This is a genomic window from Paenibacillus sp. JNUCC 34 (assembly GCF_058269055.1).
The window spans coordinates 1,406,544-1,521,886 of the sequence record NZ_CM177770.1 but is presented as its reverse complement, the minus strand read 5'-3'; the positions used below and the strand labels follow the sequence as shown (position 1 = coordinate 1,521,886).

The 115,343-nt window shown below is 45.4% G+C and carries 107 protein-coding genes, 1 tRNA gene and 1 pseudogene (2 of these 109 cut by a window edge); 30 read left to right on the top strand and 79 right to left on the bottom strand.

Annotated elements, in window-relative coordinates; translation table 11 throughout:
* From AC2TF5_RS06925 to AC2TF5_RS06890, 8 genes and pseudogenes are all read right to left on the bottom strand, one after another.
* Positions 1-726, bottom strand: the start of a protein-coding gene (locus AC2TF5_RS06925; RefSeq protein ID WP_491301457.1) for an ABC transporter ATP-binding protein. It extends 1,155 nt beyond the left edge of the window; 726 of the gene's 1,881 nt are visible here — the first part of the coding sequence; its start codon is at positions 724-726; its stop codon lies off the left edge, out of view.
* On the bottom strand, positions 723-2,942 hold the full coding sequence (locus tag AC2TF5_RS06920) for an ABC transporter ATP-binding protein (protein WP_491301456.1): 2,220 nt from the start codon (positions 2,940-2,942) through the stop codon (positions 723-725). The genes AC2TF5_RS06925 and AC2TF5_RS06920 overlap by 4 nt, the downstream gene beginning before the upstream one ends.
* Before the next feature lie 76 nt (positions 2,943-3,018).
* Positions 3,019-3,501, bottom strand: coding sequence for a MarR family winged helix-turn-helix transcriptional regulator (locus AC2TF5_RS06915; RefSeq protein WP_491301455.1), 483 nt, complete (start codon positions 3,499-3,501; stop codon positions 3,019-3,021).
* A 258-nt stretch (positions 3,502-3,759) separates the two neighbouring features.
* Entirely contained in the window at positions 3,760-4,023 is a 264-nt protein-coding gene (locus AC2TF5_RS06910; protein WP_491301454.1) for a helix-turn-helix domain-containing protein, read from the bottom strand.
* Between the two features lie 15 nt (positions 4,024-4,038).
* Complete coding sequence (locus tag AC2TF5_RS06905) at positions 4,039-5,034, bottom strand: hypothetical protein (RefSeq protein ID WP_491301453.1); 996 nt, start codon at positions 5,032-5,034, stop codon at positions 4,039-4,041.
* Between the two features lie 264 nt (positions 5,035-5,298).
* Positions 5,299-5,409 (bottom strand): annotated as a pseudogene (locus AC2TF5_RS06900) (DUF4180 domain-containing protein); the annotation flags it as partial.
* Positions 5,410-5,505: 96 nt separating this feature from the next.
* The gene (locus AC2TF5_RS06895) at positions 5,506-6,129 is read right to left on the bottom strand and encodes a response regulator (protein WP_491301452.1); all 624 of its coding nucleotides are present in this window, start codon (positions 6,127-6,129) and stop codon (positions 5,506-5,508) included.
* The gene (locus AC2TF5_RS06890; RefSeq protein ID WP_491301451.1) at positions 6,122-8,356 is read right to left on the bottom strand and encodes an ATP-binding protein; all 2,235 of its coding nucleotides are present in this window, start codon (positions 8,354-8,356) and stop codon (positions 6,122-6,124) included. The genes AC2TF5_RS06895 and AC2TF5_RS06890 overlap by 8 nt, the downstream gene beginning before the upstream one ends.
* A gap of 196 nt (positions 8,357-8,552) precedes the next feature.
* Between AC2TF5_RS06890 and AC2TF5_RS06885 the strand changes: the two genes are divergently transcribed.
* Genes AC2TF5_RS06885 through AC2TF5_RS06875 form a run of 3 tightly spaced genes read left to right on the top strand, consistent with a single transcriptional unit; the run spans position 8,553 to position 10,546 of the window.
* Positions 8,553-8,960 carry a hypothetical protein gene (locus AC2TF5_RS06885; RefSeq protein ID WP_491301450.1) on the top strand — a complete coding sequence of 136 codons (408 nt, stop codon included), beginning with the start codon at positions 8,553-8,555 and terminating at the stop codon, positions 8,958-8,960.
* Between the two features lie 12 nt (positions 8,961-8,972).
* Positions 8,973-9,863: an ABC transporter ATP-binding protein gene (locus tag AC2TF5_RS06880; protein WP_491301449.1), complete on the top strand. Its 891-nt coding sequence runs from the start codon at positions 8,973-8,975 to the stop codon at positions 9,861-9,863.
* The gene (locus AC2TF5_RS06875) at positions 9,863-10,546 is read left to right on the top strand and encodes a hypothetical protein (protein ID WP_491301448.1); all 684 of its coding nucleotides are present in this window, start codon (positions 9,863-9,865) and stop codon (positions 10,544-10,546) included. The genes AC2TF5_RS06880 and AC2TF5_RS06875 overlap by 1 nt, the downstream gene beginning before the upstream one ends.
* A gap of 42 nt (positions 10,547-10,588) precedes the next feature.
* Here AC2TF5_RS06875 and AC2TF5_RS06870 read toward each other — a convergent pair whose 3' ends face one another.
* From AC2TF5_RS06870 to AC2TF5_RS06850, 5 genes are all read right to left on the bottom strand, one after another.
* Complete coding sequence (locus tag AC2TF5_RS06870; RefSeq protein WP_491301447.1) at positions 10,589-12,301, bottom strand: ABC transporter ATP-binding protein; 1,713 nt, start codon at positions 12,299-12,301, stop codon at positions 10,589-10,591.
* Positions 12,291-14,069, bottom strand: coding sequence for an ABC transporter ATP-binding protein (locus AC2TF5_RS06865; protein ID WP_491301446.1), 1,779 nt, complete (start codon positions 14,067-14,069; stop codon positions 12,291-12,293). Before AC2TF5_RS06865 ends, AC2TF5_RS06870 begins: the two co-directional genes overlap by 11 nt.
* Positions 14,069-15,559 (bottom strand): ABC transporter ATP-binding protein, encoded by a 1,491-nt coding sequence (locus AC2TF5_RS06860; RefSeq protein WP_491301445.1) that lies wholly within the window; start codon positions 15,557-15,559, stop codon positions 14,069-14,071. Before AC2TF5_RS06860 ends, AC2TF5_RS06865 begins: the two co-directional genes overlap by 1 nt.
* 71 nt (positions 15,560-15,630) lie before the next feature.
* Positions 15,631-16,278 carry an energy-coupling factor transporter transmembrane component T gene (locus tag AC2TF5_RS06855; RefSeq protein WP_491301444.1) on the bottom strand — a complete coding sequence of 216 codons (648 nt, stop codon included), beginning with the start codon at positions 16,276-16,278 and terminating at the stop codon, positions 15,631-15,633.
* 14 nt (positions 16,279-16,292) lie between these two features.
* Positions 16,293-16,904, bottom strand: coding sequence for an MptD family putative ECF transporter S component (locus AC2TF5_RS06850; RefSeq protein ID WP_491301443.1), 612 nt, complete (start codon positions 16,902-16,904; stop codon positions 16,293-16,295).
* 183 nt (positions 16,905-17,087) lie between these two features.
* Here AC2TF5_RS06850 and AC2TF5_RS06845 point away from each other — a divergent pair, with 183 nt between their 5' ends.
* From AC2TF5_RS06845 to AC2TF5_RS06835, 3 genes are all read left to right on the top strand, one after another.
* Positions 17,088-18,050 (top strand): helix-turn-helix transcriptional regulator, encoded by a 963-nt coding sequence (locus AC2TF5_RS06845; protein ID WP_491301442.1) that lies wholly within the window; start codon positions 17,088-17,090, stop codon positions 18,048-18,050.
* Positions 18,051-18,231: 181 nt separating this feature from the next.
* A complete protein-coding gene (locus AC2TF5_RS06840; RefSeq protein ID WP_208918331.1) occupies positions 18,232-18,807 on the top strand; it encodes a TetR/AcrR family transcriptional regulator in 576 nt (191 codons plus the stop codon).
* 26 nt (positions 18,808-18,833) lie between these two features.
* The gene (locus AC2TF5_RS06835; RefSeq protein ID WP_491301441.1) at positions 18,834-21,491 is read left to right on the top strand and encodes a cation-translocating P-type ATPase; all 2,658 of its coding nucleotides are present in this window, start codon (positions 18,834-18,836) and stop codon (positions 21,489-21,491) included.
* Positions 21,492-21,769: 278 nt separating this feature from the next.
* On the opposite strand, the gene AC2TF5_RS06830 is transcribed toward AC2TF5_RS06835, so the two are convergent.
* From AC2TF5_RS06830 to nrdR, 6 genes are all read right to left on the bottom strand, one after another.
* A complete protein-coding gene (locus tag AC2TF5_RS06830; protein WP_241930263.1) occupies positions 21,770-21,907 on the bottom strand; it encodes a hypothetical protein in 138 nt (45 codons plus the stop codon).
* A 387-nt stretch (positions 21,908-22,294) separates the two neighbouring features.
* On the bottom strand, positions 22,295-24,130 hold the full coding sequence (locus AC2TF5_RS06825; RefSeq protein WP_241930264.1) for an ABC transporter ATP-binding protein: 1,836 nt from the start codon (positions 24,128-24,130) through the stop codon (positions 22,295-22,297).
* 72 nt (positions 24,131-24,202) lie between these two features.
* Complete coding sequence (locus tag AC2TF5_RS06820) at positions 24,203-24,766, bottom strand: TlpA family protein disulfide reductase (protein ID WP_491301440.1); 564 nt, start codon at positions 24,764-24,766, stop codon at positions 24,203-24,205.
* A gap of 370 nt (positions 24,767-25,136) precedes the next feature.
* Positions 25,137-25,637, bottom strand: coding sequence for a MauE/DoxX family redox-associated membrane protein (locus AC2TF5_RS06815; RefSeq protein ID WP_241930266.1), 501 nt, complete (start codon positions 25,635-25,637; stop codon positions 25,137-25,139).
* A gap of 391 nt (positions 25,638-26,028) precedes the next feature.
* Positions 26,029-26,101, bottom strand: a tRNA-Ala gene (locus tag AC2TF5_RS06810).
* Positions 26,102-26,311: 210 nt separating this feature from the next.
* Positions 26,312-26,788, bottom strand: a complete 477-nt coding sequence (gene nrdR, locus AC2TF5_RS06805; protein WP_491301439.1) for a transcriptional regulator NrdR — start codon at positions 26,786-26,788, stop codon at positions 26,312-26,314.
* Positions 26,789-26,926: 138 nt separating this feature from the next.
* On the opposite strand from nrdR, the gene AC2TF5_RS06800 reads away from it, so the two are divergent.
* The gene (locus AC2TF5_RS06800; protein ID WP_491301438.1) at positions 26,927-27,160 is read left to right on the top strand and encodes an alpha/beta-type small acid-soluble spore protein; all 234 of its coding nucleotides are present in this window, start codon (positions 26,927-26,929) and stop codon (positions 27,158-27,160) included.
* Positions 27,161-27,238: 78 nt separating this feature from the next.
* Here AC2TF5_RS06800 and AC2TF5_RS06795 read toward each other — a convergent pair whose 3' ends face one another.
* The 27 genes from AC2TF5_RS06795 to AC2TF5_RS06665 all read right to left on the bottom strand — a co-directional run bounded on the left by AC2TF5_RS06795 (position 27,239) and on the right by AC2TF5_RS06665 (position 58,410).
* Positions 27,239-27,802, bottom strand: a complete 564-nt coding sequence (locus tag AC2TF5_RS06795) for a lytic transglycosylase domain-containing protein (protein ID WP_491302828.1) — start codon at positions 27,800-27,802, stop codon at positions 27,239-27,241.
* Complete coding sequence (gene coaE / locus AC2TF5_RS06790; RefSeq protein WP_491301437.1) at positions 27,799-28,395, bottom strand: dephospho-CoA kinase; 597 nt, start codon at positions 28,393-28,395, stop codon at positions 27,799-27,801. Before coaE ends, AC2TF5_RS06795 begins: the two co-directional genes overlap by 4 nt.
* A gap of 9 nt (positions 28,396-28,404) precedes the next feature.
* The gene (gene ytaF / locus AC2TF5_RS06785; protein WP_491301436.1) at positions 28,405-29,112 is read right to left on the bottom strand and encodes a sporulation membrane protein YtaF; all 708 of its coding nucleotides are present in this window, start codon (positions 29,110-29,112) and stop codon (positions 28,405-28,407) included.
* A 100-nt stretch (positions 29,113-29,212) separates the two neighbouring features.
* Positions 29,213-30,046, bottom strand: a complete 834-nt coding sequence (gene mutM / locus AC2TF5_RS06780) for a DNA-formamidopyrimidine glycosylase (RefSeq protein ID WP_491301435.1) — start codon at positions 30,044-30,046, stop codon at positions 29,213-29,215.
* An 82-nt stretch (positions 30,047-30,128) separates the two neighbouring features.
* Entirely contained in the window at positions 30,129-32,786 is a 2,658-nt protein-coding gene (polA, locus tag AC2TF5_RS06775) for a DNA polymerase I (RefSeq protein WP_491301434.1), read from the bottom strand.
* 153 nt (positions 32,787-32,939) lie between these two features.
* A complete protein-coding gene (phoU, locus tag AC2TF5_RS06770) occupies positions 32,940-33,599 on the bottom strand; it encodes a phosphate signaling complex protein PhoU (protein WP_491301433.1) in 660 nt (219 codons plus the stop codon).
* Between the two features lie 36 nt (positions 33,600-33,635).
* Positions 33,636-34,391 carry a phosphate ABC transporter ATP-binding protein PstB gene (gene pstB / locus AC2TF5_RS06765; RefSeq protein ID WP_491301432.1) on the bottom strand — a complete coding sequence of 252 codons (756 nt, stop codon included), beginning with the start codon at positions 34,389-34,391 and terminating at the stop codon, positions 33,636-33,638.
* A 66-nt stretch (positions 34,392-34,457) separates the two neighbouring features.
* Positions 34,458-35,333 (bottom strand): phosphate ABC transporter permease PstA, encoded by an 876-nt coding sequence (gene pstA, locus AC2TF5_RS06760; protein WP_491301431.1) that lies wholly within the window; start codon positions 35,331-35,333, stop codon positions 34,458-34,460.
* Entirely contained in the window at positions 35,334-36,266 is a 933-nt protein-coding gene (pstC, locus tag AC2TF5_RS06755; protein WP_491301430.1) for a phosphate ABC transporter permease subunit PstC, read from the bottom strand.
* Between the two features lie 26 nt (positions 36,267-36,292).
* Positions 36,293-37,261, bottom strand: a complete 969-nt coding sequence (locus AC2TF5_RS06750) for a PstS family phosphate ABC transporter substrate-binding protein (protein WP_491301429.1) — start codon at positions 37,259-37,261, stop codon at positions 36,293-36,295.
* Positions 37,262-37,410: 149 nt separating this feature from the next.
* Positions 37,411-38,568 (bottom strand): methyl-accepting chemotaxis protein, encoded by a 1,158-nt coding sequence (locus AC2TF5_RS06745; protein ID WP_491301428.1) that lies wholly within the window; start codon positions 38,566-38,568, stop codon positions 37,411-37,413.
* A 146-nt stretch (positions 38,569-38,714) separates the two neighbouring features.
* Positions 38,715-39,440 carry a response regulator transcription factor gene (locus AC2TF5_RS06740; protein ID WP_491301427.1) on the bottom strand — a complete coding sequence of 242 codons (726 nt, stop codon included), beginning with the start codon at positions 39,438-39,440 and terminating at the stop codon, positions 38,715-38,717.
* Between the two features lie 91 nt (positions 39,441-39,531).
* Positions 39,532-41,322 (bottom strand): two-component system histidine kinase PnpS, encoded by a 1,791-nt coding sequence (gene pnpS, locus AC2TF5_RS06735; protein ID WP_491301426.1) that lies wholly within the window; start codon positions 41,320-41,322, stop codon positions 39,532-39,534.
* 259 nt (positions 41,323-41,581) lie between these two features.
* Positions 41,582-43,144 carry a fumarate hydratase gene (locus AC2TF5_RS06730; protein WP_491301425.1) on the bottom strand — a complete coding sequence of 521 codons (1,563 nt, stop codon included), beginning with the start codon at positions 43,142-43,144 and terminating at the stop codon, positions 41,582-41,584.
* Positions 43,145-43,424: 280 nt separating this feature from the next.
* Positions 43,425-44,291 (bottom strand): SDR family oxidoreductase, encoded by an 867-nt coding sequence (locus tag AC2TF5_RS06725; protein ID WP_491301424.1) that lies wholly within the window; start codon positions 44,289-44,291, stop codon positions 43,425-43,427.
* 224 nt (positions 44,292-44,515) lie between these two features.
* On the bottom strand, positions 44,516-44,941 hold the full coding sequence (locus tag AC2TF5_RS06720) for a hypothetical protein (RefSeq protein WP_491301423.1): 426 nt from the start codon (positions 44,939-44,941) through the stop codon (positions 44,516-44,518).
* Positions 44,942-45,101: 160 nt separating this feature from the next.
* A complete protein-coding gene (mdh, locus tag AC2TF5_RS06715; protein ID WP_491301422.1) occupies positions 45,102-46,043 on the bottom strand; it encodes a malate dehydrogenase in 942 nt (313 codons plus the stop codon).
* Between the two features lie 15 nt (positions 46,044-46,058).
* On the bottom strand, positions 46,059-47,351 hold the full coding sequence (gene icd / locus AC2TF5_RS06710; protein WP_241930285.1) for an NADP-dependent isocitrate dehydrogenase: 1,293 nt from the start codon (positions 47,349-47,351) through the stop codon (positions 46,059-46,061).
* A gap of 145 nt (positions 47,352-47,496) precedes the next feature.
* Complete coding sequence (gene citZ / locus AC2TF5_RS06705; RefSeq protein WP_491301421.1) at positions 47,497-48,609, bottom strand: citrate synthase; 1,113 nt, start codon at positions 48,607-48,609, stop codon at positions 47,497-47,499.
* 380 nt (positions 48,610-48,989) lie between these two features.
* A complete protein-coding gene (locus AC2TF5_RS06700; protein ID WP_491301420.1) occupies positions 48,990-49,382 on the bottom strand; it encodes an FxsA family protein in 393 nt (130 codons plus the stop codon).
* Positions 49,383-49,388: 6 nt separating this feature from the next.
* Positions 49,389-49,898, bottom strand: coding sequence for an acyl-CoA thioesterase (locus AC2TF5_RS06695; protein WP_491301419.1), 510 nt, complete (start codon positions 49,896-49,898; stop codon positions 49,389-49,391).
* Positions 49,899-49,985: 87 nt separating this feature from the next.
* Positions 49,986-51,413 (bottom strand): pyruvate kinase, encoded by a 1,428-nt coding sequence (gene pyk, locus AC2TF5_RS06690; RefSeq protein WP_491301418.1) that lies wholly within the window; start codon positions 51,411-51,413, stop codon positions 49,986-49,988.
* Between the two features lie 116 nt (positions 51,414-51,529).
* A complete protein-coding gene (locus AC2TF5_RS06685; RefSeq protein ID WP_491301417.1) occupies positions 51,530-52,513 on the bottom strand; it encodes an acetyl-CoA carboxylase carboxyltransferase subunit alpha in 984 nt (327 codons plus the stop codon).
* The gene (accD, locus tag AC2TF5_RS06680) at positions 52,513-53,406 is read right to left on the bottom strand and encodes an acetyl-CoA carboxylase, carboxyltransferase subunit beta (protein ID WP_491302827.1); all 894 of its coding nucleotides are present in this window, start codon (positions 53,404-53,406) and stop codon (positions 52,513-52,515) included. The genes AC2TF5_RS06685 and accD overlap by 1 nt, the downstream gene beginning before the upstream one ends.
* 288 nt (positions 53,407-53,694) lie before the next feature.
* A complete protein-coding gene (locus tag AC2TF5_RS06675; RefSeq protein ID WP_208918286.1) occupies positions 53,695-53,883 on the bottom strand; it encodes a glutamate decarboxylase in 189 nt (62 codons plus the stop codon).
* Positions 53,884-54,037: 154 nt separating this feature from the next.
* Positions 54,038-54,532 carry a phosphatidylglycerophosphatase A family protein gene (locus AC2TF5_RS06670; protein WP_491301416.1) on the bottom strand — a complete coding sequence of 165 codons (495 nt, stop codon included), beginning with the start codon at positions 54,530-54,532 and terminating at the stop codon, positions 54,038-54,040.
* Between the two features lie 161 nt (positions 54,533-54,693).
* Complete coding sequence (locus tag AC2TF5_RS06665; protein ID WP_491302826.1) at positions 54,694-58,410, bottom strand: DNA polymerase III subunit alpha; 3,717 nt, start codon at positions 58,408-58,410, stop codon at positions 54,694-54,696.
* Positions 58,411-58,546: 136 nt separating this feature from the next.
* On the opposite strand from AC2TF5_RS06665, the gene AC2TF5_RS06660 reads away from it, so the two are divergent.
* The 3 genes from AC2TF5_RS06660 to AC2TF5_RS06650 all read left to right on the top strand — a co-directional run bounded on the left by AC2TF5_RS06660 (position 58,547) and on the right by AC2TF5_RS06650 (position 59,743).
* Complete coding sequence (locus AC2TF5_RS06660) at positions 58,547-58,873, top strand: YtrH family sporulation protein (RefSeq protein ID WP_491301415.1); 327 nt, start codon at positions 58,547-58,549, stop codon at positions 58,871-58,873.
* 3 nt (positions 58,874-58,876) lie between these two features.
* Positions 58,877-59,353, top strand: a complete 477-nt coding sequence (locus tag AC2TF5_RS06655) for a sporulation membrane protein YtrI (protein WP_491301414.1) — start codon at positions 58,877-58,879, stop codon at positions 59,351-59,353.
* Positions 59,354-59,437: 84 nt separating this feature from the next.
* The gene (locus AC2TF5_RS06650) at positions 59,438-59,743 is read left to right on the top strand and encodes a YtpI family protein (RefSeq protein ID WP_491301413.1); all 306 of its coding nucleotides are present in this window, start codon (positions 59,438-59,440) and stop codon (positions 59,741-59,743) included.
* A 106-nt stretch (positions 59,744-59,849) separates the two neighbouring features.
* Here AC2TF5_RS06650 and AC2TF5_RS06645 read toward each other — a convergent pair whose 3' ends face one another.
* The 4 genes from AC2TF5_RS06645 to AC2TF5_RS06630 all read right to left on the bottom strand — a co-directional run bounded on the left by AC2TF5_RS06645 (position 59,850) and on the right by AC2TF5_RS06630 (position 63,302).
* Positions 59,850-61,184, bottom strand: a complete 1,335-nt coding sequence (locus AC2TF5_RS06645) for a DRTGG domain-containing protein (protein ID WP_491301412.1) — start codon at positions 61,182-61,184, stop codon at positions 59,850-59,852.
* A 138-nt stretch (positions 61,185-61,322) separates the two neighbouring features.
* Positions 61,323-61,607 carry a hypothetical protein gene (locus AC2TF5_RS06640; RefSeq protein WP_491301411.1) on the bottom strand — a complete coding sequence of 95 codons (285 nt, stop codon included), beginning with the start codon at positions 61,605-61,607 and terminating at the stop codon, positions 61,323-61,325.
* Positions 61,608-61,737: 130 nt separating this feature from the next.
* Positions 61,738-62,085, bottom strand: a complete 348-nt coding sequence (locus AC2TF5_RS06635; RefSeq protein ID WP_491301410.1) for a YlbF/YmcA family competence regulator — start codon at positions 62,083-62,085, stop codon at positions 61,738-61,740.
* A 50-nt stretch (positions 62,086-62,135) separates the two neighbouring features.
* Positions 62,136-63,302, bottom strand: coding sequence for a DUF445 family protein (locus AC2TF5_RS06630; RefSeq protein ID WP_491301409.1), 1,167 nt, complete (start codon positions 63,300-63,302; stop codon positions 62,136-62,138).
* Positions 63,303-63,439: 137 nt separating this feature from the next.
* Here AC2TF5_RS06630 and AC2TF5_RS06625 point away from each other — a divergent pair, with 137 nt between their 5' ends.
* Genes AC2TF5_RS06625 through AC2TF5_RS06600 form a run of 6 tightly spaced genes read left to right on the top strand, consistent with a single transcriptional unit; the run spans position 63,440 to position 70,080 of the window.
* Positions 63,440-64,807, top strand: a complete 1,368-nt coding sequence (locus AC2TF5_RS06625) for a YheC/YheD family endospore coat-associated protein (RefSeq protein WP_491301408.1) — start codon at positions 63,440-63,442, stop codon at positions 64,805-64,807.
* Positions 64,808-64,820: 13 nt separating this feature from the next.
* Entirely contained in the window at positions 64,821-65,945 is a 1,125-nt protein-coding gene (locus tag AC2TF5_RS06620) for a YheC/YheD family endospore coat-associated protein (protein WP_491301407.1), read from the top strand.
* Positions 65,942-67,315 carry a YheC/YheD family endospore coat-associated protein gene (locus AC2TF5_RS06615; RefSeq protein WP_491301406.1) on the top strand — a complete coding sequence of 458 codons (1,374 nt, stop codon included), beginning with the start codon at positions 65,942-65,944 and terminating at the stop codon, positions 67,313-67,315. The genes AC2TF5_RS06620 and AC2TF5_RS06615 overlap by 4 nt, the downstream gene beginning before the upstream one ends.
* Positions 67,312-68,421: a YheC/YheD family endospore coat-associated protein gene (locus AC2TF5_RS06610; protein ID WP_491301405.1), complete on the top strand. Its 1,110-nt coding sequence runs from the start codon at positions 67,312-67,314 to the stop codon at positions 68,419-68,421. Before AC2TF5_RS06615 ends, AC2TF5_RS06610 begins: the two co-directional genes overlap by 4 nt.
* Before the next feature lie 33 nt (positions 68,422-68,454).
* Positions 68,455-68,958 carry an N-acetyltransferase gene (locus tag AC2TF5_RS06605; protein ID WP_491302825.1) on the top strand — a complete coding sequence of 168 codons (504 nt, stop codon included), beginning with the start codon at positions 68,455-68,457 and terminating at the stop codon, positions 68,956-68,958.
* 6 nt (positions 68,959-68,964) lie between these two features.
* A complete protein-coding gene (locus AC2TF5_RS06600) occupies positions 68,965-70,080 on the top strand; it encodes a YheC/YheD family endospore coat-associated protein (RefSeq protein ID WP_491301404.1) in 1,116 nt (371 codons plus the stop codon).
* Between the two features lie 88 nt (positions 70,081-70,168).
* Here AC2TF5_RS06600 and AC2TF5_RS06595 read toward each other — a convergent pair whose 3' ends face one another.
* Positions 70,169-70,858, bottom strand: coding sequence for an HAD family hydrolase (locus AC2TF5_RS06595; protein WP_491301403.1), 690 nt, complete (start codon positions 70,856-70,858; stop codon positions 70,169-70,171).
* Between the two features lie 235 nt (positions 70,859-71,093).
* On the opposite strand from AC2TF5_RS06595, the gene AC2TF5_RS06590 reads away from it, so the two are divergent.
* Positions 71,094-71,363 carry a hypothetical protein gene (locus AC2TF5_RS06590; RefSeq protein ID WP_491301402.1) on the top strand — a complete coding sequence of 90 codons (270 nt, stop codon included), beginning with the start codon at positions 71,094-71,096 and terminating at the stop codon, positions 71,361-71,363.
* A gap of 274 nt (positions 71,364-71,637) precedes the next feature.
* On the opposite strand, the gene AC2TF5_RS06585 is transcribed toward AC2TF5_RS06590, so the two are convergent.
* The 10 genes from AC2TF5_RS06585 to AC2TF5_RS06540 all read right to left on the bottom strand — a co-directional run bounded on the left by AC2TF5_RS06585 (position 71,638) and on the right by AC2TF5_RS06540 (position 82,119).
* Positions 71,638-72,066 carry a hypothetical protein gene (locus AC2TF5_RS06585; protein ID WP_491301401.1) on the bottom strand — a complete coding sequence of 143 codons (429 nt, stop codon included), beginning with the start codon at positions 72,064-72,066 and terminating at the stop codon, positions 71,638-71,640.
* A gap of 170 nt (positions 72,067-72,236) precedes the next feature.
* The gene (locus tag AC2TF5_RS06580) at positions 72,237-72,806 is read right to left on the bottom strand and encodes a manganese catalase family protein (RefSeq protein WP_491301400.1); all 570 of its coding nucleotides are present in this window, start codon (positions 72,804-72,806) and stop codon (positions 72,237-72,239) included.
* A 76-nt stretch (positions 72,807-72,882) separates the two neighbouring features.
* Complete coding sequence (locus AC2TF5_RS06575) at positions 72,883-73,158, bottom strand: spore coat protein CotJB (RefSeq protein ID WP_491301399.1); 276 nt, start codon at positions 73,156-73,158, stop codon at positions 72,883-72,885.
* A gap of 3 nt (positions 73,159-73,161) precedes the next feature.
* On the bottom strand, positions 73,162-73,383 hold the full coding sequence (locus tag AC2TF5_RS06570) for a spore coat associated protein CotJA (protein WP_491301398.1): 222 nt from the start codon (positions 73,381-73,383) through the stop codon (positions 73,162-73,164).
* A 287-nt stretch (positions 73,384-73,670) separates the two neighbouring features.
* A complete protein-coding gene (locus tag AC2TF5_RS06565; RefSeq protein WP_491301397.1) occupies positions 73,671-75,005 on the bottom strand; it encodes a hemolysin family protein in 1,335 nt (444 codons plus the stop codon).
* Between the two features lie 23 nt (positions 75,006-75,028).
* The gene (gene yfkAB, locus AC2TF5_RS06560; protein ID WP_491301396.1) at positions 75,029-76,168 is read right to left on the bottom strand and encodes a radical SAM/CxCxxxxC motif protein YfkAB; all 1,140 of its coding nucleotides are present in this window, start codon (positions 76,166-76,168) and stop codon (positions 75,029-75,031) included.
* 163 nt (positions 76,169-76,331) lie between these two features.
* A complete protein-coding gene (locus tag AC2TF5_RS06555; RefSeq protein WP_491301395.1) occupies positions 76,332-78,566 on the bottom strand; it encodes an MMPL family transporter in 2,235 nt (744 codons plus the stop codon).
* Between the two features lie 20 nt (positions 78,567-78,586).
* On the bottom strand, positions 78,587-79,681 hold the full coding sequence (locus tag AC2TF5_RS06550) for an HD-GYP domain-containing protein (protein WP_491301394.1): 1,095 nt from the start codon (positions 79,679-79,681) through the stop codon (positions 78,587-78,589).
* 104 nt (positions 79,682-79,785) lie between these two features.
* Positions 79,786-80,613, bottom strand: a complete 828-nt coding sequence (locus AC2TF5_RS06545; RefSeq protein WP_491302824.1) for an undecaprenyl-diphosphate phosphatase — start codon at positions 80,611-80,613, stop codon at positions 79,786-79,788.
* A 72-nt stretch (positions 80,614-80,685) separates the two neighbouring features.
* Complete coding sequence (locus AC2TF5_RS06540) at positions 80,686-82,119, bottom strand: bifunctional metallophosphatase/5'-nucleotidase (RefSeq protein ID WP_491301393.1); 1,434 nt, start codon at positions 82,117-82,119, stop codon at positions 80,686-80,688.
* Between the two features lie 106 nt (positions 82,120-82,225).
* Here AC2TF5_RS06540 and AC2TF5_RS06535 point away from each other — a divergent pair, with 106 nt between their 5' ends.
* Positions 82,226-82,972 carry a molybdenum cofactor biosynthesis protein gene (locus tag AC2TF5_RS06535; RefSeq protein WP_491301392.1) on the top strand — a complete coding sequence of 249 codons (747 nt, stop codon included), beginning with the start codon at positions 82,226-82,228 and terminating at the stop codon, positions 82,970-82,972.
* A 99-nt stretch (positions 82,973-83,071) separates the two neighbouring features.
* Positions 83,072-84,118, top strand: a complete 1,047-nt coding sequence (locus tag AC2TF5_RS06530) for an HD-GYP domain-containing protein (protein ID WP_491301391.1) — start codon at positions 83,072-83,074, stop codon at positions 84,116-84,118.
* A 100-nt stretch (positions 84,119-84,218) separates the two neighbouring features.
* Here the strand turns inward: AC2TF5_RS06530 and AC2TF5_RS06525 are convergent, their stop codons facing one another.
* The 6 genes from AC2TF5_RS06525 to AC2TF5_RS06500 form a co-directional block, all read right to left on the bottom strand.
* Positions 84,219-85,091 (bottom strand): UbiA-like polyprenyltransferase, encoded by an 873-nt coding sequence (locus AC2TF5_RS06525; RefSeq protein ID WP_491301390.1) that lies wholly within the window; start codon positions 85,089-85,091, stop codon positions 84,219-84,221.
* A gap of 7 nt (positions 85,092-85,098) precedes the next feature.
* Complete coding sequence (locus AC2TF5_RS06520; RefSeq protein ID WP_491301389.1) at positions 85,099-86,424, bottom strand: aspartate aminotransferase family protein; 1,326 nt, start codon at positions 86,422-86,424, stop codon at positions 85,099-85,101.
* 117 nt (positions 86,425-86,541) lie between these two features.
* Positions 86,542-88,521: a peptidase U32 family protein gene (locus AC2TF5_RS06515; RefSeq protein WP_491301388.1), complete on the bottom strand. Its 1,980-nt coding sequence runs from the start codon at positions 88,519-88,521 to the stop codon at positions 86,542-86,544.
* Between the two features lie 317 nt (positions 88,522-88,838).
* Positions 88,839-90,554, bottom strand: coding sequence for an ABC transporter permease (locus tag AC2TF5_RS06510; protein ID WP_491301387.1), 1,716 nt, complete (start codon positions 90,552-90,554; stop codon positions 88,839-88,841).
* On the bottom strand, positions 90,555-91,259 hold the full coding sequence (locus AC2TF5_RS06505; protein ID WP_491301386.1) for an ABC transporter ATP-binding protein: 705 nt from the start codon (positions 91,257-91,259) through the stop codon (positions 90,555-90,557). It lies immediately after the preceding gene.
* Between the two features lie 15 nt (positions 91,260-91,274).
* Positions 91,275-91,856 carry a TetR/AcrR family transcriptional regulator gene (locus AC2TF5_RS06500; protein WP_491301385.1) on the bottom strand — a complete coding sequence of 194 codons (582 nt, stop codon included), beginning with the start codon at positions 91,854-91,856 and terminating at the stop codon, positions 91,275-91,277.
* Positions 91,857-92,152: 296 nt separating this feature from the next.
* Here AC2TF5_RS06500 and AC2TF5_RS06495 point away from each other — a divergent pair, with 296 nt between their 5' ends.
* The 3 genes from AC2TF5_RS06495 (at position 92,153) to AC2TF5_RS06485 (ending at position 93,600) form a co-directional block, all read left to right on the top strand.
* Positions 92,153-93,028, top strand: a complete 876-nt coding sequence (locus tag AC2TF5_RS06495) for a ComEC/Rec2 family competence protein (RefSeq protein ID WP_491301384.1) — start codon at positions 92,153-92,155, stop codon at positions 93,026-93,028.
* Positions 93,029-93,034: 6 nt separating this feature from the next.
* The gene (locus AC2TF5_RS06490; protein ID WP_241930323.1) at positions 93,035-93,253 is read left to right on the top strand and encodes a DUF3006 domain-containing protein; all 219 of its coding nucleotides are present in this window, start codon (positions 93,035-93,037) and stop codon (positions 93,251-93,253) included.
* Positions 93,254-93,447: 194 nt separating this feature from the next.
* A complete protein-coding gene (locus tag AC2TF5_RS06485; protein WP_491301383.1) occupies positions 93,448-93,600 on the top strand; it encodes a tyrosine-type recombinase/integrase in 153 nt (50 codons plus the stop codon).
* A gap of 100 nt (positions 93,601-93,700) precedes the next feature.
* Here the strand turns inward: AC2TF5_RS06485 and sufB are convergent, their stop codons facing one another.
* The 6 genes from sufB to AC2TF5_RS06455 all read right to left on the bottom strand — a co-directional run bounded on the left by sufB (position 93,701) and on the right by AC2TF5_RS06455 (position 99,795).
* Positions 93,701-95,098 (bottom strand): Fe-S cluster assembly protein SufB, encoded by a 1,398-nt coding sequence (sufB, locus tag AC2TF5_RS06480; protein WP_491301382.1) that lies wholly within the window; start codon positions 95,096-95,098, stop codon positions 93,701-93,703.
* Between the two features lie 29 nt (positions 95,099-95,127).
* Positions 95,128-95,550, bottom strand: a complete 423-nt coding sequence (gene sufU / locus AC2TF5_RS06475) for a Fe-S cluster assembly sulfur transfer protein SufU (protein WP_491301381.1) — start codon at positions 95,548-95,550, stop codon at positions 95,128-95,130.
* Positions 95,540-96,760, bottom strand: a complete 1,221-nt coding sequence (locus tag AC2TF5_RS06470; RefSeq protein WP_491301380.1) for a cysteine desulfurase — start codon at positions 96,758-96,760, stop codon at positions 95,540-95,542. The genes sufU and AC2TF5_RS06470 overlap by 11 nt, the downstream gene beginning before the upstream one ends.
* The gene (gene sufD / locus AC2TF5_RS06465; protein ID WP_491301379.1) at positions 96,757-98,061 is read right to left on the bottom strand and encodes a Fe-S cluster assembly protein SufD; all 1,305 of its coding nucleotides are present in this window, start codon (positions 98,059-98,061) and stop codon (positions 96,757-96,759) included. The genes AC2TF5_RS06470 and sufD overlap by 4 nt, the downstream gene beginning before the upstream one ends.
* Before the next feature lie 22 nt (positions 98,062-98,083).
* On the bottom strand, positions 98,084-98,866 hold the full coding sequence (sufC, locus tag AC2TF5_RS06460) for a Fe-S cluster assembly ATPase SufC (RefSeq protein WP_491301378.1): 783 nt from the start codon (positions 98,864-98,866) through the stop codon (positions 98,084-98,086).
* A 452-nt stretch (positions 98,867-99,318) separates the two neighbouring features.
* Complete coding sequence (locus AC2TF5_RS06455) at positions 99,319-99,795, bottom strand: Dps family protein (protein WP_491301377.1); 477 nt, start codon at positions 99,793-99,795, stop codon at positions 99,319-99,321.
* Between the two features lie 240 nt (positions 99,796-100,035).
* Between AC2TF5_RS06455 and mtnK the strand changes: the two genes are divergently transcribed.
* Together mtnK and mtnA are read left to right on the top strand one after the other, a co-directional pair.
* Entirely contained in the window at positions 100,036-101,259 is a 1,224-nt protein-coding gene (mtnK, locus tag AC2TF5_RS06450) for an S-methyl-5-thioribose kinase (protein WP_491301376.1), read from the top strand.
* Positions 101,256-102,338 (top strand): S-methyl-5-thioribose-1-phosphate isomerase, encoded by a 1,083-nt coding sequence (gene mtnA / locus AC2TF5_RS06445; protein ID WP_491301375.1) that lies wholly within the window; start codon positions 101,256-101,258, stop codon positions 102,336-102,338. The genes mtnK and mtnA overlap by 4 nt, the downstream gene beginning before the upstream one ends.
* A 62-nt stretch (positions 102,339-102,400) precedes the next feature.
* Here mtnA and AC2TF5_RS06440 read toward each other — a convergent pair whose 3' ends face one another.
* Positions 102,401-102,703, bottom strand: a complete 303-nt coding sequence (locus AC2TF5_RS06440; RefSeq protein WP_491301374.1) for a YunC family protein — start codon at positions 102,701-102,703, stop codon at positions 102,401-102,403.
* Between the two features lie 184 nt (positions 102,704-102,887).
* Here AC2TF5_RS06440 and AC2TF5_RS06435 point away from each other — a divergent pair, with 184 nt between their 5' ends.
* Complete coding sequence (locus tag AC2TF5_RS06435; RefSeq protein WP_491301373.1) at positions 102,888-103,454, top strand: hypothetical protein; 567 nt, start codon at positions 102,888-102,890, stop codon at positions 103,452-103,454.
* Positions 103,455-103,744: 290 nt separating this feature from the next.
* Here AC2TF5_RS06435 and AC2TF5_RS06430 read toward each other — a convergent pair whose 3' ends face one another.
* Positions 103,745-104,125 (bottom strand): DUF423 domain-containing protein, encoded by a 381-nt coding sequence (locus tag AC2TF5_RS06430; RefSeq protein WP_491301372.1) that lies wholly within the window; start codon positions 104,123-104,125, stop codon positions 103,745-103,747.
* A 194-nt stretch (positions 104,126-104,319) separates the two neighbouring features.
* Here AC2TF5_RS06430 and AC2TF5_RS06425 point away from each other — a divergent pair, with 194 nt between their 5' ends.
* The 5 genes from AC2TF5_RS06425 (at position 104,320) to AC2TF5_RS06405 (ending at position 110,331) form a co-directional block, all read left to right on the top strand.
* Positions 104,320-104,742 carry a hypothetical protein gene (locus AC2TF5_RS06425; protein ID WP_491301371.1) on the top strand — a complete coding sequence of 141 codons (423 nt, stop codon included), beginning with the start codon at positions 104,320-104,322 and terminating at the stop codon, positions 104,740-104,742.
* 304 nt (positions 104,743-105,046) lie between these two features.
* Entirely contained in the window at positions 105,047-106,207 is a 1,161-nt protein-coding gene (gene yhbH / locus AC2TF5_RS06420) for a sporulation protein YhbH (RefSeq protein ID WP_491301370.1), read from the top strand.
* Between the two features lie 383 nt (positions 106,208-106,590).
* The gene (locus AC2TF5_RS06415) at positions 106,591-108,708 is read left to right on the top strand and encodes an acyltransferase family protein (protein WP_491301369.1); all 2,118 of its coding nucleotides are present in this window, start codon (positions 106,591-106,593) and stop codon (positions 108,706-108,708) included.
* A gap of 233 nt (positions 108,709-108,941) precedes the next feature.
* The gene (locus tag AC2TF5_RS06410; RefSeq protein WP_491301368.1) at positions 108,942-109,451 is read left to right on the top strand and encodes an SEC-C metal-binding domain-containing protein; all 510 of its coding nucleotides are present in this window, start codon (positions 108,942-108,944) and stop codon (positions 109,449-109,451) included.
* A gap of 43 nt (positions 109,452-109,494) precedes the next feature.
* Entirely contained in the window at positions 109,495-110,331 is an 837-nt protein-coding gene (locus tag AC2TF5_RS06405; RefSeq protein WP_491301367.1) for a sulfurtransferase, read from the top strand.
* A 723-nt stretch (positions 110,332-111,054) separates the two neighbouring features.
* Here AC2TF5_RS06405 and AC2TF5_RS06400 read toward each other — a convergent pair.
* From AC2TF5_RS06400 to AC2TF5_RS06385, 4 genes are all read right to left on the bottom strand, one after another.
* The gene (locus AC2TF5_RS06400; protein ID WP_491301366.1) at positions 111,055-111,516 is read right to left on the bottom strand and encodes a PDDEXK family nuclease; all 462 of its coding nucleotides are present in this window, start codon (positions 111,514-111,516) and stop codon (positions 111,055-111,057) included.
* A 280-nt stretch (positions 111,517-111,796) separates the two neighbouring features.
* Entirely contained in the window at positions 111,797-114,178 is a 2,382-nt protein-coding gene (locus tag AC2TF5_RS06395) for a helix-turn-helix domain-containing protein (protein ID WP_491301365.1), read from the bottom strand.
* Positions 114,179-114,268: 90 nt separating this feature from the next.
* The gene (locus tag AC2TF5_RS06390) at positions 114,269-115,147 is read right to left on the bottom strand and encodes a carbohydrate ABC transporter permease (RefSeq protein ID WP_491301364.1); all 879 of its coding nucleotides are present in this window, start codon (positions 115,145-115,147) and stop codon (positions 114,269-114,271) included.
* 14 nt (positions 115,148-115,161) lie between these two features.
* On the bottom strand, positions 115,162-115,343 hold the final stretch of the coding sequence (locus tag AC2TF5_RS06385; RefSeq protein ID WP_491302823.1) for an ABC transporter permease. Its footprint extends 763 nt past the window's final position; the window shows 182 of its 945 coding nt (coding positions 764-945); the start codon falls outside the window, past its right edge — the gene reads right to left on this strand; it ends in the stop codon at positions 115,162-115,164.

The following is a 115,343-nucleotide window of genomic DNA, read 5'->3' as shown; positions in this document are numbered from 1 at the left end:
ATTGACATGTCCGAGAGACTCTTGTTGTGCAACGAAGTGCTTCTGCGACTTCTTCACTACCAGCATAATGAAGATAAAAGACATCGGCAGAACGCAGAGCGCGACTAACGACATCTGCCAGCTGATCGTAAACATCATGACCAAAATCCCGATAATACTCGTTACTGAGGTGATGATCTGAGTCAAGCTTTGGTTCAAGCTCTGGCTGATCGCATCAACGTCATTCGTGATATGCGACAATACTTCACCATAATTACGTTTATCAAAGTACTTCAATGGCAGCTTATGAATCTTCTCCGAGATATCGCGTCTCAGATTATAAGTCACCTTCATCGAAACATGAGACATAATATAACCTTGAATGTAAGCAAACAGTGCACTGATGATATAGAGTACGACAAGGATAAACATAATCTGACTTATATAACTAAAGTCAATGCCGTTACCTGTACCCGAGATCATATTCATGACACCTTCGAATAGTTTGGTTGTCGCTTGACCAAGTATTTTAGGTCCTAATATATTGAATATTGTAGATCCGATAGCAAACAGGATAACGAATGCTACTGCAATCTTATATTGACCCAAGTAAGCAATCAGCTTCTTAAAGGTTCCTTTAAAGTCCTTCGCCTTCTCACCAGGCATCATCATCCCTGGTCCACCAGGTCCGCCGCCCATCGGCCCTCTATTCTTCGGTTTTCTAAACTTGGAGGCTTTCTCACTCATTGCAATTCCTCCTTCGAAAGCTGGGATGAAGCAATCTCCAAGTATGTCGGGCAGTTCTGAAGCAGTTCTTCATGTGTGCCTATTCCGACGATCTTACCTTCATCCAATACAATAATTTGTTCTGCATGGCGAATCGTACTAACGCGCTGTGCAACGATAAGAACCGTGGTGTCTCCTGTATATTTCTTCAACGCCTGCCTGAGAGCAATATCGGTCTTATAGTCAAGCGCGGAAAAACTGTCATCAAAGATATAGATTGGAGGTCTCTTCACAAGTGCACGTGCAATCGATAGACGCTGCTTCTGACCGCCGGATACATTCGCGCCGCCTTCTGATATCTTCTTCTCAAAACCGTCCTCATCCTTGAGAATAAAGTCAGTGGCTTGAGCAATTTCAGCAGCTAGATGCACTTCCTCATCGGAAGCTTCTCTCTTTCCGTAGCGGAGATTGCTCGCAATCGAGCCTGACATCAGCACACCCTTCTGAGGTACATAACCAATCTGGTCGTGAAGATCATGCTGTGTTACATCTTTTACATTAACACCGTTAACAATAATTTCACCTTGTGTGACATCATAGAAGCGAGAAATCAAGTTAATCAGCGTGGATTTGCCTGAACCTGTAGAACCGATAAATGCTGTTGTTTCACCCGGCTTGGCTGTAAATGTAATATTAGTCAGCACATCTTCCGGTGCATCCTGATAATGGAAGCTAACATCGCGGAACTCAACAACACCAGTCTTATCGGACTTAAACGGCTTCGTCTGAGCAGGATCTTCAATAGAAGGTTTCGTTGACAGCACTTCTACGATACGCTGAGCAGATACCGAAGCACGCGGCACCATAATGAACATCATCGAGATCATTAAGAAGGACATAATGATTTGCATTGCATATTGCATAAACGCCATCATATCCCCTACTTGCATTGCAGATTCAGCGACCTGATTAGCACCGACCCATACAATCAGCAAAGTAATAAGGTTCATTATGAGCATCATAGCTGGCATCATAAATACCATAACGCGGTTTACGAATAAGTTCGTTTTCGTCAAATCTTGGTTTGCATTGTCAAAACGTTTCTTCTCAAATGCCTGTGTGCTGAATGCACGTACAACCGTAAGTCCGCTCAAATTTTCTCTCGAAACGAGATTTAATTTATCAATGAGTTTCTGAATCATCTTGAACTTCGGCATCGCGACAGAGAATACAACTCCAATTAGCGCAATCAGCAGGGCAACAGCCAAACCGATAATCCAGGTCATGGAGCTATTCTCCCTCATCACCATGATGACACCGCCTACCCCTAAGATCGGAGCGTAGAACAAGATACGGATACCCATGATAATGAGCATCTGAATCTGTGTAATATCGTTTGTCGTACGTGTAATAAGTGACGAAGTCGAGAACTTGTCAAACTCATTATTCGAGAAACTTTCAATCTTGCTGAATACATCGCGACGAAGCTTCTTGGCTACACCAGCTGCAACTCGTGCAGATAGATATCCGACACCAATCGCAGCAATGGCTCCACCTAAGGCGATCAGAAGCATGATTAATCCTGTCTTCATAATATACATGCTCTGAATCTTGCCTACATCCATTCCAAGTTCACCGTACATTAGCTTAACGAAAGCTGTTCCCGTCTGAACCTGCATGGCAGGATCCATCTGATTAGCAGATGCGATTGCCTCATCCAGCTTCTCGGCAGGAAGCTGCTGGAATACAGGTGTCAATGCGTATAGTTCATTGAAATCAATATTGCTCATATCCATCTCTTTAGCAGCAGCTTGATCACCTGAAGACGCAGCCAACTGCTTCGAGATTTCGATAAAGGTTGAAGCAGCTCTTCCGAAGATTGGATTCAATTCGTCAATGCTACTGCTTTCCGTATCCTTTAAAATGTATACATTATGACTTTCTAGCAGAGGATATTTATCGAGATACTTCTCATCTCCTACGTTGACCAGCGAATAATGCTGCTCAACAATCGTTTTATCCTGCTCCTTCATTAAGGAGGTCATCAGCGCGAAGCCGTCCTCGCTGATCGCTTCAGGTACAGCACTCTCAATACCGTTCTGCTGAATGCCCGTGTTGACGATGTCGGACATGAAATTCGGCAGATTCAGGTCTGACAGTGCCTGTCCGAACAACAGCGCAATCGCTACAATGAGCGATACGGTGAATGGCTTCAAATACTTTGCAAGTTTAACCATGACATGTTCCTTTCCTTTCTAATCGTTAAGTAAGATCGAAGATGATATCAAATGAGTGTTCTTACAGATTGCATGATTAGGATTGACGACTCTTGATGTCACCAATAATCTCGTAAAGGCGATTGCATAGGGTGATAAGCTGCTCTGTTTCTTCATGTCCAAGCCGAGTTACAATTTCATCGGTAAAAGATAAGAAGGTTTTTTTGGCTTTTTTTAATGCAGCCTCTCCTTCAACATCGAGCGTTATATACACAACTCGCCGGTCATTTTTAGTAGTGACGCGCTTCACATAACCTTTCTGCTCTAAACCATTGATCATCTGTGAGACTGAAGGCATTGTAATATGCAATATCTCACTCAATTCAGATACTTTAATACCTAGCGGAGCATGCTGCTCCTCTTCATCGGAGTTATTGCACTGCATTCGACTATTAATAATTTCCATTACATAAAATTCGCGTTGAGGCAAAATGTCATCAAATTGATGCTTAGATGACACACGTTTTATTTTGGCCATAGCCTCAATCAATCGTTTACCTTGACTACGCTCCCGATCCATGTTCTCCCTCCATTCGACATTACTATTCTCGACTTAATAATTAGACAACCAATTAATTAGATTAGCTATTAGTTAGTTTACCTAAATATATATTCAGAGTAAATACGTTTCAGCAATTTTTATTGATTGTAATTATTTCCTGCTGGTTGCAATCAAAACCTAACCAAGTTCAGATCTAATGGGTGACGGCCTATGATATGGCTCCATCAGAACTAATATTACTTCGATAAAACAAAAAAACACCGGGAAACCCCGATGTTATACAATATTTTTGAGAGCTTGTTTAATTTGCGGGATAGATAATCCGCCTGTTTTCAGTTCTTTAATCAAAAGAATGAGTGCGACGGTTTCCTCCCTTTTATATCTACGTGTCAGATTCTCTTCTGCTTGTTCAAAAGGCAGCATACCTTCTTCTGTGTAAAATTTCAGTGTACTATAGCGAGTATTCGTAAGCCGCACTAATTCCCCTATGGATACGAACTCAGAGGTTAATATGGTTTCCATGGAACGTTGTCTGGACATGATTACCCAACTCCTTTAAATTGGGCATTTCGGAAGTAAACGCACACCTTGAATTGGCACTCTCATCGTGTAAACGGCATGCGGAATCGCTTCGTAAACCAAATTATCTATTTTTATTGTCGAAATCGACCCTTTTTCTAATACTTTAATCACATGGCCATAGGACTCTAACCGCGTAATTACATCGTTCAATCTTTTATTGGAATTGGAAAACCAAGCCTCCGTTTCAATAAAGACAGCTTGCGAGCGCTCAAGCATGGGAAAAAAGAAATTTATACTGCTGCCCACAGTTGTCTTCACAAACCTTGTCTTCATATGAAGGAATTTTTTGATTGCTATTTCGATCCCGTGATGGATTTGGATTGGAAACAATGCTTTTGCCAGTAAAGCACTTTGATATAATTCATTCATTCTGGCATTCACCTTTTTTAGCTCGTTCCTGGAGAAAAAATCATGCATACATCCACTTTCGCGAAGAAGCCAAATCATACAAATAACCTCATCTGTTACCGAGCCATCTTCCAAAATTTCTGCTCGAATATTCTCTGTGATCCTTGAGTATGCCTCAATATTGCTACGATAATCTTTGATTGCAACGCCTGCGGAATCATAATATAGGTCGCACCCCAACAGACTCGGGATTTCCTCAAGCAAATCCACTGCCTTTAGAGAATCGGATATTGCGCGCTCGAACTTTACCATTTTTTTCTCAGGAAGCATAGAAGCCCTTTTAAGCCACATTTTCAGATTACCCTCTACCTCATTTTTTTTGTGGAGTAAGGGTTTTAAAATAGTTTCTCGATAGAGCGTTGTATCAGATTGTTCAAGTACATCATTTTTCAAAATTAATTTATTCTCAGTTTGTGTAATAGCGCTGTCTAAGTAGGCCTCTAAAATAACTGCTGCTGCCATGCAACGAAGAGCCACTTTCTTCACAGTAGTCATGTAAAGACTACTCTGTGCATTTAACGCAATAATCGAAAAACTTTGCGCTAATTTTAGATCTGTCATAGCAAACCACCTCTATTCATGATTTTATTCATGCTGGCTAATGTTTACTTTGTATATGGAATTATTTGTATTTTACTTACTACTTACTACTTATCACTTACTACTTACTATATATAATTTCACATTCATTTGTCAAGCATTTGGTAATCCTGGTTATATCCCCCAATAAAATTGGAGAGGATTCATTGTTCGGGCATAGAAAAAAGCCGCCAAACACTCGGAAATCCTTGTGTTTAGCGACTTCTTTAGTTACAGAGCCATCTTCTACTTCAACATACTTAACTTTTCAATCGCTTGTTGTTCGGTCGGTAAGAAAAAGAAATCGTTTCCGTTATTACATTCATAAGTGAAATCTTGAAAGCTTCGACTTGAATATCTCGCTGCTGCTCACGACAGCATATTTTCCCCGCCTATTTCTACCTTCGTAATATTCATAATCACCCTCCTGGTTAGCTTATACTCATGATAATCTCAAAGCAGCCCGCGCTTTTGCGCCTGAATGACCGCCTCAATTCGTGAATCAACCTGAAGCTTAACGAAAATTTTGGACAGCATGTTTTCTACGGTTCGCTGCGTCGTGGACAGCTCAATGGCTATCGCTTTATTCGTGTAGGACTGGCCAAGCAACTTAATAATGCTCAGCTCCTTTTCAGTAAAGGCCGGGACTGCATCCGCAGAGGAGGAATTTATTCTTTTGTTCATATAAACAAGAAATTCCTCTGATATCACGACCTCCCCTTTCATAATAAAACGTATCGTCTGCAGCACATGCTCCTTGTCCGCAGTTTTCGGCAAAAGCCCGTCGATTTTCCGCTCAAGCAGCAGCTCGTAGTAATCGCTTGTTTCATATCCCGTATATAATATAACTCGCGCGTTTTCCTGTACCTCTTTAATCTGCTGCGCCAGCTCTACGCCATTTAGCGGCTTCATATTAATATCCAGTATATAAAGATCAAAGGGACATTCACGCACCTTTGCCATTACGCTTGCCGCATCGCTTTCTGTCTCGATCCGCATATCTGCCGCATGCTGAAACAGTAGCTTCGTTCCAGCTAATACGATTGGATGATCATCTACAATTAATATGTTAATCACTTGCCTGCGCTCCCCTCATTCGCACCTCAATGCGCATGCCCGCATTTGGCGTGGACTGAATCAGCATCTCTCCGCTAAACGCTTTGATCCGCTCCCTCATTCCCCTAATTCCCATCGTATGCGACGTTTCCAGCATATCTTCAACACTGCATCCAACGCCATCATCCTCATAAAACAGCTCGAAGCCCCCCATATCTAAAGCTGCCAATTTTATAGTAACCCGCTTTGCCTGCGAATGCTTTAATGCATTGTTAAGGAGCTCCTGAAAAATACGGTAAATGATTAAATTGACCTGCGCATCCTCATTTTCAATCATGTCCAGCTCAACCTCGAGTCTGAAAAATGCCCGCATTTTCACTTTTTGAATCAATTTATGCAGCGCGGCATAAAGCCCCATCGTCGTTAATAAAGGCGGACTTAAATGCTCACAGTATTCTCTTAAATCCTGGGCCGCTTCGTCCAATTGCTCACGAATGTGCAGCAGCCTCGAATGGAGGGTACCAATATCCTGTTCTCTTGCAGCTTCGCCGATTTCCCGAATTAACTGAATTTGCTCCTGCAAAATCGTATCATGCAGCTCCTGGGCCAGCAATTGCTTTTCTTCCTCAAACATACGCCAAAGCACTTTATCCAGCCAAGGGATTTGATTCTCATTAAACGTTTTCATCTGCTTGATTTCCAGAACAAGCTTCTCTACCAGCTGTATATTCTCAATAAAATGATCCACATACAACACCAACAGCTCCAGCCACTGCAGCTGCTCATTCGTCAATTTCCTGTTCGTTTGATCCATCACAAGCGTCATATGCATACTTTCATTTGCATTTTGGTGTAGCAAAACATGGTAGGCATCGCCTTTCCTTAGGACCTCGCCTGCTTGCATGCCCGGATACAGAGCAGCCTTGCGCACCACAATTTCCGTTTGCGAAGCATTCAGCTTAATTTTCATTTCATCTTTTATAAGCTCGAATAACTCATGATGGTTGGCGGCTTTTCCTATTCGATTAATCGAGGAATACAGCTGATGGACGGCATCTCCTTTGGCAGAAAACAAAATTTTACGTCGGCTGTAATCAACGCGCTCTTTCATATATAAGCCTAGCAGTTGAACGCATAGCACAAGCAAAAATAATAATAGAAGCTTTGTATCAGGCAGCATACTCCCTGTAATGTAATAAGCTCCTATAGTAATAACAAGAGCCATAATCAGCGCAAAACCCAAGTAATAACGTAGACGGTTAATATAATAAGCTATATCAAACAAACGATTGGTAAAATATAGCCACAATAGTCCAAACGGCAAAATAAAAAGCAGCATGAGCAGTACGTCCGCAGACAGCAAATGTCTCCCAAGCAGAAGCTTTGGCAGCAAGTATAGGAAACAAAAGCAGATCAGGGGCGAAATTAATATAACAAGCAACAGCCAAATTCGCCGCGTTCTATATTTCCTGTAACTGTAAAAAACAATATAAAATATGTATGCGCCAAGCGACAGCACAATAAATAATTGGATCAATGAGCCTGCTGTATGGAAGGCTGGAAAAAGCCAGCGCAGTACGCCGCAAATCGCGGCCGCTAACGGCAGAATGTACAGTAAATATGCCCTCTTTATGAAGAGCCATTCCAGATCTAAGGAATGAAAATAGCTTTTTAACACCTGAATGAAAAGAATAAGGCATGCTGCCATACTTGCGCCATTAATGACCAGCCCGGCCAAGCCAGCTCTCGATGCCGCGCCTGAGCTAATGTAAGCCAATGACAAGGTTAATAAAAATAATTCCAAATCAACCTGTTTCTTATCTTTTCTTTTATAAACATAATAGGTGAGAAATAACGCCAATACGCCATAACAAAGCGGCAGCAGGAACTGCAAATAAAATTGCTTCGGCAAATCCTGATGAGCAAGCTCTATGTTGAAAGCCCGGCCATCTGCTTTTATGACGTAAAGCGAGTTCGCGGCCCTTATTCCCTGATCTACAACGATAAGTGGAGATTGCTCTATCCGTTTGCCATCAACCTCTACAATCCTGTCTCCTACTGCAATCCCCGCCTGCTCTCCCCACTCGGGATAATACATTTCCTTCACGGTCCAATTGCCCATGTTATGGTCAAGCTTAATGCTTACAAATGGTTTGTCCAACACCGCAATCAATACAACCGCGCTTAATAAGACATATACCGTTATCGTAACCCAAAACCAATATTTAGGAAATTTCAGTATGCTCACCTCTTTAATAACCTTGCTTCCTATCATCTTACAAAATAAAAAAGATAGGAAGTCTATTTTTGCTATTTTCGGATATCCACCATCATTCTTTGCGGAACAGCACCATCCTGTTTTCGGAAGCACACTATCGTACTTCTGCAGAAGTGAATGCTATTCTTGAAGGGACCATTATTGATTCAACAGGAGGGTTACAGGAATGATGAAACAGAAAGGACGATGGCTCGTTGCGGTACTGCTGTTGCTTGCCGTTGCAGCGGGAACGCTGCTGCTTTTAAAACAGGAAAAAGTACGCATCGGTTTTGGTGCAAAGCAGGAACTGGAGCTGACTTCCGGCACGTACATGGCGGATACGCTAAAGCTATCGGGGCAGTATGCGGTAGTATCCGTATCCGGCGAGGGTGAAATTCAGTTACTTAACGCTGCTCAAGAAGAAATATTGACGGTTCCGTTAAATGATGAGCTTTATCGCGATGTGCAGAGCCGTGCCCCGCAAATGAAGAGCGAGATTTTGTATGAGGAAGCGCAAAAGGTTCCATTTGATCATGCAACATCGTTCATCGTTACAGGGAATAGCGACTTTACTATCAAGCTGATTAAAAGATAGGAGAGATGGAAATTGCTTCAGCTTCGTAATATTAGCAAGCTTTATGGGGATAAATATGCGCTTGATCATTTGTCCGTGGAGATTAACAGATCGGATTTTATCGGATTAATCGGGGCCAACGGTGCCGGTAAAAGCACATTGATGAAGATCATAGCGGGCTTAGTTCCTCACTATAACGGCGAGATCCTGTGGGAAGGAGAAAAAATAACCGACCAGAACCGGATGAAGCTGCTAAAAGACACGAAAGCGTTAATTGAAACGCCCCTCTTTTTCCCGACACTTACCGGCAAAGACAATTTAATTTATTTTACGAGGCTGGACGGCCATTATTCGGAGGAGCGCGTCCAGACTGCTTTGCAGTTTGTTCAGCTAGAGGAGGCAAAAAACAAGCAGTTTCGCCACTATTCGCTGGGCATGAAACAGAAGCTGGCGATTGCTCGCGTGTTTGCCTCCAGCAGCTCGTTAATTATATTAGATGAGCCGTTTAACGGGTTAGACCCGCATGCCAAAAATGAAATGAAAAGCATTCTAAAAAAGCTTTACGAGAGCGGCAAAACGCTTATTGTTTCCAGTCACCTGCTGGAGGAGCTGGAGGAGCTGTCCAACCGCATTCTCTTTTTGGAGAATGGCCGGTTGAAGCAGGACCGCATATGGCATAACGAGACCAGCCAGTTATTTGAAATCTCGATTAACCCTCGGCAAATCCCGGTCATTTCGCCTTTGCTGAGTCGCTTCGAAACAGGCTGCAGCATGGCACTGAAGGGAGACCGCATTCTCGTCAGCGCCAATCGGGCCGAGCTGCCGTCTATTTTCTCGTTTTTTGTTCAGCATGGCATTGATTTCTATGAGGTAACGAATACATCCCGGCAATTAAAAAAATACTTCGAGCATGGAGTTGATTGATGATGACGATAGCTTCCATTCTATCCAGTGAATGGCTGAGATACAGGCGCAGTCTGATGTTGTATCTATACATCGCCTTTTTAATAGCGTTTCCTGTCCTTTTCAGATTTGCGCTTCCCGGTGCTGGATCTGCAGAAACCATTTTATTTACGATCATCACATTAACGATTACAGCGCTCGCCTCAACCGAACTAGCGCGGCTCGCAGAATCCGGCATCCTAAGAACGGCGCTGCTCAGTAATGTGGCCAGAGCCTCCTTTTATTGGAGCTTTACTTTCAAGTACATTATTTTTTACTTATTCTCGGTTCTACTCAGCGCCGTCGTTGTTGCTGCCTTAGCACTGCAGTCGCCCGCATTTTCTCTGCTGCTCAGGCAATGCTTTGTTTATTTTGTGCTGGCGTTTGCCTATTTGTCCTTTGCTCAGCTGCTAAGCATTTTATTGCGGCAAACGGTTATTGCTTTAATGAGCGCGCTGCTTGTTTTATATGTGCTTATTCCGATATTTAATTCTTTTCTGCAGGCTCATGAATGGTACCAGCTTCTGCCCTTTTTCTATATGGAGCCGTCAGCCTTGCTTGTGCTTGATGCCCACAAACTTTTCTATGTGAGCGTATTGCTTATTCTTGGTGGACTATTGATGAATTATATTGGAACTATACGGATACGGAAGATAGAATTGTAGCTACATATAGTTGTGGGCTGTTCTTTTATCCATTTTTTTGGACTAGGCTGTACTTAGCTTGGACTCCGTATGCCACATGGCCGCATACTTCCCGCCTTTTTCGAGAAGTTCCTGATGAGTTCCCCCTTCTGCCATTTTGCCTCCATCCATCACCAAAATCTTGTCTGCATTTTTAATAATGGAAAGCGTATGGGCGATCATCACGACTGTTTTTTTCTTTCTCAAAAGATTTTTAATGGCTTCTTTTACGGCTAATTCGTTTTCTATATCCAAAGACGCTGTGGCTTCATCTAGCAACAAAATAGGACTGTCCTTTAATATAGCGCGCGCTATAGATATTCGCTGTCTCTCGCCGCCGGAGAACTTATTGCCGTTTTCTCCGGCCATCGTATCGTAACCATGCTCCAGCTTTTCAATGAACGCATGGCAGCCTGCTTCCTTCGCTGCCGCAATAACCTCTTGTTCCGTGGCTTCCGGTTTCGCATAACGGATATTGTTTAGAATGGTATCGTTAAACAGAAAAACATCCTGGTCCACCATAGAAATCTTCTGCAGCACCTTCTCTGAGGCAACCTCTTGAATATTTTGCTTGCCGATATATACATTGCCGAGATCCGGTTCATAATATTTGGTTATCAGATTTAAAACGGTTGATTTTCCTGATCCTGAAGATCCGACAATAGCCGTAAATTTTGCCGAAGCCATCGTAATATTTATACCGCGCAAAACATCTTCGCCTTTGTTATATGCAAAATCAACATCCTGAAAAGTGATACTGTAATCCCCCGGTACAAGCGGATTCTGGTTTAACGGCTCTTCCGGCGCCTCAAATAAATGTTCAATTTGCTTTTTGGCAATCATTAGATTTTTATAAGAAGTTAAATCGACAAACAAGGTGCCAAACAATTTGCATGTGAACAGCGGTGCAATTCCGATTAGAAAAAAGGAAGAGGCCTCCACTCCCCCTTTCATCCATTGATTTCCAGCCAGAAATAAAACAATAGGAAGACTTAGCCAGCTCAGTATACTAAAAACGGTACCGATCGGTATAACTTTTATTTCATATACATAGCTGATGTCACTGTAAGCCTTCATAGATTGCGTAGTTGCTCTGTTTTTAGTACCGCCCAGTCCATACGCACGCATCGTTTGAATGCCGTTTATATACTCGACTACCGCGCTTGTATTGTCGGTCATAATCTCTTTTTTCCGGTTGCCGTATTTTTTCACCATAAGAAAAGAAAGATAGAGCGATGGAATCAGAAGCAAACCTGCGCATAAAATGACTGCCCCGGCAGGTGCATAAATCGTTGCAACATAACCTGTAAGCAATAAAGCAAATGAAGCATTTTTAATAATATCGCCGATTTTATGCGTCAACACTTTCTCATAACTGTTAACACTGGCAGTTGCCGCATTAATATACTCGCCAGTTTGCGCTTTGGTAAAGAAAGAGAGCGGAATCTTCCTCATTTTATCGCCCAAAGCAAGCCGCAAAATTTTGCTTACGCTCGCTCCTCCGATTTGCCCTCTGGTGTAACCATACGCATAAACAACTAAACGGATAAGAAATATGACACTTAACAGGAAAATGGTCTGGTACAGCTTTTGAGGCGTCAATTGCTCCGTCATTAAAGCTTCAATGGCATGATACAACACGATAAAATTAAAGCCTGCCAGCATACCCTCAATTACATTGAATAAAACAGAGATGTAAAAGGAGGTGTTCTTCTTAAATGCTTTTTTATAGTTCATTTCCCTGAATCTCCTCCGCAAATTCGTACGTAATTTCTCTGGCTTTACTGTAATTTTGCCAGGCCTTCCTGTATGACGGACTCTTCTCTAACATTTCCTGATGTGTACCGCATGCCTGAACAGTCTGATTCTCTACAATCGCAACCCTGTTGCAATGCTTAATAACACCAAGCCGGTGTGCAATAATAATGACGGTTTTGCCGACGCAAAGCGCAGCTATTGCTTGATCAATTTCAGCTTGATTCTCCGGGTCAGCCGCAGAAGTCGCCTCATCCAAAATGAGAATCGGGGAATTTTTCAAAATAGCGCGCGCTATAGCAATCCTCTGTTTTTCGCCACCCGAAAACCGGGTGCCATAGCTGCCTAACTTGGTATCGTAACCGTCCGGCAGAGAGTGGATAAAATCGTCTATTTGCGCTTTTCTGGCCGCTTCCCTTACCTCCTCCAGTGTTGCATGAGAACCCATTACAATGTTTTCAAAAACAGTGCCGCTCGTTAAAAAGGACTTTTGAAACACAATAGTGATATGTTGTAACAGTTCCTCATAGTCAATGTCTTTAACATTTATATTACCGATCAACACTTCACCCTGATCTACATCATAGAAACGGGAAATTAATTGAACGATTGTGCTTTTTCCGGCTCCGGAAGCGCCAACAATGGCTATTCTCTCATTTTCAGCAATCGACAAATTGACATTTTTCAGTCGGTCCTTTTGGCGGTCATACGAAAAGCTGACATTTTTTAATTGTATGGCATAATGGCTTGGAAAAGCCTTGCCATTCTCAAAGACCGGCGTCTCTAAAAAAGCGTTGCATTTCTTGACTGCGTTTAACACTTGCGCAAAATTAGAACCCAGCTCCTGCAAAGGACGCAGCTCAGTTAAATACAAGGAACCTACAAAAGCAAACAGGATAAACATACTACCGGTCAAACTGCCGTTTAGAAACCACATGCCACCGATCGGAACCATCAGCAATAAACCGCATTCTATAATAATGACATAACTGGCATATGGCGGACCCATTTTCAAAGACATTTCCTTCCAAACATTAAACTCATCGTCTACAGCGTCAGCATATTTTTTAAACGATTTACTGCTCATATTGTATGCCTTAATTAGGCGCATTCCTTGAATATACTCTATAATGGCCGCATTCAGGCCAGCTATAGAACGTGTTGCCCGGTCCATCAACTGATTCGTGCCGCGGAACATAATCGCCATTACTGCAACTGCAATGATTAACGGGATCAATGAAATGAATGCGAGCGGCAAATTAACTGTGCACAGATAGATAAAAACAGCAACAGGACCGCTCATATAAAATATAAGCTCCGGCAAATGATGGGCTAAAAAAAGCTCCAGCTTTTCAATCTCCTCATTTAACAAAGACTTCATTTCCCCTGTATCGCGTTCATTTAAAGAACCTAGTGAAACTTGCGACATATGTTCTGTAACCCGGCAACGCACTTCAAATAGAGTATTATAGGCCCCTTTATGAGACAATGTGCCTGAAACAGCAAACAATCCGAAACGAACAATAATTGCCGCTGTCAAAAGCAATAAATTGTTCGCAAAAAAGGATTCTGTTAACTGGTTATGATAGACGCGCTCTATAATGCGGTAAATAACAAAATAAGGCACAATCGTAGATATTCCACTAATTAACGAACACAGAACTGATAAATACAAATAAATCCTGTTTTGCCCTGCCCAAGCAAGGAGCATAGCTATTGGATTTTTTTCTTGTTTCCGCGTTTCTTCCATTACCGTTCCACCTTTGCTTTGTTATTTGCAAAGTAATGAATTGTGCGATGTTCATTTTCTTCATTCAGGAGATAGTCCTCCTGCATTCCTCCGGTTCCAAGCCTAACAATACGGGTGCAGCAAGACGCAATAAATTCCAAATCATGTGTAATAACGAAAATGATTTTATTGGCTGCAGCCAAACCGCGCAAAATTGAGGCAACATTTTGCATACTACCAAAATCCAGGCCGCTTGTCGGTTCATCAAACACTAAAATTTCCTTCTTGCTGATTATACTGGCTGATACCGCCAGCCTCTGCTTTTGTCCTCCTGATAATGTGTTAGGATGGCGGGTTGCAAATGCTGCCAGCTCCATATGTTCTAATGCTTGCCATACAGCATGCGGATCGACGTTTTTCACACCAAAGGCGCATTCCTTCTTAACCGTTTCAGCAAACAACTGATAATTAACATCCTGCATAACCATGTAAGCCAAGCCAGTTAGTTTTTTGGCAGTTAACTTTTGACCATTAAAATCAATACTACCGGAAGTAATTTTATGCAGCCCGCACAGCGCTCTGGCAAAGGTCGTTTTTCCTGCGCCATTATGCCCGGTAACAGCAATAATTTCGCCACTCTTGGCGGTTAATTGAATGCCTTGCAATACTTTTTTCTTGTTATGCGAAACAGCAACATCTCGTATGATAAGTTCATGCAACGGATCACGATTGCCGGGTTCCGGTTTATCGTAATGGCTAAAACGTACTTTCTTCAGTTCAAGCTCACGTAAACCCATTTGTTGCCGCTTCTGGTCCGTTAGACGCAAAAAAGCTTCCCGCGTATAGACAGACATAACTCTTCCTCTGTTTAACACAATTGCCTTATCTATTAAATCTCTCAAATAGTAAATCCTATGCTCCGATATAATAATTGTCTTGCCCTGCCTTTTTAATAAGGCAATCATATCCTTCAGCTCTTCAATTGCTCCAGCATCCAAATTAGACGACGGTTCATCTAATACAAATACCTCTGGTGAGACTGCGTATACACTGGAAAAAGCAATCTTCTGTTTTTCCCCGCCCGATAAATGAAAAATATTGCGATTGCGCAGTTTCTCCAAATGCAGCTCTTTCGTTACTTGCTGCATCCTCTCCTCCATCTTTTCTCTGGGATACGCCATATTTTCCATTCCGAATACAATCTCACTGTCTGTATCTACATTAAAAAACTGGGATCTAGGGTTTTGAAAAACGGTGCCGGCCAATTCACTCAATTCATACATTTGCCTGCTCTCCACAGCCTGTCCGTTCAGCAGCACTTCACCCTCTCGCTGCCCATCATAAAAATAAGGAATCAAACCGTTTATAGCACGAACCATTGTCGTTTTGCCGCAGCCGCTTTTTCCGCATAATAAGACACATTCTCCTTTATTAACATGAAAACTGATATTTTCAACGCCCTCGTCCTGGTCATTCGCACACGAAAACGAAAATTGAGAGACCTCTAACATATAAACACCCCTGCCACAACATAAAATGTGAACAATAATGCTGTCAGTACATCAATAAATTGAAAAGACACCTATTGATAACAGGTGCGCTCCTTGGGATTCTCTATTCCTCTGGTTATGCTTGCAGCAGCCAATTCATCAGCAATTTTAGATGCTGCCATCAATAAAGGAACATAGACGCATTCAACCGTCAGCACAGGCTGCTTTAGAAAGCCAACCGCTGAAGGAGAAATGCCCCTCAATTTCATCGCATCCTTAATATACCGCCAATCTTCGCCTATCATTGGAAAGTAACGTAACATTACAGCAAGCGGAATAATGGCTTTTTTAGATATGCGGATTTTGGTTAATGCCGTCATAAACTCATTAATTTTTGTCGTTCCAACCAATAGCCCCCCTAATACCACGCAAGGATAAATCTTCCTGATAAACATGGCAAAGGATACAAACATTAGCTCCCATGCGCCAGACAGAAACTTTTCGCTTAACAGTTGTACAGCAATAATGAAGCCGTAGCCAAGCATCATTTTTAATGAAAAGGAATACATCCCCATAAGCAAACAGAGCAGAAAGATCATAGCCATTAAAATAAGCTCATATTGAAAAGAAGGCGATACAAAAACGGCGGCATTGGCTAATAGTAAAAGATATATTTTCATTCTAGGATCAAGCTTGATGGCGGAAACATGCGTTTTTGGCACATTATCCTGCTCATACATACCCATCTTCTCCCTCAATCTGCCAACACCCCTGATTTCTCAAACTGCTTTCTCAGCAGTCTTTTGCCTAATAGAGCGCTAATCCATGCGCACAGCATAGTGCCGACAATCATCCCTGGAAGCATCCAGGTTTGTGCAGTAGAAAGCATTGTATCCATATAAGCCTGCTCTGTTCCTTGTCCAACCAAGTACTCCTTATAGGCTTGCTGATTAAACCACAACATAATATATGAACCCATTGGATGAAGCGAAAAGATAATATAGCTGATTACATTAGCAGTCATGCTCTTATATTTGCCGACAGAAGCAATCAGTTCGCCTATAACAGCTAACAAAACACAAGTCAGCGACCATAGCCAGTACATCCCCGTTACAAAAGTAATCATAGCCAAAATAATCCCCAATATTAAAATAGGACCAAAACGCGGAACTTTTGCTATCAATAATAAATAGATTGGTCCTGTCAGCAACGCGGCGCCCGCCGGCATTAAGAAGGTCAGCACCGGATTAGGCGCAAAAAAAGCTGCTCCAATCATCATGAACATAAAAAACAGAGCTGAAAAAACGCCTGTAATAATTAAATCTTTAATACTAAGTGCTTGTTTTTGACCAGCTTGCCGATACATACTCATATCCTCATCCCTTTTCTGCAAATTGTATCTGTCTTCCTTTTTCAAAAACAATTGCTTTATAATTGATAATGATTATTATTATTAATTATATTGAAGTGTAAACTTTTTGAAATAGCTGTGGAAAGGATATGTCCAAACCTGGAAAAGAATCGTCTGATTGAGGAAAGAAGGTAAAATATGTGTTCCCATCCTTTTGAACGTCTTTTATTGGAAAACGGTTTTTCCAAATGCAAACAAACCGGAAACTATAATCTGGCTGGAACCACTTATACTTTGGACCCGAAATTGGGCCAAGGATATTACTGGATATATGATTACAATCAATTATTTTCTATTCTAATTCACGACTTTTACTTCTATGAGGATTTCCATTTCGATTTGACAATGCCTGAGCTTCTGACAGTTACATATTACGAATCTATCTCAGGCACGGAGATGGATCATCCGGAGCATGGCTTGCAGAAAGGGCGTATCCGATGTTATTGGGGGAAGGGGAAGAAATACCACGCTTTAATTCACAAAGAGGTGCCTGTGCATTCTATTGGCATTGAATTTGCCCCTGCTTTTTGCGACCAATTTTTGAGACAGAAATATGGCGAAAAGTCCGTTAATCTGTATCAAACACTAACCCAAATGGAAGAAACAAACTCCTTCCCCGAACTGGTTATGCTGCTTCGCCAGATTGCAGCTTATCGCGGCTCTTCTCTTGCTTCGGCCTTGTTCTATGAGGGAAAAGTGTATGAGGCGATCGCGCTTATTATTGAACGAGAGTTGTCCAAAAAAAGCGACAAATCTCTGCGCATAACAGCAAAAGATATGGAGCAGATCCAACATGTAGCAGCATATATAGACAGCTATTATGCACTTCAGCTATCGCTGGATCAATTAACTAAAATCTCTTATATGGGAGCGACAAAATTAAAAAAACTGTTCAGACTCGTTCATCACTGCACCATAACAGAATATATTCAAAAGCAGCGCATTCATCAAGCAGAACAGTTGCTTATAAAAACGGATCTGTCTATTAACGAAATTGCCCGGACAGTAGGCTATCAAAGTGCCGGAAGATTTACTGAATTGTTTAAACGCTTTGTTTATTTGACACCGTCAGAATACCGGCAACGCCTGTCAAAAAGCTGAACATCAAGCTAAACAATAAATAAGGTTCTTTCCAAACCCTTCAACGCAAAAAATAAAATGTACCCTACTGGCTTTATGATTATCTTGAAGTGTGATGTAGATCATAGTCACCATGGGTACATATTTGTAAACTAAAAAGCAAGTAAGTACTTGCTTGCCAAATAAGAGAGGAGGATGAGCAATGAAACTGACAACGAGAGATAAAATTATGTCAGCTGCTCTTGAACATATGGCGCTCCACGGTTTTAAGGGAACCACCACGAAATGTATCGCCATACAAGCTTCTGTGAATGAAGCGACGATATTTAAGCACTTTAAGGGGAAAGATGAACTTATACATGAGGCGCTTGAACAGCAGATGAGCTTGGTTAAGACAGAGGTCGACACCTTTTTCCATACCGATCATGAGAACATCCGAGAGCTATTGCTGGCGAAGATTGATTTCATCAATCATATTTACGAAAGCCATAAGGACTTTTTCTTGGTCACCATTAAGGAAAAAGGCAGCAAAGAGCTCGAATTCATGTACCCGTCGATCTTTGAATACATCACGGAGGAGTTGGAAAAGGAACTTGCGAAGATGGCAGATGACTCGATTCCAGAGGAAGAGCTGCAGGCCATCGCCATGATCGCGAACAGCGTGCTCATGGCGATCATTCTTGAAAAGATGAAAGCCGAATGTTACGGGCATCCTGTCCGACTGGATATCAAAAAGGAGACGCTCATTGAGATGTTAATTCGACTTTGGGGACAATAGAAATCATTTAAAGAGAGGTGCATTTGATGAAGTGGATGGAGAGAACACTGGAGGATATCTTTAAGGCACTTAAGACAAATAGAGAGAATGGCCTTAGCAGCAAGCAAGCAGCAGAGGTGCTGCAGCAGAAGGGTTACAATGAGTTCGAAGAGGAGAAAAAAGAGGGCATTGGAGCCAAGCTGCTGCATCAATTGTCTGAGGTAACAACGATAATCTTGTTGGTAGCAGCATTGATATCGACGTATCTAGCGGTTACGGAAGGGCATGGCTATGCGGAGCCGCTCGTGATCATCGCAATCGTAGCCTTGAACGCCGTACTTGGCATCAGGCAAGAGCTTAGTGCAGAGAAGGCACTTGATGCACTTAAGAATATGAATACGCCTGAAGCAAAGGTTGTACGAGATGGAAACTTAAAGCCCATCAATTCGAAGGAGCTAGTTCCAGGCGATATAATCGTGGTGGAAGCAGGAGACATGATTCCTGCAGACGCCCGTCTTATAGAGAGTTTCAACCTGCTCGTTGAGGAATCGGCCTTGACAGGAGAGAGTGTTCCATCCGAGAAGAATGCACAGGCAGAGGTGAAAGAGTCCGATCCGCTAGGGGATCGAGTCAATATGCTCTTCTCCGGCTGCTTGATTACGAATGGCCGCGGCAGAGCTGTAGTAATAGCAACCGGGATGGAGACAGAGATGGGGAAGATCGCTTCTCTTCTCAACAACACGAAGAAGTCCAAAACGCCACTCCAGCAGCGTCTGATAGAGCTTGGCAAGAAGCTGAGTTTGGTAGCGGTCGTATCTGGTATCATCATCTTTGGTATTGGTCTTCTCCATGGAGAGACGATCATGGAGATGCTGATGACGGCGGTATCCTTGGCGGTAGCAGCCGTTCCGGAGACACTGCCAGTTATTGTAACGGTTACGCTAGCCTTTGGTATTCAAAAAATGGTTCGCAAAAATGCGATCATTCGCCGCATTCCAGCGGTAGAAGCATTGGGAAGTGCGTCGGTTATATGTTCTGACAAGACTGGAACGTTGACGCAGAACCAGATGACAATTAAGCAGGTCTGGGCTGTGTCTCACGAACCGAAGGCAGATACAGAAGTGTTTAATGATACAGAAACTGAATTGCTCACGATGTTCAGTCTTGCGAGCAATGCATCGATTGAACTCAATAATGGCAAAGAAACCATCATTGGAGATCCAACAGAGACTGCGATTATTCGTTTGCTACAGCAAAAGGGAATGAAGAAGTCCGAGATTGAGGCGAAGTATCCTCGCGTGCATGAGCTACCATTCGATTCCTCACGCAAGCTTATGACGACGGTACATCGCACGGAGGACGGATATATCTCCATTACAAAGGGCGCCTTTGACCGTATTCCGCTAGACCCTCATGCATCGTGCACGAATGAGCATCAGGCTCGAGCGAATGAGGTGCATGATCAGTTCGCAGAGCAAGCGCTGCGTGTTCTAGCGCTAGGGTACAAGCAATATAAGAAGCTCCCAGAGCAGCTGGATGCTGATGAACTGGAGCAGGGCCTTCGCTTTGCGGGATTGGTCGGCATGATCGACCCTCCTCGTCCGGAGAGCAAGGATGCGGTACAAGCTGCGATGGATGCGGGCATCAAGACAGTCATGATCACAGGTGATCATATGGCTACAGCATCGGCGATTGCGCGTGAGATTGGTATTTTGAAAGAAGGAGATCTTGCCATCTCTGGAGCTGAGCTTGAGCGTATGTCCGATGAAGAGTTGAAGCAAAAGGTACGTCAAATCTCTGTATACGGTCGTGTTTCTCCTGAAGACAAGATTCGTATCGTACAAGCTTGGCAGGCTAACGGAGAAGTGGTAGCCATGACTGGTGACGGCGTAAATGATGCTCCAGCCTTGAAGGCGGCAGATGTCGGTACGGCGATGGGTATCACCGGAACGGATGTAGCGAAGAGCGCTTCCGATATGGTTCTTACGGATGATAACTTTGCAACGATTGTCGATGCAGTTGCGGAAGGCAGACGCGTATATGAGAATATCCGCAAGGCACTCTATTTCTTGCTTAGCTGTAACTTCTCCGAGATTATGATCATGATTATTGCAGTTGCGTTTGGCTGGGGGCTTCCGGTTATCGCTATCCAATTACTCTTGATTAACGTTGTCGCGGATGGGATTCCAGGCTTCTGCTTGAGCCGTGAGAAGATGGAGCCGGATACAATGCGTCGGAAGCCCATTTCTAAAAATGCAGGCATCTTCTCTAACGGATTAGGCAAGAAGATTGCGCTTCAAGCATCACTCTATACGGTATTGACATTGCTTGGTTTCTATGTCGGAAAGTTTGTTCACATTTCGGATCAAGTATCGACTTCCCATGAAGTTGGACAAACGATGGCCTTTGTTATCTTGGGCTGGTCCTCCGTTGTTCATATCTTCAATGTGAGAAGCAACACCCAATCGATCTTTACGATTGGATTCATGTCCAACCGTTCGTTGTTCTGGTGCGCGATGCTCTCCATTGCGATTATATTCGGAATTGCGATTATTCCTACACTGATGGAGATCTTCCAGCTCGCTTCCCTAAGCTTCACGCACTGGGTGATTGTCACGATTCTCTCCATCGTTCCACTAATCGTTGTGGAGCTTGCGAAGCTCAGCACGCGTAAGAAGCTAAGAGCACAAGGACAGTCGATTTAAGTGGCAAAAAAAACATCACTACGATAATCGTAGTGATGTTTTTGTATGGAGCCTAGGGGGATCGAACCCCTGACCTCATCGCTGCCAGTGGAGCGACTGGAGTTTGTACATTAAGAAAACTGCGGAGGAAAGCCCTTTAGAGCTAGACCTTTTGAGGTTTCACCTATCTACATTCAAGTGGAACGTTGCTCTCACAAAAGAAAAAGTGTGACCAAAAACGTGACCAATTCTTTAAAGTTAATAGTTGGTCGATCACTTGGAAAGCTCTCACAATTGATTCACATAAATAGACGCTCAAGATCTCCCCGAACAATCTCCGAAACCTGATTTCCGATCTTCTTTCCATAATTATCATCAGCATCCGTGTACAGATTACCAAATATTTTATTCTGATTAGTGATCAACCACTTCTTCAATTGATTTGATCCTCTACCCGCTTCGAATCCTCTTTCGCTTTGACACTGTCAATCTCAGGCGTTATAGCTTTCTCTTGAATAGGGCTCGGTTCTCCATTAAGCGACCTATATTCGTGTCTACCATATTGAGAAACTTTCAATACTTCATTAACATCATTGGTCTTAGATTGTGCAAATGCTACAGATACGACTCATAGCGAAGAACCCCCAACAATAACAGCAATCTTTACTAGCTTTTCGAACCTAGTGTTATATCCCAAAATAAGAAACAGCAGACTAGGATGAAATTTCAGTCTGCTGTTTCTATTAAAATGACTTCAATGATTAAGGATTTGACGTCAATGTTATCAATTCCATACTACCCTTAATGCATATTCCGCCTCTCAGCTATGCTGTATATCTCTTCGCTTGTGTAAGAAACATCTCAGCGTATTGTCCATTCTTATGTAATAAGTCGTCATGACTTCCTTCTTCAATGATCTTGCCATCCTTCAGTACAATAATGCGATCAGCATGACGACAACTACTTAAGCGATGCGAAATCATGATCGTCGTCTTACCTTCGTACTGACTAGCAAAGTGATCGTAAATCTCTGCCTCTGCTTTAGGATCAAGCGCCGAGGTTGGTTCATCAAGAATGACCAGCTGGGCATCCTTCATATACGCTCGACTTAACGCAATTTTCTGCCACTGCCCGCCTGACAGCTCGTATCCACCATCGAACATCGGACCTAACTCCGTGTCCAGCCCTTCAGGCAAACGGCTTAACAGCTCTCCTGCACCCGATTGATTCGCTGCCTCCTTAATGCCGGCATCATCGGTCAAGCGATCCAATCGCCCCATAGCAATATTCTCCCTAGCCGTAAGCTGATACTTCATAAAATCCTGAAACACCACAGATACTCGATTTCTCATACTTTCTAAATTGATCTCGCGTATATTGATACCGTCAAAGTGAATGGTTCCCTCGTCTGGCATGTATAAACCTAATAAACACTTCACGAATGTGCTCTTGCCCGCACCGTTGGCCCCAACTATTGCAATCTTCTCCCCTGACTTGATGCGAAGGTTTATTCCGTTCAAGACAGGTGTAGACTGACCAGCATATGTGTATGTAAGGTTATTAATCTCAATATGACCCTGTAACTTATCGGGGAATTGTTCTGTTCGGCTATCACCCTCCCCTTCCGTTTCTAAATCGAGATAATGCAATACCTCACTCATAAATAAAGACTCTTCATACACATTGGCAATACTTCTCCCTAATCCAGCAATCATCGATTCCATTTGGAATAATGCTTGTGTTAACGAAACATAGTGCCCAACCGTCAGTGATCCCAGATAGCCGAACCAGACAAGCAGACACATGGAAATGATATTGAGAGTTGCATGAACTGAGTCTACGATCAACGTTTTCCAACTCGCCGATTTGCGTAATATATAACTTTCATTCGTTGTTTTCCAAAAAAGAGCTCGCCACTTCGTTAATAAATATTGACTGATATTATGTACTCGCAATTCTTTAGCTGCTTCTCTGCTATGAAGCATTAACATTAAGTATTGTGTTTTCCTTTGTGTTGGTGTTTGATGAACCATTTGTGCATACCTCTGCTGACCTAAGTAAGCACTTATCCATAAATTCGGCACTACCATCAGTAATACTGCTACAGCTAACACCCAGTGGAAAGAAATAAGTATATAGAACATACCAACCAGTGACACGATATTACGGAATATTCTCATAAATAATACAAAAATATTAAACCCCTTAAGATCCAAACCCATAGCCGTTCGCTCTAGCTGATCAAAATAGTCTGGACGATCAAAATAATACAAGGGTAACCGTGCTGCTTGTTCAGCAAGCATCTTCTCGAAATGGTACTTCAAATGCTGTTGCGCTCTAAATGTGATTAATTCTTCGATGACGACTAATATTTTGTCCAATAATAATAAAACACCCTGTAAAATGATTAATTGCAACGTATTCATGAGTGCGCCAGGCTGTTGATCGAATGCTGCTGTTACCGCATCAATCGTTTCTTTGACTAGGAAAATAGTCAATATAGGCACTAAGGAGGATAGAATCTTGATAAGCACTAAAGAAGCTGTCATGCCGGGAATAATCTTAAATATGAGGGGCATTAATCTATAGAATACCCCCAGAACAACTTTCTTCTTTTGCTTTAAACTAATCGTTGCTTTGTTATTTGAATCATTCTCCATTAATATCACCTATTTAATGAAACATATAATATAAATGAATGCGCATTTCTTCGAGAGGCATAAGCCTGCGTATCAAACTGCTGTTTTCAATCGGCCTTCCTCAACTAGACGTTTAAGTTGTCCCTCGTGGTTAATTATACTCTTCGTTCTGACTTGAGTTGTAGAATCCAGATAATAGAAGAATGGATAGTGACCTGTCTCTAATCTCTGCATATCTGAAGGAGCGATCTGTACGACTGGCATATTCAACTCGTAATCCTGGATATTCTGAAGTATGGACTCCTCATCTCCTTGCATCAATACAACGACCTGCACATCTGTATGTTGTTCATGAAAGTTCTTTAGTAGAGGGTAAACAAGCTTGCATGACGCACATCTCACCGAAGTAAAGGCAACCAAATAACCGCCGGATTTACGGGTTCGTTGAAGATCAAAGCTACCATGATTAATGGAGTCAAATTGTTGTTGAGGGAAAACCTTCCCCTTCGCAATTCCATGGTTTTCTTCGACCAAAGAAAATTCCATCTGATTATTGGCAGTTGTGACAACCTTCTTCTTGCCGATCTGCACAATGTAATAAGTCTGTACGGCGATTATTGCCCATAGAACTAAGTATGATATATCAAATATACCCATTATGCTTGTCCTCCTTCTATAACAACACCACGGTGTACTCCAGCGAAAAGATAAACAAAGGAAAACCAGCTAAGAAAAAAACTAGCTGGCTCTTAGTCTAGTTCCTAATTAACATTTGCAAGAAGTGGAAGTGGTTATTTCGTTCTTCCCATTCACTACGCATACTTCTTTTTTAGTCTCAATAAATTGCTCAAATGGATAATGTCCACATTTTTCGCCACATGAAGTTGTAGTTGTGCAAGCCATTATGAAAACCTCCTTTCTTGTAGGTCTATTTATAGTCAAAGGCATATGCCTTGGCTATCAAACTGCTGCTTTCAACTTACCCTTTAGGAATAAGGAATAAGGAATAAGGAATAAACTCATTTTACTAGTCCTTTTCTATGATCAAACCACGGTTTGTCCAAAGTGAGTACATACTAAGTATGCCAACTGTCATTCCTGCAATGCTAATCCATTGAATTGGATTGATCGTTACTAGTTGAACAGAAGATTGTAAAATGCAACTAATAAGTGATGCAAGGAATAACGGCGTTATCTTAATCATCGTACTCCAACCTAATTCCTCTTCCGTTGACTTACCAAAACAATTACAAACGACCTTCAACTTCTTTCTCATTGCCATTCCCGTTACGATATAAAAAGAGAGAAATAATAGTAAGGCAATAATTTCTCCAATAGAACGCGTTGGATCGAACAGCAGCATCAATGCGCTTACCATTTCTAAACCTATTACTAGCCATGCTAGAAATAAAGGATAACCAAGTTGACTAATCGTTTTTTTAAAGTCTTTATAACTAATTACTTTAGCTATCGAAGAATAACAAAGAATCGTACATAAAAATATGGATAACCCAATATCTACATTCACTCAAACCAACCTTTCATTAACTTATTAGATGATGGCGTGATAACATCCTTCTTTTGTGTGTATGTAACAAATCCTGGTACAATATCTATTTTACATCATGTATGGTAAAATAATAAATACCATTAATCAACGATTTTTTATAAAAATCAACTATTTTAACATTTTTTAACTCTGACATCAGAGTAACCCAGGCTCCTAAAGTGCCCCATAAAGAAATGAAGCGGAGACCAAGTATTTCTGACTGTCTCATCCCGGTAGATAGCGCGAGAAGAAACTGTTAACCGTATATTCTTATCCATTTCACATGAGTGAAACAAAGGGGATGTAATTTGATTAAACAAAAAACCGCCAAACACCCGGAAATCCTTGTGTTTGGCGGTTTCTTTAATTATGGAGCCTAGGGGGATCGAACCCCTGACCTCATCGCTGCCAGCGATGCGCTCTCCCAGCTGAGCTAAGGCCCCTTAGTAAGTAACTTATTTTCAAAAATAGTACCTTAATAATATATCACAGCATTGTACTACTTGCAACAACAAATTTGATTCAATAGATCACGATTACGCACCCTTCAAAGCCCTATCTTTACTGCACGTTACGCAACTTCCTTACCCTACCTGGAGGAAAAAAGCCCTCAATTCCATGAGGACTTCCTCTACCTGCTATACACATGCCGATCAGATGTTTGAGTCCGGCAGTGAATCTTTAGACAGCAGATTTTTCAATTCTTTCATAAACATGTTGATGTCTTTAAAGTGCCGGTACACCGAAGCGAAGCGAACATAGGCTACCTCATCTACAGGATATAGCTGTTCCATCAGAAGCTCGCCAATCTGACGGCTCTCTACCTCGGCAGCGGCTGTTTTACGAAGTGCACTCTCCACCTCAGAGACGATCATATCCAGCTGGTCGGCAGATACAGGGCGTTTCTCACAAGCCCGTATTAAGCCGCGAAGTACTTTCTCCCGACTGAATTCCTCCCGACTGCCGTCCTTCTTAATGACCATGAGCGGGGTCTCCTCAATCATCTCAAACGTTGTGAAACGGCGGCTGCACTGCTCGCATTCTCTGCGGCGGCGGATAGATTTATTCTCATTAGCTGGACGGGAATCAAGCACCTTCGTTCCGGCGTAACTGCAGTATGGGCATTTCATAAAGCTACATCACTTCCTTTGTATGAACTAATCGCATGGCTTCCAATCTAATTTCCATAAACTGGACTGCAATTGATTGTTATGAAGATTGCAGTTCCGAGACATAATACTTTTACCAACTCAAGGAGGTGAACAGATATGGGACAAGGCGGTAACAACAGAAGCAGCAACAACCTGGTAGTACCTCGTGCAACTGGTGCCCTGGAGCAAATGAAATATGAGGTTGCTCAAGAGCTTGGCATCAGCATTCCACAAGACGGTTACCAAGGTAACATGACTTCCTACGAGAACGGTTCGATCGGGGGATACATTACCAAACGTCTGGTAACCCTGGCCGAGCAACAATTGGCTGGTCAATATTCCGGTCAATAATTAATTCTTCATTCAAAGAGTGTTAGACAGGCTTGGTTCTCAAGCCTGTCCAATGCTCTTTTTATTGTTCTGCCCGTTTTAGAACGTATCATACACATCGGTATATTGATTATAATAATAAATGACTCTTTGTACATAGTGACGGGTTTCCCCTATCGGAATGTTCTTGACGTCTTCATATGTCCCGTCCCACATTCCCTTCTTTATCCAGTTACGGACATTTCCCTGCCCTGCGTTATACGCTGCAATAACAGCAATCGGATTACCGTCCATTTCTTCGTGTAGCTTCTTAATGTACCAGGTTCCGAGCTGGATATTGGCATCCGCTTCATGCTTGACTCTATCCAGTGTCACAGTCGGTAGCTTGGCCATTTCCATTGCCCAATTGGCCGTATCTGGCATGAGCTGCATGATCCCGAGAGCCCCTTTTTTAGACTCCTTACCCGGTTTGTAGTTGGTTTCTACCCGGATAATGGATGCGACCAGAAACGGATCGACTTCGTAGTGAACAGCATGCTCGCGAATTTGGTCTTTATAATAAATCGGATATAACCATGTCATCCAGATGTTATTCATGAAGAGTACCGCCACAAAAGAGACCAGCAGAACCAACAGCACACGTTTTTTACGGAACCAGCTCATAATCCGTACAACCAGTTCCACAGCTCGTCCACCTGCCGGCTCGTCTCTGCCGGTGTTCCGCTGTTATCGATCACGTAATCCGCCATGTTCTTCTTCTGTTCAATATCCATCTGGCTATTCAGTCTGGCCTCCGCCCGCTCTTCCGTAATCGCATCACGGTCTATCAGACGACGAAGCTGTTTCTCTCTCGGTACATAAACAACTATGACCTTATCAAAAAGTGACTGCAGTTCTGACTCGTACAAAAGCGGAATATCCACCACGACCAGTCGATCAGGATAGGCAGCTTCATAATCAGCCATCTGCTTCCGTATCTCATTGCGTATTGCAGGATGAGTAATTCCATTCAGCGCCAGCCGCTTTTTGTCATCATTAAAAATGATTTCGCCAAGCTTCTTCCGATCCAGCTGCCCGTCCGCTTGTATCACATCTTGTCCAAAGTACGCGGCCACCTCTGCCAAAACCGGATGGCCCGGGAGCATTACCTCCCTGGCGATGACATCTGCATCCACGAGAAGTGCTCCCTTCCGGATCAGCATGGAGGACACGGTGCTTTTGCCTGTTGCAATTCCCCCGGTTAAACCGATATTCATGAATTCACCTCATAACAACTTCATTATACCCATGAAGATTAATAAAAACGCTGGCGCGTATGAGATAAATCTCATACGACCTTTGGAAGCAACCCGAAACCCGGTTTTCATACCGAGAATGAGAAACACTCCGCTAAACAGTGCAACCACCCCTGATGTCAATAAGGGTGAAAATCCGAGCATAGCTGCGCCAAGTCCGGCACCAAAAGCGTCCAGGGATAGTGCAATCCCAAGCCACATGGCCTCCCATGATGAAATGATACCGGAGTCGTCCATATCCGCACGTGTAGGACTTCGCAAAATCTGAATAACAAGTCCCAGCTTGCGGATTTCCAGAGAGAACACAGCCGTTTGGGGTTGTGAACCAGCACTATCAGCTAGAGCCGTAAGACCTGCTGTGCTTGCCTTAAGTGGCATCGGTTCTGCATCGCCTGCACGATCTGGTCTGGACCTAATCTGCTGAATAAAGGACCAGCATCCAAGCGCAATAAGAATGACCGCTCCGATCATCGAAGCAATCGATGGGGAGAAAACGCGCTGCAGCAATGCCCCAGCCTGCATTGAGATACAGAGCACAAGACCCGAGCACAGCGAAATAATGAGCACCGACAACAGTGGGATTTTCGTTTTACGCAGCCCGTATGTAATCCCGGCTCCAAAGCCGTCAAGGCTTAGTGCCATAGCCAGCAGTACAGGTGAAAAAATAAGACTGAGCACCCATATCCCTCCTCCGGCCGTTAACGAGTTTTATCACACGTCTTTCGGCTATTCTCCAATAGTATATGGATTCAGGAAGGGATGGGTGCACGCCTATGACTTAACGTTTGACGGGCTGACAGTGTGGACAGTAATGGGTACCACGGCCGCCGACCACCGTCTTCATGATCGGACCGCCGCAGTTGTCGCATGGCTCGTCCTTCCGTCCGTAGATACGGTGGCTGTGTTGGAACTTACCCATTTCGCCTTGTCCGTTCACATAGGATTTAATCGAAGAGCCGCCTGCTTTTACGGATTCCGACAGGGTGTCGATAATAGCCTCATACAAAGATTTCAACTCGGCATCACTTAATGTATTGGCGTTTCGTTCGGGATGAATGCCCGACCGAAAGAGTGCTTCATCTACATAAATATTACCGATCCCGACGATATATGCCTGGTTCAACAGGACAACCTTAATTTTGGTCTTCTTCACGCCAATAATTTCTTTAAATTTATTCAGCGTAAATGCATCGTCCAGCGGTTCGATGCCCAGCTTCGAAAGCGGAGGATTGCTAAATTCCTCCCCTGAGGCAAACAGATGCATCGTTCCAAACTGACGAACATCCTTATAGCGCAACTCAGTCCCATCATCAAAGTGAAAAATGACATGCGTATGCTTCTCCACCGGATCTTCGGCAGAATAAAGTCCGTATCGTCCCTCCATCCGAAGATGGGAGACAATCACCAGACCGTCCAGTTTGATTCTCAGAAACTTCCCGCGTCGTTCTACACCTTCTATAGTGTGTCCCTGCAAAAGAAAAGCGAATGCCTCACTATCGTCTGGGCGCTGAATGATCCGCGGAAGATTTACTGTAACATGATCTATATGTTTACCTCGAATGATCTGGTTAAGTGTTCTTTTTATCGTTTCTACTTCCGGTAATTCCGGCATGATATCCTCACCTCTTCCCCATTATAACGGATGTGAAGCGTCTGCGGGATCACGTTTTCTGGAAAAAAGGCTGCTCTGCCGCTTACTTCGCTTCGTACCAGTTCTTACCGTAACTTACTTCAGACTTCAGAGGAACTGCCAATTCCAGCGCCTTACTCATCACTTCAGGTACAAGTGTCTTCATCGTTTCCATCTCGTCTTCAGGCACCTCAAACACCAATTCATCATGAACTTGAAGCAGCATGCGACTCTTCAATTGACGTTCATGCAACGCCGCATCCATATGAACCATGGCGAGCTTGATTACATCCGCTGCCGTTCCTTGAATCGGCGTGTTCATAGCAGTCCGCTCAGCAAATGATCTCAGGTTGAAGTTGCTGGCATTGATCTCAAGCAAATAACGTCTTCGTTCCAGCAGTGTTTTGACATATCCGTACTGCTTCGCCTGCTTCACAATCTCATCCATATAACGGCGGACACCTTGGAATACCTCGAAGTATTGATCGATAAATTTGGCTGCTTCTTTCCGTGTAATATTCAAGTTCTGAGACAGACCATAGTCACTGATTCCGTACACAATCCCGAAATTAACAGCCTTGGCCGATCGGCGCATGTTCGAATCGACATCGTCTTCGCTTACGCCAAACACATCCATCGCAGTCTTCGTATGAATATCCATATCGTGCAGGAACGCTTCCTTCAGACGATCGTCGTCAGAGATATGCGCGAGAACCCGCAACTCAATTTGAGAATAGTCAGCCGCGAGAATTGACCAGCCAGGCTCGGACGGAACGAACACTTTGCGGAGCTTGCGTCCTTCTTCCAGCCGGATTGGGATATTTTGCAGGTTTGGATATTGGCTGCTAAGACGTCCAGTCGCAGCAATGGTCTGGCGGTAGTACGTATGCACCTTGCCGGTTTGCGGCGATATTTCCTTAAGCAATCCCTCGACATAGGTCGATTGGAGCTTTGCAATCGTGCGGTACTGTAGAATATAACGGACGATTTCATGATATGGCGCCAGCTTCTCAAGCACTTCCGCATCCGTGGAATATCCCGTCTTTGTCTTTTTGATGACCGGCAGCTCCAGCTTCACAAACAAAATCTCGCCAAGCTGCTTCGGAGAATTCAAGTTGAACTCCGTGCCGGCAATCTCGTATATTTTCTCAACCAAAGACTTAATCTGCTCTTCGAATTCATGTCCAAGCTGTTTCAGATCCTCCACGTTAACCGATATTCCCTGCTTCTCCATATCGGCCAAAATACGGGACAGCGGCATTTCGAGATCGTGGAACAGCGGCAGCATTTCGTTATGACTCAGCTCCTGCTCCTGCAGCGGTATAATCTGGGCGACAGCTGCACATTTCCGCGCGAGATGTTTGCTGAGAATCTCCACATCTGGTATTTTATATTTCGCACCTTTTCCAAACACATCCTCATCTGAGGTAAGAAACGAGAGGTTGTACTTGGCCGCTAAACCACTGAGCGTTTGATTGGATTCCGTAGGATCAAGCAAATATGCAGCCAAATGAACATCAAAAGATGCACCGGCAAAAGCAATATCGTGCCAATGAAGTGCCAGATCGATTCGGTGCAAGTCGTAACCGTGTTTAGGAATACTGCTGTCAGCCAGCCAGTTTCGAATAGGTTCCGCTGCATCTTCTTTCAAAATTTCAAACGGAACATAATAATGAAGGTTCTCTGTAGCCAATACAATACCGATCACACTCGCATGATGCGGATTATCTCCATACGTTTCCACATGCATAACCCGGATTTGATCCAGTACATTTACAACCTCCGGAAGAAGGTCCACATCCACAGTCACTACTTCAACCTCGGCTTCGGGCTGCTCTGCTTCTGCGTTACCTGCTCCACCTGCATTCAGATTTAATCGCTCCAGCAGCGATTTGAACTCCAGCTTCGCCAGTGCTGGTCCGGCGGTTTCCTGGTTTAGTCCATCAAACTTCATATCATCCCAAGACTGTTCCAGCGGAACCTCGCGGAATATTGTCGCCAGTTTTTTGCTCAATATGGCAGACTCGGCATTATCCTCAATCTTTTCCTTCATTTTACCTTTGAGCTCGTTCGTTCGGGCTAATACCTGTTCAACGGAACCGAACTCATGAAGCAGTTTAAGTGCCGTCTTCTCGCCGACACCCGGCACACCGGGAATGTTATCCGACGCATCACCCATCAAACCTTTCAGATCAATAATCTGTTCGGGTGTCAGTTCATATCGCTCTTTAATCTGAGCTGGGCCGTACTGTTCAATTTCGGTCACACCTTTGCGGACCATGCCAATCGTGATGTGGTCAGAGGCCAGCTGCAGCATATCCTTGTCCCCTGAAATGACCATAACTTGACGGCCCTGCTCATCAGCCTGCCGGGTAATCGTACCGATGATGTCATCCGCTTCATAGCCTTTAATCTCGAATTGAGCTACTCCAAGTCCCTGCAAAAGCTCCTTAAGTAGCGGGAACTGTCCTGACAATTCCGGCGGAGTCTTCTCGCGCTTGCCTTTATAATCCTGAAAATCCGCATGACGGAACGTTTCTTTCCCCGCATCAAATGCGACCATCATATGTGTAGGCTTATGCTCGTCAATAAGACGGAGCAGCATCGTAGTAAATCCATAGACGGCGTTTGTCTGCTGCCCGCTGGCATTCGTAAGCGGAGGCATCGCAAAAAACGCACGGTAAATAATGTTGTTTCCATCAATTACAATCAACTTGTCCATTCAGGCACCTACCCCTTTATAACTTCCTTCACACATGATAACATAGGTTCCCCATAAAACCGAAGGCCCGAGCCTAAGGTCCCCTGTATATTCATAGGAAATAGTTAAAATAAAAATAAAAATAAAAAACGCCGGCTTTCGCCGACGCTCTATTTATTGGTTAAGATCTGGCCGATGCCCTGTCACCAGATACACAGTGCTTTCTCCAATATTCGTTGCATGATCGGCAATCCGTTCAATGTAGCGACCGACCATGACGAGCAGCATCGCCTGATTCGCTGTCTCCGGATCACCCGTCAGATGCGAGAATAGATCATGCAGGATCACACTATAAAGATGATCAACCTGATCATCAACCTGTGCCATTTTGTAGGCCATATCCGTATTCTCTGTCAAATAGGACTCGATGGATTCCGTTACCATCGATTTTACAATATCTGACATACGAGGGATATCCACAAGCGGCTTGATCAGCTGCTGGCCTTGCAGTCGAATGGTTACCTTCGCAACGTCACGTGCCAGATCGCCCATCCGTTCCAGATCACTCGCAATCCGAAAAGCTACCAAGATTCGGCGCAGATCCTTCGCTACAGGCTGCTGAGTTACAATAAGACGGGAACCGATCTCCATAATTTGCTCTTCCATCGCATTCAACTCGGTATCCTGTTTAACGACGTTTTGAGCTTTTTCCATATCCAATGTTTGAAGTGAAGACACGGCTGCAGTCAGTGCCTCCTCCATATGCGTACTCATATCCCGCAGCAGCGTTCTCAGTTCATCGAGCTGCTGATCAAACTCAATTCTCCGGATCATGTATGATGCCCCTCCAATTCATTATTTAACAAGCCATCAGCCAAAGCGGCCGGAAATATAATCCTCGGTACGAGCGTCGGAAGGCGTTGAGAACAATACATCCGTATCTGCCGACTCAATGACCTCACCGTTTAGGAAAAATACCGTCCGACCTGAAATCCGCGCGGCCTGGTGCATGTTGTGAGTAACCATAACAATGGTATATTTACTCTTCAATTCCTGAACTAATTCCTCAATCTTAAGCGTTGAGATTGGATCCAGTGCCGAAGTCGCCTCGTCCATCAACAGAATATCGGGCTGAACCGCCAAGGCACGGGCAATACATAAACGCTGCTGTTGACCGCCGGACAGACTGAATGCAGAACGTTTCAAATAGTCTTTTACCTCTCCCCACAGCGCAGCCTGTTTAAGACTCTGCTCCACAATACCGTCCAGCTCTGACTTGCTTCGGATGCCATGGAGGCGTGGTCCGTAAGCGATGTTGTCATAGATCGATTTAGGAAAAGGGTTAGGCTGCTGAAATACCATGCCGACCTGTTTGCGCAGAGCCTCAACATGGACTTCCTCACTATAAATTTCTGTACCGCCGATCTTCACGCTGCCCTCAATCCGTGTGCCCGGAATCATGTCATTCATCCGATTGAGTGTACGCAGCAATGTCGATTTACCACAGCCGGAAGGACCGATAAACGCTGTCACCGTTTTTTCCGGTATATCAAGGTCCACATTTTTCAGCGCATGATAGGACTCGTAATAGAGATTCAACTTCTCAATATGAATAATGGCTTCCATAAAATAATCATGTCTCCTTCTTCTGAACATTCACGATATCGATATGGCTGTTGTATCAAAGTAATCTTAGGTGTTCTTCTGGTATTTGTTCCGCAACCAGATGGCCAGAAGGTTCATAATGAACAGCATAATCAGCAGCAAAATGATACCCGAGGCAGCCAGCTCATGGAACTCCGCACTTGGTCTCGATATCCAGTTGAAAATTTGAATCGGCATTACCGTGAATGAATCCAGCAGATTTTCCGGCAAAAAGGCAACATAGGTGAGAGCCCCGATCATAATGAGCGGTGCCGTTTCCCCGATTGCGCGGGACAGTGCCAATATAACCCCTGTCATAATACCAGGCATGGCGGATGGCAATACCGACTTGGAAACCGTCTGCCACTTCGTCGCTCCAAGAGCATAAGATGCATCACGCCGGTTCTTCGGCACTGCCCGGAGCGCCTCTTGAGAAGAAACAATAATAATCGGCAGGACAAGCAGCGTCATAGTCAATACCCCGGACAACAAGCTTCGTCCAAGACCCATACCGCGAACGAAAATCGCGAGGCCGAGAATACCATATATAATAGAAGGAACGCCTGCAAGCGTACTGATATTTAGCTGAATGAGACGCACCCAGCGGCTTCGCCCGGCGTACTCCTCCAGAAATATCGCAGCCCCAACACCAAGAGTAAATGACAGTGGAGCCATGAGCAAGAGCAGGTAAATTGTACCAACTATAGGCGATTTCATCCCTGCCTTCGCAGCAATACGTGACGGATAATTCGTGAATAGCTCTGGTGAAAGTCTGTGAAGGCCGTCCGTCAAAATCGTCACGATTAATGCCATCAATGCCACAATTCCGATACTTGTACAGATCAGAAAAACAAGGTGCAGGGTGCGATCGCCACGGCGTCTCCGGGTTATGCCTTTGGTTTCGCCCAGATTCATTGATTCCATCTAATATTCCTCCCTGAAGCGGCGAGCAACCCACTGCGCCAAGATGTTAAGCAAAAAGGTAATGACAAACAAAGTCAGACCGACGGCAAAGATCGTCCCATATTCAACCGTTCCGCGCGGAACGTCACCGCTGCTGACCTGAACGATATATGAAGTCATCGTTTGTATGCTTTCCAGCGGATTGGCTGTCAGACGCGGTGTTGCCCCTGCGGCAACTGTAACGATCATGGTCTCACCAATCGCGCGGGAGAATGCCAGCACGAACGAAGAAACAACACCGGACATGGCAGCTGGTAGCACAATTTTCAGCGCCACTTCAAAGCGGGTGGCACCAAGTGCATAGGCTCCGTGCCGGAGGCTCTTCGGAACAGCTCGCATTGCATCTTCACTAAGAGATGAAATCATAGGCAGCACCATAATACCTACAACAATACCTGCACTCAGCGCATTGAAGAGGCTTATATTCGGAAATATTTTTTGCAATAAAGGTGTTACGGTCTCCAGCGCAAAATAACCGTACACAATCGTCGGTACACCAGCCAGTACTTCCAGTACCGGTTTAACAACTCCCCGAACCCGGGCAGGCGCATATTCATTTAAATAAATAGCGGATGCCAAGCCGATAGGCACTGCGAATACAATCGCAATGCCTGTAATCAGCAATGTGCCGCCCAGTAGGGGCAGCACGCCGAATTCTTTTGGGGAGAGAATAGGGCTCCATACCGTTCCTGTCAAGAAGGACCATACCGGTACCTCCTTGAAGAAAATGATGGATTCCTGTAGAAGTGTGTACACAATACCGATGGTGGTAAATACCGAAAGCGCTGCGCATAATCCTAAAAAAATCGGTATGATTTTGTCGGATAGGCGCGTTTTGCTTCTGCGGAACGTCATTTTCCCGGAACTACCTGCCACGGATGATGTTTTATTCATTCTTCTCTTCCCTTTCTATCCATGACTTATTGAGCCAACTTGTCTTTTTCTTGTTGATACTGGTCATCTTGAAGTGGTACGAATCCAACCTCACTAGCCAGTGTTCCTGCGTTGCTCAGGTAGAAATCAAGGAAAGCCTTCACTTCTGGACGATCCATTTCCTTCTTGCTTGCATAGATAAACAAAGGACGAGACAATGGAGAATAGCTGTTATCTTTAATCGTTTCTGGACTTGGTGAAACCGTAGCTGTTCCGTTATCGATAGGAACCAGTTTCAATTTATCTTTGTTCTCTTCGTAGAAGGAGTAACCGAAGTAACCGATCGATTGTTTATCACCTGATACACCCTGTACGATCGCATTGGTGTCTGCGCTGAATGTAATTTGGCCGTCATTACGGCTAACTTGTGCTTCACCGTTAATAACTTCTGTGAAATAATCAAATGTTCCATGGTCTGTACCAGGTGAGTAGATTTTAATTTCCTCAGCAGGCCATCCTTCACGTACATCCGCCCACGTCTTCACTTTGCTATCTGGCTCATATATTTTCTTCAGCTCATCAATAGTCAGTTTATCAATAAAATCATTCTTCGGATTTACAACGACAGCCAATCCATCATAAGCTACCATGATTTCGTGATATTCAAATCCTTTTTCTTTAGCCTCCGCATCTTCCTTATCCTTAATCGGACGGGATGCGTTCGTAATGGCGATCTCGCCGTTCAGGAAGCGTTTAAAGCCAGCGCCTGTTCCACCTGTTCCAATTGGAATGCGGACATCTTTGTTTACGGCCCCAAACTCTTCAGCGATTGCTTCTGTCATCGGATGAACCGTGCTAGATCCATCAATTTCAATCGTTCCCTTAAGTGAGTCACTGGCTCCTGCGTTGTCGACTTCTGTTTTCTTATCCCCGCCTCCGCAAGCTGCGAGCACTGTGCTCAGCATCATGATCAATACGAGAATACCTGCTGTTTTACGACCCCTTTTACTAAACAAACCTATCCACTCCTTTAGATCTGGTCTCTTTACTTATCGCCTTACAATATTGATATTAATCCTGTAATGTAATTTCAGTTATCGAGAATTGTAAACTCTATGTAAAATATTCAACGATTCAAAAGATTTATTGACTCAATTTGCGGATCTTAGGAATGACTGACGTTCATTTCTTCCAGCTCCTTCCTGACCCGCTTGACCTGTTCAGTCGCTTCTTCTGACAGACGATATACCTGGCTGCCGGCATCCCTCACCTCCTGAACCACTTGCTCCATCTGGACAAATATCCTGCCTCCTTCGGCAACAATGCTCTCACAAGAACGGATTTCCTTCAGACTAGAAGCGGTAGCCTCAGCAGTTTCTGCAACGAGACGCTGGATCTGCACCAGAAGATTGGAAATGTCTGCAGACAAGTTTCGTGTCTGTTTGGCCAAAGTCTGGACTTCTCCTGCGACAATCTGAAACCCATTCCCATGCTCACCCGCATGCGCTGCTTCAATCGAAGCGTTTATAGCCAGCAGGCTACTGTGATTAGCGATCTCGGTAATTTGCTTGGTGATCGAGGAAATACTGTCGGCATTTTGTAAAAGCTGCGAGACAAAGCCAGCCCTCTCCTCCATATCGTTGACGAGTCCTGTATATGAATTACTTACCTGTTCCAGCTTCCCTTTTCCGGATTGAGACCATTCCTTCATCACTTGACTTCGGGTCTGCGTTACCTCTGCGGCCTCAGCAACTTGGCTTAAAGATTCTTCAATCTCAATAGTTTGACGATGGTTTTCATTCAAAATAAATACTCGTTTGTTCTCCGCTTCTTCTTGCAGTACGGTGGACAGATACAATAAATCCTTCACGGTTAGAGCACCGAGAAACTTGTCCTGATCTGTAATGAGCACACAATCATAAAACCGCGATTCTGGACGTTGCAACGCTTGGTGAAGCAGTTGTGATAGAGGATGTGATATATCCACTACCATAGGCTTCATATCTGCAATACAAGTTGCCGGACGGTGATCATAAATTTCGCTGGAAAATCTGCCTGTCATTCGGCGGTACATATCCCCCCGCATAATAAGTCCTTCAGGTTTGCCCGATTCGTTGCAATAAACCATGCATGGAATTTCTCGATTAGTCTTGAACTTGTCCATCACTTCGCGGCAGGTCTCATTCGTCCCGATGACTGGAACCAGCCTGCACAAGACGAGCGCGGTAGTGTTTTGTGATTGTGTCAGATGTTTATGGAGCTCTGGCTTATCATCACTTTCCGTATTCATCGTGCCATGTGTCTTAAGTTGAAGCAGTGTCATGCAGCCCCACTCCTTTATCTAGTTCTTAAGACGCATCTTATCGAATTAGTATTAACAGAATGTGTTTGGAATATGAAGGGAATGTAAACTCGAAAGTTTTTCTGTACCTTTCCACCTACACACAAAAAAAGCCCTCATCATTTAAATCAAATGATGGGAGCTTTTTTAGGGTTTACGACCAGCTTATATCCTACACCCCGAATAGAGTCAATAAATACCGACTCGGGATCCAGTTCCAGCTTCTTGCGAAGAGAGCTGACATGCACGTCGACTGTCCGTTGACCGCCAATGTAGTCGAATCCCCAGACGACATTCATGAGATCGTCCCGGGTTAAGACGACTCCCGGCTTTCTGGCCAGGTATAACAACACTTCAAATTCTTTTGGCCGGAGGTTAATGTTCTGACCTCCCAACCTCACTTCATATTTATCTGGAAAAATTTCCAGCTGGCCTAGTATGATTACATTTCGCTGCTCTTCAGTCTCTTTTACTTCTTCAACGTGTCCGGAAACCCTTCGCATGACAGCCGATACCCTGGCCAACAACTCGGATACACCGAAAGGCTTCGTAATGTAATCGTCGGCCCCCATTTTAAGTCCCTGCACAACCTCTTCCTCGGCATTCTTGGCTGTCAAAATAATAATAGGCGTCGTTATCCCTTGCTGACGCAGCTTCTCCAGAATGATAAAGCCGTTCATGCCCGGAAGCATCACGTCCAGCAATATCAGATCAAAAGATTGCTGACACGCCCGGTCATACCCGGTCGTTCCGTGTTCCTCCACGGTGACTTCAAAGCCTTCCTGAGTCAAATTATACGATAAGAGCCTTGAAAGTGTCGGTTCATCCTCAATAACAAGCAAACGTTGAGCCATGTTAACCCCGCCCTCAGATCCATATATTTTTAATACTTGTCATAGTATATCAACGGAATGTTATCCCAATGTTAAAAAGCAGCCTGACCTCTTAATCATTTTCTTGAAGGAGCGGCATTTCGATTACAAAAGAACTACCAAGGCCAAGTTCACTCTCAACCTTGATGTAACCGTGATGAAGATCAACGAGGTGTTTTACGATCGATAAACCGAGTCCGGTTCCACCTGAGCCCCGGGAACGTGCTTTATCCACCCGATAGAACCGTTCAAAGATGCGAGGCAGATCTTTTTTTGGAATTCCAAGCCCCGAATCTTTGACGATAAATTCAACGGTATCTCCTTGTTCATTCGGATGCATATCCCTTGCCATCAGCTGGACCCGTCCACCTTCCTGCGTGTAGTTGATAGCATTGGACAGAAGATTGGTAAATATTTGTCTGAGTTTGTCCTCATCACCCTCCATAAACAACTCTTCCGGAACATGCAGACTCAGGCTGATTTTTTTCTTATCCGCTTCAGGCCGCATAAATTCAACTAAAGATTCGAAGAACGTAGATAGATGGATCGGTGAGTAATCCATGGCAATCCGCTTGGATTCAATCTTGGATAACTCCAGAATGTCGCGGATCAGCCGGTTTAGTCGCTCAGATTCATCATAAATAATCTGCAGGAAAGACCTTGAAGTCTTCTCATCATTCACTCCCCCGCCAAGCAAAGTCTCGGCAAAACCTTTAACCGCCGCCAGCGGTGTCTTCAGTTCGTGGGAGACATTTGCGACAAACTCGCTGCGCATCCGCTCCAATCTCCGGATATCCGTCACATCCTGAAGCAAGAACAGCATCCCGCGATACGATCCGTCATCCTGAACCATAGCTACTCCGTCCAGACGGACTATGGACTCTATCGGAAAATACAAACTACGTTCTTCACGGAAATTGTTTCTGTGCTCCAGCCCCTCCTCCATGAGCTTGGTAAGTTCATAATGCTGACGTAGCTCCCTGTATGACTTGCCAGTCACATAATCTGCTTTAATACCGAGCATTCCCTCCGCCGCCCGGTTCACCAGCACAATATTTCCGTCATAACTGAGCATTACAATTCCACCGGTCATATTGTTAAGGACGCTTTGAAGAAGATCCTCGTTGTCCCTTATCGTCTGCAATTGAGTCTGAAGGCTGTCAGCCATTCCGTTGATTGCATGTGCCAGCTGACCGATCTCATCCTTGCGATGAATCGGGACACGAGCGTCATAATCCTGACGGGTGATTTGCCGTGCTACACGCGTGATTTTCTCAAGTGGAGATGTCAAATTTGCCGCTACTCTGTAGCTCACAAAGGCAGCAATGATAAACAGGATGACAAGCCCTCCGCCCATAACAAGCCATCCCTGCCAGACGCCTTGATCCACTGCCCTCAAACTCATGGACAAACGGATATATCCATCATAATCTCCTTGCTTCACAGGCAGGGCCACATACAGCATATCTTGTCCAAGTGTGCTACTGTAACGAATCGTCCTGCCTATTCCTTTCTCCATCGCTTGAACCATCTCTTCACGATACGCATGATTATCCATCGATTCTGGGTTACTCTCCGAATCACCTATAACCGTCCCGTCTTTCGATATAAATGTTACCCTAGCGTCTGCCAATTCCTGCAGCTGATGCGATTTCTCGGTGTAATACTGTATTTTCTGTTCCTCACTGAGGGATGGGAAATCCAAGGTCCCCTGAATGAGATTGATTTCACGGACCATGTTTTCTTCCTGTATGGCAATATGGGATTGTTTGAACATATTGGCCATCGTAAATCCTGCGCCAAGCATGGATAAACCAATCAGTGTCATCATAATAATTGTAAGTCGATTACGAAACGGTCTCATCCATCTCTTCCTTTAACGGTGATTTTGGTAGTTGCTTGAACTTGCGAATCAGTGAAAGTGTATTGTTCGAACCAAGATGCAAATGACAATCCGAATGGTTTCACTCTTCTCCCCCTGCCGACTTTTACTTTGTTTTCAATGATAAACCTCATTTTCCTGAACCGCAACGTTCATATGATAAGTAAAAAATATCCTTCGGCAACAAGCTTGCCGAAGGATATTTAAACGTAAATGAGAAATGAGAAATCCATTATGAAATTTAAAGGAACACAGGTTCCTTAAACATTTCGAGCTTGGCAGCCGAATCCTTGCTAACATCCGCATGAAGACTATTGCCGTGCGAATCCATCGTCACGATAGCTGCAAAGCCATCTACCTCAAGATGCCACATAGCTTCTGGTATGCCGAACTCCATAAAATCGACGCCGTTCACATTTTTTATGCACTCTGCATAGTACTGTGCCGCTCCGCCGATCGCGTTTAGGTATACCCCGCCATGCTCTTGAAGTGCCTTTAGTGTTTTGGGTCCCATGCCACCTTTGCCAATGACTGCCCGGATGCCGAACTTTTTCAAAATATCTCCTTGGTAAGGTTCCTCCCGGATGCTTGTGGTCGGTCCTGCCGCCTTTACATGCCATCCCTCGTCATCTTTAAGCATAACGGGACCGCAGTGGTAAATAACCGCGCCGTTCAGATCTAGAGGAGCATCGTGATCCATCAAATATTTGTGCAAGGCGTCGCGTCCCGTGTGCATTTCTCCGCGAATGACGACCACATCTCCTACTCGGAGACTGCGGATCTGCTCTTCACTGATCGGTGTTTGAAGCACGATTTCCTTACCTTCACGCTGCGCTTCAGCTTCGCTAGACTCCGATGCCACCGCTGTAACAGCTTCCGTCTCAGCGTCGGTCATCGCGATCCCGCTTCCGCTTTCATACAACCACTCCTGAATTTCACCACTTTTCGCTTCGATCAGCACGCCTTGACGGCGGAATGCCCAGCAGTTATAAGCAACCGAGACAAAAAAGCTTGCCGGAAGTCTGTTCATCGCACCAACCTTGCAGCCGAGAAGTGTAACTTCTCCTCCAAAGCCCATCGTACCGATTCCAAGCTTGTTCGCGTTATCCAATACGTAATCCTCTAGCTTCTGTAAATCCGGATTCGGATTTACATCTTCAATATGCCGGAACAACTGCTGCTTAGCCAGCTCGTAGCCAGTTGTACGGTCTCCTCCGATCCCAACCCCGATAAATCCTGCACTGCACCCTTGACCCTGAGCTTGGTAAACCGCATGCATAATGCATTTTCGGATCCCGTCCAGATCCCGTCCCGCTTTCCCCAATCCCTCTAGTTCAGCTGGCAGGCTGTACTGAATGTTCTTATTCTCACATCCGCCGCCCTTTAATATAAGACGGATATCAATTGTATCTTGTTCCCATTGTTCAAAATGAATCACGGGCGTTCCAGGTCCCAGATTGTCCCCACTATTCTTACCCGTCAGAGAGTCTACAGAGTTCGGGCGCAGCTTGCCATCTTGAGTAGCCCGGATAACCGCTTTGAAAATATCCTTTTTCATTTCAATTTGGTTGGCACCAACAGGAGTATGTACAACAAAAGTAGGCATGCCTGTATCCTGACAGATTGGCGAAACTTGCGTTTCCGCCATCTCAATGTTTTGCGCAATTGTAGCCAGTGCCAAACCCGCACGGGTAGCTGCATCCTCCGCCTCACGGCCGCGTTTGACCGCTCTGCGGACATCTCCAGGAAGGTTTGTCGAGGTTTCCACGATAAGCCGGTATACACTCTCTTCAAAATGCTTCATGTCTGTTTACTTTCCCCTCTCTTTTATGACCAGTTAGCTGTGTAAAGTGATCTGGAATACTATTATTTACTCCTATCATATCATATCAAATAGTTCATGAAAGGGTTTACTTTAAATTTATAATCTCTTAAATTTACTTATCTTCACCTGTCTCTTGATCAAGTAATTATATCAATTCTGTACACGTAAAGACCCTGCACCTCCGCTTGAAGCGGAAGACAGGGTCTTCTTGGTGTTAATTTCTCTCCTAAAGTTATACATATCTTTGGAAACTGCCGTATTAACCGTTAATAACCTCGCCACCGTTCACATGGATGATCTGTCCACTGACATATGAGGAATCAGAAGAAGCCAGATACACATACGCTGGAGCAAGCTCCTCCGGTTGTCCAGGTCGTTTCATCGGCTGGCTTGCACCGAACTTGCTCACCTGGTCTGCTGGAAAGGTTGATGGAATGAGCGGTGTCCAAATCGGACCTGGAGCCACACCGTTGACACGAATCCCTTTGTCTACGACATTCATAGACAGAGAACGTGTAAAGGACACGATGGCTCCTTTGGTCGATGAATAATCGATAAGTTCAGGACTGCCCCGGTAAGCCGTAATCGATGCGGTATTAATAATCGCACTGCCTTTGCTTAGATGCGGCATAGCGGATTGCGTCATGTAGAACATTCCCAAAATATTGGTACGGAATGTGCGCTCCAACTGATCTTTAGAAATGTCTTCAATCTTCTTCTGCAGCTGCTGCTCAGCCGCATTGTTGACCAGAATGTCCAGCTGACCAAGCTGCTCCACTGTCTGTTTCACAGAATCCCGACAAAATGTATCGTCTCCGATATCACCAGCGATGAGGATACATTTCCGACCTTCTTGCTCCACTTGACGCTTCGTCTCCTCCGCGTCTTTATGCTCATTCAAATAAACGATAGATACGTCGGCACCCTCTTTGGCATAGATTACCGCAACCGCTCTGCCAATCCCACTATCCCCCCCTGTAATCAAGGCAACCTTTCCTTTAAGCTTACCGGCTGCTTTGTACTCGCTGGATTCATACTCCGGAAGTGGATGCATTTCCATCTCGATTCCGGGACGATGATCCTGATGTTGCGGGGGGAGTGTTTGTTTTTGTCCATCTTGTGGCATATTGTATTTCTCCTTTCAGGTCAGTTCATCTGTTTATTATCCATGGCTATACTTCCCTATTAGGATGCGTTAGGCCCGGCCATATTATCACAACCTCTTTACGATATGTTAATAACCACAAAAGAGGGTTGATCAAACAAATGTCTAAGACGCTTTAAATTTTTCCAACAAACAAAAAAGTCACCCCATCGAAATGGGATGACTTCTTATATGAATCACATATATTAGATAATCTTATTGTATACCATGAAAAAGATCATAACAATCAAACTGAGTGCCAACAGCGAGCTAAATGTGCGGAGCTTGGCCGTTTCAGGTTTCACATCTCGCTTCTCACGGATACCCGCAAGAGCACTTTTAAGAGGCTTGCTCATGATTCCGCCGATCGCAAACATCGCAAGAAGCAGAACGGTGACGATAATCATCCAAGCTACCGAATACTCGTCCTTAGTCATCATGTAACCACCGGTTACAAGCTGAACCACTAAACCATACTGAGCAAACCGATTAGCTACGCGAACCGTGTTTACCGCACCTTCCTGTGCGCCCAATGATAGTTTTTGAACGCCGCCTACGATAAATGGCAGAATCAAGTAAAATCCAACAGCAGCTGTTCCGATCATATGTAGCAGAAAGAAAATCTTATACATTATACAACTCCTCCAATTTAATTTGTGTGATATTTGTTACATCTAACGCACTGAACCATATTATACTGAACAAATGGCATAAAGAAAAGCAATCCCGTCCCTAAAATTTGGAACGGGATTGCTTTGTCATTTAATCGTCAAAAATAAGCGGGGGAGTATATTACAGCTTCACCACAGAAGTGACATTGCGTACTGACTCTGCAGATTTATCAAGTGCAGCTTTCTCATCAGAAGTCAACTCCAGCTCGAATACCTTCTCAATGCCGTCTCCACCCAGGATTGCCGGAACGCCCATAAACAGATTGTCATAGCCGTACTCGCCTTCCAGAAGAGCAATGACCGGCAGGATACGTTTCTTATCCTTCAGAATCGCTTCTGTCATCTGAACAAGGGACGCAGCCGGTGCATAATAAGCACTGCCGTTACCTAGCAAGTTGACGATTTCACCACCGCCAACTCGGGTGCGCTGTACAATCGCCTCAATACGATCAGCAGGAATCAGCGTGTCGATCGGAATACCACCAACGCTGGAGTAACGAACGAGCGGAACCATGTCATCCCCGTGTCCGCCCAGAACAAATCCGCGTACATCTTCAACGGATACGTTAAGTTCCTGCGCAATGAATGTACAGTAACGAGCAGTATCCAATACACCGGACTGCCCGATTACACGATTTTTAGTGAAGCCCAAAGTGTTGTAAGCCACATAAGTCATGGCATCCACCGGGTTGCTCAAAATAATAACCGTAGAGTTAGGAGCGTATTTCTTTACGTTCACACATACGGATTTCACGATTCCCGCATTCGTATTCACGAGGTCATCGCGGCTCATTCCAGGTTTACGGGCTACACCAGCCGTAATAATGACAACATCGGAATCAGCAGCATCCTCATAGTTGGATGTACCAACAATGTTGCTGTCAAAACCTTGAACCGGGCTAGCTTCCATCATATCAAGAGCTTTACCTTTGGTTGGGTTCTCGATCTGTGGAATATCCAGTAGCACGACGTCACCCAATTCTTTCTGAGCGAGCATAAGTGCAGTGGTCGCTCCGGTAAAGCCAGCACCGACAACCGTTATCTTTTTACGAGTATTTGCCACGATGTTTTATCCCCCTTACAAGTTTTTAATAATTTCGTCCGCGAACTCGGAGCATTTCACTTCTGTAGCGCCTTCCATCAGGCGGGCGAAGTCATACGTAACGGTCTTATTATTAATCGATGTTCCCATACCTTTGTAGATCAGGTCAGCCGCTTCCTGCCAGCCAAGATGCTCAAGAAGCATAACGCCGGACAAGATAACGGAACCCGGGTTAACGACGTCTTTGTCAGCGTACTTTGGAGCTGTTCCGTGAGTAGCTTCAAAGATTGCATGTCCTGTCACATAGTTAATGTTCGCTCCAGGAGCGATTCCGATACCACCAACTTGAGCTGCAAGCGCATCAGACAGATAGTCACCGTTCAGGTTCAGTGTCGCGATTACATCAAAGTCTGTAGGACGAGTCAGCACCTGCTGCAAAGCGATATCAGCAATAGCATCCTTAACGATGATTTTGCCAGCTTCTTCAGCCGCCTTCTGTGCTGCATTCGCTGCATCTACGCCATCTTTTTCCTTGATAATATCGTACTGTGCCCAAGTAAATACTTTATCGCCGAACTCCTGCTCAGCCACTTCGTATCCCCAGTTCTTGAAAGCACCTTCGGTAAACTTCATGATGTTGCCTTTGTGAACGAGCGTTACACTCTTACGGCCGTGCTTGATTGCATATTCAACTGCAGCACGCACAAGACGCTTGGATCCTTCCGAAGACACTGGTTTAATACCGATACCGGAAGTTTCAGGGAAGCGGATTTTGTTCGCACCCATTTCATCCTGAAGGAATTTGATCATTTTCTTAACTTCTTCAGAACCTTCCTTGTACTCGATACCTGCATAGATGTCTTCTGTGTTCTCACGGAAGATAACCATGTCTACAAGCTCAGGACGCTTCACCGGAGAAGGTACGCCGTTGAAGTAGCGGACTGGACGCAGGCAAGTGTACAGATCAAGCTCTTGGCGCAGAGCTACGTTCAGGGAGCGGATACCGCCGCCGATTGGCGTTGTAAGCGGTCCTTTGATAGCTACGATATACTCACGAATTGCCTCTAGCGTATCATTCGGAAGCCATTCTCCATATGTATTAAATGCCTTTTCTCCAGCAAACACTTCGTACCAGGCAATACTCTTGGAACCGCTGTAAGCTTTCTCTACAGCCGCGTCAAGAACACGTTTGGATGCTCTCCAAATATCACGGCCTGTTCCGTCGCCCTCAATAAAAGGAATGATCGGATTGCTGGGAACCTGCAGCTTGCCGTTATCAATCGTAATCTTCTCACCTTCAGTAGGTAATGCGAATTTCTCAAGTTTCATAAGTATGTATTCCTCCTTTGATTTGTTAGATCTCTACAATTCCCGTTAAAAAACACGGGTAAAGGGCACAAAGAATACCGCTGCCTGTGGCAAATATGCCGCTCAAGCGTTTTCTCTGCCCCTATTGTACATGATTGATAGTTAATTAGCGAAGTTCAACCGGTACATATTTTTGATCCGTTAATCCTGTGTACTCTGCACGCGGACGGATAATCCGGTTGCCGTCGTACTGCTCCAGAATATGCGCTGTCCATCCGGAAACGCGGCTGATTGCAAAAATAGGGGTGAACAGCTCATGTTCAATACCGAGCTGCGTATATACCGATGCCGAGTAAAAGTCCACATTAGGCTTCAGACCTTTCTGGCCGGTCACTGTCTCTTCGATCAGAACTGACATATCATACAGGGTTGTGTCACCCTTCATCTTACCGAGTTCACGAGACATTTTTTGCAGATGCTTGGCACGTGGATCGCCGTTTTTGTATACACGGTGTCCGAAACCCATGATTTTCTCGCGGTTGTCCAATTTCTCTTGAATATAGGCTTCTGTTTTATCGATTGTTCCAACTTCGTTCAGCATCTTCATAACGGCTTCATTAGCTCCTCCATGCAGCGGGCCTTTGAGCGCACCGATAGCGGATGTAACACCCGAGTAAATATCGGACAGCGTAGCCACGGTTACACGGGATGCGAACGTGGAAGCGTTCAGCTCATGATCGGCGTGAAGCACAAGGGCCTGGTCCAGAGCTTTAATCGAGGTTTCATCCGGTTGCTCGCCTCTAAGCATGTAAAGGAAATTCTCGGCAATAGATACTCCAGCTTTTGGAGCTACTGGCTCCTTGCCTTGACGAACTCGTGCGATAGCCGCAATGATTGTAGGCAGCTGAGCTTGAAGCTTAACCGCTTTCTTTTCATTTGCTTCACGGCTCATATCGTCTGCAGATTCGTCATACAGTGCGAGAGCAGATACAGCGGATCGAAGAGCAGCCATCGTATTCGCATCTTGCGGATACAGTTTGATTTGTTGTATCAGTTTATCCGGAATAGCCGCGTAATTGCTCAAATCCTGTTGCAACGATTGTAACTCCTGTGCGTTCGGAAGCTTACCGAACCACAGCAAATAAGCCACTTCTTCAAAACTGGCATGTTCTGCGAGGTCATCAATGTCATAGCCTCGATATGTGAGAACACCATCAACGATCGAGCTGATCGAGGAAGTTGTGGCTACAATGCCTTCCAAACCCTTGGTAGCTGTCATGCATCATCTCTCCTTTTTGTTCGGGATAAACTGAGTTGGATCGTCATGAAAATGTTTTCATGAAGCCGAATAATAAAGAAAAAACCTTGAAGAGGCCAATAGCCATGTTATCAGTCGTAAAACCTTCTCATATCATACTGGATAATGTCTGATATGTGAACAATGACAGAGTCATTCTCTATATCAAATTGTTTTATCGACATCATAAACTATTTTTTGAAATCACTTACAATTCCATTATAGCCGTGATAATTATCATTGTCGAATCTTGATTTTTTCTATTTGATAATATCAAGATTGCATATATTGGAAAAGACCGGCCCCTGTACTAATGAGGGATCCGGTCTTCGTAAAAATTAAAAACTGTAAATTTCCTAATGTTAACGCCGAAAAATCGTAATTTTACCGTCCTTCATATTTTTCTTCATCCACTTCAGCAGCAAGAATCGGTACAAAGGCCGTGTCAGGGGAAAAATCAATGTAAATCCAATAATATCTGTCACAAAACCAGGCACAATCAGCAAGATTCCCCCTGCAAAAATACAGAGGCCTTCTGCCATCGATAATCCGGGCACCATACCCGAATTCATCTTCAGTTTGGCATCCTCCATAGCCTTACGCCCTTCAAATCTCATCATCGCAACACCGATGGCGGAGGTAAGCAGTGTCAGAAGTAGCGTATTCATGCCACCGACCCGCTCCGCTACTAAAGAAAATCCGAATATTTCAATGGCAGGCAGAAAAATAACGGCCGCCAGCATCCACTTCCACATGATTTACTACTCCTTTCCTCCCAAAAAAGAACTTCTTAAAGCATCATACAACTTGGGAACATTTTTATCTAGTCTTGCTGGTTTCCAGTTTCTATTCACCCATACATGACGCGTTGCACCAATCACGAGTTGATCTCCCGGAAGCTCTCCTGCTTCTTGCTGTCCTACAGTATCCAGTAATCCACGATCTTCTTCATTCAGTCGGCGCACCTCATATTCGTAATGAATCCGAAGCGGCGAGAAAACCGTCATACGTGTGAACACCGTCACAAGGTCATCGTACCGTGCCGGATTTTTGTACTGGACATCCAAATCTACGACAGGAAGAAGGACGCCTTCCTCTTCCATTCCTCTGTACGTAAAACCCAGCTGCCGAATCATCTCGGTTCTTCCAATTTCAAACCAGTTCAAATAGTTAGCATGATATACCACACCCATTTGATCGCATTCTTGATAGCGTACTCGAAAGGATGTTGTAAACCAGCGACTTATCTGTTCATCTGATATTTTTGACATAAGTTCACCCCATTATTTACAGAAAAAGCAATGGCCGATTGCTCGTCCATTGCTTTTTACGACTCTATCCTAACCCAGGGCAGAAGATTAGTTCTGCGCTGGGATTTGACTAACTTTAATCAGGTTTGTAGAACCGGATTTACCAAGCGGTACACCAGCTGTAATAACAACCAGGTCGCCTTCCTTCACAAGCCCGGATTTTTGTCCGCCTTGAAGGGCATATTCAAACATCTCATCTGTAGACGTAGCTCTTTCCCCTTTAACCGGGGTTACACCCCAAGACAATGCTAGACGTCTCATTGTTCTCTCCTGCGTCGTTACAGCGACGATAGGAGCCTTAGGACGGTACTTGGAAACCATACGTGCGGTTTGTCCGGATTCCGTCGAAGAGATGATCGCTTTCGCGTTTAAGTCCAATGCGGAAATAGCAACGGATTGGCTGATCGCTTCTGTAACACTAGTTTCCTGAGCAATACGCTGCTTCAAGAACAGGTCACGGTAGTTCAGAGCGGATTCCGCTTTTTCTGCAATACGGGACATGGTCAAAACAGATTCTACTGGATATTTACCTGCAGCTGTTTCACCTGAAAGCATGATTGCATCCGTACCATCAAAGATCGCATTCGCCACGTCACTTGCTTCCGCACGGGTTGGGCGAGGGTTGCGCTGCATGGAGTCCAGCATTTGTGTTGCCGTAATAACTGGTTTTCCTGCAATGTTACATTTTTCGATCATGCGTTTTTGCGCAAGAGGCACTTCTTCAGCCGGGATTTCAACACCCAAGTCACCACGGGCTACCATCAAGCCGTCGGAAACTTCCAGAATTTCATCCAGGTTATCCACACCCTGTTGGTTCTCGATTTTAGAGATAATCTGCACATACTCAGCGTTGTGGCTTTTCAACAGTTCGCGGATTTCCAGTACGTCACTCGCTTTACGAACGAAGGAAGCTGCGATAAAATCGATGCCCTGCTCGATCCCGAAAACAATATCGTTGGCGTCCTTTTCAGTAATACCTGGAAGGGAAATGTTCACACCCGGTACGTTTACGCCTTTTTTGCTCTTGATTGTTCCGCCATTAACGATACGGCATTTAATCTCAGTGCCTTGAACTTCCACGACAGTAAGACCGATCAAACCATCATCGATCAAAATCGTAGATCCCTCCTGAACATCTCCCGGCAGTTCTTTGTAAGTAATGGAGATACGGTTCTTGTCACCAAGGATTTCTTCGGTAGTAAGCGTGATGTATTCATCCTGCACAAGCTCCACCGGTTCCACTTCCAATTTGCCGGTACGGATTTCTGGTCCTTTCGTGTCCAAAAGGATAGCAACCGTTTTGTTCAATTCCTGGCTAGCTTGGCGAATGGTTTTGATCCGATTGCCATGCTCATCAAAATCGCCATGGGAGAAGTTCAGACGGGCAACGTTCATGCCGGCCATAATGAGCTTCTTAGTGTTTTCCAACGATTCACTGGAAGGACCGATAGTACATACAATTTTAGTTTTACGCATTTGGGTTTCCTCCGTTTTCCAAGGGTTCTCTATATCTCTGTTCCAACAACTAAATCTACTACAAAACTTCTCATTTGTATAGGAAATTTGTCATACATCTATAATCGACAGTCCTTTCAAACGAGCTTATCAGGCTGTTCGGACACTGCATAGTCATAACTTCCGATCTTGCGGAACTTCCGGTAACGGTCTTCTTTCAGCTCACAAGCATCCATTACAGACAGTTCCCTTAGATGACGAACGAGTGCATCCTGGATCGCTGAAGCCGTCTCTTCATACCCTCGGTGTGCCCCGCCTTTCGGTTCCGGAACAATCTCTTCAATGACTTCCATCTCGAACAAATCCTGAGCGGTGATCTTCATCGCCTGTGCAGCCTGGTCTGCTTTCGATGCATCTTTCCACAGGATTGAAGCTGCTCCGTTCGGTGAGATAGCCGAGTAAATTGCGTTCTCAAGCATCAGGACACGGTTACCTACGGCCATCGCAAGAGCACCGCCGCTACCACCTTCGCCGATGACTACACAAACAATAGGCACTCCGAGTGCCGACATTTCTTGCAAGTTGCGGGCAATCGCCTCAGATTGACCTCTCTCTTCAGCTGTATTACCCGGATAAGCACCCTTTGTATCAACAAAAGTGATCACAGGACGCTTGAACTTCTCAGCCTGCTGCATAAGCCGTAGTGCCTTCCTGAAGCCTTCTGGATGCGCGCTTCCGAAGAAACGGGCGATGTTATCTTTCGTATCCTTTCCCCGCTGCTGGCCCACAACGGTAACCGGGATACCATTCAGCTTAGCCAACCCGCCAACAACTGCCAGATCGTCACCGTACATCCGGTCTCCATGCAGTTCGATAAAATCGGTAAATATCAGTTGAATTAAATCAAGGGATGTCGGCCTTTGCTGATGACGGGCCAGATGCATTTTTTGTGAAGGTGAAATGGAGGAATAAATCTCTTCTTCCAGACGACTATAGCGTTCTTCCAAACGAGCGATTTCATCCGTAAAATCGATCCCTTTTTCCTGTCCGAACTGCTCAAGTTCTTCAATCTTCTTTCGCATTTCTGCAAGCGGCATTTCAAAAGGAAGTACGCCTGACATCAAAATCCCCCTTTCGAGGTATGCATTTCGAGCAATCTTCCAAGCATCGTACGCATATCCTTGCGATGAACGACCATATCCAGCTGACCATGCGCCAGGTTGAACTCGGCGGTCTGGAAATCATCCGGAAGCTTTTGCCGTATCGTCTGCTCGATAACGATGCGTCCGGCAAAGCCGAACACAGCACCGGGTTCAGCAATATTAATATCTCCAAGTGATGCAAAGCTAGCTGAAACACCACCTGTTGTCGGGTCCGTAATAACCGAAATATAGAGGCCACCCCGTTCGTTGAACCGCGAAAGCGCTGCACTCGTCTTAGCCATCTGCATCAGGCTGAGAATACTTTCCTGCATTCGTGCTCCACCAGAAGTAGAGAAAATAATGAGCGGTAGCCCTTGATCCGTTGCATACTCGATCGCCCGGGTAATTTTCTCGCCAACAACCGATCCCATACTCCCAGTAAAGAAGTCGAAACTCATCACTGCCACGATAACAGGTTGTTCACTAATAAAACCTTTACCCGTGATTACCGCATCATGAAGGCCTGATTTCATCTTCTGCTGCTCCAACTTGGCTGCATAACCAGGAAATTGCAAAGGATCAACAGAAATCATATCGGCGTCAAATTCTTCAAAGCCTGTCTCATCCAGCGTCATGCCAATGCGCTCCCATGCGTTCAAACGCATATGATGACCGCACTCTGAGCACACTTTCAGATTTTTCTCAAGTTCCTTGCTGTATTGAATGCTACCGCATTTGCTGCACTTATTCATTAGGCCTTCAGGAATTTCCCGTTTCGGACGTTCGCCTTCTTCAGGCTGTCCTGTTCGTCCGAGACGTTCCGAAGGAATGGTGGCATATCTTCTTTTTTTCTGAAACAGATCTTTAAACACAACTACACCTCTCCAGCCGCAAATTTGAATGGCCGCAAACTTAGCAAATCTGTACATCCAAGAAGAAACGCCTTCGGCGTCCTTTTTAAAGGACGGCGGCGTTTCTGCGAGAAATATAAGCCAAGTATACAATATGAAATTTATACTTTCTTATATTCCAAGCGAAACGGCTCCGCCGTCTTTGACAGGCAAAGCTTACGTTTCGCGAAAGAATCTAAGTTAAAGTATAGTGTCAAACTTATACTATCTTAGATTCCAATAAACTAGCTTCGCTATGTATCCCTTAAGCTAGGGGTGCAGAATCGAATTCAACACTTCCTGTACTTCCTCAAGCTCTCCGGAGGGAACCAAAATCTCAAATTGTTGTTTGGAAAGATTTACAGGACGGCTCTGAACCAAAAAACCTTCTTCCGTAAGCTTGGTTTTGATCATTTCCGCCACCTTAGCGGTTGGCGCGATATAGATTACCGTCCACATGCCTTTCAGTTCCCCCTAATCTCGTGCCATAGGCATATCCTGTGCCGATATAATGGATAATGATAACACACTTCACTTTTTACCTCAACAAAAGAGGAAGGGGGCAGAAAGAGCATTTCCCCTTATCTAAAGGGGTATAGCAACACCAAAAAATTTAATTTCCTTCTACGGTATAGAAGGTTGCTTGCGGATTGTTATGGGCAATACGTGAAGAAGCGGCAGCGGCAATACCTGCTACAAGATCATCAAGAAACACATGTATACCGTCCGTCTTCTCGTTCAATGTTTCAATAACTCCTATTTTTTCCTTATCCAAATAACCGAAGCTGGTCAGTCCGATCATACCGTAAATACTCGTAACCCCCAAAGCCATCGTTTCATCCACGCCGTACAGTGGTTCATCCTTCTCCATGATCGATTGAAGCGGCTCTGGAAGCAGCTTTTGCTCGGCCAGCTCATCCAGCGCAATTCCCGTAAACAACGTGTACTGCACTTCTCTCTTTCTGAGAACTGCCCGCACGCTCTCTTCACACTGCTCCATCGTCAGGGTCGGGTGATACTTTCTCTGTAAACGATAGACAATATCCGCAATGGAAGATACGCTGACGCCTCTTCGGTTCAGAATACCCTCTGCCAATTCCATTGACATAACTAATCCCTCCCGCGCGTTAACCGGAACAACCGCTGCTGCGCCTTGGATAGGAAAAAGGCCTCGGTAACGATATTCCGGACATTGTTGTCCTGTAGTGTCCTATGTGTATGCGGGAGGGATATGAAACGTTCATGAATTTTATTTAACGGGAGTAACGTCTATTTAACTTTAACTGTATCTTTTCCAAGCATGTCCTCCATACGGGCAAACAATGCAGGGGACGGCTTGATCCGGTATGCGTCACTCAGACCGAGCACTTTCTGGCTCCTTTCATAAAATAACACGGTCGCCACGGGTCCCGGGTGCTCTTGCAGAAGCTCCTTTAAGCGGGCCAATAGCTGCGGATCTTCCGCCTCCCGCGTAATCTTCACAAAGACGCGCTGTTCGTGCTTCACCGAATCCGTCCGTCCAGCAGTTACAGATCGAACGCTAGTCTCAACGTTAGCGGTACGGGTTGTAGCATCGGTGCGGAAAGCAGTACTCCGGACTACCGGCTTATCCCCCGGAGTCGCTATAAATGTCGACGCTTGCGGCGATGCCCGGCGAATTGAACCTTCGCCTTGGGAAGCAGTTCCTCCCGCGCTCTTTCCGGCGGAAGCCGCACGGGCTCGGCCTCGGCGGATCAGCTGGATCAGGCGCTCTTCCTCCAGAGGAGCCAGCTCCTCAGCCAGCAGCTTAAATCCCTCATCCTGCTGCTGAACCTTAGCGCGAAGGGCGAGAAGTGCCCCCTTCTCAATCAGTTGAGCGCTCCGCTTCCATACTTCCGGGAACAGGACCACCTCACAGCGCTCGATCTGATCCTCCCATTCCATGAAGGCCATCGCTTTTCCCTGTTTGGTCGTAATGGTCTTCAGTGACACAACCATACCCGCCACCGTGACCACGGTATCGTCCGGCGCTTCCGTCAAATCCATCAGCCGGTCTGCCCCCGATTTCTCCAGCAAAGGATTGTAATCATCGAGCGGGTGTCCGGACAGGTACATACCGAGCAGTTCGCGTTCCAATTCCAACTGTTGTCCCGCAGAATACGGGGGAATATCCGGATATTCGATGTCCCAATTTGTCGTTTCTACAAAATCAAACAGCTGTATCTGCAAATCTTCACGTTCTTTCCGCCACTTCACGGCAGCTTCTACGGTTTCATCCAGCATAGCTATCAGCTGGGACCGGTGCCCTGGGAGCGTATCAAAAGCACCCGCCTGAATGAGCGATTCGATAACCCGCTTATTGCACACACGCAGATCAACCCGGCGGCAGAAATCGAGCAGACTTTCAAAAGGCTTGTCTTCACGGATGTGGACGATATTTTCCACAGCCAGAGTCCCAACATTTTTGATTGCCGCCAGTCCGAACCGGATTCCACCGTTTCTTCCTTCAATCGCCAGATTATTGTCTTCATCAGAATCTGGATTGGAATCAGAACGGCCCGATACCGGTGTAAACAACGCTCTGCTTTCATTCACGTCCGGCGGCATCACATCAATGTTCATGCGATGGGATTCAAGCACGTACTCCGCCACTTTCCGATGGCTCCCCATCACGGCCGTCAGCATAGAGGCCATAAATTGAACCGGATAGTGGGCCTTGAGATAAGCTGTTTGAAAAGCCAGTACACCATAAGCAGCTGCGTGCGCCCGTGGAAAACCGTAGTCCGCAAAGCGTACGATCATATCGTACACCCGGTTTGCATCCTCTTCGTTGTAATTCTGCTTCAAGCTGCCGGACACAAAATGGCCTCGCTCCCTGTCGAGTACCTCCCGTTTCTTTTTCGATACCGCTCGTCTCAGCAAATCGGCTTCACCAAGCGAAAATCCCGCCATGGCCGAAGCGATCTGCATAATCTGTTCCTGATAAACGATAATTCCGTAGGTATCCCCTAGAATTGGGATCAGGTCAGGATGCGGGTATTCCGGCTCAATGATGCCATGCTTGGCCTGAATATATTTCGGTATAAACTCCATCGGACCGGGGCGGTACAATGCCAGAACGGACACGATATCTTCAAACGCCGATGGCTTCAAATCCTTCAATACGCGGCGCATCCCCGCTGACTCCAGCTGAAATACACCAGTTGTTTCACCGCGTCCCAACATTTGATAGGTCTCCGGGTCGTTATCAGGAACTTTCTCGAAATCCGGAGCTGCTTCACCAATCCAACGCATGGTCCGCTCAATAATCGACAATGTCCGAAGCCCAAGAAAGTCCATTTTTAGCAGGCCTATACTTTCCAGATGCTCCATGGAATACTGAGTCAGCGCCGTCTTCTCACTGCCTTCTTGTAATGGAACCGCATCGGTTAACGGATCGCGGGATATGACCACGCCTGCCGCATGAGTTGATGCATGACGAGGCATTCCCTCCACTTTGAGCGCCATGTCGAGCAGCTCCTGTACCTTGGGCTTGGTATCATACTGTTCTTTCAGGCCCGGGCTTTCTTTCAGCGCCCGCGAAATGCTGATACCCAAATGGTTCGGAATCAGCTTAGCCGCCCTGTCCACATCTCCATACGGCACATTTAATGCACGTCCGACATCCCTGACTGCAGCCCTTGCCGCCATCGTACCAAAAGTTATAATCTGGGCAACATGCTCCCGCCCGTACTTATGAACCACATAATCAATAACCTCGTCCCGTCGTTCGTCACTAAAGTCAATATCGATATCCGGCATCGTGACACGTTCCGGGTTCAAAAACCGTTCAAAGAGCAGATTGTACTTTATCGGGTCCACGTTCGTTATGCGCAGTGTATACGCAACTAAACTACCGGCGGACGAGCCCCTTCCGGGTCCAACAGCTATACCTTGCTTGTGAGCGTACGCGATAAAGTCCCACACGATAAGAAAATAATCGCTAAATCCCATGCTCTCGATGGTATCTAGCTCATAGTCCAATCGGCGTTCCAGCTCTGCACGACTATCCGCCGATGCCCAGCGTTCCGTATCGTCGTAACGGGCACGAAGACCGGCATCACAGAGCTGTCGTAAATGAGAAGCCGCATCCATTCCTTCTGGCAAAGGTCGATATTCCGGAAGAATAGATCTGCCGAATTCCAGCTCAAGGTTGCATTGTTCCGCAATAGATGCCGTGTTGTCCACTGCTTCCGGAACGTGAGGGAACAGCAGCTTCATTTCGTCTTCGCTCTTCAGATACAGCTGGCTCGTCGGAATTCTGAGCCGGTCTTCGTCCTCCACCGTCTTGCCTGTCCCGATGCAGATTAACACATCCTGTACTTCCGCATCGGATGACGTCAAATAGTGCACATCATTTGTTGCCGCCAGCGGAATGCCCAATTCCCGGCTTAAGGCGATGAGCTGTGGATTAACTCGTTTTTGCTCCGGCAATCCGTGATCCTGCAGCTCCAGGTAATAGTCATCTCCGAAAACAGCCTTATAACGCAGCGCAGCAGCTTTGGCCTCTGCTTCCCTGCCGTGCAGCAAATGCTGTGGAACTTCTCCGCCAAGACAGGCACTGAGGCATATAATTCCCTCATGATGAGACGCGAGCGCCTCCATATCAATTCTAGGTCTATAATGATAGCCTTCTAGATGGCCGATGGAGCAAAGCTTCATCAGGTTCCGGTAGCCGGTTTCATTTTTTGCGAGCAGAATGAGGTGATAGATGGGCTGATCTTTACGACTCCCCCGCTCCTTACGCGATCCTGCAGTAATATAAGCTTCACATCCGATGATCGGCTTTATGCCATGCTTTTGGCATGATTTATAAAATGGAACGGCGCCGTACATGACCCCGTGATCGGTCAGCGCCAATGATTTCATACCAAACGCTGCCGCTTCCCGTACAAGGTCTTCAATACGCGCCGCTCCGTCGAGCAGACTGTATTCGCTATGCACATGCAAATGCACGAAAGTACTCATCATTCGCCTTCCTTTCGCCACTTAAATTCTTATTCTTATTTTATCATAATGTAGCTCTACCCGCCCATAGAATGAAATCAGGAGCATCTGGACAGGCGGTCAACACCGTCGCCCGGCAAGAAAGGGGACAAAAAAGATGAATATTTTTTTATCTAAAGCGATACTGGACTTTTTCATAGCTTTCGGCATCGTGGTTGGGGGGGCTATGGTCGGAGGGGTTGGCGCCGTGCTCTCGATGCAGCCTCCGACTTTAACGATGGTTGAAGTTGCGGGCCGCATCAAAATTTGGGCACTTGCTGCCGCTGTCGGTGGAACCATTGATCCCATGCGTGTTATTGAGAGCAATATGCTGGATGGCAATTTGTCTCCCGCCATAAAACAGATTTTGTATCTGATCTTTGCATTCTTAGGGGCACATATGGGCAGTGAGCTGGTCAAATGGGTCTGCAACAACCGGAGCTAATGTATGAGAATGCCTCCGTTCCACCGTTTCCGTCCCTTTTATCAGGCTGCCTCGATCTTTGTGCTCGGTATGATCATCGGGAGTGTCGTCTATAATTCGTTATACCATGCCAGTTACAACAAGTTATGGAAGAATAACAAAGACCTGCAAGTCCAAATTCTCCAATATGAAGAAGATATCAAGACGTTGAAAAAATATAGCAAACAGCCGACTGTCATCCGGGAAATCAAAATTCGCTCAGAACAAAAATCCGAGCCGCTCGATTCCCTGATTGTGAAAGAAATCATTCAGATGATGGGAAAAGATCTTGCAGCACTGCGTGGCAGAAGCATATTTGATATCGATACCGACAGCAAGCTCACACGCTCTTTGCTAGATGATAAAATATACACCGTCCGGGATAAAGACTACAAGATCAAAATCAGGACCATGCTGGTCATGGAAGGCGTTCTTCAGATCTGGATGGAGATCGGCAACTAAACTGTACATCACATCAGAATGGTTTCATGATACAATACGAGTATTCATGTAACCATGTCCATGCCAAAGGAGTGCCTTTTTACCATGCTTGGTATTATCCGCTACGCCTTATTCGCGGTGCTTGTCATTTCCTGCATCGCTGCTGCTTTATACAGCATCCGTGCCCGCAAAATGCCGGACCCGCTCGACCGGGGAATCCTTCATGCGTCTACGAATATCTGTATGGGTATTATGCTGATCGCCCTGTCCTTTATTTCCATGTTGATGTTCAGCGGCTCCACACCCGCAGTGATCGTTGAAGCTGTTTTCATGGTTATGGGTGCTTTTAATATTTTTGCTGGCATAAGAAGCAGAAGCTATTACAGCCGTCATAAATCGGCTAGCAGTTAGAAACAAACACTCCATTTAAAACAAAGAAGGCTATTCTACCGGCCAAATGTATTTCCGCCAGATGAACAGCCCTCTTTGTTATGTGTTCCTGCATGAAACATATTCCTTATCCTGGATCTATCGCCTGCAGTGTCATGACCGATTTCGCGATCAGGTTGGACTGGTGACTGATTTCGATTTCCATCTTGCAAGTCCGCCGGCTCATCTCAAGAAGACGCGGCATCACCACAATCGGATCCTCAATCTGAATCGGGCGGATGAAATAAGTGGACAGATTATCGAGCACGTGATCACTGCCGCTAATGTCCTTAGCTGCTTTAAAGGCAGCTTGGCTCATAACTGTTGTCAGGACACCTTGCGAAATCGTCCCGAGTTCTGTCGCCATCTGCGGTGTGATAAACCCGTTAAAGAATAGATTCCCATCCCCATCCCGATCCTCAGCCATTCCATTCCAGATCAGCTGATCAAACGTCTCCCCCAACTGAGGCTGATTACGAGCATTCCGCATCGCCTCAAGCACTTCTTTCCGTGTAACTGTGGCAACAAGCTTACGGTTGCGGTCGACGATAGGAAGGAAGTCAATCCCTTCCCACATCATGATTTGAGCGGCCGAGGCTAATGATGTTTTTAATGTCGCGGTAACCGGGTTACGCGTAATGGCTCGTTCGATTGCCTGATTATCAGCAAGCCCGCCAACATCCTTTACGCCAACGATGCCGATGACACGGTTCCATTCATCCGTAACCGGGAAACGTTGCTCTCCGCACTCCTTCGCCATTTCGATAAGCTCTCGAGCTGTAATCAAGCTCTTAAGCGCGTGAATTCTCGGTTTTTCGCCTGCGATATCCTCGACAAGCATAATTTTCTTCTTGATTAGCCGATCAAAAATGGCGCGATTGATCATTGAAGCTACGGTGAAGGTGTCGTGACGTGAAGAAAAGATGGGCAGTCCCAACTGGTCCGCTAGATGCTTTACTTCGCGGCTTGTCCCGAAACCGCCTGTTATGAGTACACCTGCTCCTTGCTCGAGGGCCAGAGAATGCGCATCCTCCCGGTTTCCGACAATCATCAGGCTTCCGGCATCAATATAGCGGACCATCGCTTCAACCTTCATGGCCCCGATTACATATTTATGCAGACTTTTATTAAGACCCTCAGCCCCGCCGAGTACATGCCCCTCAACGATCTCCACCACATCAGCGAAGGTCAGTTGCTCTGAAATATTCCGCGGCTTCCGTTCAATACGTACAGTTCCGATCCGTTCCTTCGTTACAACAATTCCCAGCCCTTCTGCTTCCTTAACTGCACGATAAGCTGTACCTTCACTTACACTAAGCTCCTTAGCGAGCCTCCGGACTGATATTTTGGTTCCTACTTTTAAACTTTCGATATGCTGTACCAGTTGTTCGTGTTTCGTAATTGTCTCATCTCGAACATCCAACTGTTCCACCCCCCTACTCAATCTGTACCATACTGTATCTATTATACCAGACATGCATTATAAAATAACATGCGGCACAGCAAAAAACCATTCGCCAGCGAACGCGCGAACGGTTTTTTGCTGTTCTATGAAATGCTTTTAGGCGCCATGGCTCTTTTGATCCTCAGGCCATTTCAGCTGCCATTGGTTCATCTTTTCCTTCCGGATTTCATCCAATGCCTTCTGTTTCGCTTCATCCACACCAATCAAAATATGCAGATGCGATGCAATGACCAGCAGGGCGAACCCGGCCCATACAGCCCCAAACAGCGATGCCCAAGAAAAACCTCCTGCGAACGAAATGCTCGGCAGCGCATATACCAGCATCCCGAGCGCAATCAAGAGATAAGCCGAATGCTTAATCTTACTTTTCTTTTTCTTCATAAGTTATACAGCTCCTCTGTTTTCTTCTGAACTCTATATATCTACTCTATGAAGGGCTGGTCCACATTATGATAGAAGAATGGAGTATGAGCAAATAAAATCCGCGGCATCTGCCGCGGATTGTTAATTACTATGATTGAGTTGACCCATACAAATGTTGAAGACTATCTGTAATAATTTTGTTTACGTCCTCAATAATAATGCTCAAACGACGCTCCGCATCAAACAAACGGCGGATGTTCAGGTTAAGACTCAGCACTTCAAACAGCTTCTCCATCTTTTCCATCTCTTCCTGTGAAGGCATATCGCCGGTCATGATCCGCTGCTGTACTTCCATCTGACGCTCACGGAAGTTATCCAACATCTGTTTGCTTTCCGGATCAGCTTCAATCAGTTTCATTGCAGAGGTAATTTCCTGTACTTCTTGACTTTCCTTCATCGCTTTAGCCAAATCATTCGCCTTGTCATAAATATTCATATTTGTCCTCCTACCGTGCGGACTATCACCGCAGCATTATTTTTTTACTCTTATCTCCACAGCAAGGTAATGAACGACTGAAACATTCCGATAAGCCCACCTAGCAGAACCCCAAGCCAGGTTATAGCCCGGAATTCCCGGCCCGATACACTCAATATGACTTCTTCAAGAAGTTCAACCGGAAATTTCTCTACCTGCTCCTGTACCAGGTTTGGCAGATCTACTGCCTTCATTGCTGCCGGAACGGCCTCTTCAAGTATTCGGAGACCTTTATCGATCAAGCCTGGCATTGCACCCTCGATCGCAGGAAGCCGGGGTGTGATGATATCCGTGAGCCGGACATTCTCCAGACGCTCAATCCATGCTTTCCACGGAATCGATTCTTCAAGCTTTCGCGTAATCAAACCTGGACCAAATTCTCCGGCTGCAGCCTCCACCGCACGGCCAAGAGACATTTCTCCATATTGCTCCAGCTTACCTGATACAACGGTAACGATCGTCTGGCGAACTTTCTTCCCTTCCAGCTGACCGATCAACGTCGGCGTCAATTTCTGAACCAGCTTGTCCTCATCCATAAAAATAGCGGCCATCGTGCCGAGAAATCCCCCTGCCTTGTCCATCATCGCAGAAGCCATTTCTTTAAGCAACCGTTGGCCGTCCGATGACAACAGCGTATCCCCAAGCTCCTTCAATACCGCTTCTGCAGCCGCCTCACTCCAGCGCTGCCGGGTTTCCTCGGACCAGCCAGGAATCAGATCCTTTAACGGCTTGTCTTCTAAGCCATAATCGGACCAGACTGTAGTCACCCCGCGAGCCGTCACCGATTGAGCCGTCAGAACAGCACGATCTTTCAACTGCTGCCACTCCTCCGGGCTCCACAATTTCAATGCCAGATCGCCCAGTGTCTGCTCGCTCTCCGAAAGCGACTTCAACTTCCGATTTACCGCATCCTCCGCCCTCGTACGAAAAAGCGGTTTGCGAATCATTTCTTGAAGCCCTTCACTCGTCACCAGATAATCGGAGACCACTTTACCGAGAGATTCCGCGATCTCTTCCTTCCGCTTCGGAATCAATCCAGGTGTAAAGGGTAACTTCCATCCGCGTATACGGATTTCTTCACGAGGATGGAAGAGCATTTTAATAGCAAAATGGTTCGTAATGCCGCCGACAAACGCCGCCACTCCCACGTTCACCAATATAAACAGCCAATCCGGCATTTTTAAAGTCCTCCCTTTTTCCAAATCCGTACAATCACCAAGGGATATATGTCCTCATATGATGAATTACATGCAATGCTCAGATGAAGTCTAATCTGTCCACTAGACATCAAGTAGTTGTCGGAAGGAGATCCAAGATGTCCAAAACCAAGATATCGGTTCAACTGTTCCGCTCGGGCAACCTGCAGGATAACGATATCAAGCTTGGCGAGAGGCTGATAAAACTGCTCCGAATTCCAACAGAACAACCTATACAGCTTGCCATCGGCTCCTTCAAGCAGGAGATACGTGTCTTATCTGGGAAAAAATCGACTGTACTCCGTATAAGCCCTTCCCTGTCTAGCAGTTCCGGACTTCTTCCTCAATCGGTTCTGAACGTCAAATACAACGCAGCCGACAACACACTGCGGCTTGGTCCCGTAATCGGAGTTATGATAAGCCGTTATGACCCAGAGGATCCGAGCAAACCCTTCGGATCGATCTCATCATTTTGCATGGAGATGGTCAATGCCTGTCAAAAATTAGGTGCGTATGTATACTTTTTCACCCCTGAGATGATCGGTCCGGACCCGTTAACACTTGAAGCGGTACGATATGATGAGGGATGGATGAGAGGTCCAGTACCCGCACCAGATGTGGTCAACAACCGGCTTCCCACGCGCAAATTGGAGAATAGTCCTAGCGTACAGCATTTTATGAAAGAAGTAAAATCCAGATTGGGTACTCACATTTTTAACGAGAAGTTCCTGGATAAGACGGAAGTTTTTGATGCGTTGGGCTCGGATGAGAAGCTTAAGAAATACTTACCCGAATCCTATTCACTGAAAGGCTACCCTATGCTTAAAAAAATGTGTACTGCATATCCGATTGTCTTTCTAAAACCGATTCGCGGCAGTCTGGGCAAAGGCATTATCCGAATCTCCCGCCAGGAGGACGGCACCTATCAGACCCTAACCACCTCACTTGAGGGGATTAAAAAAAACAGTTACTCGTCGCTTACTAAACTGTACAGTAAACTATCCGAAAAAATCAAAAAAAACCGTTATCAAATTCAGCAAGGCCTGGACTTGGTCCGGCTCCATAAAAAAAATGTGGACTTTCGCGCGCTCGTCCACAAAAACAAAAAAGGCAAGTGGAGCGTAACGTCCATTGTGGCCAGAGTTGCGGGAGGAAATCATTATGTATCCAATCTCGCCCGTGGAGGAACGCTGTCCACGGTTAAAGACGCGCTTGCCATGAGCGGTATCCCGCCTACCGCAAAGCTGAAAGCGAGCAACCGGATGGAGAAGGCTGCACTAGATATCGCCAAAGGCATTGAAGCAGCGATTCCTGCACACTTTGGAGAGCTTGGGATTGATTTAGCGGTGGATACTGCAGGACGAATCTGGCTGCTTGAAGTCAACTCCAAACCGTCCAAGGGCGATAACGCTCCGCTCAATGTTCAGAAGGTTCGCCCATCAGCGATTCGGCTTGTCCAATACAGCCATTACTTGACTGGCTTTTAAAAAAGGAGCAACTATGCCCTCTGATTACATTGGAACACTCGGTGTCATGGTATGCCGGAGAGCAGGATCACCTCCATTCGCGGAAAAGGAATACCTTCGCGAATTATGCCTGGCCTCTTCCTGCCTCGGCATTACCGTATTTGTGTTTTTCCCGGAAGATAAACCTGATTCAGCTGGGCTGAATCACCTAATCTCAGGCTATACCTACAGACGCGGCGGCTGGGAAAAGAGAAACTTTCCTGTTCCGGACATTATATACGACCGCTGTCTATTTAAGAACACGGATGAAACTTCTGCCGCTGCGGAGTTCCTGAGTGATCTGCCTGACAACCGTTGGTCTATGTGGTCACGGGGATTGCCCGGAAAAATCCGTGTGTATAATCTTCTAAAGCGTGAACAGTGCCTCTCGCTCCATCTCCCACATACGCTAAGTTATAACGGGAATGAATCATTGAATCAGGCTTTATCCCTGTTTGACGGGAAGCTGTTTCTGAAGCCAAGCGGAGGCTCCCATGGCAAACATACCCTCTATGTACATTGTACTGATAGAGAAGAAACTGTATTACAAGGAAGAGACCGATCGAACTCGATATTCAAGATGACTTTGCCAACCCGTGAACTATCATCCTGGGTAAAAAAGTTCACCGGACGCCGCCGCTTTATCATTCAGCCATATTTAATGTTAACCAGTCGCGATGGCAGACCCTATGATGTCAGAGTTTTGGTTCAAAAAAATGCACGGGGCCGTTGGACTACAACAGGGATGGCCGTTCGCCAGGGTCCAGCTGAAGGAATGACCTCCAACCTTCATGGCGGGGGCACGGCGTTACCCGTCCCTTCCTTTCTGGAATCTGAGTTCAGCACCCCCGTGTCCGACAATATCATCGCCTGCATCAACCAGCTGAGCGACCTCATCCCCCCGATTCTTGAAGGCGGATTTGGCCGTTTGGGCGAACTCGGCATCGATTTCGGAATAGACTGTTCCGGAAAGGTATGGCTGCTTGAGGTCAATTCAAAACCGGGGCGGCGCGCATTCAGGCAAACAGGGGATATTCCGGCAGCAAAGCTGTCAGTGGAGAACCCCCTCCGTTATGCACGTTATTTATTGCTTCGACAACTTAGGAGGGTTAATACATGAGTTTGACTTTTAGTAATGTTCACTTCTCGCATCAGCCCGAAAAAGTGGTCTTTATGTCTGGCTCGCTCATGAGAAGCCTGGGTCTTACAAGCAGGAGACAGATCCAGCTCCGCCTGGGCAGGAATGCCATATCAGCTTCATTGAAACCTATTGAGCGTTCCGGCAAACATCTGTATTTGAGTTCCGGCATCCGTAAGAATGTTCACGTCCCAAGAAGCGGGCCAACATATGTTCATATGCCCAGGGATGGAGAGATTCAGATCGGACCGATAGTCGGAGTATTATCCGATGGCCCCTCCACTCCCTCCAGTCCCTTCGGTGCGCGAACAGGTTACATTAAACAGCTGCTGCGTGAAGGAAATAAAAAAATGTATGTTTATGCCTTTGCACCACGAGATATCAATTGGCAACGGGAAACTGTCTATGCCTATCTTTTAGGTGCAAACGGCCAATTTATCCGTAAGACTGTACCTCTTCCGGATGTTGTATATAATCGACTCCCTAGCAGACGCACAGACTTTTCGCCTTTCATGAATCAACTGAGGGATCGGTTTTTGAAGCGAAATATCTCCTTTTTCAACTGGGCTTTCTTTAATAAATCAGATATTTATAACCAACTGGAAAATGATGTGCTGGCCGGACGGTATGTGCCTGAAACGTATTCGAATCCAAGCCCGGAACGCATTAAAGATATGCTCGAGCGCCATCGGTTCGTGTACTATAAGCCGTCAGGCGGAAGCCTCGGGAACGGGATATACCGACTCACCTACCAACCCAAAAAAGGTTACTTCGCCCGCTACCGCAGCACCGGAGGAAATACACTGCTTAAGTTTCCTACGTTCTCAAGTCTCATGCGCCTGCTACAATCCAGGCACGGTTCCGGCCTGAAAAACTATGTTATCCAGCAGGGAATCCGGCTGATTGAAATTGATGGCTGCCCTATTGATTTCAGGTTCCATATGCATAAAGACGGCAGTAACCGCTGGTCAGCTGTCGGAATTGGAGCCAAGAAGGCCGGGCGGGGAAGTGTAACGACCCACATCAAAAACGGCGGTCAACTGATGACTCCAGAACAGGCTTTAGGCCGTGCGTTTGGTTCAAAGTCTCGGGAAGTTCTGGAGCGAGCTAAGCAGACGGCCGTTATACTCGCGGAAGCCATTGAAAACCACCACTCTCATGTTCTGGCTGAAATCGGCTTTGACATTGGAATCGACGAAGATGAAAAGATCTGGATGTTTGAGGCCAATTCAAAACCGGGCAGGTCTATCTTCAGCCACCCTTCTCTTCGAGTCGAAGGAAAAGCGTCGGTTGAACATATTTTTGAGCACTGCTTGTATCTCGGCGGGTTCCACAGGGGGAATGATTCGTGACCAATCGACTTGAGGATGATACCAGACCTGTTGTCGCGATTCTTACAATGCATGATTCCTGCCGACTGTTCCGAGGTAATCGGCAAAACTTTCACGAAATCATCAAGACCGGCAAAGATATGGGGTATCTCGTCTATGTTGTCACCGTACGTGATTTAAAGTTGAAATCCGAAACGGTCAAAGGTTTTACGCCTGGCAATGATCCGCATTCCTGGGAGCAGAGGATGTTTCCCCTGCCCCGGGTAATCTATAACCGCATTCCTTACCGTGAAGATGAAATGAAGCCGCAGGTACGACGAAAAATAAAAGAATGTATGCGTCACCCCAACTTGGATATTTACAATCCGTTCTTCTTTAACAAGCGGCAGTTATTCTCCTGGCTGAGCAAATCACGACTAACCCGAAAATGGTCCCCGGTCACTAAAAAACTGAAAGGTCTGCCATCTCTGTACGAAATGATAAGACGCTGCTCTTACCTCTACCTCAAACCGGAAGAGGGAAAGGCCGGCCAAGGCATCATGAGATTGAGATATCAAAAAAACAAACCTATGCCTTACCGGCTCCAAATTCAAAACAATAAAAACAGTACAACTTATAAAGCGGCAACACTTGAGCGAGTATGGGAACGTATTTATAAAGAAACCAAAGGTGAACCTTACATTAGCCAGCAAGGAATTGAACTTACTGCCGTGCACGGACGTGCTTTCGACCTTCGGCTTCTGGTTCAGAAGTCGGATCTCGGCGTATGGGGGGTCACTGGAATTGGCGCCCGCATGGCGGGTACCCAAAGCATTACCACCCACGTACCACGCGGCGGTTCGATCGAGGATCCCGAGAAGCTTCTTCCGACCCTATTCGGGTCAGAGCAAACCGAGGTGATCCTGAACAAAGTCCAGAACGCCGCCGTGCACATTGCCAAACAAATAGAGCGTGGCTGCCGCTACAGTCTAGGCGAGATGTCTATGGATCTCGGCTTGGATACGTCCGGAGAGCTATGGTTCTTTGAAGCAAACTCCAGACCGATGAAGTTTGATGAGCCTGCTATTCGCAAGCGGTCACTCGAACGGATATTCAATTACTGCGAGTATCTCATAGAAAACAAATAATTTTATATTAAAGGAGGGGATCATGTGGAGATTATGTCCATCTCGCCCGTCAATCCGGCAGACTGGCCGGATATTCGTGAACAATGCTATGACTTCATGTGCCGCTTCGGCAGCCGCCGACTCACCCGCGAAGGGTGCAACGCCTTGCAGAAGTTGTCGTTTGATCAGCTGAATTATCCAGGTACATCACTTATCGCGGCAACCGTTCGTGGGGAGCATGGCAGGATGCCTGTTGGCATTTGCTTCGTAGCCGGATTCGGAGAGGATACATGCCTAATTGCTGTTCACCCATTGTACCGGAATCGGCATATCGGCACCTCCCTGATCCTCTTCCAGCTGTCAATACTTGGGCGGTTGCGATGCAAGGTAGCCGCTGACAATTATTCAAGTCTTAAAATGTGTTTTCATGCCGGTATGCAAGCCGTATCTTTAGAAAAAGGCCCCACAGGAAGACCTACACTCGTCATGAGCGGAGACTGTGAAACGCCTGACGGTGCCTGTAATAACTTAGACTTAGACTCTTACGCAAGAAGGTGAACTACTGTGTCTCAACCCGTCTTAGGTATCCTGACACTGTACTTGAACAACCGGAAAAGGCTTGAGGAGGTCCCTGTCTATGAGCGTATGATTACGGAAGGACGTGAACTGGGGCTGGATGTGTTCGTATTTACACCTGCTGATGTGAATTCATCTCAAGGGCTCATCCATGCCCTGCAGTTCAATCCGGATACCGGCAGCTGGTCCAGACGGTGGCGGCCTTTTCCCCATATGATTTATGACCGCTGCCGCATTCAAAAAAGTGAACGATTCCAGCAGCTATTACGCTTTCGCTCACGATATAGACATCTTTTGTTTCTTAACAGACCGCTTCGCAATAAATGGACCGTTCATCAGACACTTTCCGGTCTTAAACGGTTCAGACCCCATTTACCTGATACAATGCTCGTAAAAAGCATCGGAGACGTCAATCGGATGCTGAGTAAACATCATACCGTCTACCTGAAGCCAATCAACGGAACGGGAGGACGCGGCATTTTACGAATCTCTAAAAGCGCAGATGTCCATAGTTCTTATGAGATCCGTGGCCGAAACACAAACCGGAGTATCATCACCCCGAAGCGTCTTCCAGCTGCTATGCTCGGTCCATTCCTGTCCGGCTGGGGTATCAAGCGCCGGTATCTGGTGCAGGAAGCAATTCCGCTTGAACTGCCAAGCGGAAGGGTTCATGATTACCGGATGCTTGTACAGAAGAATGGTTTCGGAGAATGGGAAGTAACTGGTTGTGTCGGCCGTGTCGGCGCGCTTAACAGCGTGACTTCGAATCTGCATGGCGGCGGAAGAGCAACGGGGATGAACGAGCTGTTAAATGAATGGATTCCTGAAATACAGAAACGTGAAAAGGTACGGGAGAATTCCGCGAGGCTTGGCGTAGATGTATCCCGTTACCTGGAAGAAGAATACGGGGCGCTTTGTGAACTAGCGCTTGATCTGGCTATCGATAAAGCCGGCCGAATCTTGCTTCTGGAAGTGAATCCAAAACCATCACGTGAGGTGTTTTCACAGGTTGGCGACAAGGATGCATATCGCGTAGCCTTGATAAGACCGCTGGAATATGCGCTGTGGGTCTATAACGATCGAAAACATTCGAAGAAAGCTTAACAGCAGAAAAGAAGCCCTGTTGTAGTCGCTTGCAGTTATATTCAAAAGCCCTGCCGAATCGGCAGGGCTTTTATACTTTATAATTCATTTATTCCACAGCGTTTTCATACAAGTTCAACAGCTCAGGGAAAGATGTAATGATAATGTCCGAACCATTCAGCTCCTGATCATTTCCGAACCCTGCGTACTGGCAGCCGATGACGGTCTGTCCGTTTTCCTTACCTGCTTCGACATCGGATGAACGGTCTCCTACCATCCATGCACGCTCGATACCATGGTTTTTAAGCAGGAGTGCTACCAGATCCACCTTCGTAGCCGTGCCATGCTCCCCAGCGCTGTATAGTTCTTCGAATAATGGCATGATGTTCCGTGCGTCCGCGATGCCCTTCACGTAATGCTCAAGTCCGTTGCTCGCTACAAACAAACGAACTCCACGGCGCTTAAGTTCTTGCAACGTCTCCTCCACACCGGGATACAGCACTGCATCCGGTTCCTTTAATCCTTCCAGCTCCAGTTGAAGCAGCAACTCGTCGGCACGGCGGTGGGCTTCCGGAGAGCCCTCAGGCAGTACAATTTTCCATATATCCTCAAGCAGCATCCCCAAGCAGCCGAGCATCAATTCTTCTTTCGGTGTTTCTCCCTTATGAAGTCCTTCCTCCCGCAGTATGTCGAACAATTTATGATATGCGGGCAGGAGCAGGGTTTCTGTCTGAAACAATGTACCATCCATATCAAAAATCATCGCTTGCGGTTTGGTCAGACTCTCGTTTCTCTCCATCTCTATGTCATTCCCTTCCCTTCATTCCTCATGATGATTATGGTAAGCTTCCCTCATCATAAAGGATGCCCCCTGCCCCTGCAAACGATATCCTCACAGCATCAGATAAAAAAGTCATCGATATATGGCAAATAGCGTATAACTTTTACCAATTATAATTGTTATTAAGGTAATACTATTATCCATAATCTCAGTTATTTTACTGTACCCGTGAGGAGAAAGGATCCTGATCAAAATGGAGCATGACACTCTTCCCTTGAAGCTTCGTGAGCTGCAGAGCTGCATTGAAGCAGAACTTGAGAATTACGGTGAAGAGGAACGGGCGGTGATTTTGGACCACTTCTTAACCCGATTGAAGAAGAAAAAGCATACAGTGAACCGTTTAAAAGAAGTAAGAGAAGTCTGGCGGGCCCCTTATATATGGCTCATCGTTAACGGCGGAATCGCTCTGCCTGTTCTGTTGTATGTAATTTTTGTGTGGTCATCGCTGCTGATGGAGGGTTGAATGGTGCTGCGACAATGTAGAGGCTTGTTCTGAAAGTAATGCTAGCCTAGGCTACGTCAAGAACTGATTATAAGATTGAGCCGATTGCTACTGGTAATACACTTAAAAATAAGACAATTGAAAAAACCACTTTTTTTGTAATTGGTTTAAGCACTAATTTTCGTAACTTATACCAGTCCCTAAAAAAATAGAATTTAGAATGTATAAGAAAAGTTATTAAACAGTTATTTACAAAAAAAATCATGATGAAATCTTTTGGATAAACACGCGATTCTCATATTTTTGGTTTTTTTGAAAAACTAGAAAATGCAGAAAACCCAAAAATTATACTAGAAACGACAATAATATAATCATTTCCAAGAATATATGGATAGATTGACTTATTAAAATTTAATAATCCGAAATATGCCCATATATGACTCATAGAAACGATAAAAGATGGTAAAGTTAGTAATAACAATCTTGATTTATCAATGTGTATTGTTCTATCTTCTGAACGATATGTGTAACTTAAGTCCAGTAAAGCTCCAATACCTCCGAAACACACAATCGAAATAATCGTTGCATAGAAAGGGTTGAAATTAAATCTTGTTCTTGCCTGCGTGTAGTGATCGGCTAATAGTATAGATCCAATTGCGAACAAAACGACAATTAATACAAGATAAATTATATTTTTCAGTGTACTGTTTATAGTTTTTTTCATAAAGTTATTTCTCCCTTCTCTCCTAATGAATAACCTTACTTTAACATTTAAAGGATAATAAACCCATTAATCCTCTTCATACTATCACAAAACTAAGGGGCCGCCCAAAGGAGATTTATTGGGCGGCCTGCTTTTACTCTTTGTTGAGAAATGTCCCTATGACATTTATTTTAAAATATCTTTTTCGTAGCCCGGTCTTCCTTAATAATTTCAACCGCTTCTCGAAAACGGATGGCATGAATGATTTCTCTCTCCCGCAAGAACTTTAACCCGTCTTGCAGATCCACATCATCCGTCATATCGATCAGCCACTGATATGTAGCTCTTGCTTTCTCCTCCGCCGCAATGTCTTCGTATAAATCTGCTAAGGGATCGCCTTTGGCTTGGATATAGGCCGCAGTAAACGGAACGCCCCCCGCATTCTCGTAATAAAGAGCCTTGTCATGATTCGCATAATGGGCTCCGAGGCCTGCCTCCATCAGCTGTTCAACAGTAGCATCTTTCGTAAGCTTGTATACCATCGTTGCAATCATCTCAAGGTGCGCAAATTCTTCCGTCCCGATATCGTTGAGTACGCCAATGACTTTTTCCGGAATTGTATACCGCTGATTCAAATACCGTAGAGCCGCCGCCAACTCTCCATCCGCTCCTCCATACTGTTCAATGAGGAATTTAGCCATCATCGGATCGCACTTGCTGACCCTTACGGGATATTGCAGCTTTTTCTCATATACCCACATGGAATAAACCGCCTCCTTATTTTAGCCTTGCTGACAGCCGGACAGTCAGATCGAGACAGCCCGACTGCTAACACTTTTACACCTGCCAAGGCCACGGGGTCTCGGACCACTGAAACGGATATCTGGTAAAGGAGTGACCGAAATTCATCAAAGGACCATAAAGATCCTGGAACTGCCTTGCCAGAATCATTCGTTCCTGAGCCAGCTTGTTATACTGCTCAATGCTCTTCAGATCATCCGGATGTGTATTGAGAAACAGATTGAGCTCCAACAACACAAAATCGATAGCCTGCAGCTGCTCGAGAAGCTCATAATAACGGGGGTCTCCGGGCTTAGGTCTGACTTCCTCCATGATCTACTCTCCTTTCTGTTTTCTAGAATTGTAGGGACTGTAGAGAGCAGGCCACAACGTTCCATACCTCAGGGCCTCCGCCGGACTGAACTGCGGCAGGTCGACCGGTTGAAATACGATGAATTGATTTACAGGAACAACATAAGTTCTATATGGTAGTGGAGGGCAAGGATCAAATGGTCCGCGATACGGGACGTACACACGTTCCTCAGGATTCGGTTTCAAAACATATTCCTCCTTCATTTGAATTTCACTTCAAGCAGCACAAAATCTCGGTTCTTCGTAACTAACATATGTCATCCGCCCAGAAAATGAACTCAGAAAACACAAAAAACCCTTTTCTCCGCAGAAAAAACGGGAAAAGGGCTTCTCGGTAGCCTTATAAAAACTTGATCTTAATCTGGAACAACCCTGCCTTGCACATGGCTGAGTATAGAATGATGACCAACGGTCCGATAAAGAATGTGACTTCTCGTCAAAGAAAGACAGGACGCTTGCCAGTTCCATTCTTTTTATTCCGGATCTGAGACTTGGTCCGCAGCGGGCTTTTTGTGGATATTTACACGAGTGATACGCAAGCGGGTGGCCTCCTCGACTTCAAAGACAACACCGTCAAACACAATTTTTTTGCCTTTGTGCGGGTTTCCCTCAAGCTCTTTAAACAACCAGCCGCCAATCGAGTCAACCTTCTGCTCCTCAATAACTACCCCCGTCAGATCGTTGACATCCTCAATTAACATCCGGCCGTCCACGGAAATGATATCTCCGTTCACTTCCACTTCAGGACGCTCGTCCTCAAATTCATCATATAAATCTCCGACAATCTCCTCAAGTATCTTCTCTGCTGTCAGAATACCAGCTGTTCCTCCATACTCATCTACGACCAGCGCCATCTGCTCATGCCTTGTCTGCATTAAACGGAGTACCTGGCTGATCTCCATTGACTCTGGTACGTCCATGATGGGTCTGGTAATAGCAGCTAAATCCCTCTGCTGTTCAGAAGGGGCCATGAGCAAATCGGTAATGTGGATGAACCCGATAATTCGATCCTTGTTCTCAGTAGCTACAGGATAGCGGGAATGCTTCGTTTCATTTATAATTCTTAGATTCTCATCCACAGATAGATTCGTGTACAGAACATCCATATCCGTACGTGGAAGCATAACCGCTCTTGCCCGCATATCGGAAAAATCGAACAGGTTGTCCATCAACTTCATCTCGTTCTCATCAATGACTCCGCTCTTGGCGCTCTCATTCATCAGAATACGTATTTCTTCTTCAGAGTGGGCTGCTTCCGATTCACTCGCCGGTTCGACCCCTACCAACCGTAAAATACCGTTCGCAGATGCATTCAAAACCCAGATGACTGGAAGAAAAATACGATAAAACCACAGAAGTGGAGCGGATAAAAGAAGGGCTGTTCCTTCTGTTCGCTGGATAGCCAATGACTTTGGTGCAAGCTCCCCTAACACTATATGCAGAAATGTAATGATACAGAAGCCGATAGCTACGGAAATCGTCGTAATCAGTACTCCATCTGTCATTCCCATTCTATGCATCAGTGGCTCTACTAATAGTTTTGAGATGGCCGGTTCCCCGATCCAACCTAGCCCCAATGAGGTTAATGTGATACCGAGCTGCGTGGCAGATAAATAAGAATCCAACTTCCGGTTCACTTTGAGAGCTACACCCGCCATGCGGTTTCCTTCGCTAACCAGTTGGGTTAGTCTGGATTGCCGCATCTTGACGAGAGAAAATTCGGCGGCTACAAACACGCCGTTCAACAGAACAAGCAGGAAAACCAAGAGCAGGTTTAAAATCAGTCTCCCGACCTCAAACTCCTCCATTGCGATACGCCTTCTTTCGGATTCTAGTTTGTAATAGCTTTTCTTGTTTTGAAATCAATGCCCTTATAGTACATATCCGCAACGAGTAAATTCGGACCACAACAACTTGCAGCGTCACAGTGGCAGTTTACCGTCTGATTCAACGGATGACCCGTTGACCATGCATTAAATATCTCGTCAAGCCTTTGGTCTTTAATGTTTCCAAAAGGAGGAATGTCCGCAAAGTCAGTCACGTAAACATCACCCGAGAACAGGTTAACATTAACGCGATTTCGTCCATCCGGGTCGTTGCGAACCGTCACATTCGGCTCGGAACGAAGACGATAAATCAGTTCCTGGTCACTTTTATCGCTATTGCAAGCGTAGAAAGGAAGTGTGCCAAAAAGCATCCACATATCCGGGTCACGAACGTCGAGTAAACGATGGATAGCCGATTTCATATCAGACAAAGACAGTACCGGCAGTGAAGCTGCGAAATTGGAAGCGTACATCGGATGCACTTCATGACGCTTGCAGCCCATCTGCTTGATCAACGTATGAATTCCATCCAACTTCTCATGTGTACGATAGTTAATCATAGTCTCGGCCGAGATGAACATGCCTTCCTTGCTAAGCTTCTCTGAGTTAAGCATCATGGTGTCGTAAAGTCGATACGCCGCCTCTTTGGACACAGGATGTCCACTGTTCGCAAAACCAACCTCATGAAAGTCATCTCCGTTCAAATAATTGAACGAGATATGCATTACATCGAGATAGGGTAGCATTTTTTCGTATCTGCCGATATCCAGCGTCAAATTAGAGTTAATCTGTGTACGGATGCCGCGCTCCTTGGCATACTTCAACAAGGGTACGATAACGTTATCCACCGTTTTACCCAGAAAAGCTGGCTCTCCTCCTGTAATGCTGATCGTCTGCAAATGCTCCACCTCATCCAGCCGCTTCAGCATGTTATCCAGCGGCAGCATAGGCGCCTCTTTCATGACAAGCATATCGCCGACCGCACAGTGCTCACAGCGCATATTACATAAATGGGTAACCGTCATTTCCACACTGGTCAGCACATGTCGTCCGTGATCACGCAATGATGTGATCGGATCCCACGGGTCATAACTTGGAGAAAGTGGTTTAAAGACTGGCTGATAGGACCTTGCTGTATTACTCATTGTTTTCCACCTTTATTTCTTTTATTAACCGAATGCTTCAATTACAATCGATCTATATAGTAACGTAAAACTCTGGATAAATGTCCATTCCTCTATTATAGCATACCCCTAAACCGGACTCTCATTGGCGTCAACCCTATAGCTCGCGATGATCTGATCCGACTTATTTTACCGAATTCTCTGAACCACGGCGCCGCCGGAACATCCATGCCGGACTCCACCAATTCGCTTTACCCAGCAGCTTCATGAAAGCTGGAACGAGCAATACCCGAATGACGGTTGCATCCAGCAAGACAGCCGCAGTCAATCCAAGACCAATGGCTTTCATCACTTCATTGTCTGTAAATATAAACGCCCCTACAACAAAGGCCAGAATAAGTGCCGCACTTGTAATTAATCCTCCTGTGTTCTCCAACCCCTCAGCCGTGCTCAGCTCATTATCTCCCGTAGCCTCATAGCTTTCCATGATACGTGATAGCAGAATAACCTCGTAGTCCATAGATATACCAAATACGACGCAAAAGATTAGTATGGGCAGAAGCGCAAAAATTGAACCGGTGTGTGTAACTCCAAACCACTGAGCGCCCATTCCTTCCTGGAACACCCACACAACGATGCCAAGTCCCGCTCCTAAACTGAGGACGTTCATAATTACCGCTTTTAGCGGAAGTATGACAGAACGGAAAGCAAACAGTAGTACGACATACGTGGTGATAAACACAAACAGAAGAACATAGGGTATTCCCTGCCTGATTTTTTCTACAATATCGAGCTTGTAGGGCGGGGTTCCCGTAATGTAAGTCTGAATCCCTGGTATATCCATATTTCGCAGCTGGACGATGAGTTCTTCTGTCACTTTATCAGAATCGCCATATTTCGGTACAATAGCAGCCACAGCCATCTTGTCCCGAACAACATGATACTTCTCTAGCTGCTGACGAATCTCTGGACGCGACAGGTAGTCGGTTACTTGCTCTACGCTACCGCGGGAGACACTGGTGTAACTTTCCACCCGTTGAACGCCTGGGAGCTGCCGCACCTGATCCATGTAGCTCTTCATTGCCCCGACGCTTTGCGTTGTTTCATAGGAATCCGGCAATTCAACAGCTACCAATATCGAACTCAATTCTCGTATATCATAAGCCTGTTTCAACAGGTCATATCCATAACGGGATTCATAGGATGGCGGCAGCACCTCCGCCGCCGGAATTTCGACCTTCATGGATTTGACCGGATATATAACAATTACCAATAGCACGATGACCGAAATGGAAATGATAATAGGCCGTGCCATGACAAAAGCTGAAATCTTACGCCACATTCCCGACCCATGTCCACGGAGAGTATGACGAAAACGACTTCCGAAGACAGGCAAGGTATCGATTTTGGGACCGAGCATAGATAATAAAGCCGGCAGCAGTGTATTGGCAGCCAGCACCGATACGAGCACAACCGCAATTCCTCCGATACTGAACGACCGAAAGATTGGCAAGTCAATAAATGCCATGGCTAGAAAACCGATCCAAACCGCTGCGCCTGAGAATACAACCGCTTTTCCAGCCGAACCGCATGAAATGGCTACTGCCCGCTCCGTGTTCCCTTTTGAGATTTCCTCTCGGAAGCGGCTGACAACAAAGAGAGCATAATCGATTCCTACAGCAAGGCCCAGCATGGTAACCACATTCGGAAGAAAGTTGCTGATATTTCCATCAAAAATAGCAACAAAATAAAGCAAGCCCATCGCCACCGTTACGCTGACCAAACCTGCAACCAGCGGCAGCACTGCTGCTGTAAATGTGCCAAAGACAAGCAGCAAAATAAAGAGGGCCAATGGCAAACCGATAATTTCTGCTGTGTAAATATCATTCTTCACAGCTTCATTCATGTCCGCAAACACAGCCGTATTACCGGTTAGATATGTATCTGCTCCTGTAATCGGAGGGATGTCCGCCCTAATCTCATCAAAATGCTTCAGAGCCTCTGGCGTATCTTCGTTCAGCATTACAGTTACAGAAATAATATGATCCTGCCCGGGCTGCCTTGAAGCGATGCTGATAAACATGTCACGAACATAAGGCTTGTCCTGCAGCGGAGCAAGTTCATTGAGTATCCGCTTCTGTTGCATTCCTGTCGTCAGATTCTCGCCTTCTTTGCCCACGATGACGATATCGATTGTAGTTGAAGACAGGCCCAGTCCTTCTTCAAGCTTCTCGATCCCGATTAGGTATGGACTGTCTTCCGGTGAGAATCCGTTCTGCTGTAGTTGTGAGGGTAGCTGCAGTGCAAATGGAATTAAGACGCAGAACAAAACAAACCATGCAGCAACAATGGCACGGCGGAAGCGGTAAACGAAACGTCCCCACCTGTAAAGCATATTTTCCTCGCCATGTTGATTCACGGTTCATCCTCCTTGCATTTTTATTGATCTGGGTTGGTCTGTCCGGTACCGGCTATCATCACAGTAAGTGATTCTGACAAGTCAATTTCATAGAGTTGTTTGAGTTCCTCTCCGGCAGCGTTGTTTAATATACGAACCACTGGCCGGTGAGGCACTTCAGAATGAATCTTGGAGATCACTCCGGTTTCCCCCGTTGAGAGTTGAACCGTCATCCCTGGAGGATATATGGCAACCCGATCCCGGAATATTGCAAGAAAGCTTTGTTCATACAGCGTTCCCGAACCGGCGTACATTACTTCTACCGCTTGATGAGGCAGCATTGCAGGTTTGTATACCCGGTGTGTTGTCATCGCGTCATAAGAGTCGGTTATTGCGATCCATTTGGCATATTCATGGGTCTCCGGACCCTTCAGGCCTCTTGGATAACCTGAGCCGTCCAAACGTTCATGATGCTGGAGCGCACAGTGCGCAGAGATGAGCGGAATATTCGGCTCGTCCTTTAAAATTTTGAATCCAATCTCGGTATGTTTCTGTACTTCCCGGAATTCCTCATCGGTCAATCGTCCCGGCTTCTGAATCAGACCCGCAGGAATCCGGGTTTTGCCGATGTCATGCAGCAGTGCTCCGAGGCCAAGTACTCTGATCTCCTCCCGGCTGTAACCGTAGGAGATGCCAAGCACCATCGAATACAGACAAACATTCAGGGAATGCTGATACAGGTTGAAATCATTCGTGTTCATATCGGTAAGCAGCACCATCGATTCGTCCACCGCCGATATTTCGTCCATGATCGTCTCCATCATCCCGGAAAAAGTTTTGCCCAAATGAAGAAAACTGCCCTTCATCGTTGGCCGTTCCTCCAGATTCTTGAAGCCTGTTCGGATGGAGCGGATCGCCTCTAGCTTGGTCTGCTCGTTCAATAGTTCTGGAATGACGATATCTTCTGTCTTCGCATCCTCTATATAAACATAACTAAGGTCTAGACCGCCCAACCGACGGATTAAACCATCCGTCAGCTTCACACCCTCCGCGAGCAGAATCAATCCGTCGCTATTGTATATTTTTTTGCCAAGAACCATTCCCGGCTTCAATAAGTTTACGGGTATAAGACGCAAACTGCCACTTCCTCTGCATTCGATATATGAATTGTTTAGCACCAAAAAATGTTGTGCTTAGGGTTTGTGAATGAAGGATTTCAAATTAATGCAGACAACATTAATTACTGCATGATAAATAGCCAGAAAACAGTGGCCAGTACAAAACGGTAGATTGCAAAATGAGTCAGCCGGATTTTTTGGATCAGCTTCATAAATGCCAGAACTACAAAGTAAGCTACCACGAATGATACGATAAAACCGGTAATAAACAGTCCCAGCACGTCTGTTGTAAAGTAACGATACGATTCAAGCAGCTCATACCCTGCCGCCGCACACATAATCGGAATTGCGATCAGAAACGAAAAGTCTGCAGCTGCCTTGTAGCTTACTCCGCTCAGCATCCCTCCAGAAATCGTCGAACCTGAACGGGAGAAACCAGGCCACAACACCGATATAATCTGATACAAGCCGATCAAAAGCGCCTGCTTGTATGTCAGGTCATCCATATCATGGGTAGTAATCCGGGATTTTTTTTTATTGTACCACTCCGCAAACATCATAAATATACCACCTGCCACAAGAGCATACAGCACAGTCTGGGCGCTAAACAAACCCTTAATGAAATCCTTCGCAAAAAAAGCAACAGTGAGAGCCGGAGCTATCCCCAGAATAACATGCAGAAGGTTCAATCTCTTCTTCGGCTCCCCTTGCTTGAACAACGGTTCACTATGGCTCCAGCCCAGTAGATTCATAATACGACTCCAATAAACAATCGCGATCGCAAGAATCGCGCCGAGCTGAATGACGATCTCAAATGTCTTCATAATCGGTGTCTGATCGTCATACCCCATCACCTTGGCGGTTAAGATCATATGCCCAGTTGATGATACCGGAATAAATTCCGTTAGTCCTTCAACAATTCCTAAAATAATGGATGCGATAAAATCCATGGTCATCCCCTCTCATCCTTCAGCTTTGTCCTACTCATATGTATGCTCGGCCGAAGGAAGATAGTCGGATGTTCAGGATAACCACCGGGGAAGAAAACTTTCCTCCAGCGCTCCAGGACGCGATAGTTCCTGCCTTAGCAGATCGCGGATGAACTCAGGAAGCATATAAAGTACATCTTGGCCTTTAGCCAATGTTTCATATCCGACTTTAAAGGTGAACATGTCAAGCGTTCCAACAGCATACTCCCGGTCCTTCTCAATCGGTACACCTTGGATACTCGCCTGAGTTATTTTGTGGTAATGAAGACCTGCTTCGTTGTACAGCACCTCTAATCCATCTAGAGCCAAAACTCCAAGGACTTTTCCCCGAAAGCCAAAACCCATGATCTTCTTACTATAAAACTCAGGGAGCAAGCTCTCCTCCAGCGCTTGAAGAATATCGGAGCCACGAAGCTTCACGACGCAAGGATTGATTGGCGATGGACATAGCCCATGTATCATTCCGACACTAATCTGTCCTGCGGGAAGATGACCAAGCAGTTGTCCGGAATTTACGATTGCAATATCTGTGTTCGTATGATGACGAACCGCCTGTGCAAGCAAATTGGCAAATGACGATTCCTTGTCATAATCCACTTCAAGCTTTCGATCCGTTACCGCAACAGCTTCCTGCAAACGCTCTTCAGCTTGTTCACGATGTATGAGCACAGCACTCTCCACCTCAGGATCAATCTTCGTACGCTCCACAGGAATACAGCGCCCGCTCATCACGGTAAAATGTTCTTCCGGAGCCTTGCGTTCCAGCTCGACTTTGCCTACATAATGACCGAATTTCCCAGCTCCACAAACAGCAGTTCCATTTATAAATAGAGGTTCCTCTAATACATGGTGGGTGTGGCCGCCCAGAATGATATCGATGCCAGATACACGATCTGCTATAGCTTTGTCGGCCGTGATACCTAGATGAGACATGAGAATCACTACATCAACTTGACTTCTCAAGATTTGTACCTGTTCCGCAATTGAAGCTTCAGGATCCTTGGCGTCCCAACCCAAGAGTTTATAAAATCTGTCAAAAGCTGCCGTTGCTCCTGTTATTCCGACTTTAATGCCATTCTTCTCTAGAATGACATGCTCTTGCATCCAGGCGGGGGGCTTGCCTCCGATAATCTCAAAAATATTGCAACATACGACAGGACACAGCAATCCTGCATAGGCTGTTTCCAAAGCTTCCACTGGAACGGTCAGGCCTTCATTATTGCCGATCGTGATGGCGTCATAGCCGGTCAGATTTATCACATCCACATTTGCCTGCCCCATCGTGCCTTCCGTCTCAACGGCTGCTCTGTCCATATGATCACCTATATCCAGCACTAACACAGCTTCTTCCCCTGCAGCTTTTCTTTCCCGGGAAATAACTGCCGCATTTGCACTCATCATTTCAAAATGGCTGTGAATATCGTTGGTGTGCAATATCGTCAGCTTATCAATCGCCCTCTGACTCATAGCGGCCCCTCCCCGTGACATAATCGATTTTTTCGGTCTTACAAGCATAACATTTTAACCGGGATTATGGTATATTGAAGCCCATAAGAATTCGAGGTGAACCTATATGAAAAATAACGTACAAGTCTTACTTTTTGCAGGTTTAGCAGACCGAATCGGTGCATCTGTCCTTAGCGTTCCCGTCAAGGAATTCCCCATCAATACCGGTGAGCTTAAAGCTATTATCCGCGAGACCTACCCGCACGCAGGCTCGCTAATCGATATATCATTCGCTGCTGTAAACCAACAATACGCAGCTGAGGATAGCCTTATTACTGAAACCGACGAAGTAGCTCTGATTCCTCCCGTTTCCGGCGGTGACGGATTGCCAGGTGATGAAGAGGAACACAAGAATCATGCCGGATGTACACCGGATGGCATGTGTGTCATCACAACCGATATATTATCTCCTGAAGATACACTCGCAAAAGTTCTCCACCCCAACCACGGAGCCTCGTTGAATTTTGTCGGAACGACAAGAGAGATGACAGGCGACCTTCGCACAATCACATTGGAGTACGAGGCTTATATCCCGATGGCATTACAAGAAATGCAAAAAATCCGTTCTAACATTCAGACCTCTTGGCCTGGTACAGCATGTGCAATTTCACACCGAATTGGCACCGTCAATGTAGGAGAAATCAGTGTCGTTATTGCCGTTTCTTCCCCACATCGTGATACATGTTATGACGCAAGCCGCTACGCTATCGAGGAATTAAAACGCACGGTTCCTATTTGGAAGAAAGAACTCTGGGAAGACGGGTCTCAATGGAAAGGGCCACAGACAGGGACTTGGGACCCAATCAAAAAATGATTGTTAGTCAATAAGTCATTGTAAATCCATTTTTTTCTTGCTAAGATTGATTTATAATAAAGCTATATATTTAATTACACAGGTAAGAGGTGCAATGATTTGAGAGTACACGTCACGGACCTGATACCCGGTGATAAAATGCTGCGAGAGATTTTCAACAGAAATGGTGTCCATGTCCTAAAAAAAGGAACAATTGTTCAACTCGAGGAAATATCGAGGCTTTTGCAGCATAGTATCGACTATATTGATATTGAACCCCGTGAGATTCTCTTGTCTATTGATCCGTCGTCTGAAACACCGGAAGCACTGAGCAAGGTCAAACCGCAATTTGACCAAGCCATTGACGGATTTTCCACTGTTTTTATGGAAGCGTTTAAAACCGGGAAATTTAACGACAGTGTTGTTGATGATTCATTTCAGCCTGTTGTTGGTTCCTTAATGGGACAAAAAGACGTTGTTTCTCTTCTTCTACTTCTGGACGGTAAGGACGATTATACATACAAGCATTCCATGCAGGTCGGTATGCTTTCCTATTACCTTGCTACATGGATGGGCTACTCCTCTAGAGAATCCTATGACATTGGTAAAGCCGGTTATCTGCACGATATCGGCAAGAGCAAAATACCGAAAGAAATACTGGACAAACCGGGTAAACTCTCTTCACAGGAGTTCGAGGAGATTAAACTGCATACGGTTTATGGTTATGATATCATTCGCGAGTCCATCGACGACAGAGTTACAGCACTTGTTGCTCTGCAGCATCATGAACGAGATGACGGAACTGGATATCCAAAGGGCCTTCATGAAGAACAGATTCACCCATACTCTCATATTACAGCTGTAGCGGACGTTTACAGTGCTATGACGACCAACAGGGTCTATCAGTCCAAACAACAGCTGCTTATCGTTCTGAGGGAACTCTACAGCCTTAGTTTCGGTAAATTGAATGGCAAACCTTCACATGCCTTTATCCAGAACATGCTTCCAAACTTTATCGGAAAAAAAGTCGTGCTCTCCTCAGGGGAGTCCGGAATCATTATCATGAACAACCAATTGGACTACTTCCGTCCACTCGTTCAGACCTCTGACCGATTTATTGATCTTTCCAAGGAACGGGAATTCTCGATTCAAGAAATACTATTTTAATTATCATCAACGATAGAAAAGCCTTCCCAGTAGATTAGTCTACTCTACTGGGAAGGCTTTTCTATTTAGAATCAATCGTAATAGCAAATGTAATATGAACCTATGTTAGAAAGTAATCCGCCATCGTACAGAACAGGATCACCATACTGATCACCTGATTCAAATTGTAGGAGGCCACATTCATCCGCTTGCGATTTGATGGCTTAATGATGTTATGCTCAACTGCAAGCAGTATTGTCGCGAGCATGATGCCAATTAGATACAACCATCCGAGGTCTTGAAGAACGTACAGGGAGAATAGCAGAAGTACCATAATCGTGTGCAAGCCGCGCGCAATAAAGAGCGCTTCATCTAGACCAAACACGCGCGGCACACTCCAGAGGCCTGTCTCGCGGTCGAATTCTATATCCTGTGTCGCATAAATAATATCGAAGCCACCGATCCACAGCATGACAATCGTGCCGATCACGAATGGCGTAAAGGCGAATTCGCCCGTTACAGCGAACCATGCGCCGATCGGTGCGGAGGCGATAGTGAAGCCAAGATACAGGTGGCAGAGCCATGTAAATCGCTTTGTGTAAGAGTACGAGCAGATGAGTATGATGGCCACCGGCGATAACCACAAACAGAGCGGATTCAGCATGCCCGCTGCGAGTATGAAAATTGCAAAGTTGACGACAACGAAGGTTGTCACTTCGCGTTCATGCAGTAGCTTGCGCGGCAGATGTCGATGCGCCGTACGCGGATTCGCCGCGTCGAATTGCCGATCGACGAGGCGATTGAAAGCATTGGCGCCGTTACGTGCAGCAACAAGCGCAATGAGTGACCATAGGAGCACATACCCGGATGGGATGCCCCCTGCTGCCCACACCATCGAGATGAGTGCGAAAGGCAGGGAGAATAATGTATGCGAAAACATAACGAGTTCGCCGAACATTCGGGTCTTGCGCGTAAACTTGCGAATCAGTTCCATGACCGGATCAGCACTCCCCTGCTTCGTAAGCTGTCAGCACGTCGTCCAGCGCCTTCAGCATTGCATCAACGTCTTGAGAAGGCATGATGATCGGAGGCTGGAAAGCCAGCACATTACGGCCAGTGCCGTTCTTGCCGATAATATAGCCGAGATCCTTCATCTGTTCTAGCACAGCATCCGTCAAGTCAGCACTCGCTTGTGCATCTGCTCCGCGCAATTCCGCTCCGCACATAAAGCCTTTACCGCGTACATCCACGATAAGCGGATGCTTCTCCTGCAGAATACGGAGCCCTTTGATGAGGCGTCCGCCCACCTGCTCTGCACGCTCAACCAGGCCTTCATGCTCAATATAATCCAGTACAGCCAGTGCTGTCACAGATGACATTGGATTACCGCCGAAAGTAGACGCCGACGGTCGATTGAAGCTCGCTGCAATCTCATCTGTCGTCGCAAACGCTCCGATCGGTACCCCGTTACCGAGCGCCTTCGCCATCGCCATAATGTCCGGCACAACGCCGTAATGCTCCATGGCGAACATTTTACCCGTACGGCCGAAACCAGTCTGAATCTCATCTGCGATGAGCAAAACGCCATACTGTTCTAGCAGCGCCTTTACTTCGCGGAAGTACCAATCCGGAGGAGTAATCATGCCGCCATTGCCCTGAATAGGCTCAACAATCATCGCTGCGATCGTATCTCCCTTCTTCTCAAGCACCTCACGCAGCGCTTCAACCGAGCGGCGTGCAGCGGTCTCATCATCCAGCTCCGGATCATAAGGGCGCGGAATGAACGTAACTCCTGTATCCAGGTGATCATCCGAGCGCCACATTGGAATACCCGTCACGCCCATCGTTAAATATGTGCGGCCATGTAGTCCATACTCAAGTGCGATAAAGTCCCGGCGCTTTGTATGGAGCCGAGCAAGCAGCATGGCGCCTTCGTTCGCCTCTGAACCACTATTGCAGAAGAAAGTGCGCTTCAGGCTGCCCGGCAGCACTCCGTTCGCTAACCGTTCAGCCAGATCGACCATTGGCTGAGTCAGATAGATCGTCGTTGTATGCTGAAGCGTCTGAAGCTGCTCGATCGTCTTCGCCGTAATCTGCTCATTACAGTGCCCGCAGGCAACAACAGATACGCCTGCGAAGAAGTCCACATATTCACGCCCCTGCTCATCATACAGATATTGCATCTTCCCCCGCACAATTTGCGGCGGATTACTATAAAAATGATGCGTACACGGGAAGAAATATTGTTTTCGCTTCTCCAATACTCCTTCTGGACCGATATATGACGCCTGCTGACTATGACGATGATCTTGATTCAAGTTACTCACGTTCATCCACCCTTTGTATATATGATTTCCCGCAAGAAGCGGCAGACAAGGATGTCTGCCGCCCTCCTTGAGTGCTGCGATGATTTATGACAGATATAGACAGATATTAATTAATCCTTATACCTCTACAGGCTCTAGCTTAAGCGATTGACCGAACTGCAGTGAGCCAAGGGTATAGCCTGCATAAACGGGCTTCATCCCCTTAAACAGAGAATCACACTGCGTCAGATCCTTAGCGGCCTCCTTATAGACAGAGACGATATGGCCTAGCTGCTCAGGCGTATAAGTCTTACCTTCAATGCGGAAATGATCGACCCCTGCTTCATGCAATTCCTTTAGCATAGGCAAGTAGCACAGCTCTTTCGAGAGAGCCAGATGATTACGTCCGCTCCAATCGCGGTATACCGGGTTCTCCCCTTTATCCGTCATAAGTACGAGGTATTGGTTATCGACGAATTTATTATCCTCTTCGCCGATGGATTCCATCACTTCCGTATTCTCATACAGATCAAGCTCCAGGTACATAACGATCGGTGAACCATGCACAATAACCTCAATCGGAACATTCGTGCTGTCCAGTAGGTTCGCCAAGTCATTCAGAGGAAGCTCAAGTGAAGCATGAAGACGTTCCATATTGAAACGTTCATTATAGAGAGCAGCCGACATATGATTAAATACGTTCAGATTGAAATCCGCAACCATCGGCAACTGTACATCACGGAACTTATGCATCGCACCGATATTTGTCACGAGTAAGCCGTCCAATCCATAGAAGCCATTGCCTGCGCCCGCACGAATAAATTGATTGTATTGCTCCATATGAAGCTCGGTCATCATTCTCGGCATACCGAGTAGAATTTGTGCATGACCCTTTTCAGCAGTAAGTGCCTCAATCTGTTCGCGGGTAAAAGGACGATCCGGCTGGTACACATCACCTGTCAGATAAATCACATCAGCGCCTGCTGCGAGAGCAGCACGGGCTTGTTCGACGTTGTTCACATGGACGCTCACCTTAGGTGCTGTATGAGCGGTTGCTTCACGCTTTGCACTGCTCAGTCTGTCACGGACTTGCTCTACACGATCAAGCTTAAGCTCACGCTCCGCCGTCGGCGTGCTGAAAACCTTGCCCGTGCTGTAAAACTTTCCTGTGCCCTCATAACGGTGATTAATGTAATTCAAGCCAGGTTTATCGAAAGCATAGCCTGTCGAGAAATCACGCTTGCGGTTCTCATACAACGCTTCTGCATCGTGCTTACGATTAAAGCCGATTGGATCAGCGATATAGCGATCAATTGCATCACCGTAGCTATTGACAAGCAAGCGGAGAAACTCCTCGTCACGCATTCGTCCTTCAATCTTGAAAGACACAATGCCGGACTTAATGAGCTCTGGAATATGCTCATACATGTACATGTCCTTCGCTGCTAACGGATATTCCGTAGGATAGATATGACCATCCTTCTTCACCCGATAATCCCAGCGGCAAGGCTTCATACAGCGTCCACGGTTCGCGCTGTTGCCATACAGCATCGAGCTAATCAAGCAGTTCCCTCCGTGAACCGTACACATGTCACCATGAATAAAGTATTCAAACTCCATGCCTGTCTTCGACTGTAAAAGTTCCGCTGTACGCAAGTCCATCTCGCGAGAGGCAACGACACGAGTTACACCCATTTCCTTCAGAGCTTCAATCATATCCAGATTGTGAACGTTCATCATTACGGAAGAATGCACCGGGATATTCGTATAATTCATGTTCTGAATGAGCGGGAATACGGCCAAGTCCTGTGCAATGATGGCATCGGGTCCAGCCTCATTTAAGAAGGCAAAATAACGTTTAGCTTCGTCCAGGTCCTCTTCATTCATAAGGTTGTTCACTGTAACATACGCACGCTTGCCGCGTTCATGCGCCATCTCGATTGCTTGACGAACTTCCTCATAACTCAGGTTGTATCCTTTGCGCATCATACGCATATTCAAGGAAGGTCCACCAAAATACACCGCGTCACAATTCATATCAATAACCGATTTAAAAATATCAAATGTTCCAGCAGGAGCTAACAGTTCGACTTCTTTTCCGTTAAAAAATCTGGCCATAGTCGTTCCTCCTTACCACTCTGGGTAAACATGTTAAAATTTGAATTATAATAATTATAGCATTGAACATTCACATTGTGATTGAATTCACAAATTGTTAAATGTAAAGCGATTACATGGTCATTATACGGCTTTAAACCATCGTGAAAACACCAATACTATGATGTTAGTCACAAATAACGAGGTATGAGTAACATATTTTGAATTTGTAGATTCACAGATTGATTAGACCAAACAAAAAGAAACTATTTTGAACAAAAATTGATCAGAATGGTTTCTTCTATGATAGAACTGCTAATCTAGTTTTTATATATAAGTTAAATATAATCTGTTATCTGTTCTTGATTTATAATTTTTTTTATTTTGATATTAAATATCATCTGTACACACGTATAAATTACATTTAATATTAACAAAATTATGATTATAGTAATCGCATTTGTTTGAAAAGGCATATAGTCACCCGTTTGTACAGATAGCCCCTTTTGTATGAATTGGCTTATCCAAATACTCGGAAAAAGTGTCACGATAAATGAGAAACACAAAATAGATCTATAAATATTGATTAACATTTTATTAATATGCTTTGTTTGGTATCCTAATAAATCTAATACTAAAATATCTTTTATTTTTTCTTGAAAATGGAGTAGTAACACCAAATAAATTAAAAGGCAGCCAATTATACATCCCAATACTTGATTAATGACCCCACTCATGCGATTAGATACCGCATTTTTATCCAATTCTATCAATCTGTCTGTCATCGTGATCGTCTTTCCACTGTGCATATTTAAAGGCTTTGTACTCAAAACCCCTGTATGAACGTTTCTCGGAACACCTAACCACTCAGCCACTTGCTTTTTAGAGATATAAATTGAATTCGTCTCTGCATTTTCAGCTATATCTAATATGGTTGCCGTTTGCCTTTGTCCAGAAATCGTAAAAGTAATTTTGTCCCCTTTGTGGAATCCATACAGTTCTTTAAGTGCTGGATTAATTAGAACTTGATTATTTGCTGGAATTGCCAATGTTGTGCCTTGTTTATTTTTTAGTTCTAACAGATGGGCAGATCTATCCATTCCAACAATCTGCTGAATGACTTCTTGTTTAGTTTCAATTTCTATGACGATAGGTGTTCGTAAATAATAGCTTACTTCATGATTAATTTCATCGTCAGTCTGATAATCGTCGTATTTTGTATCAAAGCTATATCTATGTCCTTCTGTTTGGGACGTATATACTTTTTTACTACTTAAATTTAAGGAAATACTTATGACAAACAAAGATGTAACTATTCCTACAGTAATAACTGTTAATAAAATGGTTAGTGGTTTTCTCATTGCGATCCTGACAGATAATTTATAACGTTTTGGCACAATATTGGCGATTTTTTCAGCCAAGTAATTTTCTTTTTGCTTGTCTGAACCATTGAGAAGTAATGCTGTTTCTTTATTATAAAACTGGTTACAAGCCCAAAATGTAATAACGCACAAGACAATAACTACGAATACAACTCCCAACAGGAAACTAAAGAGGTGAATACCTTTTTTTACATTTTCAACAGAATAGGCTTCTATACTGGCAGTTAGTAATAGATCAGAACCGAACCATCCTAGTACCATTCCTAGCAATGTGCCTACTAAAGAAAATAGAAAGGTAAATGAGATGAATGGGAAACATATCGTTTGATCAGTATAACCTAAAGCCTTATAACAACCGATTTCCTTTTTATGAAGGGTAAAATATCGTTTATAGAACATATAAAAAATAAATCCGGTTATCAGAATTAAAATAATTAGAAAACTACGCGCTAGAATGGTATTGGATTGTAATGCTGTAAGAAATTTTTCCTGATTATCAGTTAAAGTCTGACCCGATTGAATCTTTGATTTTAATATACTCATATTTTCATCCACTGAAAATTGAACAAAAAAATACATAAAAGACGTCAATGTCACCAATGAAAAAAGGATGATGATATTGCTTTTCGTTTTTAATAAGCTTGTAAATGACTGTTTAAATAAATATTTCATTTAACTGATCTCCCAATCTATATCATTTGCAGATAAAGGGGTTTCATTCCATACATCTTTATAAACAGCACCATCTTTCACCGTAATGACTCGATCTGCTGTTTCTGCAATTTTTAAATTGTGAGTGGTAAAAATAACGGTTACACCATATCTCTTGTTGATTTCATGTAAAAGGGCGACAACTATTTTGTTATTTTCCTCATCAAGTGAGCCTGTAGCCTCATCGCAAAATAGAACATGAGGTTTTTTTATAATCGCTCTTGCAATGGCAACGCGCTGTTGCTGACCTCCTGATAATTGGGACGGAAATTTAGATAAAATGTTCTCGATTCCTAATATTTTTGTTAATTCGTTATACGATAGATCCACTTTTTGAGGAGTCATGCCAATTTTGATATTTTCTTCTGCGGTTAAATCTCCAAGCAATAAATAATTTTGAAAAATAATACTAAGTTCATTACGCTTTAAATTTGATAGTTCTCTTTTGCTTAATTTGGTTATATCAATATCATTGTAAAAAACTCTCCCAGAAGTCGGACGTAATAGGCCAGACAAAACATTAAGTAATGTAGACTTTCCAGAACCACTTTGACCCAAAATAACCGTGAACGAATTTGAGGAGATGGACAGGTCTATTCCTTTTAAAACCATTTCGTTATTGTTGAATTGTTTTATTATTTTTTCTGCCTTGATAATCGGCTTCATTATTGTCCTCCATTCTCAAGCTCCAACTATTCTTTTCAGCATCATGTCTATCTGCTCGTCTATCAGTGTTGGTGAAACAGACATGCTCAAAGCCAAAATAGTTAACCCTTCAAGCAAAATCACAATTTGTCTTGCCATTCCATCTGTATCTAAAGGCATAATTTCTTTTCGCTCAATCCCATAGGAGAGTGTTTTCGAAATCATAGCAACAGCATTATTAAAGTACTGCTCTAAAATCCCATCGAACGAATTGTCTTTTTGTGACAAGAAAAACTCATAAATAGCTAACCTAATAGTGCTATTAATATTTAATAACTCCTCTTTCTGCTGCTTCAAAAATTCAGTTAAAATGGTTACGGCATTTTTTTCATTTTTCATGCTTTCAAAAAAATAAGAATGATCTACGCTTTTCTGGGAAGATAAAATCCCCTCGAAAATTTCTTTAGTGGAGCTAAAATATTTGTATAAACCGCCCCGGCTTATGTCACATTCCTCAACAATGTCTTTCATAGTAACGGAGGTGTAGCCCTCTCGAACAAAAACATGTACAGCCTTTTCTAAAATATAATTTCTTTTCTCAACAGCTTTTGACCCCATATAAAAAGGTACCTCCTGGAATTATTCTAATAAGTAACAAGTGACACGCGTGTCACTTGTTACTTATTAGAATATACGACACGCGTGTCACTTTTTCAAGCCTTTTAAATCATTCGGATCCTTCGTCCAAAAAAATAATTTGTCCTTTAATGACCAAGAAAAAATGCACCTCAAAAATTTCAATCAGATTAACCCGGAGGTTTTTCCAATGTCCATTTTAGGGGGTGCACTTTCTAAGCCGGTAGGGTCCTTACATTTATTTTAATGTGTTAAAATTTATACATAAGGAGGGCTTCATGAGAAAACTATACATCACATTAGGACTTATTTTATCTGTACTGGTTGCCTGCTCCCCGAGTTTACCAACAGCAACAAGACCAGAAAACCAAGCATTTCCGAAGGAGCAAGCAGCAGGTGAGTTACAGGTCTACTATTTGGACGTCGGCCAAGGTGACTCGACATTGATCCGAACGCCTAAAGGACAGCATGTATTGATCGACGGTGGAGACAACCACAAGGGCGACGATATGGTAGATTATCTTAAGCAGCTCGGTGTAAAGAGTCTTGATGCGGTCATTGCTACTCACCCGGACGCCGACCACATTGGCGGACTGGATACGGTCATAGATGCAATTCCAGTCAAGTCCGTATATGCACCACGAGTTTCACATACCACGAACACATACAAAGACTTCTTGATGGCTGTGAAGAATAAGAACCTAAAGATTAAATCAGCAAAGGCAGGGATAGAGTTACCTTTAGATGGTGTAACTGCTAAGTTCATTACGCCGATTGGAGAATACGGCAAGGATCTTAATGCCTGGAGCGCTGTTCTAAAGGTTACATACAAAGATACTTCGTTCCTGTTCATGGGGGATGCTGAGCACAAGAGCGAAACTGATATGTTGAAGTCTCCTGAGGAACTGGGTGCTGACGTGCTTAAAGTCGGGCATCACGGCTCGGAAACATCAACCTCTCCCCAATTTTTAAAGGCCGTAAATCCTAAGTATGCTGTAATCAGCGTAGGTAAGGATAACAAATATGGTCACCCGAAGGGGATTGTCACGAACCGATTAAAGAAAGCGGATGTAAAAGTATACCGGACAGACCAGCGAGGAACGATTACGGCAATGAGTGATGGGAAGAGAATAATATTTAAGACTGCGAGGTAATGGAGAATGATAAAAGGTGTTATCGACCAGATTGAATGCGATATAGCAAAAATCGAAATGGAAGATGGGCATACTATCGAATACCCGAAGCATCTGCTGCCAAGCGAAGCGGATGTAGGGGATGTTGTTCAAATAAGCGGGAACGTTATAACTGTCGATAAACAGGCGACTAAAGAACGTAGACGTGAAGTTGACAAGCTAGTGGAAGAATTATTTGAAGATTAACAAATAAGAGCCGTGGGATTCTTCCTCCACGGCTCTAACTTATATGTCAGACGCCGAAGGAATCAATCCCACGACCACAGGCCGACCATTAACCTTGATCGCGCTTTAGAAGATAATATTATCTTCCATAACAGGACGGAAGATGGTTAAGAACAAATGTTGTACGTGATTATTTTTATAAAGTATGTAAAAGAGTGAAGATTCCCGTTCTGTCTCCCCATGCATTAAGACACACTCACGCCGTTCATTTATTTGAAGCTGGAGTAAAAATAAAATACGTGTCCAAGCGACTAAGGCACGCAAGCGTGAAAGTCACAGCGGACACGTATTTATATGTTACCAGATAAAATTGAAGACGATCCTATTGCTCTTTATGAGCAATAGGTGAAGTAAAGGTAAAACGGACAAACCCCTAAATCAAAGCCGGAAAACCTTGTTGTAACAAGGTTAACCGATGCTTCCTTCCATTTCGAACTTGATCAGTCGGTTCATCTCTACCGCGTACTCCATCGGCAGTTCTTTGGTGAATGGCTCGATAAAGCCCATAATGATCATTTGAGTCGCTTCCGACTCACTCAGTCCGCGGCTCATGAGATAGAACAACTGTTCCTCGGACACCTTGGATACCGTTGCCTCATGCTCCAGCATCACATTATCATTCTTAATCTCATTATATGGGATTGTATCCGAAGTGGATTCGTTATCGAGAATCAAAGTGTCGCATTGGATGTTAGCTTTGGCGCCATCAGCGTTACGTCCGAAGGAAGCAAGCCCACGATAGGTCACTTTACCTCCATGCTTACTAATCGATTTGGATACGATTGTAGATGTGGTATCCGGAGCCAAGTGAATCATTTTGGCGCCTGCATCCTGATGTTGTCCTTTACCGGCAACAGCAATGGAAAGCACCATGCCTTTCGCGCCGCGTCCTTTCAAAATAACGGCAGGATACTTCATCGTCAGCTTGGAACCGATGTTTCCATCAACCCATTCCATTGTTGCGTTCTCTTCTGCAACCGCACGCTTCGTAACCAGGTTGTAAATGTTAGGAGCCCAGTTTTGAATCGTCGTGTAGCGGACACGTGCATTTTTCTTACAGATGATCTCAACAACTGCACTGTGAAGCGAGTTTGTGCTGTAGATTGGAGCCGTACATCCTTCAACATAGTGAACGAAACTGTCTTCATCCGCAATAATCAGTGTACGTTCGAATTGGCCCATGTTCTCGGAGTTAATCCGGAAGTATGCCTGCAGCGGAATTTCACATTTTACGCCTTTTGGAACGTAAATGAAGCTACCGCCGGACCATACTGCGCTGTTCAACGCCGCGAACTTGTTATCCGTAGGCGGAACTACTGTCGAGAAGTACTCTTTGAAGATTTCAGGATGCTCTCTCAGAGCTGTATCGGTATCTGTGAAGATAACGCCTTGGTCTTCAAGATCCTTTTGCATGTTGTGGTATACAACCTCAGATTCGTACTGAGCCGATACACCAGCGAGGAACTTCTGCTCAGCTTCAGGAATACCCAGCTTGTCAAAGGTCTCCTTAATCTCGGAAGGAACCTCTTCCCAGGTCTTACCTTGCTTCTCAGAAGGTCTTACATAGTATTGAATGTCGTTGAAATCCAGTTCATCGAGGTCTCCGCCCCATTTAGGCATTGCCATCTTCTCGAACTGTTCTAAAGACTTCAGACGGAAGTCAAGCATCCACTCCGGCTCGTTCTTGATCTTAGAAATCTCTATCACGATTTCGCGAGTCAGACCTTTACCGGTTTGAAAAACAGCCTTGTGTTCATCACGAAAACCATATTTATACTCTTCCATTTCTGGAGCTTTTTTGGCCATTCGTCTTACCTCCTATCGTTCTAATGTTTCTATTCTTTACCATCTATTCCTTTTCGCAGTGCATTCCAGGCCAGCGTTGCGCATTTAATGCGTGCAGGAAACTTGTTCACACCGGATAGGGCTTCAATATCTTCATATTCTTCAAATTCCACATCTTCGCCCTGCATCAGACAGGAGAATTTCGAAGCCAACTCAAGAGCTTCTTCCAGCGTTTTTCCTTTAACGGCATCCGTCATCATCGAAGCGGAGGACATACTGATCGAACATCCTTCGCCCGTATATTTGGCGTCTTTCACAATACCGCCCTCGACCTTCATCTGCAGTGAAATCCGGTCTCCGCACGTCGGATTGTTCAAGTCAATGGTGACGGCGTCCTCTTCGAATTTCCCACGGTTACGAGGATTTTTATAATGATCCATAATGACACGTCTGTACAAATCGTCAAGTTGCATCGCCAAAATACTCCTTTGTCTGGATTAAGGCGCTGACAAGCCTGTCGACGTCTTCTTCTGTATTATACAGATAAAAACTTGCGCGTGCTGTAGAAGACACCTTGAGCCAGCGCATCAGCGGTTGGCAGCAATGATGACCAGCGCGAATCGCAATTCCTTGTGCATCAAGCACGGTTGCGACATCATGCGGATGGACTTCACCAAGATTAAAAGTAATGAGACCAACATCCCGCTTACGCGGACCGTACAGGCTAATCCCTTCAATCTCATCCAAACGGTTCATGGCATAAGCCGCAAGGCGGCTTTCATGACGCTCAATCTCATCCATGCCAACCTCTTCAAGAAAGTCTATGGCTGCGCCTAGTCCAACAGCACCAGCAATAATCGGGGTTCCGCCTTCAAACTTCCAAGGCAGCTCCTTCCAATTGGACTCATAAAGGCCAACATCGTTGATCATCTCACCACCGAACTCTATCGGCTCCATCTCTTCAAGCAGCGCCTTCTTGCCGTATAGAGCCCCGATACCGGTCGGAGCGCACATTTTATGCCCAGACAGGGCGTAAAAGTCGCAGTCCAGATCCTGAACATCCACTTTCATGTGTGGAGTGCTCTGGGCTCCATCAACAACGATCACTGCACCGTTGCGGTGAGCAATCTCTGCAATTTCCTTCACCCGGTGAACCACACCCATTACATTAGACACATGAGCAATAGCCACGATCTTGGTGCGGTTTGTTACGGTCTTCTCTACATCTTCCAATGTAATTGTACCATCCGGCTGAATCGGTATATATTTCAGCGTAGCGCCGACGGCAAGAGCCACCTGCTGCCACGGTATGAGATTACTATGATGCTCCATTTCCGTCAGAACGATTTCATCACCGGGTCCGCAGACGGAACGTGCATACGATGAGGCTACCAGGTTAAGAGCTGTCGTTGTCCCGCGTGTGAAAATAATTTCCTCCGTGCTTTTCGCATGGATGAAGCGGGCAACTTTCTCTCGGGCACCTTCATACGCATCCGTTGCCCGGCTACCAAGTGTATGAACGCCACGATGTACGTTGGCGTTCTCCCATTCGTAGTAGTGTTTAACGGCGTCAATAACAGCACGCGGCTTCTGGGAAGTCGCAGCGTTATCGAGATACACCAGCGGATGCCCGTTTATTTCCTGATGTAGGATAGGAAACTGTTCGCGGATTGAGGCATTCATTGTCCCAACTTCCTTTCAACAAGTCCTTGAAGCTGATCGCGCAGTCCTTCCAAAGGAATCTCGCTTACTACCGGCGCCAAGAAACCGTAAATGATCAAGGATTCCGCTGTTGTACGGGAAATACCACGAGACATCAGGTAATAGATCTGCTCTTGATTCACTTGTCCTACCGAAGCCGCGTGTCCTGCGGTAACATCATCTTCATCAATCAGAAGAATTGGGTTCGCATCACCGCGTGCTTTCGGACTGAGCATCAGTACACGCTCGGTTTGCTGTCCGTCCGCTTTTGTTGCACCCTTCTCGATCTTCGTAATTCCGTTAATGATCGCTTGAGCGTCTTCACGCATAACCGCACGGGTAATCATTTGGCTCGCAGAGCTTTTGCCGAAATGGCGTGCTTGTGTCGTGTAATTAATCTTCTGGGATCCGGAACCGACAGCAATTACCTTCTGATCCGACAAGGAACCGTTTCCTTGCAATACGCTCATCGTGTCGCTTGCCGTGTCGCCATCATTCATTTCGCCGACAATCCATTCGATGGATCCGTCGTTCTCAACAACTGCACGGCGGTAAGTGATATCCGTCGTTTCCGATGTCAGTTGGTGAACCGATGCGAAACGAACCTTGGCTCCGTTTTTAACAAACACTTCAACAGCACCGTTATGAGTAACATGCCCCGACAAGCCATTGGATAGATAGTTGTCTACATAAGTGACGCGGCTATTCGCATCAGCAACGATGAGTACATGCGGTGCAAACAGCGCTTCAGCGTTATCTGTCAACATTACAGCCTGCAGTGGCAGTTCTACCTCTACATTTTTAGGGACATACAGGAATACTCCACCGTTCCAAGTTGCTGCGTGCAATGCAGCAAGGTAATGTTCATCCCGTTTTACAGCCTGGTGCAAGTAAGGCTTCACGAGATTCTCATGTTCTTTAACCGCTGTTTCCAAATCGGTAAAAATGACGCCTTGTGCAGCCAGCTCCTCGGACAGCTTCGAGTACACTGTACCCGAGTTGCGCTGAATAACGAGTCCGCCTTCTCTTGAACCTTCGACAAGTTTTGCCGCTTCTTGTGGAAGATCTTCAAAAGACGATAGCTGCTCACTTTGCTTGTAGTCGCCAAACGCCTGGATGTTCCAGCGGTCAATCCGCTGCTTCTCCAGTTTAGGCAGTTCCAACTGGCCGGCCAGTTCCAGCGATGTCAGGCGGCTTTCCGTTACCCAAGCAGGCTCCTGCTTGCTTGCGGACAGTGCCTTCAATGCTTCAGCGTTGACCGGAAGAATGGTTTGTGTTGTCATTTCTTCTCCTCCTCCCGTCTATTTACGCTTCTTGACCAACAGTTTCGTCAGTGATGCCGAGCTCTTCCTTAATCCAATCGTAACCTTCCGCTTCCAGACGCTGAGCCAATTCAGGACCGCCTGATTTAACGATACGTCCTTGCATCATCACGTGTACAAAATCCGGAGTGATGTAGTTAAGCAAACGCTGATAGTGGGTAATAATCAAGAAACCACGATCTTCGGTTTTCATTGCATTGACACCGTTAGCCACGATTCTCAGTGCGTCAATATCCAGACCGGAGTCAATTTCGTCCAAAATAACGACCTTCGGTTCCATCATCATCATCTGCAAAATTTCGTTACGTTTCTTCTCACCGCCGGAGAAGCCTTCGTTCAGGTAACGATGAGCAAATTCAGGATTCATCTCAAGCTCTTTCATCTTGCCTTCCATTTGGCGAATGAATTTAATAAGAGAAATCTCATTTCCTTCACCGCGGCGTGCGTTGATCGAACTGCGAAGGAAGTCGGAGTTGGTCACACCAGCGATTTCGCTTGGGTATTGCATCGCCAGGAATAGTCCTGCCAAAGCGCGCTCATCCACGCCCATTTCAAGCAGATCCTCACCGTTCAAAGTCGCGCTACCTTCTGTAACTTCGTATTTAGGATGGCCCATCAAAGCAGATGCAAGAGTACTTTTACCTGTTCCGTTCGGTCCCATGATGGCATGTACTTCACCGCCATTCATCTCCAGGTTAATACCCTTAAGGATTTCTTTGCCTTCGATTTCTGCTTTCAAACCTTCAATGACAAACTTCATTGACATGTGATATTCCCTCCGTCGAAAAAAGTATAGTGGTGTGTATATGATAACAGGATCGTCGCCCTGATTTATCACAAGAAAATTTATTTATAATTACTCTAAACTGATTCTCAGTGATTCTCAACTCATTCTATAATAAAAGGTACTTTAATTCAACCAGACAAGCCGATGTGTGACTTTTGTCATTGCACCAACGTCCACGAAAAAAGCCTGACCGTATAGACGGTCAAGCCCTTTATTTTACAGTCTGTCACGGGTACAGCTGTTACTATAAGCTGAGCCCTCTTCCCTTTCGAGCTGCATCCAGCAACGTTGTTTAATAACTGTACGTCACCAAACGGTTGTCACATTCGGAAGGATTAGGGGGTAACGACTGCGCAGGTATATTTGTATTTTCCAACAAAAAAATGGATTTCTCGACCTTATCCACCAGTCATCCCATTCAATCTACTTTCTTATCCTAGAAAAGAGCGAAGCATCCACATATGCTTCTCAAAGTCCGCTTTGAAACCTGTCAGGATATCAGCAGTAGGCGTATCCTCCGCTTTCTCGGCTGTTTCGATACCTTCCTGCAGTTCCTCAGACAGTGTAGCAAAATCCTCTACGAGCTGCTGCACCATGCCGCGGGTATCCTCATTGCCTGTCGCCTCCTGAATCGTAGAGATCTCAAGATATTCTTTCATCGTAGCAGCCGGCCGCCCTTTGATCGCAAGCAACCGTTCAGCCACCTCATCCATCTTCAAGGTAACCTCATCATACAATTCTTCGAATTTAGCATGAAGGGAAAAAAACTGCTCGCCGCCAACATACCAATGGTAATTATGGAGTTTCACGTAGAGAACATTTAAATTAGCTACCTGCTGGTTCAGCGCTTGCTCTACACCAGAGTTTCTCGTTTTGCTGCTGGATTTAGTTGATTGAGTTTTAGCCATAAGTAATCCCTTCCTTTTCCATATATGATTCACCCTTAAATTATCTCATTACAATATTTACGAATAAGCCGGGCGTCTACTTCTAGTTTACCCCAGCGGGCTGGCTCCGAATCAAATCAAAGGCCGAAGAAGTCATTGTTAAAAAAATGTACAAAAGTGACTAGTTTGCCGTTATACTGAATTATACCTACTAGAAAAGTTGGTTTTTCTTTTTTCTATTATATATGGAGGTGACCATCTATGTCCGCATATCATCCGCTGACTTCGGAAGAAGTGATCGCGCTTGCGCAAAGCCTTCCCGGAGTCTTTTCCGACAACGCTACCCTTAACTGCCGAGAGATCGGTGACGGTAATCTAAATCTTGTATTCCATGTAACCGCGGAAAATTCCGCTGAAAGTATCATTATCAAACAAGCCGTTCCTTATGCAAAGGTTGTTGGGGAATCCTGGCCTCTGTCGCTTGACCGGGCGCGTATTGAACGACAGTCTCTCCAAATACAGCATCGGCTTTGTCCAGATTTCGTACCAAAAGTATTCGCCTATTCGGACGAACTTGCCTATACTATAATGGAGGATCTGAGCCAGTATACCATTATGCGGAAGGGATTAATCGATGGAAATACATATCCCCGGTTTGCGGAGCATATTGGTCAATTTCTGGCGAGAACACTATTCTACACCTCGGACCTTGGCATGAATCAGCAAGAGAAAAAAGAACTTGCAGGGCGCTTCGTTAATCCGGATTTGTGCAAAATCACGGAAGATCTCATATTTGAAGATCCTTACCGCAGCTCAGCCAATAACAGCTACCCGGATAGCATTGAAGATGAAGCCGAAGCGTTACGAAACGACATGCCTCTTCATTTCGAGGTGGCACTGCTTCGGGAAAAATTCCTGACACACAGCCAAGCGCTCCTGCATGGAGATTTGCATACAGGAAGTATCTTCGTCACTCCTGAATCTACCAAAGTGATCGATCCCGAATTTGCCTACTTTGGACCGATGGGATTTGATATTGGCGCTGTAATCGGAAATCTGCTGCTCAACTATGCTTCCCAACCGGGCAGGAACCAAAGCGGTGAAGACTTAACATTACGAGAAGAACGTCTTCTTGAGATGGTTAAGGATGTATGGAATCATTTTGAATCATCCTTCCGTAATCTGTGGAACAAAGACCTGGTTGACGAAATGTCGCGAACACCTGGATATCAGGATCATTACCTAACTGAGGTATTACGAGAGGCTACAGGCTTCGCTGGATGCAAAATAATACGCAGAATTGTCGGCTTGTCGCATGTAGCGGACATTGATGGAATTGAAAATGATAAGTCCCGTGAAACAGCGCAGCGTAAAGCACTCGCTGTTGGTAAAAATCTGGTCCGCCACCACCGGAATGTCGGTACCGTGGATGACTTACTAAAGCTTGTACATCTTGCAACTACAGAAATAGAGGTGTCTATATGAGCAACACTAACACAATACTTACTTCAACAACTGGCCCGCTAAGATCCCTCCTATGGGGCGGCGATCATCTTGTTATGCTGGATCAGCGGCTTCTCCCGGGTGAGATCGTCAACCTGAAGCTGTATACCCCGGAAGATGTCTGGGAAGGAATACACTCCATGAAGGTCCGCGGAGCTCCAGCCATCGGCATCGCCGCAGCATACGGTGTCGTTCTTGGCGCGAATAGCTATCCAGGCGATGTTACAGCTGAATGGGTAAATCATGTTCATCAAACTTGTTCTTATCTGGCTACATCACGGCCAACCGCAGTCAATTTATTCTGGGCTTTGGACCGGATGAAACTGGCTGCCGAGAAACTTGCCAGCGGGAATCAAAATATCACTAGTCTCAATGAAGGACTTCTCGCTGAAGCTCATGCTATCCGCACCGAAGACGAAGAAGTATGCCGGCAGATCGGTGAACATGCGCTACCGCTTATTCAGGACGGCATGGGCATTCTCACCCACTGCAATGCAGGAGGTCTGGCAACAGCCAGATACGGTACAGCACTCGCTCCCATGTATCTCGCTCACGAACAGGGAATTTCCTTTAAAGTATTTGCTGATGAGACAAGACCTGTGCTTCAGGGTGCGCGTCTTACCGCCTTCGAGCTTCAACAAGCGGGTATTGATGTAACTTTGCTCGCCGACAACATGGCGGCCATGGTCATGTCAAAAGGATGGATACAGGCTGTCATCGTGGGAACAGATAGGGTTGCTGCGAACGGAGACGTCGCCAACAAGATCGGAACCTATGGGGTCGCTGTTTTAGCTAAAGCACATGGAATACCATTTTATGTGGCCAGTCCTTTATCAACCATTGACTTGAACACACCGACGGGTGCAGACATTCCGATCGAAGAACGTCCGGCAGAAGAAATTACGGAAGGCTTCGGTAAACGAACAGCTCCATCTGGCGTAAAGGTTTACAATCCGGCGTTTGATGTAACGCCTCATGAATATGTAACGGCCATTATTACAGAAAAAGGAATTGTCAAGGCCCCATTTTCGGAAAACTTGAAGGCCTTATTCGCTGAATAGACAAAACAACCAAAGAGGACGACCCTCATCGGAATCGTCCTCTATTTGTAGATCAGTACCTCTTACAACATCCGGATGATTGCATCCTTGCCTTTCAAACCTGGATGTACCCCCCATTTTTCAGCTTCAACGGTAACTGACTCCAATGGTGCCTCAAGCAGATCCTCTAGTGTGCGGACTCCGACAGCTCTTCCGGCAACAATCTGGCGGTCTCCAAGCTTTTGGTTAAGTAGACCTATGTCCAGAGCCCCACACATAATATATCCGCGGGTCGTGTAAATCGCCAAAAGTGTAGTTTTAGGCAATTTTACTTCCACACCCATGACGGTATGTCCCTCAATTTCGATAGGCAATAGTGTAACCATGAAACACACCTCCCCTCACACGCCTAAGATCATGTGTATTCTGTAGGATACGGTATGGTGCTAACGTCTCTAGCTAATAAAACATTTTTATGTAATTCCGCGTGACATTAGGACTATGATTATCTGAAAGGTATGATATAGTTGTGTTTAGGAAAGTTTTTGAAAGCTGGTGAATCATATACCTATGAACAATAACGCAACTACAGACGATAACGGTTTTTTATTTAACGTTGATATTCTATTAAAAAGCCGCTCCAACGCACTAGCTTTGCAACATTTGCTGGAGATGCTAAACAATCATGAAGAAGTCATTGATTTTCGCGTCAAATCGGGGCTAGAGCTTGGTGAAATCATCGACACCCTGATCCAAGCCAAAAAACGCTCTGTCATCTCCAAAGTCTCTAAGTCTTCTGCGTTAAACGAATCATCATCCTCTACCAAAAAAGAAAATACCGCCAAGACTAATTCAGCTAAAAGCGCTTCCTTACCGGAAAAGGAAAAGAAGCCTGCTGCCGCCAGCACTCCAGTCCCGCCTGAGAGTGATCCATACGAATGGATAAAAATATACTCAAAGGATAACCGCCTTGTGAGGCTGACGGCGAACCGTAACGGTAAACAGGTAAGTCTGCCCTGCCGAATTCTCAACTATGATGAAAGCAATCAGTTGGTGAATGTTTATCATGTGGATGAAAAACAGGTATATACGTTTAATGTGAATGAAATTGACGAATTCAGTGCAGCTAGTACATAGAAAAAATCGGCTATCGACGTATCTTTAAAAGAAGACAGACTGTATTTAGTGGTAGTTTTTTCTTCCGAAATAAAGATGCACTTCACTCCGATATTTATACTTTCTTATCTCTTAAGAAAAACGTTATCGACGTACACACCTAAGAAGACAGACCGCACTTAGCGGTAGTTTTTCTTACGAGATAAGGATGCTGTTTAACTCCAATGTTTGTACTTTCTAATCTCTAAAAAAACGGCTTCGCCTCCCCTACGGGAACAGGCAAGCCGTTTTGATTTACTTACTGCCTACTGCTATGTCCTTTTCCCAGACCAGGCCGAAGACATTAGAACCAGCCAGCCGGCAATAAAGGATACGCCTCCGATCGGCGTGATCGCACCAAGCCACTTGATTCCGCTCAGGCTCAGCACATACAAACTTCCGGAGAAAATAATAACTCCTGCGATAAAGAGCACACCGGCCCAGAACAACTTTCTGGATTCGCCGAACAAACCTGCAGCAAGTCCCGTAATGATGATAGCAATACCATGAATCATGTGGTAATGTACGCCAGTTTTATATACTGCCATTTCATCCGCACTGATTCTTCCTTCCAGCATGTGAGCGCCGAATGCGCCGATCGCTACGGACAGTGCCATTAGGACAGCTCCCCATGCCATGAATGTCCTCTGCATCTTTTTTGACCACTCCTTTTGCATTTCCTTGTGCAGCATTTTCCTGTAATCTATGCTTATTATTCAGTTTAACCGATGGAATACCCGTTTGCCACCAATCTAGCAAAAGCAAAGTACTTGATTTCACGGCTGTTTTGTGAAAAATTAAACAGATACGATTCGAAATTGAATGTTTGATAAGGAGAGAAATAATTATGGACCATCAGACCCCGTCCGCTCCTTCGAAATCGAAGGAGCCTTCAAAACAACCTAAGAATACATTCATCCCACCAGAGGACAGAAAACAATCCCGTTTTGGAATTGCATCTTTTATCATCTCTATTGTAACTTTATTGGGTTATATTATTATGGCTTCGCTCGGAACGACAATGATAGAGCCATATGTTACTCCGGAAGGTCCGATACTACAGCCACCTCAAGAGGCACTTGAAGCCATGACATCCCTGGCCGCTGTGTTCGTTATTATCCTGGCTATCAATCTGATCGGTTTTTTGTTGGGACTGGCTGGAAGCTTCTCCAAAAACCACAAAAGATCTCACTCGGTTATCGGCGCAATTATTAACGGTATCGTCCTATTAATAATTCTGACTCTGTTCGTATTCGTTCTGAACGGATAGGTCCGCCCTGTCTGTGTCTCGTATATCTCATCTTTGACAGCTTTTGTGCTCGATCATCATCGGGGTTTCCATCGTAGTTGGTACTTTCTTAATGTAAAGAGTATGCACTTTATAAAAGGGCCTGTCACAGCTTACACATCATGTGAGCTGAGGCAGGCTCTTTCGTTATTCAAAAATAGACCAAGCTGAAAACCGGGTTCCCAGCCATCCACACTCACATAACAACCACTAGCGAGAATATAATGAAATACTACAGACCTTATGACCGTATTAGGCAAAGGCCGAAAGTGGGAGGTGCCTGCCCGTGAAAAACGAAGATGCCCTGTCGTTCGTCGTATCCCGTGAAGATTGGTCGCTCCACCGCAAAGGCTATCAGGACCAGGTTCGCCATCAACGTAAGATCAAGGAAGTCATCAAGCAGAACCTGCCTGATCTCATCACAGAGGAGAACATTATTCTTTCGGATGGCAAGCAGATTATCAAAGTGCCGATCCGCAGCCTTGACGAGTACCGGTTCATTTATAATTATCAGAAGCAAAAGCATGTTGGGCAGGGAGATGGTGACAGCCAGGTTGGTGACGTTCTTGGCCGCGATCCTTCACAACAGGCACCCGGAAAGGGAGAGAAGGCCGGAGACCAGCCGGGTCAGGATGTGGTGGAGACAGAGGTCAGTATCGAAGAGCTTGAGAACATGCTGTTCGAGGAACTCGAGCTCCCGCTGCTTCAGCCCAAGGATAAAGAGCAGATCGAAACGCATTCCATCGTCTTCAACGATATTCGTAAAAAAGGCATCATGTCGAATATCGACAAAAAAAGAACGATTCTGGAAAATCTCCGCCGTAATGCTACAACAGGCAATCCAGGTATTCATCACATCAGTCCAGACGATCTGCGTTATAAAACATGGGATGACACGGTCATTCCCGAGTCTAATGCAGTGATCATTGCCATGATGGATACATCAGGGTCCATGGGCTCCTTCGAGAAATATTGTGCCCGCAGCTTCTTCTTCTGGATGACACGTTTCCTTCGCCGGCAGTACGAAAAAGTTGAAATTGTGTTCATCGCACACCATACGGAAGCCAAGGAAGTAACCGAGGAAGATTTTTTCACACGTGGTGAGAGCGGAGGTACAATCTGTTCTTCCGCTTACATTAAGGCACTCGATATTATCCACTCACGCTATCCCCCTTCCCAATACAACATCTACCCCTTTCATTTCTCGGATGGCGACAACCTGACCTCGGATAATGAACGATGTGTTAAGCTGATCGGTGAGCTTCTCAAAGTAAGTAATATGTTCGGGTATGGCGAAGTCAACCAGTACAACCGCAGCAGCACGCTGATGTCAGCGTATAAAAACATAAAGATGGATCAGTTTTTATACCATGTGATCAAAGACAAGGGCGAGGTTTACGAGGCACTCAAAACTTTTTTCAAAAAAAGGGAGGGGGCTATTAGCTAGTAATTATTGGAATACACATTAAGGGCTACGGGGAGGTTACAGACGCCTCCTCTTCTTTCTGGAATTGCAGACGGTAGTTAACAACGAGCCGACATCCCTTTCCACCTTTCACTTTTTTTCGACATAAGAGTTAGTTAAAATTCTGTCTTTTTATTGACATCATTATGTTTCCTAAGGTTTACCTTTTTGTCACCTACTTATTTTCCTGCGGTGCTAGTATTAACCTACGACATCTTGTTTTGGAAAGGGAAGGTTTAACATGTTCCAAATGACTTTCTTGTATAATAGCACCCAGACGTTTGTGAATATGAACTTCACTGCGGCAAACCGGTTTTTTTACGACAAAAACTTCCGTAATTCGTGCAAGGCAGGGGTGATAACCTGTGCCTGAACCATTGAAAAAAGAATCTCGCTACATGCCGGGACTGGATGGACTTAGAGCTTTGGCATTGATCGGCGTCATGAGCTATCATTGGGGCCTTGATTTTGCCCCTGGCGGTTTCTTGGGAGTTAGCATATTTTTCGTGCTCTCCGGCTACTTGATCACAGATATACTGGCAGCGCAATGGCGCATAAATGGCAGACTCGACCTGAAGGATTTCTGGTACAGAAGATTCCGGCGGCTGCTCCCAGCCATGTTCGCAATGCTTATCATCATTGTTGCATGGGTTACTCTATTTGATCCCTCCCGAATGTCGAGTCTCCGCGTTGACGTTACAGCGGCAGTCACATACATAAGCAACTGGCAGTTTATATTTCAAGACGTATCTTATTTCGAATCCTTCGGCCCTCCTTCTCCCTTAGGACATATGTGGTCCCTGGCGGTAGAAGAGCAGTTTTATATTTTATGGCCGCTCATTATGCTGATCGGTCTTCATGTATTTCCACGCCGAGGACAAATGTTATATTTTATTTGCGTCCTTGCGGGTATCTCAGCGTTAACCATGGCACTGCTTTACGAGCCTGGCAGCGATCCAAGCCGTGTATATTTTGGCACAGACACGCGAGCATTCGGACTGCTGATTGGAGCCGCACTCGCCATTATTTGGCCCAGCTATAAGCGATCCTCCAATGCCTCACCTCTCGTTCGTCTGGGGCTGGACACCGCCGGAACAGCCGCTCTCGTCCTCGTCTTGTACATGATGTGGAAAACGGACCGCTATGATGCAAGTCTTTATCAGGGCGGTATGGTCATTCTTTCTCTTGCCTCAGCTGTCGTCGTTGCTGTCTTGGCTCATCCGGCAGCACTGCTCGGCAAAATATTAGGAAGTAAGCCTCTGCGATGGATCGGTGTCCGTTCCTATGGTATTTACTTATGGCATTATCCGGTTCTCATCCTTACAAGTCCTGACGGGAACCCGATAGGGAACAGCGTCTTGCACACATCCTTGCAGGTTGCTGCCAGCGTTATTCTGGCCTCCCTATCCTGGAAGTTCATTGAGGAGCCGATTCGCCACGGAGCCCTTAAAACACTATGGCAAAAAGTGCGTCATCCACATTGGCGTCCGGGACGGCTCTCTCTAAAAAGCTGGGTCGTTTCATGCAGCACCCTTGTGCTGATCGGAATATTTTGTGCAGGGATGATGACAAGCGTCTCCGGTGCTACAACGACTCCGGAATCCGAAGAAGCTTTCGTGGACGTCCTTATCCCCCCTGCTGATCCAACTATGGAGCCAGAGCAGGATAAAAATATAGAAGCTCCTTCCCAAGGTAATGACACCCCTCCGGACAGTACGGCTACTTCCGGAGATCAAGGAACAACATCTGTAAAGAAACCCAAGCCGAACCAGAAACTTGGAGAGGACCAGGCAAGCGTGCCAACAGAAAATCCTGTACATAAAGAACCAGCAGCTAAGAATCCCGCTGGCATCGAGAATGTAAACGAGTCTCCCGGTAAACCAGGTACATCCGAAAAGGAAAAACCTGCCAAGAAGCCGGATAAATCCAGGGTACCAGGCAACAAACCATCGGATAGTACAGCCAAGAAACCCAACAACTCGAAACAGCCGGGCGGCGGTACTCAAAAGCCTCAGGACGGATCATCCGTCACAGCGATAGGCGATTCTGTAATGGTCGGTGTCACGCCTTATCTGCAGAAGCAGCTTCCCGGAATAATGATTGATGCCAAGATCGGCCGGCAAATGTATCAGGCGGATGAGCTTATCCCAGGGCTAAAAGCCAAAGGACGGCTGAACGGGGTCGTAATCATTGGCCTGGGAACGAACGGAGCTTTCGCCAAAAAGGATTTGGAGTCTCTGCTCAGTTCCCTGAGCACAGCCAAACAAGTAATTCTTGTAAACACTAAAGTTCCAAGAGACTGGGAGCGCAACGTAAACACCATGCTGGCTGAGACCAGCAAGAAGTTTCCGAATACTACGCTTGTGGATTGGCATGCTGCAAGTAAAGATCATCCCGAATATTTCAGATCAGACCGTGTGCATCTGGAGCCTGAAGGAATTGCTGCATACACCTCCCTTATTATGAATGCCATTAAAAAGTAAACAATCGCACTTATACCTGTTAAATAGAAGAAAATGGTTAATTCACCTAAAAGGCTTATTCCCTTCTCTTTCAAAGAAGGGAATAAGCCTTAATTTTGTCTTTTTTTATAAGAAATTATCGAAAATACATGGTAATCCCAGTTCAACAGGTGGTCAAATTATATATTATCTTTTATGATATTATAGATGAGTTATAATTAATCCGTTAAACAACCATTTGAGGAGTGAGTTTTTTGAACAAGATAGGTAGAAATGATGCCTGTCACTGCGGCAGCGGCAAAAAATACAAAAAATGTTGTCTTGAGAAAGACCGCGAGGCAGAAAGACAACCCCATCATATCGAACCTTCCCAAGAAGAGAAGCAGGCTATGTTGAACGCACCGTCTAATATGATGGAGTTCACAGCATCGCTTCGGGAAATGAAATGGGACAACGATTCTTACCGCGAGTTGGCGGAAGAATTATTTCCACAGTTATACAACGATTATGAGCACAATGAGAAAGAAAAAATGGTCGTTCTTTTTAACGTGCTCATTCTCTGGAACGGCTTCTGTATAAAGGAGTCTCCGCGTTTCCGCAAACCAGGCGGCTTTAAGGCAGCTTTGGATCAGCTGTACACACGTGCGCTCGATATTCCTGTCACTCAAACCGAGCTTGCTACCAAACATGAAGTGGCTGCCACAACTCTATCCAAATCTTTCGGTCAACTCAACCAATTCATGGAGCAGCTGGCCGCAGCTTAATATAAATCCCATATACATTCCAGCAAAGGCGGTGCCTTTCTTTATGAAATATATTGTATCCATGAAGTGGCTCCTTGCCCGAATGTTTGAACCGGACTTGATCATTGTCGACTGCCGCTTTACATTAGGGCAGCCCGAAGCAGGAAGGCTGGCATACACGGAGGAGCATATTCCACACTCAGTATATTTGGATTTGAATAAAGACCTCTCCTCCCCACTTTCATCGCATGGTGGCCGCCATCCCCTGCCGGACATGAACGAATTTGCCGGAAAACTGGGTCGTGCGGGCATCGATAAAGAAAAGCGTATTGTCATATATGATGATCAGGGCGGCATGGTAGCCAGCCGGCTCTGGTGGATGTTGAGATATACAGGACACCAGAACGTTTATATTATGGATCAAGGGTTCTCGGCGTGGAAGAATACAAGTTACCCTGTAACGGCAGAGACACCAGTTGTGATCCCGGTTCGTTATGAACCGGAGATTCAGCAGACCATGCTGGTGGATGTTGAGGGAGTCAGACAAGCAATCAACAACGGATCGGCTTATCTCATCGATTCCCGGGAACAACGCCGTTATGAAGGCGTCGAGGAGCCCATTGATCCCATAGCCGGTCACATCCCGGGAGCTGTGAATTACTTCTGGAAAGAGCTTTTGAATGAACAAGGACGCTGGATCAGCATCGAGGAAATTCTGCAGCGCTTTCACGACGTTCCGAAGGATAGGGATGTAATTGTGTACTGTGGATCCGGCGTCTCTGCCTGCCCGAATGTGCTCGCACTGGAAGAAGCAGGCTTCACGGATGTGAAGCTGTACGGGGGCAGCTGGAGCGATTGGATTAGTTATGAGGAGAATCCGATTGCAACGGGAGAGGAATAAAAGCAAAGAGCTCGCGTCATACGCGGGTTCTTTTTGTTGGGGATGTGGCGGTGTATCCTCCGTGCACGGGTTTCGGAGTGTTTCGAGTCAACAGGGAATCAACATGCAGGGGTTGAGAGCAGTTACAATGAATGGTCAGCTGATGACTTTGACTCATGCTTTGGAAGTTCCACTCTAATCCACGGTACCCTGAAACCAAGTCTGAGCCAGAACAAAGGAGTGCTGCTCTTACACCTTGTAACCTCCGTATGGTCTGCAATTCTCAAACCGGTTGTCTCACGTGTTCTAAGACCACAGCACTGCTTTTCCTTCTTCTTATATTGCAAAAAGGGAGCCATTCAACTCCCCCATATCAACTGCTGCTATATCGATTCAGTAAACATTCAAAAGTACATCCTTCAAGTTTGAACTGCGTACTAATAGTGCTACATCTGGCTCATAAATATTCGCTCGATACTACGCAATTGATGTAGAAAGTTGTACAAAGTACAACATTACTTCGTGACTCTACGCCAAAGGCCACATTGTTGCACTTCTTACAACAATGTAGATAATAAATAATCTGTTATCCTCATGTGACGGAGAATTATTGTAGAATTTACAACAATATCAGTATATTCAGCCCTTTTGCCAGTCCATTGTTGTATAACATACAAGATTAAGATGCCATAACCGTTCAGGTCAGCATATACGTGCGATACAGCATCGTTAACCATACTCCTCTTACAACAACTGCTCCGGGATGTTTTCCCTCACTTCATAGTAACAAGTGTATTTGCCTTGAACGATCGAACGGAGCAACCCTTTCTCCACAAATGCCTGCAACCATTTGCGGGCTGTGCGAAAGTTTACTTGATAACGGTCGATAACATCTTTCGGGCGCAACGGTTTTCCCATGCTCCATGCCAGCCGGAGTACATCTCTTTCAACAGGTGTGATTGAAGACACAGTCTTGTTGCGAAGTAGATATGGACTTATGACTAATTGTAGTAGCATTCGGCATACTTCGGGACGGTTTTGCACGTCGTCAAAGGAAAAGTGAATCATTTTCCATCCCATTCCTGTAAGAAATGTATCTCGATTCAAAGCGTAGCTAAATCTTTCACGATCCATGTCTTTGACATGACTTTGAAAGTAGGCGAGGTGTCGGTCGATGAATGCTTGATGCGCTTGCTCAAAGTTCATTCGAATACGCTCCCCTTTCATTAGAAATAAAAAACGCCCTTCAGCCGCTAGGCAAAAGGACGTTCTTCGTCTATAAAAAGTATACCATTGAACGGGATTGGGATGTTGCTACAATTGAAAGAACGCCGGCGCGCGTCTTATAGCGACAAATCTGAAAGAGAAAAGTGCCCTTATCAAGGCCATAGTGCCGGCATGAAGGAATCTGTTTCTTTGGGAATTCCCAAGGAAACAGCCTCCTATTTTTTTGCTGATCGAAAGAAAACGCAACAATGGCATCCCATTATCCGGCGTCATCGGAAGCTATGTTCTCACGGTACCTGCCCGGCGTAACCCCTTCAAGCTTTTTAAAGGCACGGATAAACACAACGTCGCTTGTATATCCGACAAGCTGCGCGATCCGGGCGTTGGTGAGGTCCTTTTCGCACATATGCTGCTTGGCAAGCTCAATTCTTTTTCTGGTAATATAGTCGCTAAGGTTGATGCCGCTATGCTTTTTGTAAAAAGTAGATACATATTGAGGCGTCATCTCAAACCGTTCGGCCATCATGCCAAGGCCCATATTCGGGTCCGTGAAATGCTCCTCCAAAAATTGCTCCATATCCTGCAGCCGCTGAATACAATGATCGGTACGATCCGTGACAAGCGATTCGGTCAGCAATTCATACAGTTTTTTGATGCGCTGCTGCATGCCTTCCGCGGTCTCATACGAAAAAATATCCTTTACAAGGTCAATATCCCGTCCTAAAATATCATGCTGGTCCGTCCCGGTTGCATTGATGATCTTCAGGAACGTGCTTGTGATGTTAAAGAACAGGCATCTGCCGAATTCCGGTGTAATGCTGCCTGACTCAAAGTTCATCATGTAAATCGTGTCCAGCAGCTTAAGAACATTTTCCGTGTCCCCGCTGCGGACGGAATTGATCAGCTGCACCTCGATGTCGATCGGATAGTAATAATGCGAGTGGACGTTCGTAATATCCTTGAAGTAGATAATCGTCCCTCCACCTTTAATGATGCGGTATTCAAGCGCCGCCACCGCTTCCGCATAACTTTCGCCAACACTCTTCGCCCCGGCGTGCGGAAGACCGACGGCTACGGTAATATCAATTTTGAACCGCTGCTCGATCAGGTTTTTCAGCGACTCAGCCATCTCCTTGATGACCTGCTCCGCATCCTCGGGCTGTTCCGACGAAAAGTTGTTCAGCAAGGCCACCCGGTCGCGGTCCAGCTCGACGGCAAAAGCCTTATGCGGCTCTTGGATGATATCCATGCCGATGTTGGAGACGATAAATCTGGCGAGCGCCCACATCTCCTCGCTTTGCTCCTCGTTGAACCTCAAAATGCTGTCAAGCTGGACAACGATCACCGCGAAGTAATCGCTTACAAATGAAATGTCCATAAACATCAGCGCTTGTCCGCCCTTCTCCGAGGTATCCACGTCCATTTGCCCCCGAATCAGACGCGAAAGATAATTGGAACGTATGACAGGAGTTTGCCGGGCCAACATGCTACGCAGCGTCTTTTCTTCATGGAGAGAACCTTCAATGGTTTGCAAAATAAAGTCGTATTCATTTACAGACGGTTTGCTGCTCCAATTTTTCCCTCTGAGAATGGCGTTCACCGCTCTTCGCAGCGGGCTGTAGTTTCGGTATGTAAAGATAAAAGCGGCCGACAAGCCGACATTAAGGCATAAGGCAAACAAAATGATCGTCCAGTTTTTAATTAGAATAACTTGCTGCATAAAAACGCTTCTTGGCGTAACTAAAACATATTTCCATCCTTCCTTTTGGGAAGGGGTATACGAAATAACTTTCGGGTCCCCGTTCAAGGTTTGGTTGAACAGCCCTCCATTCCCGTTGATCCGTGACAACAGCTGCGTAGGGAGCGGCTCCTTATCCGATGCCATGATGGTTCTTCCATAACCGTCAACGATATAGATCGAACTGTCGCTTGCGGATTCAATCTGGGCAAACATCGCTTTGATTTGACTTTCATCGATCAAAATGACAAAACTGCCCGTAATGTCGCTCCGGTCGCGTCCGGGGAGAGATTGCGTAAACGTAATGACGTTCAGCGGCGTTTTCTGGATGCTTTGCATCGGATCATATTCCGCACGCCGGAGTAGCGTAGCCGAAGGCAGATATGCCATCGTGTGAAAGCTGGTCAGCATCCCTTCCCGCCACTGTTCATATGACATGCCCTGGTAGCTATAATACATATCATAAAATTTATGCGAGTCCGTCAACAGACCGGACTTCAGCACCAGATCGCTGTTGCGGAAGTATACGTAATAATCCAATATAAAGTTGGTAATGTTGCCCGGCCGGGACATCGTGTCCCGCATAAATTCGATAAATTTATAGCGGTCCGGACTGTTCTGATCCTCATTCAGCTTTAATAAATACTCGAGCTTCGGATCGAAAATAATCTGCTGGGCAAGTTTTTCCACTTCGTTCAGTTTGCTGTCCAAAGACAGCTTAAGCTGCTCCAACATCGCTTGGTTAGAACGGTTAGCCCCATTTTGCAGGCTTGCTTCCACTTTGGTATACAGGAAAGCTCCCATCGATACAGGGATCAGCAAAAGAACCAAGTTGGAGATTAACATCGTCATCCATACACTTCTCAAATTGCGGAATCCAAGTGGACGAAGCAGCCGTTTCAACAAGCCTCCCCCCTTCCATTTCATGCATTTAATGCGCTAAAATGTATATTTAAATTCATTATAATGCAATCGGTAAGGGGTGGACACCATTTATTCCTTAATGGCGCCGATCAATACCCCTTTGACGAAGTATTTTTGCAGGAAAGGATACAAGCAAATAATCGGCAGCGTGGAAACGATAATCGTTGCATATTTGATCGTCTCGCCAATCGCATATTTGTCGTCCGCTGCGACGCCCGTTGACATCGAGTCGGTCGAATTGGCAATCAAAATTTCACGCAAAACCAGCTGCAGCGGATACATGGTGCGGTCCCGCAAATAGACCAGCGCCGAAAAGTAAGAGTTCCAATGTCCAACCGCATACCATAAAATCATGACCGCAATCACCGGCATAGACAATGGAATGACGATTCGGAACAGAATGGTAAGTTCCCCGGCTCCATCGATTCTAGCCGACTCTTCCAAGGAAATCGGCACTCCCTGAAAAGCGGTTCTCATAATGATCATATTAAAGGTGGAGATGGCGCCGGGAATCAGCAGAGCCCACGGTGTATTCATCATCCCCAGCTTATTGATCAGAATATAATTCGGAATCAATCCGCCGCTGAACACCATCGTCAGTACAATCCCGAACATCATCACATTTTTAAAATACAAATTTCGGCGGGAAAGTACGTATGCCCCAAGTGCCGTCATCAACAGATTGATTGCCGTTCCGGCCGCCACGTAGAAGAGCGTGTTCCTGTAACCGCTCGTAATCATCGGATTTTGGAAAACCGCTTTGTATGCTTCTAGGTTGAATCCGAGCGGCTTCAGCAGCATGCCCCGGTGTTGAATAAAACTCGATGCCTCACTTAAGGAGGCAAACAGAACATACAAAAACGGGTATAACGTAACGAAACAAAGAAGCAGCATCAGCAGCGTATTAATAACGCTGAATACTTTTTCACCTGTTGTTTGTGCGCCCATTGTTTGATTCCTCCTTACCATAATTTATTTTCGGATACACGTTTGCTGATGGCATTCGCTGACACGATCAAAATCAAACTGATGACGGAGTTAAACAAACCAACCGCCGCCGTGAAGCTGTAACTTGCCTCCAAAATACCTTTGCGGTATACGTAGGTGGAAATCACGTCCGCCGTTTCATAAGTGAGCGGGTTAT

Coding starts and splice junctions, on each gene's coding strand:
- AC2TF5_RS06920 (WP_491301456.1), bottom strand. CDS start 2,942: ATGGTTAAACTTGCAAAGTATTTGAAGCCATTCACCGTATCGCTCATT.
- AC2TF5_RS06915 (WP_491301455.1), bottom strand. CDS start 3,501: ATGGATCGGGAGCGTAGTCAAGGTAAACGATTGATTGAGGCTATGGCC.
- AC2TF5_RS06910 (WP_491301454.1), bottom strand. CDS start 4,023: ATGTCCAGACAACGTTCCATGGAAACCATATTAACCTCTGAGTTCGTA.
- AC2TF5_RS06905 (WP_491301453.1), bottom strand. CDS start 5,034: ATGACAGATCTAAAATTAGCGCAAAGTTTTTCGATTATTGCGTTAAAT.
- AC2TF5_RS06885 (WP_491301450.1), top strand. CDS start 8,553: ATGATGAAACAGAAAGGACGATGGCTCGTTGCGGTACTGCTGTTGCTT.
- AC2TF5_RS06875 (WP_491301448.1), top strand. CDS start 9,863: ATGATGACGATAGCTTCCATTCTATCCAGTGAATGGCTGAGATACAGG.
- AC2TF5_RS06870 (WP_491301447.1), bottom strand. CDS start 12,301: ATGAACTATAAAAAAGCATTTAAGAAGAACACCTCCTTTTACATCTCT.
- AC2TF5_RS06865 (WP_491301446.1), bottom strand. CDS start 14,069: ATGGAAGAAACGCGGAAACAAGAAAAAAATCCAATAGCTATGCTCCTT.
- AC2TF5_RS06860 (WP_491301445.1), bottom strand. CDS start 15,559: ATGTTAGAGGTCTCTCAATTTTCGTTTTCGTGTGCGAATGACCAGGAC.
- AC2TF5_RS06855 (WP_491301444.1), bottom strand. CDS start 16,278: ATGTATGAGCAGGATAATGTGCCAAAAACGCATGTTTCCGCCATCAAG.
- AC2TF5_RS06850 (WP_491301443.1), bottom strand. CDS start 16,904: ATGTATCGGCAAGCTGGTCAAAAACAAGCACTTAGTATTAAAGATTTA.
- AC2TF5_RS06845 (WP_491301442.1), top strand. CDS start 17,088: ATGTGTTCCCATCCTTTTGAACGTCTTTTATTGGAAAACGGTTTTTCC.
- AC2TF5_RS06840 (WP_208918331.1), top strand. CDS start 18,232: ATGAAACTGACAACGAGAGATAAAATTATGTCAGCTGCTCTTGAACAT.
- AC2TF5_RS06835 (WP_491301441.1), top strand. CDS start 18,834: ATGAAGTGGATGGAGAGAACACTGGAGGATATCTTTAAGGCACTTAAG.
- AC2TF5_RS06825 (WP_241930264.1), bottom strand. CDS start 24,130: ATGGAGAATGATTCAAATAACAAAGCAACGATTAGTTTAAAGCAAAAG.
- AC2TF5_RS06820 (WP_491301440.1), bottom strand. CDS start 24,766: ATGGGTATATTTGATATATCATACTTAGTTCTATGGGCAATAATCGCC.
- nrdR (WP_491301439.1), bottom strand. CDS start 26,788: ATGAAATGCCCATACTGCAGTTACGCCGGAACGAAGGTGCTTGATTCC.
- AC2TF5_RS06800 (WP_491301438.1), top strand. CDS start 26,927: ATGGGACAAGGCGGTAACAACAGAAGCAGCAACAACCTGGTAGTACCT.
- AC2TF5_RS06795 (WP_491302828.1), bottom strand. CDS start 27,802: ATGAGCTGGTTCCGTAAAAAACGTGTGCTGTTGGTTCTGCTGGTCTCT.
- coaE (WP_491301437.1), bottom strand. CDS start 28,395: ATGAATATCGGTTTAACCGGGGGAATTGCAACAGGCAAAAGCACCGTG.
- mutM (WP_491301435.1), bottom strand. CDS start 30,046: ATGCCGGAATTACCGGAAGTAGAAACGATAAAAAGAACACTTAACCAG.
- polA (WP_491301434.1), bottom strand. CDS start 32,786: ATGGACAAGTTGATTGTAATTGATGGAAACAACATTATTTACCGTGCG.
- phoU (WP_491301433.1), bottom strand. CDS start 33,599: ATGATCCGGAGAATTGAGTTTGATCAGCAGCTCGATGAACTGAGAACG.
- pstB (WP_491301432.1), bottom strand. CDS start 34,391: ATGGAAGCCATTATTCATATTGAGAAGTTGAATCTCTATTACGAGTCC.
- pstA (WP_491301431.1), bottom strand. CDS start 35,333: ATGGAATCAATGAATCTGGGCGAAACCAAAGGCATAACCCGGAGACGC.
- pstC (WP_491301430.1), bottom strand. CDS start 36,266: ATGAATAAAACATCATCCGTGGCAGGTAGTTCCGGGAAAATGACGTTC.
- AC2TF5_RS06745 (WP_491301428.1), bottom strand. CDS start 38,568: ATGACACTGCTTCAACTTAAGACACATGGCACGATGAATACGGAAAGT.
- AC2TF5_RS06740 (WP_491301427.1), bottom strand. CDS start 39,440: ATGGCTCAACGTTTGCTTGTTATTGAGGATGAACCGACACTTTCAAGG.
- pnpS (WP_491301426.1), bottom strand. CDS start 41,322: ATGAGACCGTTTCGTAATCGACTTACAATTATTATGATGACACTGATT.
- AC2TF5_RS06730 (WP_491301425.1), bottom strand. CDS start 43,144: ATGAAGCATTTTGAAGAGAGTGTATACCGGCTTATCGTGGAAACCTCG.
- AC2TF5_RS06725 (WP_491301424.1), bottom strand. CDS start 44,291: ATGCCACAAGATGGACAAAAACAAACACTCCCCCCGCAACATCAGGAT.
- AC2TF5_RS06720 (WP_491301423.1), bottom strand. CDS start 44,941: ATGTATAAGATTTTCTTTCTGCTACATATGATCGGAACAGCTGCTGTT.
- icd (WP_241930285.1), bottom strand. CDS start 47,351: ATGAAACTTGAGAAATTCGCATTACCTACTGAAGGTGAGAAGATTACG.
- citZ (WP_491301421.1), bottom strand. CDS start 48,609: ATGACAGCTACCAAGGGTTTGGAAGGCATTGTAGCCACAACTTCCTCG.
- AC2TF5_RS06700 (WP_491301420.1), bottom strand. CDS start 49,382: ATGTGGAAGTGGATGCTGGCGGCCGTTATTTTTCTGCCTGCCATTGAA.
- AC2TF5_RS06695 (WP_491301419.1), bottom strand. CDS start 49,898: ATGTCAAAAATATCAGATGAACAGATAAGTCGCTGGTTTACAACATCC.
- pyk (WP_491301418.1), bottom strand. CDS start 51,413: ATGCGTAAAACTAAAATTGTATGTACTATCGGTCCTTCCAGTGAATCG.
- AC2TF5_RS06685 (WP_491301417.1), bottom strand. CDS start 52,513: ATGTCAGGCGTACTTCCTTTTGAAATGCCGCTTGCAGAAATGCGAAAG.
- AC2TF5_RS06675 (WP_208918286.1), bottom strand. CDS start 53,883: ATGTGGACGGTAATCTATATCGCGCCAACCGCTAAGGTGGCGGAAATG.
- AC2TF5_RS06670 (WP_491301416.1), bottom strand. CDS start 54,532: ATGTCAATGGAATTGGCAGAGGGTATTCTGAACCGAAGAGGCGTCAGC.
- AC2TF5_RS06665 (WP_491302826.1), bottom strand. CDS start 58,410: ATGAGTACTTTCGTGCATTTGCATGTGCATAGCGAATACAGTCTGCTC.
- AC2TF5_RS06660 (WP_491301415.1), top strand. CDS start 58,547: ATGAATATTTTTTTATCTAAAGCGATACTGGACTTTTTCATAGCTTTC.
- AC2TF5_RS06655 (WP_491301414.1), top strand. CDS start 58,877: ATGAGAATGCCTCCGTTCCACCGTTTCCGTCCCTTTTATCAGGCTGCC.
- AC2TF5_RS06650 (WP_491301413.1), top strand. CDS start 59,438: ATGCTTGGTATTATCCGCTACGCCTTATTCGCGGTGCTTGTCATTTCC.
- AC2TF5_RS06640 (WP_491301411.1), bottom strand. CDS start 61,607: ATGAAGAAAAAGAAAAGTAAGATTAAGCATTCGGCTTATCTCTTGATT.
- AC2TF5_RS06635 (WP_491301410.1), bottom strand. CDS start 62,085: ATGAATATTTATGACAAGGCGAATGATTTGGCTAAAGCGATGAAGGAA.
- AC2TF5_RS06630 (WP_491301409.1), bottom strand. CDS start 63,302: ATGCCGGATTGGCTGTTTATATTGGTGAACGTGGGAGTGGCGGCGTTT.
- AC2TF5_RS06625 (WP_491301408.1), top strand. CDS start 63,440: ATGTCCAAAACCAAGATATCGGTTCAACTGTTCCGCTCGGGCAACCTG.
- AC2TF5_RS06620 (WP_491301407.1), top strand. CDS start 64,821: ATGCCCTCTGATTACATTGGAACACTCGGTGTCATGGTATGCCGGAGA.
- AC2TF5_RS06615 (WP_491301406.1), top strand. CDS start 65,942: ATGAGTTTGACTTTTAGTAATGTTCACTTCTCGCATCAGCCCGAAAAA.
- AC2TF5_RS06605 (WP_491302825.1), top strand. CDS start 68,455: ATGTCCATCTCGCCCGTCAATCCGGCAGACTGGCCGGATATTCGTGAA.
- AC2TF5_RS06595 (WP_491301403.1), bottom strand. CDS start 70,858: ATGGAGAGAAACGAGAGTCTGACCAAACCGCAAGCGATGATTTTTGAT.
- AC2TF5_RS06590 (WP_491301402.1), top strand. CDS start 71,094: ATGGAGCATGACACTCTTCCCTTGAAGCTTCGTGAGCTGCAGAGCTGC.
- AC2TF5_RS06585 (WP_491301401.1), bottom strand. CDS start 72,066: ATGAAAAAAACTATAAACAGTACACTGAAAAATATAATTTATCTTGTA.
- AC2TF5_RS06580 (WP_491301400.1), bottom strand. CDS start 72,806: ATGTGGGTATATGAGAAAAAGCTGCAATATCCCGTAAGGGTCAGCAAG.
- AC2TF5_RS06575 (WP_491301399.1), bottom strand. CDS start 73,158: ATGGAGGAAGTCAGACCTAAGCCCGGAGACCCCCGTTATTATGAGCTT.
- AC2TF5_RS06565 (WP_491301397.1), bottom strand. CDS start 75,005: ATGGAGGAGTTTGAGGTCGGGAGACTGATTTTAAACCTGCTCTTGGTT.
- yfkAB (WP_491301396.1), bottom strand. CDS start 76,168: ATGAGTAATACAGCAAGGTCCTATCAGCCAGTCTTTAAACCACTTTCT.
- AC2TF5_RS06545 (WP_491302824.1), bottom strand. CDS start 80,613: ATGGATTTTATCGCATCCATTATTTTAGGAATTGTTGAAGGACTAACG.
- AC2TF5_RS06540 (WP_491301393.1), bottom strand. CDS start 82,119: ATGAGTCAGAGGGCGATTGATAAGCTGACGATATTGCACACCAACGAT.
- AC2TF5_RS06535 (WP_491301392.1), top strand. CDS start 82,226: ATGAAAAATAACGTACAAGTCTTACTTTTTGCAGGTTTAGCAGACCGA.
- AC2TF5_RS06525 (WP_491301390.1), bottom strand. CDS start 85,091: ATGGAACTGATTCGCAAGTTTACGCGCAAGACCCGAATGTTCGGCGAA.
- AC2TF5_RS06515 (WP_491301388.1), bottom strand. CDS start 88,521: ATGGCCAGATTTTTTAACGGAAAAGAAGTCGAACTGTTAGCTCCTGCT.
- AC2TF5_RS06510 (WP_491301387.1), bottom strand. CDS start 90,554: ATGAAATATTTATTTAAACAGTCATTTACAAGCTTATTAAAAACGAAA.
- AC2TF5_RS06505 (WP_491301386.1), bottom strand. CDS start 91,259: ATGAAGCCGATTATCAAGGCAGAAAAAATAATAAAACAATTCAACAAT.
- AC2TF5_RS06500 (WP_491301385.1), bottom strand. CDS start 91,856: ATGGGGTCAAAAGCTGTTGAGAAAAGAAATTATATTTTAGAAAAGGCT.
- AC2TF5_RS06495 (WP_491301384.1), top strand. CDS start 92,153: ATGAGAAAACTATACATCACATTAGGACTTATTTTATCTGTACTGGTT.
- AC2TF5_RS06490 (WP_241930323.1), top strand. CDS start 93,035: ATGATAAAAGGTGTTATCGACCAGATTGAATGCGATATAGCAAAAATC.
- sufB (WP_491301382.1), bottom strand. CDS start 95,098: ATGGCCAAAAAAGCTCCAGAAATGGAAGAGTATAAATATGGTTTTCGT.
- sufU (WP_491301381.1), bottom strand. CDS start 95,550: ATGCAACTTGACGATTTGTACAGACGTGTCATTATGGATCATTATAAA.
- AC2TF5_RS06470 (WP_491301380.1), bottom strand. CDS start 96,760: ATGAATGCCTCAATCCGCGAACAGTTTCCTATCCTACATCAGGAAATA.
- sufD (WP_491301379.1), bottom strand. CDS start 98,061: ATGACAACACAAACCATTCTTCCGGTCAACGCTGAAGCATTGAAGGCA.
- sufC (WP_491301378.1), bottom strand. CDS start 98,866: ATGTCAATGAAGTTTGTCATTGAAGGTTTGAAAGCAGAAATCGAAGGC.
- AC2TF5_RS06455 (WP_491301377.1), bottom strand. CDS start 99,795: ATGGCTAAAACTCAATCAACTAAATCCAGCAGCAAAACGAGAAACTCT.
- mtnK (WP_491301376.1), top strand. CDS start 100,036: ATGTCCGCATATCATCCGCTGACTTCGGAAGAAGTGATCGCGCTTGCG.
- mtnA (WP_491301375.1), top strand. CDS start 101,256: ATGAGCAACACTAACACAATACTTACTTCAACAACTGGCCCGCTAAGA.
- AC2TF5_RS06440 (WP_491301374.1), bottom strand. CDS start 102,703: ATGGTTACACTATTGCCTATCGAAATTGAGGGACATACCGTCATGGGT.
- AC2TF5_RS06435 (WP_491301373.1), top strand. CDS start 102,888: ATGAACAATAACGCAACTACAGACGATAACGGTTTTTTATTTAACGTT.
- AC2TF5_RS06430 (WP_491301372.1), bottom strand. CDS start 104,125: ATGCAGAGGACATTCATGGCATGGGGAGCTGTCCTAATGGCACTGTCC.
- AC2TF5_RS06425 (WP_491301371.1), top strand. CDS start 104,320: ATGGACCATCAGACCCCGTCCGCTCCTTCGAAATCGAAGGAGCCTTCA.
- AC2TF5_RS06405 (WP_491301367.1), top strand. CDS start 109,495: ATGAAATATATTGTATCCATGAAGTGGCTCCTTGCCCGAATGTTTGAA.
- AC2TF5_RS06400 (WP_491301366.1), bottom strand. CDS start 111,516: ATGAACTTTGAGCAAGCGCATCAAGCATTCATCGACCGACACCTCGCC.
- AC2TF5_RS06390 (WP_491301364.1), bottom strand. CDS start 115,147: ATGGGCGCACAAACAACAGGTGAAAAAGTATTCAGCGTTATTAATACG.